This window comes from Pseudomonas mucidolens (genome assembly GCF_900106045.1).
Lineage (GTDB): Bacteria > Pseudomonadota > Gammaproteobacteria > Pseudomonadales > Pseudomonadaceae > Aquipseudomonas > Aquipseudomonas mucidolens.
The window spans coordinates 4,637,697-4,751,917 of sequence record NZ_LT629802.1 but is presented as its reverse complement, the minus strand read 5'-3'; the positions used below and the strand labels follow the sequence as shown (position 1 = coordinate 4,751,917).

Below are 114,221 nucleotides of genomic sequence, written 5' to 3'. Positions count from 1 at the left end.
CCGAGTCCGCCGCCTACATGGACTTCCTGCTGAAGAACGCCAAGGCCCCCGAGGTGAAGAAATGAGACTGTTGAAACTTACCGGGGCCTTGCTGGCCCTGGCGTTGCTGGGCGGTTGTGCCGCGCCCAAGACGGTTGATTACTCGGCGTTCAAGCAGTCGCGGCCGAAGTCGATCCTGGTGTTGCCACCGATCAACGAATCCCCGGAAGTGCAGGCGTCCTACAGCCTGATGTCGCAGGTGACCTACCCGTTGGCGGAAGCTGGCTACTACGTGTTGCCAATTGCACTGGTCGACGAAACCTTCCGCCAGAACGGCCTGACCACCCCGAACGACATCCAGGCGCTCCCACCGGGCAAGCTGCATGAGATTTTCGGGGCTGATTCGGCGCTGTACATCACCGTCAGCGAATACGGCACCAAGTACATGCTGATCACCAGTGACACCGCAGTGACGGCTTCGGCCAAACTGGTGGACCTGCGCACCGGCACCACGCTGTGGACCGGTTCGGCGCGGGCCTCCAGCGAGGAAGGCAACAGCAATGGTGGCGGCCTGGTGGGCATGCTGATCACGGCGGCGGTCAAGCAAGTGATCAACAGTTCCACCGACGCGGCGCATCCGATTGCCGGTATCACCGGTGCGCGCCTGCTGTCGGCCGGCCAACGCACCGGGATCTTGTACGGGCCGCGTTCGCCGAAGTACGGTACGGACTGATTTTCAGAAGCAACCCTTTCAAGGCCTTTGAAAAACCAGTCGCATTGAATTGATACCGAGCTGTCGCGATGACGGTCTGCATGTGCCGTTTAAAATGCGGTTGGCAGTGCGATAAGGGGCGGGCTTGAGATCCGCCCCTAACCCTCCCGAAACGTTGGACCGCCCTGAGGCAGTTGACCGAAGTGTGCTGAGAAAATGGGCGACCTGAAAAATCGTTTTTGATTACGGATTCAAAGCCGATCTGTCAGGTCGATGTAAACCGCCAATATCTCCCGATCAGCCCCCTCGCCCCTCTGGGGAGAGGGTTGGGGTGAGGGGGATCTCAAGCCACACACAAAAGACCCCTCCACTTCAGATCAAAACAGCTCTTCAGCTTGCTGCGTGACCTCAAAGACCTTGAAAGGGCTTATTTTCAGAAGGGGACGGATCGCGCTGGATCAAATCTGTTCCCTTCGGAAAACCCGAATCACGCCGCGCTTGCGTCTGACCTTGTGAACGCATCATTCACTCACGAGGTTCAGCCCATGTCCCATTCTCTTCTGCTACTGCGCCCCGCCACCCAAGGCTTTGCCGTTACCTTGCTGGTGGCGCTTGCCGGGTGTGGGTTGTCTTCGTCCCGTGATGAGGCTAAAGCTCGCGACACTGTCGCTGCGCCGCACGTGCACAGCGAGTCCGTTCAGGTACAGAGTGGCGGGCTCAAGAGAATGCTCGTCGCGGCGCCAATGCCCGCTTCTGTGGTCATGCACGACGGCGTGGTCGCGCCATACCGCGCCGAGTCTCGCGAGCAGTATCAACAGCTGCCGGACAACCCGGTCCACAGCGTCGCCGAAACACCGGTGTCGACCTTCAGTGTCGACGTCGACACCGGCAGTTATGCCAATGTCCGGCGTTTCCTCAACCAAGGTCGCCTGCCGCCCGAAGGTGCTGTACGACTGGAGGAAATGGTCAACTATTTCCCTTACGACTACGTGTTGCCTAGCGACGGCTCGCCCTTTGGCCTGACCACCGAAGTCGCGGCGACGCCGTGGAATCCCCACACCCGCCTGCTGCGCATCGGCATCAAGGCTTCCGACCGTGCGGTGGCGAATCTGGCGCCGGCCAATCTGGTGTTCCTGGTGGATGTTTCCGGCTCCATGGATCGCCGCGAAGGCCTGCCGATGGTGAAAAGCACCCTCAAACTGCTGGTGGATCAGTTGCGTGATCAAGACCGGGTTTCACTGGTGGTCTACGCCGGCGAGTCGCGAGTCGTGCTCAAGCCGACCTCCGGCCGCGACAAGGCGAAGATCCGCAACGCCATCGATCAATTGAACGCGGGTGGATCGACGGCCGGCGCTTCGGGTATCGAACTGGCCTATCAGATGGCCCGTGAAGGGTTTATCGACAAGGGCATCAACCGCATCCTGCTGGCCACCGATGGCGACTTCAACGTCGGCATCAGCGACTTCGACAGCCTCAAGCAAATGGCAGTCGAACAACGCAAAAGCGGGGTTTCCCTGACCACCCTGGGTTTTGGCGTGGGTAACTACAATGAGCAGTTGATGGAGCAACTGGCCGATGCCGGCAATGGTAATTACGCCTACATCGACAACCTGCGTGAAGCACGCAAGGTCTTGGTAGACCAGCTCAGCTCGACCCTGGCGGTGGTGGCGCGGGATGTGAAGTTGCAGGTGGAATTCAACCCGGCCCAGGTCAGTGAATATCGCCTGTTGGGTTATGAAAACCGCGCCTTGAAGCGTGAGGATTTTAACAACGACAAGGTTGATGCCGGCGAGATCGGTGCCGGACATACTGTCACTGCATTGTATGAAATTGTCCCGAAGGGCGAAAAAGGCTGGCTGGAGCCGCTGCGCTACGGGTCGCCCTCAAGCGCTGACAGCAAAGCGGAAGAACTGGCGCTGTTGCGCGTTCGCTACAAGCCGGCCGAAGGCGGCGAGAGCCAACTGATCGAGCGCGCAATCGACAGCCAGCCAAACAACACCCAGCCCAGCGCTGACTTGCGCTTCTCGGCCGCCGTGGCGGCTTTTGCCCAACAACTCAAGAATGACGGACGCTACACTGGCACCATGAGCCTGGCCGACACCGCCGCATTGGCGCGCGCCGCCCGAGGCGATGACTTCTTTGGCCTGCGCAATGAGTTTGTGCAACTGGTCGAGCTGGCGCAGAGTCTCAAGGCGCCGGTTACGCAATGATCATTTGAAGGGAGTTTGGCATTCAATGGATTCACCCAGCGACGAGGCCCTGCTGGCCCGCTATCGCGATGGCGACGGGGCGGCGTTTGAAGCCCTGTACGCTCGCCATCGGCAGGGCTTGTACCGTTTTCTCGTGTCCTTGAGCAACAAGGCCGAACTGGCCGAGGAAGTGTTCCAGGACACCTGGCTCAGCCTGATCCGCAGCAGCAGTCAGCCCCAGGGGCGGGCGAGTTTTCGTACGTGGCTGTTCCAGATTGCGCGCAACCGTCTGATCGATCACTGGCGCAAACACGGTATCCACAACCCGTTGCACGACAGCTACGACGAACAGTTGCACGCCCGCCTCGACGACAGCGCCGGTCCCGAGCAGCAGTTGAGCCTGAGCCGCGACCAGGGTCGTCTCGATGCCGCGCTGCAGGACTTGCCCGAAGACCAGCGGGAAGTATTCCTGCTGCGCCTGCGCGGCGACCTGGAACTGCCGCAAATTGCCGCCCTGACCGGCGCCCCGCTGGAAACCGTCAAAAGCCGTTTGCGTTACGCCCAGCAGAAACTGCGTCGGCTGCTGGCCGAGGAGGTAACCGTATGACTGACCCCCGACACACCAAGGATTCGCCCGACGACGTGCTGCTCCAGCATTTTCGCCAGCAGGCCCACGGCGAACCGCCGGCCGCCCTCGACGCCTTCATCCTCGCCGCCGCCCGCCGCGAAGCCCCGGCGCCGCGTCCCAACCTGTGGCAACGCTGGCTGCACGCCTGCCAACGGCCGCGCTGGCAGATGGCATTTGCCACCGTCGCAGGCGTAGCCTTGATGATCGGCCTGGTCGTGCGTTCGCCCGTTCCCACCGCCGACCGACCCACGCCCGACATTGAGCAATACGCCGCCGCGCCCCCGCCACCCGCGCTGGCGGCTCCAGCGGCCCCCGCGCCGATGGCCCGCCTCGCCCTCGCGCCCCAGGCCGACAGCGCGCAGGTGCAGGCAGAAACCGCAGGCTTCCTGGCTGAAGCGCCCACCGCCAAAATGAGCAAGCGCGCAGCGGTCGCCTTGCCCACGCTGGAACAAGCGCTGCAGGAAATCTTGCGCTTGCGTCAGACAGGTGAGGCCAGGGCGGCGGATGAAAAACTGCTGGCATTGCATAAACGCTTTCCGAACGAGGATTTACCCGCGCGTTTGGAGGCGCTGCAAAAGCGTTAAAGCTTATTCAGGACGAAACAACGCCCACCGAAAAGCCCCAGGTCGCGAGACCTGGGGCTTTTTTGTTTGTATCTGGTGCCCCGGCGTCGTTGGAATTGGGTTGTAAGATGCCCGGTTTACAAGGGTTCTGGTGGTGTGTCAGTTAGGCATACACGGCGCCCGGTGCTGGGCGTGCATCAGGCTTGAAATACGCCGGTATGCCCAGGTCTAGCACTGGTACCAACTGCCTTTGGAGCCCGCGCCCATCAACCCTTGATGGATGTTAGGTGGGACGCGGATCGACGGCATCAGCGGGCGTTTTAAACCTTGCGGCGTCTCGGGCGGGCGGCAACCCAAACAGACGTGCGTACTCACGACTGAATTGCGAGGCACTTTCGTACCCGACCGTGAATGCGATGGCGGCGGCGTTGTGTGTTTCAAATAACAGGAGCCATCGCGCTCTGAGTAGGCGCAGGCGCTTTTGGTATTGGATCGGTGTCATCGCGGTAATGGCTTTGAAATGCCGATAAAAAGCGGCGATGCTCATGTCCGCCATGGCCGCCAAAGGCTCGACTCGAAAGGGTTCGGTGTAATGTTCGCGTATCCATTGGGTGGCTCGGCGGATCTGTGAAAGCCGCCCGTCAGGGCGCGCAATTTCGCGCAACATCTTCCCGAAGGGCCCTTGCAGCGCGCGAAACAAAATTTCGCGCTCGATCATTGGTGCAAGCACCGAAGCCTCATAGGGGCGGTCGATCAGGCGCATCATGCGCAGCCAGGCATCGAGCATCTCTGGAGACGCCGGAGCGGGCGCGAAGCAGCTGGGGTCGGACAGACTTTCTGCTTTTAGTCTGTCCGCCAGCAGCGAAGCGATGGTGCCGGGATCCAGGGTCAGGCTGATAGCGAGATAGGGTTCGTCCGGCCCTCCTGGATAAATCTCGCCAGTCGCCGGCACATCGATAGGCACCACAAAATAGGTGGCTGGCCCATAACTCAGTACCCGATCACCGATGGACAAGGTTTTTGAGCCTTGCAGTACGAGGTGCAACATCGGCTGGTAAATCTGGCTGGCACAGGCTTCGGCGTGGACCATCGCCACGCGTGGCAACCCGGTTTCCGTCCATTGGCTTTCAGCGCGCATCACGATGTTGCGCAGTTCTTTCATGGTGTCGTTCATGGGAACGACGATGGCGTAGACCAGCGCGCAAAGCAATACAGGTGAGAAGAATAGGCAAGGGTGCGAGAAGAACTGGCAACGGCGCTGTGCGGCACTGACCCGATACTGCTGGCAAGCAGCGTGTAGTCCCAATTCTCTTGGGGCGAACAACTGACGCTGCGTCACTCGCCACTTTAGAAAGGTCTCCTATGAAACTTGAAGGAAAAATCGCGGTAGTAACAGGCGCGTCCAAAGGCATCGGTGCTGGTATTGCCAAGGCATTGGCTGCAGCCGGTGCCACCGTCATCATCAATTATTCATCCAGCAAAGACGACGCAGATTCGGTGGTAGCGCATATTCAAGCGCAAGGCGGGAGTGCCACTGCCATACAAGCGGACATGAGCAACGGCACTGACGTGCAACGCTTGTTCGCAACCGTGGCAGCTGACTATGGAACGCTGGATATTCTGGTGAACAACGCCGGGGTTGCGGTGTTTCAAATGATTGAAGATCTCACCGAAGAGGCCTTTCACAAGCAGTTCAACCTCAATGTGCTCGGCTATCTGCTGGCGGCGCGAGAGGCCGTGAAACTGCTTAGCTCATCGGGCAGCATCATTAATATCAGCTCGATCCTCAGCACCGACCCCTACCTTGCTTCGAGCGTTTACTCGGCAACCAAAGGCGCGGTCGATACGCTGACCTTTGCCTTAGCCAGAGAGCTTGGGCCACGCGGAATTCGGGTTAACTCTATCCTCCCTGGCCACACCAACACGCCGGCTACAGACGGCAATTTTGCTGGTGAATTTGGCGAGCAACTTATCGCGGGTACGCCATTGCGTCGTTTCGGCGAGCCTGAAGATATTGCCCCGCTTGCCGTGTTTCTGGCATCCGAAGACGCCCATTGGGTGACGGGTGAATCCATTCGGGCATCGGGTGGCGTGCGGGGCGTGGGCTACTAACTTTTGCCGATTAACGCACAGGCGTACGGCAACGTACGCCTGTATGTCTTCAGGTTGCGACCATGACGCACAGCGTAAAAACAGCATCGCCCTCGGATTTATCAACCACGCCTAGAACCTCTCCCGCACCGGCCTCATGGAGCGCAGTCGTCGCCATCGGCGTTGGTGCGTTCACACTGGTGAGCGCCGAATTTCTGCCTGTGGGGCTATTGCCGCAAATTGCCCAAGACCTAGCGATCAGTGAGGGGCAGGCCGGCCTTATGGTTACGGCACCTGGTATCGTGGCCGCTTGCGCGGCGCTGTTGACCATTAGTGTGGGCAAGCATATTCAGCGTCAGCACGCGTTGTGGGCGTTGCTCAGTCTGCTGGTCATTTCCAATGCGCTGGTCGCGTGCGCCAATAGCCTGCCTGTTCTGCTCGCTGCTCGGGTGCTTCTCGGCGTTGCGGTGGGCGGATTCTGGACCATTGGGGTTTCTCTGGGCGCCAGGCTGAGGCCCAATGCTATTGGCAGGGCAACCTCCATCATTTTTTCTGGCGTGACATTGGGCACCGTAGCCGGCGTTCCAGCAGGGACATTGCTTGGCGGGTTACTGGGATGGCGGTTGGCATTTGCCGCCTTCGCGGTTTTGGTTGTGTTGGTAGTGGCGGCGTTAGTCGTGCTGCTGCCGCGCATTCCACCTGAGAAATCCCTCGGCTTCGGCCAGGTGCCCGTGGTGCTGAGGATGACTAACGTACGGGCGGGCCTGGTGGCCGTTGTTCTTATTTTTACCGGGCAGCTCGCCGCCTACACCTATATCGCACCGTTTCTAAAGCAAACCAGTGGCATTGACTCCGGCAACCTGAGTGCCTTGTTACTCGCCTATGGTGTGGCAGGGATTATCGGCAACATTTTTTGCGGTTGGTTTGTCGAGCGCGATGTACGCAGGGCGGTGTTGGTCACCACGCTGTTTTTGGGCGGTGCGATGTTATCGCTGGTGGTTTGGGGCACGAATCCAGTGTGGGCGACAGCAGCAGTCGTCGCGTGGGGCGTTGGTTTCGGCATGCTGCCAATCGCCATACAGAGCTGGATATTCAAGGCAGCGCCAGATCGTCTTGAAGTTGTGGCGGCGCTATTCGTTGCCGTCGGCCAGTTAGCGATGGGGATCGGCGCATTGATCGGCGGCGTGGCTGTTGATCACTTCGGCGTTCAGATGGCCATTGGGGTAGGTGTGGCGGGTACTTTGGGCGCCACCTTGTGGATCGTCGCGCGTTTCCCCCGGTAGCACCTCAGGGCAACACATGGGGGTGGGCGGCGAAATGCTCCACCAGCCAATCGACAAATGCGCGCACGCGAACGCTCAGATGTCGGTTGGGCATGTACACGACCGACAGCGGATTGGGCTCTGCCTGCCACTCCTGCAACACCGGGACAAACGCGCCTGCGTCGATATACGGCTGCGCCATAAACCGCAACGTATGAATCACCCCTAATCCGGCAAGACCTGCCGCGAGGTAAGCGTTGCTGTCGTTTACAGCGATTACGTAACGGCCTTGCACGGTGACGTGCTCGTCGCCCTTGGTGAACTCAAGGGTGTTCTGCCTTCCCGAACCTGGGAAAAAGTAGCGCACCAGCGCATGTCCATCTTCCAGTTCGCCCGGGTGGCGGGGCACACCATGAGCCGCCAAGTAAGCCGGCGTTGCGCAGGTTACAAATGGCAGGCTGCCCAGACGTCGCGCAATCAGTGAGGAATCTTGCAGGATGCCGCCGCGAATCACGCAGTCGATATTTTCGCTGGCCAGGTCCGCCGTGCGGTCGCTCGCCCCGATATCAATCTGCACCTGCGGATAGCGGGCGTGGAAATCAGGCAGTGCCGGTATCACCAATAGCGTCGCGATGGTGGTGCCCATATCGACCCGAACTTTGCCTTTCGGGGCCGACTGCGTCACCGCAATTTCCGCTTCAACCTCCAGCCAGCGGTCAAGCAGGCGGGTCATTTGCTCATAATAGACGCTCCCTTCGCTGGTCAGCGTAACGCGCCGCGTGGTGCGGTTGAGTAGCTTCACGCGCAGGTGTGACTCCAGCGCTTGCACCAGCTTGGTCACGGCATTTGGGTGAAGCTCCATTTGCGTCGCGGCTTTGACGAAGCTGCCTGTTTCGACAATGCGGTTGAACGCTTGTACGGCAAGAAAGTAGTCCACCGGGAGTACCGTTTATGGCATCTGGAGAAGGAGGTTTATCACCAAAACAGTGATAGAGCATACAGTATCTGTATGTTTATCCCTGGCATGGTGGTGGTTAGTGTGACGGCACGGTTCGTAATTCGCGACTCGACCCTCACTATGTAGGAAGAAAATCATGAGCAAATCCCTGGCAGGTAAAGTTGCATTGGTCACCGGTGGGTCACGTGGCATCGGTGCCGCCATTGCCAAACGTCTGGCCGCCGAAGGCGCTGATGTGGCGTTCAGCTACGCCAAGTCATCGGAGCATGCCAGCGTGGTGGCCCATTACATCGAATCACTGGGTGTGCAGGCGTTGGCCCTGGTTGCCGATCAAAGTGATGCAAGCGCGGTCGCCGCCATGGTCAACCGCGTGCACGCGCACTTTGGTCGTTTGGATATTCTGGTGAACAGCGCTGGCGTGTTTGTCACTGGAGTGATTGGAGATCCGCAGGCGGATATTGCCGAGCTTGACCGCCAGCAAGCCGTCAATGTCGGTGGCGTGGTCGCTGCCGTTCGTGCGGCGGTGCCGCTGCTGGCTGATGCTGGGCGGATCGTTTCCATCGGCACCATGTTCGCCAGTCGTGCGCCTTTTCCAGGTATCGCCGACTACGCCGCGAGCAAGGCGGCGGTAGCTGCCTATAGCCGTGGTTGGGCACGCGATCTGGGTGGGCGTCATATCACCGTCAATACCGTGCAACCGGGCCCGATCAATACCCAGATGAATCCTGAGACCAGCGACGTGGCCGCCATGGTTAAACAAATGACGGCACTGGGACGCTACGGTCAGCCCGAAGAAGTGGCCGGCGCTGTGGCGTTTTTGGTAGGGCCTGACGCGGCCTATATCACTGGCGCCACCTTGAATGTGGATGGTGGCCAAAACAGTTAAATGGCTTAAGCCCGTGTTTCAGCCAAAATCCGCGCGGCATCTCGTGCAGGTGGCAAGCCAAAAACACGGGCGTAGTCGCGGCTGAACTGGGTGGGGCTTTCATAGCCCACTTCAAAGGCTGCTGTGGTGACGCTCTTGGCGCTGGCCACCAACAGCGTGCGGGCCTGGAGCAGCCGTACGCGCTTCTGATACTGCAACGGACTCAAGTTGGTCACCGCTTTGAAGTGGCGGTGGAAGGCCGACACGCTCATCGCCGCTTTCTCAGCCAAATCATCGACCCGAATGGGCTCGGCGAAGTCGCGACGAATCCACTGGATGGCGAGGCTTACACGGGCCATAGCAGTATCCGGCGCCGCGATTTCTCGCAGCATCCAACCGTGAGGGCCTTGCAATACGCGGTAGAGAATTTCTCGCTCGTACGCCGGCGCCAGCGCGGTGATGTCCTGCGGACGTTCCATCAACCGCAACATACGCACCCAAGCATCCATCAGTTCGGGCGTAACGGCGGCTACTGAAAATCCAGCGTCCTGTTCAAAACGTTTGGCAGGTTTGGGCAGGTCCGCCAGCAACATGGCGAGAATCGCGGGATCCAGCGTCAGACTGACGGCCAGGTAAGGCTCGCCAGTGACGGCGGGGTGAACCTTGCCCACTGCTGGCAACTCGATGGACATCACAAAGTAAGTCGCTGGGTCGTAGCGCAACGTGCGGTCGCCAACGGTCATTGACTTACTGCCCTGCAAAATCAGATTAATCATCGGGTCGTACACGGCGGCCAACAAATGCTCAGGCACTTCGCCCTGGACCATGGCTACACGGGGAATGCCAGTCTCCGTACGCCGGTTTTCGGCTTTGGTGGCCAGTGCTCTGAGTTCGTTCAGTTGACTATTCATGGTGAGCATCTGACGCCAGAACCGTTATGCAGCGCAAGAAAAAAGCAGAAACAGGCAGATTTCGAGTAGGAACGGATGTGTGGGCGCGATGGGTGATCGTTACTGTGACGCTTCACCCCATCGACACCGGAGCACACCATGAGCGTCATTCTGATCACCGGCGGCAGCCGTGGCATCGGTGCCAGTACCGCCACTCTCTGCGCCCAGCGAGGTATGGGCGTAGTCCTGACCTATAACAACAACCCGGCAGCGGCGCAGGCTGTGGTTGAGCAGATTCAGGCAAGTGGCGGTAAAGCCGTTGCGCTGAAGTTGGATGTAGCCGAGGTCGCCAGCTTTGGCGCCTTTACTGAAAGGCTTCAGCGCGACTTGCAGAACGTTTGGGGTGTGTCGCACCTCGATGGTGTGGTCAATAACGCCGGCTATGGGCTGTTCAACCCAATGGCGACTGTTAGCGAAGCGCAGTTCGATGGGCTATTCAACGTCCACCTCAAGGGTCCGTTTTTTCTGACCCAAACCTTGCTGCCGTTGCTGGCCGATGGCGCCAGCATCGTCAACATCACCAGCGCCACGACCCGTGTTGCCACGGCGGGTGTTGCACCCTATGCCGCGTTCAAAGGCGGGCTGGAAGTGCTGACCCGCTATATGGCTAAGGAGTTTGGCGAGCGCCGTATTCGTGCCAACGCCGTCTCGCCTGGGGCCATTCGTACCGAACTGGGTGGTGGCCTGAACAGTGAGTTCGAGGCGTTGCTCTGCGGGCAAACAGCGTTGGGCCGGATAGGGGAGCCCGAAGATGTGGGCCTTGTGGTCACCACGCTGTTGTCGGCGGAGAGCGCCTGGATCAATGCCCAGACCATTGAAGTTGCAGGCGGCTACATGGTTTAAACACCTCCACAAAATCCAACCTTAAGTGAGGAAAACGCGATGCTTGATCATGTCTTTATCTCTGTTGCAGACCTTAAACGCTCCATCGCTTTCTACAGCGCCGCACTGCCACCGCTGGGCATCACCAGCCGACTTGACTACGACGGCAAGGATGGCCCGCCCGGCCATCCCGACCTCAAAGGTTTTGGTGCAAACGGGCGAGTATTTTTCTGGCTGCGCGAAGGCGTTGTCGAAGGCCGTGCGGCACACATCGGCTTTGTCGCCAATAGCCGCGACGAGGTGGATGCCGCGTACGCCGCTGCTATCCAAGCCGGCGCCACGGACAACGGCCCGCCAGGCGCTCGTCTGCACTACGACCCGGAGTACTACGCCGCCAATGTGCTGGACCCGGACGGTTATAGCCTCGAATTCGTCTACAAAAAATGGCAGCACGGCTCATGAAAAAACTACTGATATACGGCGCCGCTGGTTATACCGGCAGCATGGTCGCAGAGCAGGCGAAAGCGGCTGGCCTTAACGTTGAAATCGCCGGTCGCGATGCCGCCAAGTTGCAAACGCTGGCCGAGCGCCTGGATGTGCCCTATCGCGTTTTTTCGCTCGATGGCCCGCCAGGTAGCGCTTTGGCAGGGGTGGATGTACTTCTGAACTGCGCCGGTCCGTTCGCACACACCGCGCAACCACTGATGTACGCCTGCATTGAGGCTGGCGTCAGCTACCTGGATATCACCGCCGAAATCAACGTTTACCGATTAGCTGAACGGCTAAGCGTGCAGGCCGCAAAAGCGGGCGTCATGCTACTGCCCGGCGTTGGCTGGGACGTGGTGCCGACCGATTGCCTGGCCATGCATGTTGCCCAACGCGTACGCAGTCCTCAGTCGCTGCGAGTTGCACTTCAGGTGGCGGGGTCCATGTCGAGAGGCTCAGCAATCAGTGCCAGTGAAATCATCGGTGCGGGATTAATGGCGAGGGTCGAGGGTCGATTGGTTGCCACTCCCGCCGCTCAGCCAGAGTTGTTCGACTTTGGTGACGGGCCAGTCCTCTGCGCACCGCTGTCCTTCGGTGACCTGATCACCAGTTGGCACTCGAGCGCTATCCCTAATATCGCCATGTATGTTCACGTCACCGGTGATGCATTTCCCACAGGCGACTTGGCACAATTACTGGATGGCCCCAGCGCCGAGCAGCGACTGACGCAACCAGCTCGCGCGGTCGCTGAGGTGACCGCTGCTGACGGTACGGTAGCGCGCTCCGTGATCGGAACGGTGAATGGCTATTCCTATACGCCTCTAGCGGCAGTGGAGGCAGCACGCCGGGTATTGGGCGGTGAAGTCAGGCAGGGCTTTGCAACACCAGCGCAGTTATTTGGCGTCGGGTTTGCTGAAAGTATTCCCGGTACATGGATTACTGACGTGTAAAAAACGATGCCGGACATGTCCGCTTTTGGCCCTGAGTGTGTAAAAACGCTTTTCAGCGCAACACGCATTTAAAACCAGACTGAAATTCGCGTTTCTACGCAAAATCTGTGTCTGCTCACCTGTCGATAGATTTCAGATTTAACGTAGATGCTCTCCATTTCGAGGGCCAGTTTGTCGCGGCCCTCTTTCAACTCTTGAATAGTGTTCATCTGTATTGGGCCTTACCAATTCAACGGTGGGCTGACGCCAGCTCAGGCCGAGGAAAAACTTAACGTCGTGTCCGGGATTAGTTGACCACTACACCCCGATATCCTTCGCCCACCCAGCAAACGACATGGATCGGTGAGTATTCAGTACTGTAATTGGGAATTGCCCTACAACCAGTGCTGGAGCTTTGCGGTAGCGTCGATGCGGCCCAGCTACGGGCTGGAATTCCCCCCCCCCCAAGGGGTTGAGTCAATTTTTACAGGGAAGTGTTATGGCGGTTGAAAACCTATTCCCGAGTTATAAGGGGTGTAATGGGTAAGATGGCAACAGGTTGCATGCCGAGGCGACAGAGGCAGTACAGGCGGCTTGGGGCAGAACCGTTGCGGCGAATGAAAGGCGCGAGCGGGAAGCTGACACACGTAGGGGGGCTATCAAGACGCCGGAGGAAGTCAGCCTACGCGGATGCGTATTCGCCAAGAGCTGCAACCTCCCAGACGGCGTAATCAATCACAGCAACCCATCCGGGTTTGTGCCTGTTGAGAAGGTGGCCAACTACGGCGAGTTTGCCATTCTGGGTGGCCATGAAACGGATGCAGACGGGAACATCCCTCTCAAGAAAATCAGCGGTAGTCCCCTACCCACTGCACTGGGAACACTCATGTTGGGCGGGACAGCCGTTGCTGCCAGTTCGTCCTGTGGTGCTCTGTGTGCTGCTGGCGCTGCCAGTGTTGCAACGGAGACTGCTGCCGCAACAGCGGCCGGAACGGGTGTTGTGACTGCTGGTGTTGCCGCTGGGGCTTTGGCGGGCATTGTCGCTCTACTGTGGCCTTCTAGCTTGGGTGATAGCAGTCTGTACACCGAAGAACAGCTTCAATCACTTAGAGAAGGCCGTACACGCGTTCGGATAAATGTCGAACAGCAGGTGGACGGCACCTTGAAGGGGTACGGGTACAACACCCAGAAACGCACTGACTGGGAGATGATTCCGGTGGTGCAATTCGTTGAGCAAGGCTCCCAGCAGGTGGCAGACTTTGGTGATGGGGTAACCCTGATATGGACACCAGCCGTTGAGCCCTCCAGCGCCTCTGGGATTCCCCCGCTAGAAGCCGCACCACAAGCACCACAAATCTGGATTTATCCGCCTACAGAACAGGCTGATAACATCATCGTCAGTCCGGTCTACCCGGACGCGTACAGAGACTTCATTCTCGTGTTCCCGGCTGATTCTGGTGTACAGCCGCTGTACATCGTGATGAATGTTCGTAAGAGCGCCGGCACCGTCACAGGTCAAGGCGAAGATGTGATTGGCATCTGGCTTGCTGGCGCTGGCACAGGACTCGGTGCACCAATACCCGCGAGAATTGCCGATCAGTTGCGGGGGCGGAAGTTTAAAAGCTTCGATGATTTCAGGGCTGCAATGTGGACCGCTGTAGGGAGTGATGCCGTGTTACGGAGTCAGTTCAAACCCACCAACCAAGACTGGTTATCGAAAGGCAATTCACCGTTTGCACCGAAAGCAGAACGCAGCGGCGAGAATGCTCGTTACGAGATTCATCACATCGAAAACATCCAGCACGGCGGCGCTGTGTACGACATAGAAAACCTCAGGGTGACCACGCCAAAACGTCACGTTGAGATTCACAAGGAAGACAGACAGAAACCATGAAAAATACATTCAGCGATTACACCGAAAGCGAATTCGTAGCCCTGCTACAGCGGATTATTAGTCACGATGGCACGGAACCAGAAGTGGACAAGCTGGTGTTCCACTTTGAAAAGGTGAGCGAGCACCCTGCTGGTTCTGATTTGATTTTCTACCCAGAAGACGGCGCTGATGATTCAGCGTCTGGCATCACCCAAACGGTAAAGGAATGGCGTGCATCTCAAGGCTTGCCGGGGTTCAAGGCCAACTGATTCAAGCTCCTGGGAGAAGGTGTAACGACCGGAGCGATATTTACTAGAATCTAGCCTCAATTTTAAGGGACTGGTAACCCGCGCCATCACAGCGAAGATGGGAGTCAAAATGCTGATCCAAGCACTGAAGACCGGGCTCCGTAAAATGCCGTGGACTCACGCCTACCGATCCTTGCAATGTGAAAGGCTCGCATTAAGACGGCACCTGGGAGGGTGAGCCGGAAAGCACTACGAACTGGCGGCATACGCTGCGAATGGCTTTGCCGTTGTCTTTGCGAAAGTCGGCAATGGTCTTGAAGTCCGGAGCCAAACGCCCCGTTAGTACCTCGGCGTTCAGAAGGTTAGACAATTTGGGGAGTTTTTCACCAAGCCTGGGACCAATGGGTCGCTCACGGCGGGCATAAATCAGCCAAGAGTTGACGATAGATACTTGATCGCGAGGTGCCTAATCTATGCTTCGAAGTCACGACAGGGAAAGGATATGGCAGGAGGGAACATCATTTGCGGTACGTTCCAAAGTGCCGACAAGTCAGGATCAGCCTTGGAGGCAGTGTTAGATGCACTCCCATTGCAGGCTCACGAACTGGTCGAGAATGTTAAACAGCAACTCGATACAGCGGAATTTGTCCTCATAGAGGTAGAACAAGCGAAAAGCTTGCTTCCATTTTTACAGGTCTACCAGGCGCAACTGATCGCTGAGATCGGGCACGATGATTGGGCTCGAGCAACCCAGGAGGAGTTTTCGCTTGAAACGGTCGCTGCCAAGTGGGGATCGGGTAAGGGATGGAGACTTTACTGCGTGCGAGATCTTGTAGGTGCTTGTGAAAATGCGTTGGTAGAGATGGAACCTGTTTGCATAGCGTTTGGTTAACTGCTTCCAGCCCGTTTTTACACAATCTGGACCCAAAGCGGACCTTCGAGTGAGTCAGGGAAGTAGGCGCGACTCAACAGCTATCTCAACCCTATTCAGCAGACAGCAAAAGTCCATCCAAGACTGTTGCATACGTTAGGTTACTTGGACTTCAGCCTGGGGCGTTTGGAGCGCTTTGAATTATACGGGCGACAATCCGATGACGAAGACAGATATAGCTTCTGCAATCAGGTGATCCCTTTCTAATTTCGAAGGGGGCTTTGCAAACCCAAGCAAGCAACGCAGTTGCAGGTCGCCTGTAAGCGCATCAAGGAAAATTTTAGCGCGCGCGTTTGCATCTCCGGGCCTGATCAGTCCGTTTTCTTCAGCCCAGGTAAAATACTCGGCCAAGCACTTATAGGCGGTCGCAGGGGCTGCGTCAAAGAAAGACTTGGCCGCTTCAGGAGCACGTAGCGCCTCGGCGACGATGATGCGGTGCAGGGCGATGGTGCGAGGCGATAACACCACATCCAGGAAGACGTTGGCGATAACCGACAGGGCCTTGTGCAAGGGCTCTTGCTTAAGATCCATGTGCATGAGGGGACTCACGTGCTCCGCACAGAGATGCTCGATAGTCGCTGAAAAAAGTCCTTCCTTATCGCCGAAATAGCTATAGATCGTGCGCTTCGATCCGCCGGTATTTGTCACGATCCCGTCGACGCTCACGCCAGAGTACCCGTTCGTGAGAAACATTTCGGTCGCCACGTCGATTATGTTCTGACGCTTTGCTGCCTGTCTTGGGGTGGAGCTTTCCATAGTGCAAGTGTACTGCTTGATTAAGTTCACCACAGCCTACGCGTCTCCGGGAATCCATTCCAGCGGGACAGATATCCATTATGGCCACAGACAGCCACTCTCAAACGGCCAGCAAGGAGGCCGGTTGGTAGAGTCGTTTCTTTGGCGACGTCGATCTCAGCGCAAATCCTGTCGACATAATAGCGGAACGTAATGCCTGACACGTTCAATGTCCATTCCGGTGTTCCTCGGTCCGCGACACAGCTTGTGACAAATAACGCTACCTTGTCTCGTGTAAGGTACGGTACCGTACCGTTTCATTTCGAGGGGGATGTGCCTCTCTGGGTCTGTCACCAGTGAAGCGATATCGCCAAGCATCAGCAACACAGTGACCGTGACGCCCGTTTCCTGACGGCTTAAGTCGCTACTCGTACCTCATCCAAAGAAAAGGAGCTACTCAATGGCAAGCGAAAATATCCGTAACCCACATACCGACCATCTGCTGTCCCCAGAGAATTCGATGCTGATCATCATCGACTACCAGCCGGTTCAGGTCTCTTCGATCCGCTCAATGCCCCGAGACGAACTCATCTTCAATATCACGAGCGTTGCCAAGGCGGCTGTTAACTACAACCTGCCGATCATCCACTCAACCGTCAACGTCCAGACCGGTCGCAACAAGCCACCGATTCAGGAATTGCAGGATGTGCTTGGCCACCTGCCGACCTATGACCGCACTTCGATCAACAGCTGGGAAGACACTGAGTTCAAGCAGGCGGTCAAAGCGCTGGGCCGCCGCAAGCTGATCATGACCGCACTCTGGACCGAGGCCTGCCTAACGTTCCCTGCCCTGGATGCGATCCAGGAAGGCTACGAAGTATACGTACCGGTCGATGCGGTCGGCGGCACGTCAGTTGCCGCGCACGAGGCAGCGCTGCGCCGCATGGAGCAGGCTGGCGTGAAACTCATCAGCCGTGTGCAAATGTACTGCGAGCTTCAGCGCGACTGGGCACGCGAGGCAACTGTCCCTGGGTTCATGGGTGTCTTCGACAACTCCGACGGCTTCAATCCCGAAAAAGTCAGTGACCAGGCCAAAAAGTAACTGTCCAGCTATCGTCTGATCACGTCGGCGGTAGCCAGTGCTTCCGCCGCAACTCTGAAGGAAAAGATAAGCATGAGTGAATTATTTATCGTTGTCGGGCTTAAAGCCAAGCCAGGTAGGGAAGACCAGTTGCGCCGTGATCTTTCAGATCTCGTGGAGCCCTCGCGAAAAGAAGACGGCAATATCAGTTATGGACTTTTTGAAGATCAGAAAGAGCCCGGATTTTTTGTCTTTGTCGAGGAGTGGTCGTCAACTGAGGCACGTAAAAAACACCACGAGCACAGTCCACATATTCAGAATTTTCATAAGGATGGTGTGAGCAACGTCGATACAACCAGGTTCGCGCATATACTCAAGCGTGTTGCGTCGACAGGAACGAGCAACTAGAAATTGTCTTGTTTGAAGCCGAGTTGGCTCACACGAAGGGCTATAAACGACACGAGGTAGATAAGCTATCGTACAAGCTGGCTTATCTGAACCGAATTGAATTGCGATTCCTGCGGTGGGCCACCTTCAAAGCGCCAGATCTCGATATTACCTACTCATGGACTTACTCGAAATATTCAAAGCACTCTCAAATCCGGTACGCCTTCAAATCTTGAAAGGCTTGAAGGACCCAGCAAAGAACTTCCCTGCGCAGGATGAAGGTGACGTTCTCACGGTTGGGATCTGTGTCAGTAGTATCCAAGAAGGTATCGGGCTGTCGCAGTCGACGGTGTCTGGTTATCTAGCAACTCTACAACGAGCGGGCCTGGTCGAGGTCAGGCGCATCGGTCAGTGGACTTACTACAAGCGCAATGAAGCAACCATTAGTGCGCTGGCCGAGATCATAGGGAAAGATTTGTAATTTTTTATCGAATTAAATCTAGATATCTCGATATTCATTTTTATCGCTGCGAGGATTTATCATGAAAGCGATGATACTGAAATCATTTGGCGGCCCGGCGTCGTTTGAACTGGAGGGTCAGAGCCCCGTATTCGTTGGGTGCGTTTGATAGCGAGTCAGTTAGGCATACACGTGGGCATACACGGCGCTTCCTTCTGGCCACTTTTTTCGTGGTATCCCCGTAGGGTAAAGCAACACCAAATGGTTACTGATGTGGTGCCTTCCAGGTGAGTCGTTACTTCTTCGTTCGACCTTCTGCCGCCAGTGAGGCGAGCGCAAGGGTGATGAATCCTGCATTTTCATCCAGGGTATCCAGTGCCCCTCGAATGTTCTGTGCCACTTCCGTAGATCCTCTTTGCTCAACCCAGTTTGACAGCTCCTCGATAGCTGCCCCCAGCGCCAGTTGGTTTTCATTCATGCGCTTGAGTAATGACGCAAGCAAAGGGGTGTCTTCCATGATGGTTTCTCGCCGTTTTGTCAGGTAGTCAATCTACCTCGAGCCAGTGGCATTGCATATCAGCTGTCCTCACCACCTGGTGATCAGAAATCATGCCGACCATCTTGATTCACTAGAGGCAAACAATGTGGTGTTGGACCAATTTGGAAAGACAGCACGAGCGCACACACCCAGCCCCTCCAAAACTGGTGTAACTGGTGTTACGAGTGTAACGCCCTTCACCAAACGCCCGGTTTCATTGGCTTTCACGCCTGTTACACAGTTGAGAGGCATCGCGTACATCGGATGTAACGCTGCCCGTGCGTGTAACGCTAACGTCAGCAGCTAGATGTCGTGGGCAGGCGCTTTGCGCTCCAGCCTACCAAGCGAGTTTCGCTTGCTCCGCCTCTCGATGACAGGAAATCACGCTGGGGACCCTGAGAGGTTTCGCGTTACACGGGGCATGAAACCCGCGGGATCGAGTTAGTGGGAGGAATTGGAAGTTATTGAAATTTCAATCATTGAAATTGAAAGGATTTTGAAGAAAAAAGGCCATCGTTACAGCTTCGGTAAAGGTGGCTGTATCTGTCGTTGATAGTGAACACCTGCATGGCGTCAACCATGGTAATGGGTGTCAAATTTCGTAGGAAAGACTATAGCTAACTCGATCGCTCGGATTTCCTACCCCGTCGCTTCATGCATGCATTACGCGGCCCAGATCAGTTCTTTTAAGCTGCAGGAGAACCATCTTTCGCTGAAGGTGCCCAGTAGCAAGGGCGCTGGGAGGTCCGCGCTGAAAAGCTAGGTAACAGGCCCAATAGGGGAGGGATCACCATAACATATTGAATTTATTGGCTTAAATAAGAGTGACGCCAACTTTAAGCGTGTTCGGATGCCGTGTAACTAAGCTCGCCGGCGTAGCGTTGAATTGTCCAGATCAAAGCTGGAGTGTTTGTCCACGACAGTCAATTGACATGTCAAATAGACGAAAGTATTGGCTGAGTACCCATATATTTTTTGTGAGAAAACGAGCGGGGTGAGATGATCCAAATGATTTATAGCTGACCTGCGCTGAAAGGTGCCTGTGATCACAAGGGTGAAGCTGGGAAGCGTACGGTTTGGGGAGTGATGATTGTTTGTGAGGCCTTTGCCCTATTGACGTCCACACACGCCGAAAATTACGCAGTAAACATCGAGAAATAAGACGTTAAGAGCACTGCACTAAAGTTGGGAAGTTTTCCTGTGTAGCAATGCCGCGAGTGGATAGCTTACGTATCCACTTCTTATGGATAAAAGAGGGAGAAAGAAATTGCCTAGGATTGACTACGAAAAATTGCTTCAAAACGTTTCTATTGAAGATATAGCCAATCGTCTAGGTATGACTCTCAAGAAAACGGCTGTTAATCAATTTAAAGCCCTCTGCCCTTTTCATGATGATAAAACGCCTTCTCTGCTAATCGACGCTAGGCGGGATAAAGGAAGGCAGCATTTTTATTGTTTTTCGTGTGGTGCAAATGGCGACTGTATTGATCTAGTTAAGGAACGGCTGAACGTTGGCTTCAAACAAGCGGTCGAGTGGCTAGACCCTAGTGCGTCGGTTGTACGTACTGGTGGGAGAAGTAAAGTCACTGAGAAAAATAGTGTAGCTCCTAAAGTCGATCTTTCAGCGCTCCAATTTGGATATAATTTATACAAAAAGGGATCGGATCAGGCTGCACTTGATGCTTGGATAAAAGAACGTCGCCTCGATGCTGCAGTTATAAAGCGTGCCGGGTTTATTTACGCATCGCGAAACTTCCTATCTCGAACGCTTGATGCAGAAAAAAATAGATCTGTTAAACGTGAATATGCTGGGGATTTAGAGGACGCGTTTCTTATCCGAAAGTTGATTCCGGGAGTAACAGCCGAAATGCATTTGCCGTTCAACTCCGGCAGTGAATCAACAAATGGGTATAGTGACTTTTTTATCGCTGATCGAGTAATATTTCCGATTCATGATGAAAAAGGTCAGTTGCTAGGTTTGGCAGGTCGGGTTTCGGGAGTTTCTTCTGAATCAACAGTACCAAAGTACCAATTTACGCGTGAGTTTCCTAAGTCAACCGTTTTATATAGAGCAGATTTTGCATTCAAACTTGTGAGAAGTGAGGCGAAGAAAGGTAATAAAAAGCTCGTAATCTATTTGTGTGAGGGATTTCTTGATGCGCTTCGCTTTGAAAGCCTTGGGTTTCCCGCAGTTGCGATTATGGGGAGCTCAATTAGCGAAGCCCAGGTTGGACTACTTCAATCCTTAAGCCATTCGTTGCCAAAAACTGCGAGTTTAACAGTCGTAGTTAGTTTTGATAGAGATGAGGCTGGATTGCGAGGCGCAGCAGATGCTTGCCTGAAACTTCTGAATGCCCCTGTTGAGTGTGCCTTCTTATGGCCAACAGATCTGCAGCTTACTGAGATTGGCGTTAGCATCGGAGATAGAAAAGACCCAAACGACTATCTGGAGCTTAGAGCAGTTGAGTCGGTAGTAACATTTCTACAGAATGCAACATATCCTCCCCAACTTTCCATTCTTGCAAATTCCTTTAGTGTCACTGCTGAGGACGTGTTAGTTGCAAGTGTGTGGGCTTCCGCTCCACGAACTCGTAGGTTTAGAGCTTTCAGCCAGGCGCTTAATCTGATCGAAAAGTCCATTGGGGCAGACGCCAGAGAGTTTCTGCAGGGATCTCTTTTAGAAAATGACTCATCAGTTCGGATTCCCGCGTTTACAGAGTGGCTGAGCTTCATAAGTGAGTCTGCTTCTGAGATTTATAAGTCTTACTCTGAAGATTTCCTTAACGACTCAGGTGCACGTCTTAATCACTCTCGCATACTTGCATATATGGGGTCTAGACGAGGTGAACTTCCGTGTGATGAGCCTCGATGGGAACGATTAGATATTGCCGCAACCGCGTTTAACACGTTGTTAATCGATCGTTTGAAAAGCGCTACAACTAGCGGTCCTATCGGTCCTTACAATGCGGTTTGGGTGCCTAGGTCTTTTGGTGGGGCAGAATATAGATTAAAAATTATGCCTCTCCCTGAGGACTTGATAATTCAACAATATGTGTTGAATGAAATTCTCACTGAGCGTTGGGATCATGAAGGTTTCACGGATACTCCGTTTAGCATGAGAATACCTGCTGTTCGCTACTATCGAGAAGGCCGCAGGACAATTACCACTGGCTTCGATGTTAAAGGCGGTGGAGACGGCGAGGCATTAACGTCACAAACCCTAAGTTTTGCTTATCAGATCGACATGGATGTTCTTGAGGGACGTCAGCCCGCCACCGACCAAGGTATGTATCGACCATATGCCGAGTGCTGGCGCGATTTTATGGCATCCTTGACCAAGCAAGCTACAGAAATTGGATATGTTTACTCTATAAGATTAGATGTAAAACGATACTACGATCGTCTTCGGCGATATGTCGTTCGCGACCGATTGTTAGCACCGCTTCAATCAGCAATAGCCTCAGTCTCTGATAATACTCCAGATTTCGCAAAGCTAATTAATTTTGATATGCCAGAACCAACTGCTGCTTCCAAAGCAGCATTTGTTCTTGATAGGCTTGATGAACATCTATTTGGTGTAAATTACACAAGGCCCGATACAGGTGTTTTGGAAGAAACCGATCCTTTAATGGGTATTCCGCAGGGGCCTGTACTATCGGCCTGGATTGGTTCAGTAGCTTTATTTCCTGTCGATGAGGAAGCATTTCGCTTCATGTCATCTGTTAATACTGACTCTACTCGTGCGGGTTATGCTAGATATGTAGATGATATCGTACTTCTCGCAGGTGATCCGGAGACGCTGGCTAACTTAAGGGAGGCTGTAGATCGATGTGCTCGTAAACTTGAACTCACGCTCCTTGCAAAGGCTGAAGAGATTCCTGCGATGAGCGCTGAGGACTTCGCATCTTATATTAATGAAGGTAGGGCTTTAGCTGCCTACGGACCAGCATGGGAGCCGCCTTTAGTCGGTGACGGTGAGTCGGGCTGGGATTTTTGGTCGGCCGCCCCGGCTACTGATCGTCAGTCAGCACTGCACTTACTTCATAACGTAGAACTGTACAAAGCTTCTAAGTCAACGCTGATTCAAACTGTCAAAACAGCGTTTCAGGCATCGGATCTTCGTGCGTCTGAACTTCCTAAAGCTTCAAGATTAATCTGGTACTCAATTGCTGTAGAGCATCTTGATACGAGCGTTAGGGCTTCTGATGTTCTATCGCAGTATTTAGATACTTGGGATAGTTGTGTTTACGATGCAGCTTGGAGCCTTCGACCTGAGAGTAATGAATGGGAATCACCTGTATTATTTTCTTTGGAAGGTTTGGAGCATTTAATTGATAAGCAAGCGCGCGATGTTGCTGAGCTTTCCGCTGAAGAGAATGCTTTAAGAAGATGCCGTATTGCGTGGCTTGCTGATTTAGTTTTAACTAAGGAATTTGAAGTTTATGTTTTTAATTCAACCCCAGGCCCTCAGCATCAACTGGATGTGCGATTGGAACTCGTCCGTTGGAAAGCTGCCCGGCTTTTGGGGAAGCATAAGCGCTCGGAAGCTCATTTGCATGTTGAGCGTTCTAAGTTAGTACAAGTCTGGCAGCCATTTGAGTGGATGCACGAAGCTGTTGCATTGCTCTCAGATGCGGCACAATCAGAAGAAGATCCACTGATTCCTTTTGTTGCTTCGACTGAAGATCATTTGCGTAAGGGCACAATTTCAGGTTTCGCTGCCGATGTGTTTATTGCGATGCTACCGGGAAGCGGTATGCATTCTAGGCTTCTGAACAATGCAAGTCAGTCGTCGGCAATAAATATTGCTTTGCAAACTATTGTTAGTATTGTTCCGAAAGAGAGACTCCCAATATGTTTAAGTCGACGTAATCATCTCATATGGAGCGATACGTCCGCTAGTTTAGTGAATCGACTCATACTTCCGCCCCTGCCTGGTATTAAAACTGATCGTCTTTTGTCATGCCTAGGAAGTCAAGCGGGCGAAGATGGAACGGTATTAGTGAATGCAATTGAGGCTCTCGACTTTTCCTCCGTAGATACCAACCCTGCTTTCATCGGCGCCGATAATGCTGGTGTTGTTCAACTAATGAGCACTGAATGGACGCCTCTGCCACTAGTGGGTTCGCTTTCTAGATTAAAAAGCGACTTGGCGAAAGAGAATTATATTAGTTTGCGCGAACGTGTTTTGCCAGTCAATATCAGTGTGACAACAGAGACCTTGAAGCTTGCTGCAAAGTTATTTAGGTCCGTTGCACAAGTAGTGGTTTCCTATGCTGAGAATAACGAAGGTAAAGAGCTGGTTCCAGCATGGCCATACATTGCAACTGATCTAAATAAGCAAATGTATTACCTGGTCGCAGAGGGCGTATCGCGCGATGAACTTGGTAACAGAGCATTTGTGCGTGATGGTGGAAGAGCTTTGCGTACGGCTGAAGTTCCTATCTACGAAGCCAGTCTGTGGAGAGTTGGCGTTGCTATTTCAGATTATTTAGGACTTTACGATGACGTCTCCAAGTTTGGCGATGCGGAGTCCGACGTGACGCTCGACACTGTGGCATTAGCGAGCCCAGCTCGATACGTCCTTCGTGCGCAACTTCGGAAGCTTAGAGGCGCGTATGCTGACTCACAAATAAGTAAACGACGAGGTGATGATGGGGTGTTGCCAGCTACTGTAAGTCGCTCGCTTCGTTTGTTAGAAACGTTTCCAGAGCAAGTAGAGGGTTCTCTCGATCCTATTCTCTATGTTCTTGCAGCTGAGGCAGAGTCTGCAGGCATGTACTTGGCATTTCGCGAAAGCTGGAAATGCAGTGACGTCGCATCATTCTTAGCGTCGTTAGCAAACAAAGTACTAAGCCGTTTGCCTCTATCGGTTAGTCAAGTGCTTGCAACAAGTGATGAGGCAGGTTCTGGTATAAGGCGTGACCTTTTTGGTCTACTCTGTTTTGCCAAACGATTATTTTCTGTTTCTACCGAATCTCCGGTTACTGAAATTCCTTCATGGAAGGCGCTGCGTGCGGGTGTTGTGAGCGCAGGTGTTACTGTCGCTTTTGAAGGGATCATCGCTTCATTACGAAGCCATGGGGCATTCGAACGATATGAGAGCTTTGATTTTCCAGATGCTTGGGAAATACCTTCCGCCCCGACACATGTTTTGGAGGAAAAAATACCTTCTGGCAATACGTTTCAATCAAACGGCAGAGTTTTATTGACCGAGCAGTGTCGTAGGCTAGTTCAGCACATTGGTCATCGACTGGCTCAAGACAATTTGGAGCGGTTATCTGAGTCACTATATGAGCAACTAAAAACTACTGCTAAAGCGCTAGCTTCAATTGACTATCATGATGACGAGGCGGAGTCGCTTCTGGAGTGGCCGTTTGAAGTGCTGAGTGACCATTGCCTGGAATTGCTCAGTCTGGAGTTATTAGAGTCAGTCATTTTGCTAATTAAAAATTTAGACGAAGAGCTCGGTTTTGAGTCTATAGTGGTTATTGAAAAGTCTTATGGCTACAATCCTCAGACTAAGCGCTTTACCGACTCAAGAAATGGCGTTAGGGATGTTACTCCGTGGATGATTTCTCAATTCCCTAAGTTCTCTAAACACATCGAAGAAATAACTCAAGATGGCCGCTTTCTACGAGTTTGGTCGGAAGTTTTTGATCGAGAGAGCGGTAGGCTCTTATCGGTCTCTGCGCTTGGTGAACCATTTGCCTCAATAGCCATTATTAAACCGAATGTTGAACCCCCCCTTCAGGTCGAGGTGATAGAGGAATTAGATGGGAGTAGTTCCACATCAAACTTAAATAAAAGTGATGTTGGAGTTGTTGAGTATGTAGTAGTTGAGCCCATCATTAGTGACTCGTCATCTGATTTTTCATCGCCGCAAACATCTTCTTCGAATTCTGATGGTCTTGGCGGTGAGGAAGTTGTAGTAGATGAATTGATTGAAGGTTTAGCCTCAGATTTAAAACCTGATCCTGCGGACAATGCGAATGCTCCCTTGGAGAATTTGATACAGCAAGAATTAGGCCGTGATGCTAGTGCTTTCAGAAAGCAGCAAGCAGAGCAGTGGACTCGGCGTGGTGAAGCATGTAAGCCCAGCGGCTTAGTTCGTATCGCTTTACTTCAAGCTGACTTTGATCTGACGTATCAACATCCTTTTGTCGAGACTTGCCCTACTCATTGGCCTTTTAATTCAAAGGTAAATGAGGCCATTTCTCTGAGTTTGAAAGCCAGTCCTGATTCAAAATATGGAAGATTGCTGAGGGCCGCGGAAAGACATGACACTGCGTACAAGTGGACAAAATTAGAGACTCTTCCTAGTTGGTCGGAACATCGTCGCCGCTCGATTCTTAAACGCGTTATTGATACGTGTCAAAACTTTGGAGTCGACTTGCTTGTTCTTCCTGAGTACTCGGTAAGGCGTGAGACAGTGGACTGGCTTAAAACATATATTATTAATAAGGGTGTTTCGGTCTTGGCTGGGACGTACATGAATATATGCAGCAGGGAGGATGAGAGTCATTTGTCGGCGCCCCTCACTTTACTTTGGCCTTTACCCAAGTCAACCTCGAAAGTCTTTCTTGCGTCGCTAAAGAAGAGGAAGTTAGGGGGGAATAAAGATTACGATGCTTTGGAGCGTGGACATGTTCTCGAGTTTTCCAGGAATAAAAAATATCGTTCGGTTGCGCTAGAAGAATTTTTCCGTCCGTCTGCATTAACTTTAAAGCCTCTATTTAATCCAGGAGAACTAGCAGGTAAGCTAGAAAGTGTTGTAGGTTTCGAGCCTTCAGCTGATGTTATTACTCATCTTTTGACGGAGGCGAAGCTCCCTCTAAAGTATCTATTGGAATTAATATGTTCTGAGGCTTTCTTAGTATCTAGCCCTGCTAATTATATCCAAATGACGGAGGATCTTAAGGCAATGTGGCGTCGGTTTGGACGGCCAGCCGAAATTGATGAGGTTTTTAACGATCTTAAAGCCCTATCTGGAAAACTTTCCATAACTGGTAATGGGGCGGAGGCCCGAAGATCAATTCTTGCCGTACCTGCTGCTACATCGCGCTCAGCAGACTATTGGTTCGCGGGACAGTCCGGGTTCTTGGCGGCAGGTACCACGACAGTATTTTGTAATAGCATAGATGGTAAAACGCTTGTTGGTGGCAGCTGTTTTATAGGGCAGGGAAGTTGGAAGTCTGAAGAGACTACTATGGGTTATCTTTCCAAAGTAACCCCTTATCACGGCTGGTCCAAAGGAATTTATTACAATAATAGAAATGACGCTTTAAGCAAAAGTGATCAGGCGTTGGTAATCGCTGACGTGGATCCACATAATATGCTAGAGGGTAAACCTCGCGCTCAAACAATGCCGTCACCACTTCAACTCGTGTCTTATTTGCCTTTAGTCGAATCTATTGATTGGGAGCGTACGCAATCAAATTTGCTTAATCTGCTTTCGATCTCACTGCCGAAAGACGTACTTACCTCGAAGGAGAAAATAAAAAACCGGCCGCAAGACGAGCATGAATTTTGGCAGACTGTCGCGAAATCCAAAGAGACGCTTGATGAGACAAATCTTGGTGAGTTGTGGCGGAAATTTCCCGATGCCGGCCCGCTACTGTCTCGCGCGAGTGCCCATCGTAATAATAGTGATATGCAACCGAACGCACCGAGGGGTGCACTTGGACTACTTGCCGCGCCAGCTTTTTACGACTGGATTGATGTGAGTTTAACTTTGACTGAGCACCAAGAACTCCCATCAATTGCTGTTCACCCATGGAAGACTCCCGAAGATTGAGTGTCTTTAATTAGGTCTCGCAATTGAAAGAGATAAACAGCCCGCGAATGCGGGCTGTTTCAGGGTCAAGCGGCGAGTAGTTGTTCCAAGGAGATATTGCGAGCCGCCGCTGCGAAATCGGAGCGTTCAAGTCTCGAATGGAAGGGGCCGAAGCGAGGCACCTCAAGCCCAGACAGTCCTTCCCCCATTCCGCCTTTTTGGTAGCTGACGGCAAGTAACCGTGCGCCTACAGCGAGCAGTTGTTCGGTCACCGCGTTCCACTCCTCATCCAATGCAAATCCAACCGCGCTCAATGCGGCTGTCTTGGCTTCATCTCCACGTTGGCGGGCATTCGTGATTTGAGCTTCAAGGGTATCAAGCTCGACTTGGAGAGCACCGAGGATCAGGTCTTGCCTTCTGACCTGCTCGTCTGTTGTTGCCAGTTGTTTAGCCGCCTTTTGCATTTCGCCGCTTGCTGATTTTTCCCCTTCGGCATCACCGCTTGCGAGGCATTTGGCGTAGGACGTTGCAGCGTCGCGCTCGGCTTGTTGCGCCTTTTCCAGGGCTTGATCGGCTTCTGATTGAATTGTCTGAAATCGCTCGCTCAGGTGCGATTTTTTCCGTTCCAGCGCTTCGACCTCAGCGATTGCATCGGTCATCGCTTGAATAGCGTCAGCTTTGATCTGACCAATTTTTTCCAGCCTCTCCAGGTGTTGAAGCTTGCGATCAATTGATGCCAGCTCACCAGGAATCGCATCTATGCGGGCTTTGACGCTTGATAATTTTTCCATAGCCTCGCGGCTTTCAGGGCTTCCAATTACGTTGCCATTCGCACTGAATCCGCTAGGTGCATTGCGCCACTCGGCCTCCAGTTGTGGCAAGCCTTCTTCCAATGTTTCCAGTTCTTGAATCAAGGCGGCTTGTTGCTGTTTTAGCTGGTTCATGTTGAGTTCCTAAGGCGAAAGGTTGATTGGTTTGCTTCGCTGGCGGGCCAGGCCGAGGTGGGCCTGAATTTCTCATGGAGCGGCCGTTATTACGCCGCCTGGGCGCCGTGATCACCTTGTTCTGGCACTGCGACAACCACATAGCAGCGCTGCAAGCCCAACCCCGGTAGTCGCACTGCGGTTGAAGCTTTGCCATCCTTTCCAGGCTCTAAAACGCCCCGTCGCAGGAGCTCTTTGTTAACCGCACTCAGGTTCATGCCTCGGAAGATTTCGGAGCGCCATGCTTCCGGTAGTACGTAGTAGGTGTTGGTGGTGTGCAGGGCATCGCCCATGCCGTGTTCCATCGTCTTGCGAAAGCCCAGCCGATCAATCGTGCGTGGGCCGTGTTCATCGATCTTGGCGGCGGCAGATTCCCAGCGGGTAAAGCGGCTTTCTCCAAAGCGCTCGATGACCTGTCTCAGTCGCGCCAAAATCGCATCGCCCTCGAAATTTCCGGCGCCGCCACGCTCGGCTAGCCACGCATGCAGACATACACGTGCAGCGGTCGTGGCTGTGCCGTCCGGCCAGCCGGTGACTCCGAAGGCGGTGGCTAACTCTCCGGCCGCTGCGGCGAGGCCGAAGCGAAGGGCGGCGCGTTGCGCCTGTCCACTGGCCGAGGCGGGCAGGTTTTGGGTGATGAACTGTTCCACCGTGCGGCGAACGATCACCGTCCATCTGAGCATTTCCCCAGGAGCACACAGTGCGTGCAGGAAGGCGGTAAGCGGTGTGCCGTAGTATTTGGCGACACGCGCCTTGAGCGCATCGGAGAGGGCGGCAGCGTCCTCAAAACCGTTCAGCACATCGAACATGCCTAGGCCCTTGCTGGCATCTGCTGGTACCGCAAGCATGCGCACCTCCATGCCCGCTTTCAGCTCCTTGTTTGCATCCGCCATGTGCTGCGCCAATGTCTTCTCGCCGGTCGAGAGAAACAGCAAGCGCCACTCCTGCACCTGTCGGCCCGCTTGTCCTCGATCATTCGCTCGGGCCTTACCGGTGCCGTTGCCGAGCATGTAGACCGTCTCGCCAATAATGCGCGGGTCGCACATGCCGATTTCATCCAGCACCAGGAGACCGTCTGAGTGTGCAGCGGCGATGGACTCCAGGGCGTTATCTGTCGAGCGCCACGAACGCACCAAACGCGGCCCGCCATAAACCGATGCAGCAACTTGCAGGTGGGTGGTCTTACCTCCGGAACTGTCGCCGTAGAGGTGGAAGCCGCCCGACTCATGCCCAAGCATGTTCAGCAGAGGCCCAGCAAAGGCCACAGAGACGACAAACGCCAAGCGGTGATTACCAACGCACAGCGCACCGATTTGCTCTTGCCATTGCTCCAGAGAGCCCGCCTCGCTGATCGGAGGCAGCTGCGCACCGGCCTCATAAAAATGCAGGTGCTCGGCGTGCGAGCCGATCTGTTGTTCGGGCAAAAGGAAGGCGTTGTCGTGCCAGCCCAAACGCGTCACCAAGCGGGCGCGCTGGGCACTGTCGAAGCCGCCGAGATAGCTTTGCAGGTCATTGCGTGCGTTGCGCCCTGATCGGCTTCCGGCAAGGCGCAGACCCATGTCTACCAGCGGGCCGAGTACGTCTTTGCCGAAGTCGCCGGTCATGGTCCGGGCCGGAATGTTCCAACGTTTTTTAGCGCCGTCTGGGTCATCGAACTCAACTAACAAGCCCCAGTTGTGGCCCTTGTCGTCGCGAGTGCGAGCGATGATTTCGAGAGGCGAACACACGGGGCGCGCCTCACCATCATCGCCGGAATAAAAAACCCCTTCAGCGGTCAGGCGAAAGCCGCCCGGCAACAGATCATTTTTCGATTTCGCGGGGCGTTTGGCGGGCGCCTTGGCCTTCTGTTCTTGGGGGGCAGTTGGCTCAGCGGCACCGCCGAAAAGCTCACCGCTGCGCACCAGCTCGGCTACGTGGCAAGCGGTCCAGCCTTTGGCTGATGCGTCCGCTGCATCGTCGCCGTCTGCCCATTTTCCACCTTTGACGAGTGTCGGCTTGCCGCCTTTGCTGCTGGGCTTGAGCTTGAACACGTCGAGGGAGATTCGTTGCACCGAAGCGGTGCCCATCTCAATCAACTTGAGTTCGATGGCGTCCATGCAGGTCTTGCCGCTGGCATCGTTATCCGGCCACAGCACCACAGCGCGCCCCTTGAGCGGTTTCAGGTCGGCCTTGAGCCAAGAGTTGGAGCCGTTCGGCCAGCAGGTGGCGACGTAGTCCGGCATCAGCTCAGCAGCGGCATCAGCTGCTTTCTCTCCCTCACACAACACCACAGGCGCATCGGCGCGCTGTGCTAGGTCATCCAGGCGTAGTAATGGCCGAGGCTCCGGCAACCCTTGCCAGCGCCACTGTGTTGTTTGCTCATCGGAGCGTTTGCACCAGGTCAACGGTGCAAAGACCTTTCTCGTTTTGCCGTCGTTATCGGGGCCCAGGTCGAAGCGATACAGCGCCATGACCGGCTGGCCCTGTGCATTGCGATAGATCCACACCTTGGACGGAACACCGTGTTGCCGGTGCTTGGCAGGGCACTTGTTCATGGCCTCGGCCGGGATCGGCTGGATCGCAATCCACTCCGGCGCTGCGGGCTTGGCCGGTGCGCTTTTAGCGTTCGCCGAACCGGCGGAAACGTTGAGCAGGTCCGCCAGCTTTTTGCATGCATCAACGTCGGTGCCGCCGTCGATGTAGCGCACCAGGTCGATCAGGTCGCCGCCCTTATCGCCGGTGGCAAAATCCGCCCAGGTGCCTTTGCTCAAATTGACCTTGAGTGAGCCTGCGCGTTTGTCCGTACGCGTCGGATTCGGCGCGGTATATTCCTTGCCGCCGTCGACGCGTTTGCCGTTCGGCAGCCACTGAGTAAGGACGCGGTCGATGTTCTTCAGAGCGGCGCTTTTTACGTCAGCGAAGCTCGGGCGTTTTGATTTGCTGCCGGTGCGCTGAGTCATAGTGTGGTCCTCGCCTCAAGCAACGCCTCGTTCACGTCGTCGATCAGCGCCTTAGCCATCTCTCCGAGGTAGAACGCGGGCCAACTAAAACGCTCGCCCGCATCGCTGATGGCAGCGTCGAGGATCAGTTGATTGGCGTGGTGCAGGATCTGGGAGACGGCTTCAAGTGCGTCCTCCAGCGGGATACCGGCATTCACCCGAAACAGGTTTTGGCCGTTACCGTTGGCAGGGGAAAACTCTGAGCGTCCACGAGTAATGGAGTAGTTCACAGCGCACCGCCTTTCTGGCCCATCGGCACAGATGAGGCATCACCGTACATGGTAAGTGTTTTGATCAAGCCCAAGGTGCCGCGCACATCCCAAATAACGGACGACAGTACGCGGTTGGAGAGCAGGGGTTTATCCCCGTCTAAGTGGTCTTCCAGCAGCATGAGAACGGAGTCGGCGCGGTCGAGCGCACAGGTGATGGCGTCGATAGGCAGACCGGCTTCGGCGTCTTGGCTGACGCAGAGTAGATCTTCGGGTAGTGCAAAGCCTGGGAGCATGCTCATTGGGCACCCCCTGCGGCTTCCAGGGCGCGAGCCTTTGACATATGGGCGTTGTAACGGGAGAGGCGTGTAGCGAGGCTGGAGTTGGCGTGTAAAGCGGCGAGAGCCATAGCTCGATGAGCAGCGGCGCGAATTTTGGACGGATTGAGGGCAGGCATAGGTGACACTCCAAGTTTGAAGATGGAGCTGCCACTGATCGTCGCCAAACGAATTAGGGTGGCAGCTGTGCGCAGGTTGGCGAACCGGGAACTTGGAACCCGGCAGACCCGAAGGTCTCCCACGCACAGCTGCCATAACACGAAACGGCAGGCACAAAAAAAGCGCCTGCTGTCGGATGGGGCGCCTGTGCGCCAAGTAACTCGGGTCGCCAAACCCGGTCGCTGAATTTGCAGCGACGGCCAGAGAGTAGCGTCCGTTTTTTGAAAGTGCAACTGTGCAGATCACTTGCGGATTTTTTCGAGGCGGCATAAATTGATCAGGCATGTAGATTTACCTCAACGCCTCCGGTTGCCGCCGGGGGGTGTTTTCGTTTCAGGCATGGATGTCCCAGCGCAGGGAGACAAAAGGCAACAGGTCGCTTTCGAGGCACGCGCGCGCATCCTCGTAGGCATCAATTTGTTGGCCTTCGTCGACGATGATTGCTTGCGGGGATTGGCAGGGAACTGACAATGCGCACCAGATGCCATCTCTCCATCGCATCACCATCACGTCCCGATTCAGGCGTTTTTGCTCTGTGCGGTAACGTTCAAAACGCTGCATACCGCGTGATGAGAATCCGACTGTTCTGAGTACAGAAAAGGGCTGCAAAATGGCCTTGTTGGCGACACGATTTTTCATGCTGCCACCTGGTTGCGAGCCTCTATGCGGCTTCGTGCCCATGTTTGGATTTCAGATAAAACCCAAGCTACGGGCGCGCCGCGAGCGGTGCTGTCGCTCAATTTGACGGGCAGGGGAAAGCCGCTATCTGTGCGCTGCATGAGTTTGTAGATGGTGGAGCGCTTCATGCCCACGATCCGCTCGACCTCGGGCATACGGATCAATGTCGACGATGCGTCAAACATTGGGCTTGGAGTGGGTGGGTTAAAGCGGGGAATTTCAGCGGTAGGGGCTTTCATAGGTCTTGCTCTCGACTGGTTAGGACTGAGAGCAATGATCTAGGTGCAGGTCGGTGGTGAGCAGTTCACTTCCAATTGAAATCCGATTGAAATTTTAGCTACAGCACCAAGTTGCGTTTGAGAATGGTCTCAACGCTTTTGCGAGTTAGGGGTTTTTCGGTTTCAAGTGCAATCCAATCAGGCCGTTGTTTTGGAGGTTTGGCGACCTCACGCTGTAGCCAGGCATGTACCTTCGTTGCAACGTTGCGTTTGGACATCCCCGCTGCGCGGTAGTGACGTCCCTGTTTAACTATCGCGGCATCTCGAAGGCTAATCTCATCGTTGCGTTCCATCCCGCTGATGATGCCGCCCTTTTTGCGGGCAACGGTATCAATCGCTCGCACGGCGATGGATCTCAGTTCATCGTTGTTTAGGCAGAGTAGGGACGTGATCGGTTCCAGGTAGAGGGTGTACTGATCGAGCACTTCGATGTGCTTGTCCGGGTCGACCTGCATCGCTACGAATTGGCAATACAGATCTTTGGGCCAGTCAGTAGGAGGTTCAGAGACATGATACCAAGCCTCTTGATCGGCTATTTGCATCCAACTGGCTAGTGCCCCTAACGCTTTTACGGCACATGCCATGATGTAGCCCGCATGAGCATCGCGCTCCGACACTGAGTAATAACCGCTGTACATTCGTACCCAATGCGCCAGGCGTGCCGTGGTGTCGGTGGAGGCATATTGAAAAATGCTCTCCTCATGAATCATCGTCTGAATGCACATACTGCCGAGATCTTTCATGCCGGCGAGATCTTTATTGATATCGTCGCGATGAATGCGCAGCCAGCACTGGTCGATCAGGTAGCAGGCGTCAGCGACCTGTCCACGGCAGAGATCATAGAGCGGTTGTTCTGAGAGAGATTTGAGCAGGCCGCTGCCTAGCGCCGAATGCAATATGACTTGGTGATCAGTCATTACCAGGTCTCATCCGCCGTGTAACCGAAAGTCCCACGCCCTGCGCTTGAAGGGCGGAACCAGCGAGAGTCTCTTGGCAGGCTCGGGCGAAAACGTCTGCCCGCAGCACCTGGGCGCTGACTTGCGCGTTACACGCAGGGGTAGCGTTACATCGGATGTACACTATGTCGCTCAACTGTGTAACAGGCGTGGAGGCCAATGAAACCGGGCGTTTGACCATGGGCGTTACACGAGTAACACCATTTACACCGGTTTTGGAGGGGGGCTGGGTATGTGCTCTCATACTGCCTTTCCAAATTGGCCCTGCACCACGTTTCCACTCACTAGGGCATCAAGGTGATCGGCGTACCACTGCATCATCACTCTACGCTGAGGCAGGTACACCGCTTTGTTATATACCCCGGCAATACCCTCCTTTGCATGAGAGAGCTGGGCCTCAATGTGATTCTCATCGAAACCCTGCTCATTGAGTATGGTGCTCGCGATGTGACGAAAGCCGTGACCTGTTTGCCGACCGGCATATCCCAGTCTGCGGAGCGCCATTAGAAAGACTGTATTGCTACGGGGGATTGTCCTGTCTTTCCTGCCTGGAAATAGGAGAGGGTACGCACCTGTCAGTGTTCGTAACTCAGTGAGCGCTTCAATTGCCTGTCGAGAGAGAGGCACCACATGTTCGCGACGACGTTTCATTCGCTCGGCTGGGATCGTCCATAGCTTTTTGGAGAGGTCGATTTCTGACCAGCGTGCTTCGCGGATCTCGCTCGGGCGCGATGCTAATAAGGAAAGCAAGCGAAGCCCAATACGAACGTCCTTTGCGTGAGGGTAGGAGTTGATCGCTCGAAGTAGCGCAGGCAGTTCTTCAATCGAAACGTGTGCATAGTTTTCAGCGCTACGTGATTGCAGGAATTTGCTGAGACCTTCAAGAGGGTTGTGGACGGCTCGTCCTGTTACGCGTGCCAGGTCATAGATCTCTTTGCAAAAGGCACGAACTCGGCCCATTTGTTCAATGATCCCCTTCTGCTCCATGCCGCGTAGAAACTCCATCCATTCCAGGGGCAATATTTCTGTGTACACGCGTTTGCCGAAGACGGGGAACACGTGAAGCTCAAGTGCGCCAAGCACTCGTCGAGATGTACCTGATTCCCAGCTTGTGCGTCTGGCCTCAAACCACTCGCGGCCTAACGCTTCAAAGGTGTTGTTGGCAGCAACCTGGTCTGCAACCTTCCGAGCTTGCTTGCTCACCAATGGATTTTTGCCGGTCGATGCGTCTTCCCGCAGTTGAGCTGCTTTCTGTCTCGCCAATGAGCCGCTGATTTCCGGGTAGCCGCCGAGGCCCAGCCAAGACCATTTGCCGTCTGGCTTTTTGTATCGCAGCTCCCACGATTTTTGCCCGTTAGGTTTTACCCGGAAGTACAGACCATTCCCGTCCTGCTCGCGATAAGTAGCGTGCTCAGGCTCCAGGCCTGCGAGGGTGGTGTCTGCTAAGGGGCGACGTTTGATTTCAGAGCGCTTCACTTCCTGTATGCCTCCAGTTATAGGAATCTGAAAGCATACACGTGGGCATACACGGCGGGAAGTTATAGGGGTGGACAGGGACGGATAGCCAGAAACAAGAAAGCCCGCACAGGGCGGGCTTCTTGGGGTGTTTCGTAGACTGTCTGAGACAGCCCGGGACTGCTATATGGTGCACCCGGCGGGATTCGAACCCACGACCCCTGCCTTCGGAGGGCAGTACTCTATCCAGCTGAGCTACGGATGCTTGTGCGGGCGACATCATACCCATGTCGGCCTTGGGCGTCCATGCCGGTTTCGTGCGTGGCGATTACTGGCTGTTGCGGGTTTATCCGCAGTCTGCATTCACAACTGTCCGGGCCGGACGTCCCTTTGTTTGCTTTGCTCTGTTGGCTTAAGCCCCGTCTGCGCCGTGTGCGCAGTATCTCCCGTCAGATCAGGTGAACGCATGCATTCCAAAGGAACCGTGATGCTCGATCGCTCGTCGCGACAAACATTGTTGGCCCGTTCCGATTTGTTCCGCGGCTTGCCCGAGCCGCTGTTGCATCAAATCGCTGGCCATATGGTGGAACGTACTCTGAGTGACCGCGAGTTGTTGTATTTCAAGGATGATCCCCTCGAATTTGTCGCGCTGGTGGTGGAGGGCCGGATCTATTCGATGATCCATGGCCCGGAGGGGCGCGAACAGATTATCGGCAGTGTCGGCGCGGGCCAGGTGGTGGGGGAGGCTGCGATGGTCGAGCTGGCCGGTCGAGAGGCTTCTACCTTTGCCAGCGGCGCCACGCGGATACTGCAACTGGGGCGCCGGCATTTCGCTCCGTTGTTTGAAGAACCGCTGTTTCTAAGGCGCTTGCTGATGCTCAGCATGGCGCGTCTGCTCAAGGTGATCGAGCTGTTGGAGTTGGTCTGCCTGCATCGTCTGGAGTCGCGCCTGGCGCGTTTTCTGTTGGCAAACATGGATGAAATCGACCTGACCATGGTCATGCCCTGTGTGTCATTGCCAGCCAATCAGGGGCTGCTGGCCGCGATGCTCAACACCAGTCGTCCCAAGCTCAATGTGCAATTGCAGCTGTGGCGCCGTAGCGGGCTGATCAGTGGAAAACTCGAGCAGATGGTCATCAACGATCTCGATCATCTGCGCCGCAAGGCCTATGTGATGAATTAATCGTCGTTCTGTTACCCAGGTAACAGCGTCACCTGGCGCACCGCCACAGACTGGGCTCTCACCAAACAGTCACAGGGAGTGCAGGCGATGGGAGCGACCATTCACTACAAGGATCAAGTGAGCGCGGATGACCGGTTATTCGAAACCAGCTGGCGGGCGGTACAGGATGAACTCAGGCGCAGGGCCATCCGCCGCGCACGGGGTAACCAGGACTTGGGGCAAGAGTGGCTGGCGGCCACCGCGATCAAGGCGCTGGTGTTTTTCCGGCGCTCGCCGGAGCGGATTCGCGATCCTCAGGGGTTTCTGTTTCTGGTGCTGGACCACGTGTTTCTCGACAGCCTGCGCCGCAGCAAGCGCGAAGGCCGGTTGTTCGATTATTCGATCGACCTTCAACACGATCACCAGGCGTTGCTTGCCGCGCCCTGTGCGTCGGTCACCGAGCAGGTGGAACGTGTCGAGCGCCTGGAGCAGGTGAAGGCGCAGGTGGCGCACCTGCCACCGCTGCAGCGGCGGTTGTTCGAGCTGCGCTTTGTCGATGATCTGCCTTACCCGCAAATTGCCGCAGAACTGCACATCGCCATGCCCCTGGTACGCAAACGCGTGCAACTGCTGCGAGCGGTCTTGCGTTGATGCTTTTTCACAGCCGACGAGATGCGGCGTTCTAGTTCAATGAGCACGTTTCGCCTCACGCGATAACCACCGGCATTTTCGCCGGATCGATTCCATCAAGGAGAGATGTATGACAGAGGTCAACAGCCAGATTACCGATGCTGTCACCCAAACCAACGTCAAGGTGGTTGCGGAGGCGCCGGCCCAGGCCATTGCGTCGCTGTATCAGGTGGCGAGCAGTTCGGCCGGCTTGTCGTTGCAAAATGCGGTCAACAGCCAGCAGGCCATGAACCAGATTTCCAATGCGGTTATCTCCAAGGCCGTCGCGTTGATCATGCAGATTGGCGAGAAGGGTTGAGCCCTGGGGGGACTGATTATGTCGTGGTTCAGCAGAAAGAAAGCCGCCACTCCAGAAGCACCACCCGCGGCTGATGCACCTGCACCTGCACCTGCGCCGGCGGCGAAAGCCTCGCGCTCAATCATGGAACGCATGAACGAGCATCTGCTCAACCAGGCGAGCACGCCATCTGCGGACAGCACGGCAGCACTCAATAGCCAGATTGTCCAGGCCGTGCAGTTCACCAATTCGCAGAACTTCGCCTATGCGCCGGCCCAAATCGCAGTGCCGGCCGACATGATGATCAGCCAGGCCGCCGGGCTGGTCGCGCAGTCAGCCGCAGGGTATTTCGACGGGGTCAGCAAAATTGCCCTGGCGGCCCAGGCCGTGCTGCTTCAGCAAATGACCGAAAACATCGTCAAGGACAACCTTCCGGCCGCCGCCGAGGATGCGTTGGGCGCGCTGGCCACCGATTTGCTGGTGGGCGCTGCCGCCGCCGTGGCCGCCGCCGCCGGCGCGATGGAAGCCGAGGCCGCCAGCGTGGCCATCGACAAGATCGACCAGAGCATCGCCAAGTACGCCGATACCTTGGCTAACCGGGCTGCGCCAGCGGCCTGAATCGAGCACGGCGTTCCAGAACCCTTCTGGAACGGTGCAACAGCAATTTGCAAGTAACTTTTCTTGAGTGAGGAGCGACATCATGCAGCCTGGAGATATTGTTTTTTCAGTGGCGCAAGTGGACGACAAACTGTCCACCAGTATTCCCCGTGCGTTTATCCGTGCGGGGCAATGGCTCAAGGCCAAGATCTTCGGCACCGGCGATCCCAATGTGCCGGTGGTGCATGCGGCCATTGCGGTGGATGCCAACCGGGTGATCGAAAGCGTCGGCGACGGCATCCAATTGACCGACCTGACCACCGAAACCCCGCCGCGCGGGGCGATGGTGTTCACCTGCACCAAGCGTGACCTGGCCCGTGCAGCCGTCTATGCGGCCGAGCAGTTCTACAGTGACGTGGCAAGCAAGGACATCAGCGGGCGTTACAGCAAGTGGAACGCGGCGCTGTCGATCTTCAGCCGGTCGGCCTATGAACCCGGAATCATGAGCCGTATCAACGAATCAGTGTCGATCGGCGATGCGGCGTTCTGTTCGCAGTTTGTCGCCAACACCTACGAGGTCGGCAACCTGTACCGCATGGCCAACATGCCGCTGCCGGCGCCGATCTTCGTCACGCGGCCGACTGTCATGACGCCGTGGGAGTTGGCCGTCAGTTGCGACAATGACAAAGACTTCTACTTCGCCGGCTTCTGGCAAGACAACACCGAGGTGCGGCTTTAGCGGGCCGGGCGCGGTCCAGGAGGCTGACATGACGCAATCCCCAAAAGACCCCGTGGCCGACGTCTACCGCCTGGCCGAAGCCCTCAACCTGCCGCTGTCTCCCGGCGACCGGCACGTGCTGGAGGCCCTGCTGCGCAGCAAGCCACAGACCCTCGACGGCACCACCGAAGCGGTCATCGAACAGGCCCGGTCGCAGACCCGCCAATTGATCGATGCCGAACGGGCCCGTGCCGGCGAGATCCTTGATCAGGCCAAAGCCAGTGAGCAAGCGCTGCGCCAGACCGCCGAGCAACGGGAAGCGTTGATCCAGCAATGGCTCAAGGCGCAGCAGCCACAACCCTCATCAGGCGCGGAAAAGCCGGCCGATGCTGGGTTGAAGGCACTGATCCAGCAGGAAGTGAAAGCCGCCATCGATAAGCAGCTTGAAGGTCTGATCGTGCAGATCGAAGGCGCTCTGGGGCAGTTGGGCGGCGTTAATGACAAGGGGCCGAACGGTTGATGTCGAGCTGTTCACACTCGCTGTTTTGCGACGTTCATTGATTAACACGGAATGCTCCGTGTCTTAAATAAGGAAATTGATCATGCCACTAGTCAACGAGCAAATTACCGACGCGGTCACCCAGACCAACGTCAAAGTGGTCGCCGAGTCGCCAGCGATGGCGATGAGCACCATCTATCAATCCATGGCCCAGGCCACGGCGATTCTGTTCCAGAACTCCGTCTCGGCCCAACAGCAGCAAAACACCCTGGCCCAGGCGGCCACCAACCAGGGCGTGATGCAAATCTACAGCGTCGATACCACTGCGGGCGCCGCCGCCACCGAGAAGGTCGCCCAGGGCGGAGTGGCGGATAACCTCACCAGCCTGTTGAGCGTACTGAAGTCGTTCCAGCCTTGATTGGCTGAGCGTTGACGGATGTTGTTTCTTTTAAGAAAACCAGGAGTTCCAACCATGAGTACAGTCAGTCCGCAAATCACCGATGCCGTCACCCAGTCCAACGTCAAAGTGGTCGCTGAAGCGCCTGCGATGGCCATGGGCACCATTTATCAATCCATGGGCCAGGCCACCGCGATTCTGTTCCAGAATTCGGTTTCCGCCCAACAACAGCAAAACACCCTGGCCCAGGCGGCCACCAACCAGGGCGTGATGCAGATCTACAGCGTCGACACTACCGCTGGCGCCGCCGCCACCGAGAAGGTCGCCCAAGGTGGTGTGTCGGATAACCTCACCAGCCTGTTGACCGTGCTCAAGTCGTTCCAGTCTTAATCCGGACGGCCAACGCAGCCTCCGCCGCCCTCAGGGCCGCGGGGGCTTTTTTGTCGGCGCTGATCGGAAAAAACCAAAAGTGGCGGCGTTCTCGTTCTTTTTTTCGAACATACTATTGTCCTTTACCCCCATTGATCCTAGGATTCGTTTGAGATTTCAAACGACCTGTCTCCCGTGCGGCAATCATTTGCTCGCGCCCAGTGACTGATTTTCCTGACGGCAGCCCCCAAGGGCGCCTTTCAAAAACTCTAATTTGCCCCGCGTGCGCGCGGTGCTGTTAAGGAAAGCCGACATGCAGCTTAAAGACACCCAGTTGTTCCGCCAGCAAGCCTTCATTGATGGTGCTTGGGTCGATGCCGACAACGGTCAGACCATCAAGGTCAACAACCCGGCGACAGGCGAAATCCTCGGCACTGTGCCGAAAATGGGCGCCGCCGAAACCCGCCGCGCCATCGAAGCCGCCGACAAGGCCCTGCCAGCCTGGCGCGCACTGACCGCCAAGGAGCGCGCCAACAAGCTGCGCCGCTGGTTTGAACTGCTGATCGAGAACCAGGACGACCTCGGTCGCCTGATGACCCTTGAACAAGGCAAGCCGTTGGCCGAAGCCAAGGGCGAAATCGTCTACGCCGCGTCCTTCATTGAATGGTTCGCCGAAGAAGCCAAGCGCATCTACGGTGACGTGATCCCCGGCCACCAGCCCGACAAGCGCCTGATCGTGATCAAGCAGCCGATCGGCGTGACCGCTGCGATCACACCGTGGAACTTCCCGGCGGCGATGATTACCCGCAAGGCCGGCCCGGCCCTGGCCGCTGGTTGCACCATGGTCATCAAGCCTGCTTCGCAAACCCCATTCTCGGCCCTGGCCCTGGTTGAGCTGGCGCACCGTGCCGGCATCCCGAAAGGCGTGCTGAGCGTGGTCACCGGCAGCGCTGGCGACATCGGCGGCGAGCTGACCAGCAACCCGATCGTACGCAAGCTGTCATTCACCGGCTCGACCGAAATCGGTCGCCAACTGATGGCTGAATGCGCCAAGGACATCAAGAAAGTCTCCCTGGAACTGGGCGGTAACGCACCGTTCATCGTGTTCGACGACGCTGACCTGGATAAGGCCGTCGAGGGCGCGATCATCTCCAAGTACCGCAACAACGGCCAGACCTGCGTCTGCGCCAACCGCCTGTACATTCAGGACTCGGTGTACGACGCATTCGCCGAAAAACTCAAAGTGGCAGTGGCCAAGCTGAAGATCGGCAACGGCCTGGAAGAGGGCACCACCACCGGTCCGCTGATCGACGAGAAAGCCGTGGCCAAGGTGCAGGAACATATCGCCGATGCCTTGAGCAAAGGCGCCACCCTGTTGGCGGGCGGCAAGGTCATGCAAGGCAATTTCTTCGAGCCGACTATCCTGACCAACGTGCCGAAAAACGCCGCAGTGGCCAAGGAAGAAACTTTTGGCCCCTTGGCACCGTTGTTCCGCTTCAAAGACGAAGCCGAAGTGATCGCCATGTCCAACGACACCGAGTTCGGGTTGGCCTCGTACTTCTATGCCCGCGACCTGGGCCGTGTATTCCGTGTGGCGGAAGCCCTGGAGTACGGTATGGTCGGCGTCAACACTGGGTTGATCTCCAACGAAGTCGCGCCGTTCGGCGGTATCAAGGCCTCGGGCCTGGGCCGTGAGGGTTCCAAGTACGGGATCGAGGATTACCTGGAAATCAAATACCTCTGCCTGGGCATCTAAGGCCCGGCAAGGCATTGCTGCAAACGCAAAGGGCACGAGAGCGCTGTCCCTTTGCGTGATTCACCCCGTTATTCGCAGTGGCCGGGAAAGCTGTGGCAGTCGATCATCGCATGCTGTTGCAGTTGCCTCCCCGCCACCTAATCCTTGAACCACGCCGCCCGATGAGCGGCGAATGAGGACTTTATGAGCAACAAGACCAACGCTTCCCTGATGAAACGCCGCGAAGCCGCTGTAGCGCGCGGTGTTGGCCAGATCCACCCGATCTTCGCCGAGTCGGCGAAAAACGCCACCGTGACCGACGTTGAAGGTCGCGAGTTCATCGACTTCGCCGGCGGTATCGCCGTGCTGAACACCGGCCACGTACACCCGAAAATCATCGCGGCCGTGACCGAGCAACTGAACAAACTGACTCACACCTGCTTCCAGGTGCTGGCCTACGAGCCTTACGTGGAGTTGTGCGAGAAGGTCAACGCCAAGGTCCCGGGTGACTTCGCCAAGAAAACCCTGCTGGTCACCACCGGTTCCGAAGCCGTTGAAAACGCCGTGAAGATCGCCCGTGCCGCGACGGGTCGCGCTGGCGTGATCGCCTTCACCGGCGCTTACCACGGCCGCACCATGATGACCCTGGGCCTGACCGGTAAAGTCGTGCCTTACTCGGCCGGCATGGGCCTGATGCCCGGTGGTGTGTTCCGTGCGCTGTACCCGAACGAACTGCATGGTGTGAGCGTCGACGACTCGATCGCTAGCATCGAACGTATTTTCAAGAACGATGCCGAGCCGCGTGATATCGCCGCCATCATCATCGAGCCGGTGCAGGGCGAAGGTGGCTTCTACGTGGCGCCCAAAGCCTTCATGAAGCGCCTGCGTGAACTGTGCGACCAGCACGGCATCCTGCTGATCGCCGACGAAGTGCAAACCGGCGCTGGCCGTACTGGCACTTTCTTCGCCATGGAGCAGATGGGCGTTGCCGCCGACCTGACCACCTTCGCCAAATCCATTGCGGGCGGTTTCCCGCTGGCCGGTGTGTGTGGCAAGGCTGAATACATGGATGCCATCGCCCCGGGCGGCCTCGGCGGTACCTACGCCGGTAGCCCGATCGCCTGCGCCGCTGCGCTGGCGGTGATGGAAGTGTTTGAGGAAGAGCACCTGCTGGACCGCTGCAAGGCCGTCGGCGAGCGCCTGGTCACGCGTCTGAAAGCTATTCAGGCCAAGTACCCGGTGATCGGCGAAGTGCGTGCGCTGGGTGCGATGATCGCGGTCGAGTTGTTCGAAGACGGCGACAGCCACAAGCCAAACGCGGCTGCCGTGGCCTCGGTGGTTGCCAAGGCGCGTGACAAGGGCCTGATCCTGCTGTCCTGCGGCACCTACGGCAACGTGTTGCGCGTACTGGTCCCGCTGACCTCGCCGGACGAGCAGTTGGACAAAGGCCTGGCGATCATCGAAGAGTGCTTCGCCGAGCTGTAACAGGCTGGTCGGCCATGTGTGGGAGCGGGCTTGCTCGCGAATGCGGTGTATCAGTCACCCGATGTAGCGACTGAAGGTCCGCTTTCGCGAGCAAGCCCGCTTGTGTCTTGATCTAGGAATAAACTCTGGGGTGAGAGGGGTGGATGGCAAGCTGCAAGTCCGCGGTGCTCAAAGCACGTGTGGGAGCCGAGCTGCCATCCACCTTTCCACTCTGGCCTACAAGCCCGAACAGTTGGACGAGCAGCCACTCGAAATCACAAGCGTGGGCAAAGCCAGAGCACTCTCACATCTGAGTGTAAGAGGGTTTTGCCATGATTTCCTGGGTCGGTATCGACATCTCAAAATCAAACCTTGTCGTCTGGGTTAAACCACAGAGCGAAGGTTTCGATGTTTCAAACACTTCAGAAGGATTTCTTGAGCTGATTCGACGATTGAGTCAGTTTGAAGTCAGTCTGATTTTGCTGGAGGCCACCGGGGGCTATGAGCGTAATGCCATGGCGGCTCTGCAAGGCGCAAACTTCAAGGTGCTCAGGGTCAATCCTCGCCGAGCCAGATCCTTTGCCGTGGCGATGGGCAAGAATGCGAAGACTGACGCTATTGATGCGGCCGTTCTAGCAGACTTTGCTGAAGTGCTGAATGCCTCAAGCAGCAAGGTTATTTCGCCTGAGCGTGAAGCGCTCCGCGAGCTGGTTCAGCAGCGCGAGCATTTCGTTCAGCAACGAGACGACAATAAGCGCCGTCTTCAGCAAGCCCAGCTACCAGCCGTTATTGCGCTGATCAAAGGCCATATTCACTTCCTGCAAACGCAAATCAGGCAACTTGATAAGGCCATCAATCAGAGCATGCACGAACTGGACGCAGAAAAAGCCCAGCGGCTCATCTCTGTTAAAGGTATCGGTACGGTTGCCACCGCGAGTTTGCTGGTTTATCTGCCCGAACTAGGTGAGCTTGATCGCCGTGAGGTTGCGGCCTTGGCAGGTATCGCGCCCTTGAACGACGACAGCGGTAATCACAGCGGGAAGCGACATATCTATGGAGGCAGAGCCCGTGTCAGACGGGCTCTGTACATGTCCTGCTGGGTTGTAATCCGCCATCAGCCCGACTTCAAGGCACGCTACGAAGGCCTTCGAGAGCGAGGTAAGAGCGCGAAGGTCGCGCTCATCGCCTGCATGCGTGTACTGCTGATTAGGCTCAATGCCATGTTGCGAGATGGCACTGAGTGGCGGTGACGAATGGCATGGTGAAGACAGTTGCTCCCACATTCAACTGACCGTGCTTTCCAGCGGTTCCATTGTCTATGGTTGCAGGATCATCCCACCACCACCCGGTTCTTGCCTTGGCGCTTGGCTTCATACATGGCGGCGTCGGCCCGGGCGAACAAGTTGTCCAGCGTCGTGTCCTCGGCGGTGAGGCTGGTCAGGCCCTGACTGACGGTCACTCCGTAGGTCTGGTCTTCATGGCTGAAACTCAGTTGCTGGATTTCCTGCCCCAGGCGTTGTGCGACCTGCATGGCCGTCTCCGGCGCGCAACCGGGCAGCACGGCGGCGAACTCTTCGCCGCCGATGCGTCCGAACAGATCACCGCGACGTAAAACCCCTCGACCCATCTCGGCGATACGCAGCAGCACCTGATCGCCCTCCAGGTGACCGTAGGTGTCGTTGATGGTCTTGAAGTCATCGATATCCAGCAGCAGGAAAGCCAGCGGCAAGCCCTGGGTACGGGCGCGCTCATATTCGCGGTGGGCGCATTCAAAGAAGTGTCGGCGGTTGCTGCTGCTGGTCAGCACGTCGGTGGTGGCCAGGCGCTGCAGTTCAAGTTCAAGCTGCTTTTTTTCGGTGATGTCCTCGGCGATGCCGACTACGATTACCGGTTGGTCGGGAGTGGCGTGCTGATTGATAAAGCACTTGTCGCTCAGCCAGCGGATCTGCCCGTCGGCGGTGATGATGCGGTATTGACGATCTTCTACCGCCTTCAGCTCCAGCACTTGGGTCAGGCTGTGTTCGGCGTAGTCCGAGTCTTCCGGGTGAATGCTGTTGCGCCATTCGTTGTGGTCGGCCAGCAACAGGCTCGCCGAGCGGCCAAAGATGCGCTCATAGGCCGGACTGACGTACAGCACGCGACGCGTCTCCCATTCGATGGCCCATAGCACGGCGTTGACGCTGACCAGCAACGAACTCAACAACTGCTCGCGCTCGCTCAGGCGTTCCACTTCTCCCTGGGCGTGCATCAGTTCCAGTAACGTGGCAGCGACCGTCGATTGCGACGCATCCAGCGTGGCAGACGCAGGTGAGGGTGACTGGGAGTCCTTTTGGTGGACCATCGGCACAATTCTCTTGGGGCATGCCGCAGGATCGGACAGCGCTCACAACTCGGTTCGCCGGGATGGCGAAGTGTTGTTTGAGAGAGGTTAATTTCAGCGAAGTTCCGTTATCGGGGGCGATTGCAGGGCAATCTTCGGTGACTGTGGAATGGCGCCAGAAAACTGCTGAGGGAACTGTTACGGCTGCCCTAGCAGCTGTCGAGCCCCAGCTGGGCTGCGTCGGGGACAACGCGTCACTTCGCTTGGCTCGATGGCGGCAGTGCAGCTGACGCAGCCTCGCTGGGGCTCGACAGCTGCTACCGGGGGACGTTTATGCAGGTCGCAACGAGTAGGTTTTCAACTGGTGGGCAAAGTCGCGCAGGGACTGGATCCCGCTGGCTTCGGCTTCGTGCACCCATTCCTTGATCGCAGCCAGCATGTCATGGCCGTTGGTGCTGGTCTTGAGCCAGATCTGTTGCAACGCCAGGCGTTTTTCGTAGATCACCTTCAGGGCGTGGCTGTGTTCCAACATGCTTTGGATACGCAGATGGTGACGGTCATCCAGCAGGCTGGTTTCCCGTGACAACAAGCGTTTGGCGCGGTGGAACTGGTGGCGGACCGAATGATCGACCTTCTCCAGCTCCTGCTTGACCAGCGGTGCGATCACCAGCTTGCGGTACTGGGCCATGATCTGGAAGCGGTTGTTGAGGATCGCCATGGCGGTATCCATGTCGAGGTGGCCCTTGCCTTCGACCCGGTGGGCGATAGGCGCGACCCGCTGGACCTTGGCCAGGCGCAGGAAGCTGAACACCTGGATCCAGGCCCAGCCCAGGTCGAATTCCCATTTCTTCACCGACAGCTTGGCGGAGTTGGGATAGGTATGGTGGTTGTTATGCAATTCTTCGCCACCGACGATGATGCCCCAGGGCACCAGGTTGGTCGCGGCGTCACGGCACTCGAAGTTGCGGTAGCCAATGGCATGTCCTAGTCCGTTGATCACGCCGGCGGCCCAGAACGGGATCCACATCATCTGGATCGCCCAGATGGTGATGCCGATGGTGCCGAACAACAGCACATCGATGACGCCCATCAGTGCCACGCCGAGCAACGGGTAACGGGTGTAGACCTTGCGCTCGATCCAGTCGTCCGGGCAGTTCTTGCCGTAGATGCGCAATGTCTCGGGGTTTTCCGCTTCGGCCCGATACAACTCGGCACCTTTGCGCAGGACCGTGGACAGGCCTTTGATGACCGGGCTGTGCGGGTCGTCGACGGTTTCGCACTTGGCATGGTGTTTACGGTGGATGGCAGTCCACTCGCGCGTGTTCTGGGCGGTGGTCAACCACAGCCAGAATCGGAAGAAGTGCTTCAGGCCAGCATTGAGCTCCAGGGAGCGGTGGGCTGAATAGCGGTGCAGATAGACCGTGACCCCGACAATGGTCACGTGGGTCATCAACAGGGTGACTGCAACCAGTTGCCAGGCCGACAAGTCAAGAAAACCGTTGTACCACATAGGCTGTATGGCCCTCAGATAAATAAAAAAACAGCATACGCATTATCACTCAGCTCACAGATAAAACCAGTCGCCTGTTCAGATAAGAGTGGCTGGATGTTTCTTATTCTATAATCCGCAATCTTTGTAGGGCGGATCGGTTTTTTAGTAAGGATTGCTAGCTATATGTTGTTTTCATACCGAAGTGCCCTGCGTGCGGGGCTGGTGTACCTGCTGGCGTCCATTTTGTGGATCCAGCTCAGCCAGCAACTGTTGATCAATTTTTTCGATGAACCACTGACGTTGAGCCATTGGCAAGTGGTGCGTGGTTACATCTGGGTCAGCCTTACTGCCTTAGTGATTTTTCTTTTGTGTGCCCGTTTTGCCCGCGCGAACTCGATACAGCAGCCGTTGCAGGAAAGCCGTGAACGGCTGCGCCAAGCGGCGGCGGTGTTCGATTGCACCCGCGAAGGGGTGCTGGTAACCGATGTTCAAGGGCGGATTGTTCACGTCAATCGCGCTTTTATCGAAATCACCGGCTACCGACGCGAAGACGTTTTGGGGCGCGAGCCCAATATGTTCAAGTCGGGCCGCCACTCGGCCAGCTTCTACCAGCACATGTTCGAAAGTCTGGCGCGGTGCGGTGAATGGAGTGGGGAAGTCTGGAATCGGCGCAAGAGCGGGGAAATTTATCCACAGTGGCAGACCATTCGGGTCATCCCGGATGACCTGGGCCACGTCACTCACTGCGTTGCGGTGTTCTCCGACATCAGCGCTATCAAGCATTCCGAGCACGAGCTGACGCGGCTGGCGCACCATGACCCGCTCACCGGTCTGCCCAATCGCCTGTTGTTCACGGACCGCGTCGAGCAGGCGCTGGCTTCGGCGCAGCTCAACAAACGCGGCTGTGGGCTGCTGCTGTTGGACCTGGATCACTTCAAGATCATCAATGACAGTCTCGGTCACACCGTCGGTGACCAGATGCTCAAGGCGGTGGGCGAGCGGCTGCAAAGCCTGTTCGGCCACGGTGTGACGCTGGCGCGCCTGGGCGGCGATGAGTTCGCGGTGTTGGCGGAAAATTGTCCACAGGTGGTCCAGGCCGCCGCCATGGCCCAGCAGATTATCGACAGCTTGAAAGAACCGTTTGTATTCGACGCTCAGCAACTGTTTATCAGCGCCAGCATCGGCATCAGCCTGTTCCCCAGCGATGCCTTGAGTGCTGAACAGCTGCTGCGCAACGCCGATTCCGCGCTGTTCAAGGCCAAGAGTGCCGGGCGCGAAGGCTACGCCTTGTACACCGAGGAACTCACGGCCCACGCCCAGAACCGGATCGAGATCGCCAATGAGCTGCGCCGCGCACTTGATCAGCATGAGCTGCAAGTCTATTACCAGCCAGTACACGATCTGCAGACCCACCATCTGGTCGGCGTTGAAGCCTTGGTTCGCTGGCAGCACCCTGAGCGCGGCCTGGTACCGCCCACGGACTTTATTCCGATTGCCGAACGCACCGGGCTGATTGGCGATATTGATACCTGGGTACTGGATCAGGCCTGTCGCCAGATGTGTCAGTGGTTGGCGGAGGGCAAGCAGCTGTCGTTTCTCGCGGTGAATATTTCCAGCCGTTTGTTTTCCCGACACGAACTCTATGAACAGGTGGCCAAGGTGCTGCATGACACCGGCCTGGACCCGGCGAAGCTGGAGCTGGAAGTCACCGAAAGCGCGGTGATGGACGATCCGGAAGGGGCGCTTGAGCAACTGCATCGCCTGCGCGAACTGGGCTTGCGCCTGGCTATCGATGATTTTGGCACCGGTTATTCGTCGCTGCTGCGCCTTAAGCGCCTGCCGGTGCAGAAGCTGAAGATCGACCAGGGGTTTGTCGCAGGATTGCCGTGGGATGAGGACGACGCGGCGATTGCGCGAATGGTCATCGCCCTGGCGCAGAGCATGGGCATGCAGGTTCATGCCGAAGGTATCGAACAGGCGGAACAGGCGCGCTTCCTCCTCGATCACCGGTGCGACCTTGGTCAAGGCTACTGGTTTGGACGGCCGATGCCAGCCACCGAGATTGATTGGCACCGGACGCCCTCGATCGGCTAGCGCCTACGGGAAATGGCCTCCTCTCTTGCCCTATGGCGAGGGGGCTCGTCCTAATGCCGTTCAGTTAAGCGAATAGCGCCCACTGTAGGAGAGAGGGGGGCGCCTAGCCCTTGCTCGCGAAAAACGTCAACGATGACGCGTGTTTCCTGAATGAACGCGGCGCCTATGAGTTCTTCGCGAGCAAGCTCGCTCCTACAAATAGCCCTAAAAAATCAGCACGGTCTTTCAGGAAAACATCTGCAGCAGGCTTGGGGCTGCTGTGCAGCCCAACGGGGGACGAGCCCCCTCGCCACAGGACAAGCCCCCTCGCCACAGGAAAGACGGGTTGGTCCTCTCCCTGCGGAACCAGCTTCCTGGGGCGGCGCCGGTCCCGCATCTCGGCTAAAGATTAATTGGTTATATAAAAATTCTTAAATAGTATTTTTAAGAATAACTGCGCTTATCTACTATCGCTCCCATGCCACGCGCGGTGCCGTCACTGCGCGGCATTTCTCATTTCAGGAGCACGATCATGAGCGCATCGCTACGCAGCGTTGACGGACAGGACGAAGCAGCCATCTTGCGTGAAATCCAGAGCGCCTTGCGCGATCTGCGCTTTGGTGCGGTGGAGATCACCGTACACAACGCCCAAGTGGTGCAGATCGAACGCAAAGAGAAATTCCGTTTACAGCAGCCGGGCAACAAACCGAGTTGAGCACGTTCGGTGATTCGATTGCTGGACCCGTCTCCATAAGAAAAAGCCAACACTCAAGAACTTCAGGAGTTTGCTATGTCGTCGATTCGCCGTTATGTCCTGGCTGCACTGGCCAGCGCTGTGTTTGCCGGTTCCGCCGTTGCCAAGGACTATGAACTGCTCAACGTTTCGTATGATCCGACCCGTGAGCTGTACCAGGAATATAATGCTGAGTTCAGCCGTTTCTGGCAGCAGTCGCACCCCGATGACCACGTCAAGATCCAGCAATCCCACGGCGGCTCGGGGAAACAAGGCCGGGCGGTGATCGACGGCCTGCGCGCCGACGTCGTGACGCTGGCCCTGGCCGGTGACATCGACGAGATCGCCAAGTTGGGCAAGAGCCTGCCGGAAAACTGGCAAAGCCGTTTGCCTGAAGCCAGCACCCCCTACACCTCGACCATTGTGTTCCTGGTACGCAAAGGCAACCCCAAAGGCATCAAGGACTGGGGTGACCTGATCAAAAACGATGTCTCGGTGATCACGCCGAATCCGAAAACCTCCGGCGGTGCGCGCTGGAACTTCCTTGCCGCCTGGGCCTACGGGCTGCAAGCCGGTGGCAGCGAAGCCAAGGCCCAGGAATACGTAAAAGAACTGTTCAAGCGCGTGCCGATCCTCGACACCGGTGCTCGCGGCTCGACCATCACCTTCGTCAACAATGGTCAGGGTGACGTGTTGCTGGCCTGGGAAAACGAAGCGTTCCTGGCCCTGAAGGAAGACGGTGGCACCGACAAGTTCGAGATTGTCGTGCCGTCGCTGTCGATTCTCGCCGAACCACCGGTGGCGGTGGTCGATAAGAACGCCGAGAAAAAGGGCAATGCCGAAATCGCCAACGCCTACCTCAAGCACCTGTACAGCCCGGCAGGCCAGGAGATTGCGGCGAAGAACTTCTATCGTCCGCGGGACGCGGCGGTTGCCGCCAAGTATGCCGGGCAATTCCCGAAACTGGAGCTGGTGACTATCGACAAAGACTTCGGCGGCTGGAAAACTGCGCAGCCGAAATTCTTCAATGACGGTGGCGTGTTCGACCAGATTTACACGGCCCAATAACCAACACGGCCCCTCTGTGGAATCTAACTGTTAACCAAGGACTCTTATGTCGCGTCGTATCTCCCCCGTCATACCCGGCTTCGGGCTGACGCTGGGTTACACCTTGGTGTACCTCAGTCTGATTGTGCTCATACCGCTGGCGGCGATGTTCGTGCACGCCGCTCAACTCACCTGGGATCAGTTCTGGGTCATCATTTCGGCGCCGCGCGTGTGGGCGGCGTTGAAATTGAGCTTCAGCACCGCGTTATATGCCGCGTTGATCAACGGCGTGATCGGCACGCTGCTGGCGTGGGTGCTGGTGCGTTACACCTTCCCCGGTCGCAAGATCATTGATGCGATGATCGACCTGCCGTTTGCGCTGCCCACCGCCGTGGCCGGTATTGCGCTCACCGCCTTGTATGCGCCGAATGGCCTGGTAGGCCAGTTCGCCGCCGACATGGGTTTCAAGATCGCCTACACCCCGCTGGGCATCACCCTGGCGTTGACCTTCGTCACGCTGCCGTTCGTGGTGCGCACGGTGCAACCGGTGCTCGCCGATATCCCCCGGGAAATCGAAGAAGCCGCCGCGTGCCTTGGCGCCAAGCCTTTGCAGGTATTTCGCTACATCCTCGTACCCGCGTTGCTGCCAGCCTGGCTGACCGGGTTTGCACTGGCCTTTGCCCGCGGCGTGGGTGAGTACGGTTCGGTGATCTTCATCGCCGGCAACATGCCGATGAAAACCGAGATCCTGCCGCTGCTGATCATGGTCAAGCTCGATCAATACGACTACACCGGCGCGACCTCCATCGGCGTGCTGATGCTGGTGGTTTCCTTTGTCCTGTTGCTGCTGATCAACTTGTTGCAGCGGCGCATCGAACACCCATAAGGAGGCGCGGAACATGTCCCAATCGTCTATTTCCGCTGCGTCCTCGGCCAACGCTGCCCGGCGTGGCAGCGCGGTGTCCCGACGCATACTGATCGGCCTCGGCTGGTTGATTTTCGCCCTGTTCCTGTTACTGCCATTGTTTATCGTGGTGTCCCAGGGCCTGAAGCTGGGCCTGGGCGCGTTTTTTGCGGCGATCTTCGAACCCGATGCGCTGTCGGCGTTGAAACTCACGGTGTTTGCCGTGCTGATTTCGGTGCCGCTCAACCTCGTCTTCGGCGTCAGCGCCGCCTGGTGTGTGAGCAAGTACTCGTTCCGTGGCAAAAGCATGCTGGTGACGCTGATCGACCTGCCGTTCTCGGTGTCGCCGGTGATCGCGGGCCTGGTGTATGTGCTGATGTTCGGCGCCCAGGGTTTCTTTGGTCCCTGGCTGCAGGATCACGACATCCAGATCGTCTTCGCCCTGCCGGGCATCGTCCTGGCGACGATCTTCGTGACTGTGCCGTTCGTGGCCCGTGAACTGATCCCGCTGATGCAGGAGCAAGGCACCCAGGAAGAAGAAGCCGCACGCCTGTTGGGCGCCAACGGCTGGCAGATGTTCTGGCACGTCACCGTGCCGAACATCAAATGGGGCCTGATCTACGGCGTGGTGCTGTGTACTGCCCGCGCCATGGGCGAGTTCGGTGCGGTGTCGGTGGTCTCGGGGCATATCCGCGGCGTCACCAATACCCTGCCGCTGCACGTCGAGATTCTCTACAACGAATACAACCACGTCGCCGCGTTTGCGGTGGCGAGCCTGTTGCTGATCCTGGCGCTCTTCATCCTGCTGCTCAAGCAGTGGAGCGAGAACCGTATCAACCGCCTGCGCGCCAGTAGCGGTGAGGAATAAGTCATGTCGATCGAAGTCCGTAATGTCAGTAAGCACTTCAACGCCTTCAAGGCCCTGGACAGCATCAGCCTGGACATCCAGAGTGGTGAACTGGTCGCGCTGCTCGGCCCTTCAGGCTGTGGCAAGACCACCTTGCTGCGCATCATCGCCGGCCTGGAAACCCCCGACACCGGCAATATCGTGTTCCACGGCGAAGACGTCTCCGGCCACGATGTGCGTGATCGCAACGTCGGGTTCGTGTTCCAGCACTACGCGCTGTTCCGCCACATGACGGTGTTCGACAACGTCGCCTTCGGCCTGCGCATGAAACCGAAAAACCAGCGCCCGAGCGAAACCCAGATCGCGGCCAAGGTGCACGAGCTGCTGAACATGGTGCAACTGGACTGGTTGTCCGACCGTTACCCGGAACAACTTTCCGGTGGCCAGCGCCAGCGCATCGCCCTGGCCCGCGCCCTCGCGGTGGAACCGAAAGTACTGCTGCTGGACGAGCCGTTCGGCGCCCTTGATGCCAAGGTCCGCAAGGAACTGCGTCGTTGGCTGGCGCGTCTGCACGAAGACATCAACCTGACCTCGGTGTTCGTGACCCACGATCAGGAAGAAGCCATGGAGGTCGCCGACCGTATCGTGGTGATGAACAAGGGTGTGATCGAGCAGATCGGCTCACCGGGCGAGGTTTACGAAAACCCGGCCAGCGATTTCGTCTATCACTTTCTCGGCGACTCTAACCGCTTGCACCTGGGTGAGGACCAGCATGTGTTGTTTCGTCCGCACGAAGTGTCGCTGTCGCGCCATGAGCTGGAGGATCACCATGCGGCCGAAGTCCGCGATATTCGCCCGTTGGGGGCGACCACGCGGGTGACATTGAAGGTCGAAGGCCAGAGCGAACTGATCGAAGCCGAAGTGGTGAAAGACCACGACAGCCTCATCGGTTTAGCCCGGGGCGAGACCCTGTTCTTCAAGCCCAAGGTGTGGCAGAAAGCCTAGACCCGAGCAACACACGAGGTAAATGAGAGCTAGCCCTCTCCCCAAGGGGGAGAGGGGGCTGAGCAAAGTGTGCTGAAAAAATGGGCGACCTGAAAGATCGATTTGATGGCGAATTCAACGTCGTCCTTTCAGGTCTAAAAATATCTGAAATGTCCCCCATTCAGTTTCCTCTCCCTCTTGGGGAGAGGGTGAGGGGTGGGTCTCAAGGCAAACACAAAAAAACGCAACAGCGCGATGGCGGAATTTAGATCGCGCGCAACAGCACCGGTCCTGAACGCGCCTCGATCTGCTGTTTGAGGTCCTGCCGCAGCCCCAGCAAAAACGCCATCTCCGCCACCACGAACAACGGCCCGACGATCAGCCCGGACACGTCATCGACAAACGCAGGCTTTCTGCCCTCGTAGTAATGGCCGACAAACTGGATCACCCAGCCCACCACAAACAGGCCAATGCCGCTGCTGAGCCACACAAACGTGCTTTGCTCAGCCAACAGATGGCCGGCCCAGACTGACAGGCCCATCAACACGCTCATCAACACGCCTAAAGCCAGCTCCAGACGCAGATAGAACCCTGCCGAAAACAGCGCCAGCAGTACCGCTGGCGACAGCCAAAGGCCGGCCAGCGACCATTCCGGGCGCGACAGCAGCACGGCGACCGCCACCACGAGCATGGGAATGCCGATGAAATGACTGGCGATGTTGCGCGGATCACGGTGGTAGGCGGCGTATTGACTGAGATGGTCGACGAGGCTTTTCATTGTTATTCCTCCTGTAGGATGTTGGATCATGCCCTGTCAGGCACGGGCGAACTGTCAATTGGCCGACAATCTTCGGAGTGTTCATGGATGCAGCGAAATGGCACCAACGACTGACCACCGGTCACTGGTACCGCCACCTGCCCGCTGATCTACAGAATAGCTTGCTGGCCGCGGCCCGGTTGCGGCTGCTGACGGCGGGCCAGTCCCTGTTCAAGCGCGGCGATCCGCCTTGTGGGGTGTATGCGGTGCTGGAAGGGGCCGTGCGAGTCAGCGCGGTCAATGCCCAAGGCAAGGAAGCGGTGCTTAGCCTGGTGGAGACGCCCTATTGGTTCGGCGAGATTTGCCTGTTCGATGGTTTGCCGCGTACGCACGATGCCTTGGCCGTCGGGCCCTGTACGCTGTTGCAGGTACCGCAAGCGAGCATGCTCAAGCTCCTTGATAACCAGCCGGCGTATTGGCGGGACATGGCCCTGCTGATGAGCCACAAGTTGCGTTTGTCGTTGATCAATATCGAACAGATGAGCCTGATGCCGGCCTTGTCGCGCCTGGCGCACCGGTTGCTGATGATCGCCGAAGGCTACGGTGAAATAGAGCATGCACGGCGGCTACTGCAATTGCCGCAGGAGGATCTGGCGGCGATGCTGAGCCTGTCGCGCCAGACCACCAATGCGCTGCTCAGGACGTTGCAGCAACAAGGTATCGTCGGACTGAGTTATGGTGCGATCGAGATACTCGACCTGCCACGCCTGCGTTTCGCCGCAGGCATCGACGCGGCTCCGTTGCCCCAGCCACTTGAACAAACGCCGCACATTGAATGACAGGTTTTTAATCAACCATGACGAGGTAAGGCATGCAGGTGCTGTTAGTGGAAGACCAGCCCCAACTGGCGCGACGTATGGCCCAAGGGTTGGAAGAAGCCGGCTACGGGGTGGAAGTGGCGGCCAATGGCATGGCGGCCCAGCGGTTTGTCGAGAGTACTGAATACGCTCTGGTGATCCTGGATGTGATGTTGCCGGGTCTGAATGCCTGGCAATTGCAGCAGGCTATCCGCCAGAAAGGCCAGACGCCTTTGCTGTTTCTCACCACTGAGAACGGGATTGAAGACCGCCTGCGCGGGCTGGAGCTGCATGAGGATGACTATCTGCTCAAGCCCTTTGAACCCAAGGCGTTGGTGGCGCGTGTGAGGAAGTTGTTGCGCCGTGACCGGGGGCGTTGACAGCGCTGATCATCGCTACCGCAATCCCTCCCGAAACTGCCCCGGCGTCATTCCGGTCCAGCGCTTGAACGCCCGGTTGAAACTGCTGGTGTCTGCAAACCCGAGCAAATGACTGATCTCGGCCAACGAGCAGTCCGGGTCACGCAAATGCTGCAGCGCAAGGTTTTCCCGACACTCATTGAGCAAGGCATCGAACCGACATCCTTCATCGGCCAAATGCCGTTGCAAGCTGCGCAGGCTCAAGTGCAAGGCCTGGGCAATGCGCTCGGCGCCGGGTTCGCCGTCCGGCAATTGAGCCTCAATCGCCGATCGCACTTTGCGCTCCCAGGTCAGCGGTTGCAGTTGCGCCAACGTACGCTTGAGCACCGTTTCGTTATGCTCGGCCAATTCCGGGTTGGCGTCGTCCAGGTGACTGTCGAAATCAGCCGGGGCGAATTCCAGGCGGTCCTCCTCGGCGGCGAAAAACACAGGGGCGCGAAACACCTTGTGCCAGGGCTCCGGGTCGGCCGGCGCCGGGCGCCGCAGGTACACCGCCAGCGGCGCATAGTCACGTCCCAGGCGGTTGCGACAGGTGCGTACATAAATCGCCACGAACGCATCAATGGCCTCGAAAGCCGGTGCCGGACGGTCCTCTGCACGCAGCAGGCGAAAACAATAGCGCTCACCTTCATGTTTCAGCTCCAGGCACAGCGCGTCGCTGACCACCTGGTGATAGCGCACGATGCGTTCGAACACTTCGCGCAGGCTGCCGCTGGCCACCAGGGCGTAACCCAGCGCATGGAAGGTGGTAGGGCTGACAAACCGCGACACCCGCAGACCGATGGCCGGATCGCCACTGGCCTGCACCGCCAGTTCCCACAGGCGCGTGGTGGCGGATAACGGGTAGCGTGCATTGGGGTCGTCCATGTGCTGCGGATTGAGGCCGGCTTCGGCGCACAGCGCGGCGCTGTCGAGGCCGAGGGCGTCGAGTTGCTTGCGCAAGGCGCGGGTCCAGCTGGCGAGGGAAGTGGCTTCAGGCATGGCAATTGGCGCTTGCGGTCAACAGGTTGGCGTGCGGGGCTAGCGTCCCGCCAAACGTCTTGAGGCAGGATACAGGCATCAATAAGCAAGAGGATGGAAGCATGGACGGTACTTCTGCAAGTCCCCGGCAGATGAGCGCGCAACAGCGTGCGGCGCATATCCGTGAAGTAGTGCTGGCCGAAGGCATGCGTGTGCGCCGGCGCCACCCTTGGCTGCGGCATCAGGATGCGTTGGGCGCGGGCATCCTGGCCTTTGCCTTGGTGGGCATGCTCGGCTCGGCGGCGCTGTACATCACCGGGCATATGGCAGGCTGGGCGTGCCTGTTGCTTAACGCGTTCCTGGCGTCACTGACCCATGAACTGGAGCATGATCTGATCCACAGCATGTATTTTCGCAAGCAGCGCCTGCCCCACAACCTGATGATGGGCCTGGTCTGGCTGGCACGCCCGAGTACCATCAATCCGTGGATACGGCGCCACCTGCACCTGAATCACCACAAGGTCTCCGGCACCGAGGCCGACATTGAAGAACGCGCCATCACCAATGGCGAGCCCTGGGGGCTGGCCCGGTTGCTGATGGTCGGCGACAACATCATGTCGGCGCTGATCCGCATCCTGCGAGCTGCGACCTGGAAGCACAAACTGAGCATTCTCAAACGGTCGTTGCTGGTGTACGCACCGCTGGCACTCCTGCATTGGGGCGCCTGGTACGTGTTCCTCGGCTTTCACGCCGCCAACGGCGCCGCCAGCCTGCTGGGCACCCCGATTGACTGGTCGGCCGGCACCCTATCGACGATGCATGTGATCGATATTACCGCCGTGGTGATTATCGGCCCCAATGTGCTGCGCACGTTCTGCCTGCACTTTGTCAGCTCCAACATGCACTACTACGGCGATGTCGAGCCGGGCAACGTGATCCAACAAACCCAGGTCCTCAACCCTTGGTGGCTCTGGCCGTTGCAGGCGTTCTGCTTCAACTTCGGCAGCACCCATGGCATTCACCACTTCGTGGTCAAGGAACCGTTCTACATTCGGCAGATGACGGCGAGGGTGGCGCATAAGGTGATGGCGGAGATGGGCGTACGCTTCAATGATTTCGGCACGTTTACCCGGGCCAATCGTTTTGAACGCAACGCGAACCCATCCCTGGACCCCATCCGCCCGGCGCAAACACTGACGCGCTGAACACTCGCTAGCCGGGGACGGCGAGGCTGCGGTAAGTCGCGGGGCTGAACACCCGCGTCACCACCAGCATTGCCAGCACCGAGAAGGTCAGCACCAGCCAGGCGCTGGTGAAGCTGCCAGTCAACTCCCGTAGCCAGCCGGTCATCCAGGGCGAGACGGCGTTAATCAAAAAGCCCACGCCTTGCACGAACGCCGCCAGTTGCCCGGCTTCACGAGGGTCGCGGCGGTGGTCGAGGGTCAGCAGCAGGCTCAGGGCAAAACAGGCGCCCAGGCCGAAACCGATCAACGCCACCCACAGATGGGGTTGTTGCAGCGGCGCCAGCCATAAGCCCAGATAGCCCACGGTCTGCGCCAGCAGGCTGATGGTCAGCAAGGGGCGGCGGTCGATACCGCGTTGGGCCAGCGCCGGCATCAGCAGCGCGGCGCAGACCTGGAAAATCGTCATGAAGGCCAACAGTGAACCGCTGGGCAGCACCTCCCAGCCCAGTTGCTGGTAGTAAGCCGGCAGCCACGCCACCATGCTCATGTAACCGCAATTGACCAAGCCGAAATACAGCGCCAGCAACCACGCACGGCGGTTGCGCAGGCCTTGGAAGGGGGCCGTTGGCTGATGACGTTTCGCCGCGCCCAATGGTAGCCACGCCCACAGCAGCAACGCGCCGAGCGCTGGCAGCAACCAGATACCGAGCCCGGCCTGCCAATGCTGAAAGTGGCTGGCGACCAGCGGACTGAGCAGCGCCGCCAAGCCACCGCCACCCATCAACGACGCGGAGTAGACCCCCATCGCCAGCGGTACCCGGTGATGGAACTGGCGCTTGATCATGCCCGGCACCAGCGCCTGGACCAACGCCACGCCGGCGCCGCCGAACAATGCCGTGATCAGCAGCGCCGGTGCCTGATCCAGCAGCCAGCGCGCCAGGCACGCCAGCAGAATCATCATTAGGCCCAAGGCAATCCCACGCCTTTCGCCCAACTGTGCTTCCACCCGAATGCCGACCAGCGCCACCAGGCCCATGCACACCACCGGCAGGCTGGTGAGCAACGCGCTGCTCTGGAAACCCAGGCCGGTGGCTTGGCGAATTTCTCCCAGCAACGGGCTGATGGAACTGAGGATGGGCCGCAGGTTGAGGCCCAGTGCTACTAGGAGGCCCCAGCCGGCGAGCCTGCTGGCCAATGAGTTATTCAATGTCATGCGGGGCCTGCTTGATCAGTCATAAAGTACCTCTTGAGCACGATGCTCGAACCTATTGCGTAGCCTCCCCTTGCACGCGCAAGTCGAACTGTCGCAGCTGTCGAGCCCAAGCGAGGCTGCGTCAGCGGTGTATCTGACACAGGTGCGGGGACGATCCGGCGTGAAGTATGGACAGGTACTCAGGTATTCTGAAATTAAATATAACCATGCCAATCAGTGGCATTCATGATGGTGAGACGTATGTTCGATCCTGTGTTGTTGCGCAGTTTCATCGCCGTGGTCGAGTGCGCCAACTTCACTCGCGCCGCCGAGCGCCTGCACCTGACCCAATCCACCGTCAGCCAGCAGATTCGCCGCCTGGAAGACACTGTGGGTTGCCAGCTGCTGGACCGCGATCAGCGGCGGGTCGTGGCGACCGCCGAGGGCGAGCGCTTGCTGGCCTATGCCCGCAGGATCCTGACGTTGAACGAGGAGGCCGCCGACGTGCTGATCAACCAGCGCAGCGACGGCGTGCTGCGCCTTGGCGTGCCGGAGGACTTTGCCGCCGAACGCTTGATGCCGTTGCTTTCGGCATTTGTCGTGGCCTATCCACGGGTACGCCTGGAAGTCACCAGCGGCCTGGGGCCGGAGTTGCTGCGCCAATACCGCGCGGGTGAATTCGATGTGTTGCTGGTCAAGCAGATGGGCAGCAGCGACGACTGTCTGGCGTCATGGCCGGAGCCGTTGTGCTGGGTCGATAGTCGCCGCTCGCCGGCCCTGGGGCGTGACCCATTGCCGTTGGTGGCGTTTCCGGTGGGTGGCTTGTACCGCAATGAAATGCTCCACCACCTTGAGGTCGGTGGCTGGCGCTGGCGCATCGGCTATTCCAGCGCGAGCCTCGCGAGCGTGTGCTCGGCGGTCGCGGCCGGGCTCGGTATCAGCCTGTTGCCGGAGCGAGTGGTGCTGCCCGGGCATACCGTGCTGGGAGCGGATAGCGGACTGCCGGCGGTGCAAGGCGTGCGACTGGCGTTGTACGGACGCAGTGGTCCGGGCACGGCGGGGCAGACGTTGCAGCAGCAGTTGCGGGACTTATGTGACGCCAACCCGCGCTGAGTGGTGGCCGTCTGAAGCTGCCTGGATCTGAGGTGGAGGGACCTGCCCCTCACCCTAACCCTCTCCCCAGAGGGGCGAGGGGACTGACCGAAGTGGGCCGAGAAAATTGGCGACCTGAGAAACCGTTTTGATTATGGATTCAAAGCTGCTTTTTCAGGTTGCCCTAGATTGCCAATATCCCCCGTTCAGAGAGGCGAGGGGACTGACCGAAGTGGGCCGAGAAAATTGGCGACCTGAGAAACCGTTTTGATTATGGATTCAACGCTGCTTTTTCAGGTTGCCCTAGATTGCCAAAATCCCCCGTTCAGAGGGGCGAGGGGACTGGCCGAAGTGGGCCGAGAAAATTGGCGACCTGAGGAACCGTTTTGATTATGGATTCAAAGCTGCTCTTTCAGGTTGCCCTAGATTGCCAATATCCCCCGTTCAGAGAGGCGAGGGGACTGGCCGGAGTGGGCCGAGAAAATTGGCGACCTGAGGAACCGTTTTGATTATGGATTCAAAGCTGCTTTTTCAGGTGCCTAGATTGCCAAAATCCCCCGTTCAGAGAGGCGAGGAGACTGGCCGAAGTGGGCCGAGAAAATTGGCGACCTGAGGAACCGTTTTGATTATGGATTCAACGCTGCTTTTTCAGGTTGCCTAGATTGCCAAAATCCCCCGTTCAGAGAGGCGAGGGGACTGACCGAAGTGGGCCGAGAAACTTGGTGACCTGAGAAACCGTTTTGATTTTGGATTCAAAGTTGCTCTTTCAGATTGCCCTAGATTGCCAATATCCCCCGATCAGTCCCCTCTCCCCTTTGGGGAGAGGGTTAGGGTGAGGGGCGGATCTCCAGCCTGCCGCCTATCGCCCGGCCGCCGCAGCATTTTTAACCCGGACACTGCGTAACCCATTTCATCGCCTGCCTTTCATCGCGATCCCCATACGCCTGCTTTTCAAAATCCTTGCACATGACCTTAAAAATCACTTTTGGTTATTAATAAATAGCTTCTTATTCCTTAACGAATATATATCGCGTCCCTATACTGACCCGCATTGTTAAGCGCTGCAGGAGGGCACACCCATGCACAGCGAGTCGATTCGTTACCTGATCGTGCCGGGTTGGCAAGGATCGCCAGAAGAGCATTGGCAAAGCCACTGGCAAAACAGTTTGCCCAACAGTGCCCGCGTGGAGCAGGCCGACTGGTTGACCCCGCGCCGCGAGGATTGGGTGGCGGCCCTGGCCGAGGCGATTGTTGCCGACAATACGCCGGTCATTCTGATTGCTCACAGCCTGGGCTGCATCACCGTCGCCCACTGGGCTGCGACCGCGCCGTTGCAGTCTTTGCGCCTGGTGCGTGGGGCCTTGCTGGTGGCGCCGGCAGATGTCGAGCGGCCTGCTTGTGCACCGGCGTTGCGCAACTTTGCGCCGATTCCGACAGGCTTATTGCCATTTCCCAGTCAGCTGGTCAGTTCCGATAACGACAGCGCCGTCAGCGCCCCCAGGGCCCTGGAAATGGCGCGTCACTGGGGGGCAGAAGCCGGGATCCTCGCGGGTGCCGGGCATATCAACGTGAAATCCGGTCACCGGCGCTGGGAGCAGGGTTTTGCCTACCTCTATCGCCTGCAAAATCGTCTGGAGCACCACGCCCGGCGCCGCGCCTGAACCTGTTCAACGCCCCGTCCTGAACGCGGGGCGGGAGTTTGCCATGAGTCTGCATGAAATCTATGGTCAGTCATTGCTGACCTTCCCCGACGCGGAAAAAAGCCCGTTGAGCATTCGCGCCAAGGCGCTGGTGTTCGTCGATCCGCGTTCTCGTCAGTTGCGTGAAGACCTCGAAAACCTCGCCCCTCGCGCCTTGCCGGTGTTGATTCGCGGCGAAACCGGCACCGGCAAGGAATTGCTCGCGCGGCATATCCATCGCGGCAGTGATCGCGGTGGCTTGTTCGTCTCGGTCAACTGCGGCGCCATCAGCCCGACCTACGCTGATGCCGAGCTGTTTGGCTATGCCGCCGGCAGCCACAGCGGTTCAGCCAGCAGTCGCGCCGGCTGGTTTGGTTCAGCCAATGGCGGCACGTTGTACCTGGATGAAATCGGCGACTTGCCGTTGCCGATCCAGAGCAAATTGCTGGCCGCCCTGGAAAATCACGAAATCACCCGTGTCGGTGCCCGGCAGCCCAGCCCGGTGGATGTGCGCCTGGTGGCCGCCACCAGTATCGACCTGGCGCAGGCCGTGGCCGCTGGAAAATTTCACGAACGCCTGTTCCATTACCTCAGCGAAGGCCAGCTTGAGTTGCCGGCGCTGCGTGAGCGCGTGGGCGACATTGCGGCCCTGGCCGAGTACTTTCTCGGTATCTATAGCCAGCGCCTGGAGTTGCCGGTGCCGCTGCTCAGCGACGCCGCGCAACGGGTGCTCGAGCAGCACAGTTGGCCGGGTAACACCCGGGAGTTGGAGAACGTGATTCACTTTGCGCTGCTGGTCAGTCATGGCGCTGAGATTTTGCCGGAACATTTGAATTTACCCGTGCCCTCAGTGACGCAGATTGAACATCACGTTCGGCAGATCCTCAGCGGCGGCAGCGAGGACGAGCGTGCGGCGTTGAAGCGTCTGCTTGGCAGCCTGAGTTCTGTATGAGTGAAATGGAATATCAAAGTGAATAAAAGGTATTGTTCGGGAATAAAAAATACCGGTATTGTCCGTTGCATGCCGCGATAGCACTTCACTGGCACCGCATATAAGAAATGGTCGTCACCGACGCCCTGGATTTTCGATTAAGGACACTGCATGAAAAAGTTTCTGTTGTTCACCGCGCTGGCGGCTGCCCTGACCACTGGCCTGGTCCAGGCCAATGAAAAGCTGGTCATCGCTGCCACGCCGGTGCCCCACGCCGAAATCCTCGAGCTGATCAAGCCGACCCTGGCCAAAGAGGGCGTGGACCTGGAAATCAAGGTGTTCACCGACTACGTGCAGCCGAACGTTCAAGTGGCCGAGAAGCGTCTGGACGCCAACTACTTCCAGACCCTGCCGTACCTGGAAAATTTCAACAAGGGCAAGGGCACCAACCTGGTCACCGTCGTCGGTGTCCACGTTGAACCATTCGGTGGTTATTCCAGGAAAGTCACCAAGCTCGACGATCTTAAAGACGGCGCCACCGTGGCAATTCCTAACGAAGGTTCCAACAGCGGCCGTGCCCTGTTGCTGCTGCAAAAGGCTGGCCTGATCACCCTGAAAGACCCGAAAAACGCACTGTCCACACCCAAGGATATCGTGAGCAACCCGAAGAACCTGAAGTTCAAGGAGTTGGAATCGGCCCTGTTGCCACGGGTTCTGGACCAGGTCGACCTGGACATGATCAACACCAACTACGCGCTGGAAGCCGGCCTGAATCCGGCCAAGGATGCATTGGTCATTGAGTCGTCCGATTCGCCCTACGTGAACTTCCTGGTAGCCCGCCCGGACAACAAGGACAGCGAGGCTATCCAGAAACTCTCCAAGGCCCTGACCAGCCCTGAAGTCAAAGCGTTCATCGAGAAGAAGTACAACGGCGCTGTCGTGCCGGCGTTCTGATTCGCTAAACCCGTTTCAAGGTTTTAACGCCGACGGCTAAGACAGCGTCGGCGTTTTTTTTAGGCCTGGCGTAGGCGGCCGGTCCCAGGCCCTCTGTATTCAGTTCGGCCAATGCCACGCCGGCTCATCCAGCACCCGTTGCCCGACAATCTGCGTCTGCCCCATCACCTTCTCCAGCACAATCGAATTGCACTGCTCATCCTGCTGCAATGCGGCAATCAGGCGGCTGGCATGGGACACCACCCACACCTGGCAGCGTTGTGAGGCCTGGATAATCAGGCGTGCCAGCGCTGGCAGCAGGTCCGGATGCAGACTGGTTTCCGGTTCGTTCAACACCATCATCGTCGGTGGGCGTGGCGTCAGCAGCGCGGCGACCAGCAACAAATAGCGCAAGGTTCCATCCGACAACTCCGCCGCTGACAACGGGCGCAGCAAGCCTTCCTGATAAAACTCAATGGCGAAGCGCCCGCCCTGCAAGGGTTCGATATTCAAGCGGGCGCCGGGAAACGCATCGCTGACCGCCCGCTGCAACGCCTCGGGGTCGCCGATTTCCCGGATGGTCTGCAACGCCGCCGCCAGATCGCGGCCATCGTGATGCAGCACCGGCGTGCGCGTGCCCAGTTGCGGCAGGCGCACCGGTGCGTCGGCGTCGCTGCGAAAATGATCGTAAAAACGCCAGCCGCGAATGCTTTCGCGCAGCATCAACACTTCCGGTGAGCCTCGCAGGCTGCCGACTTGATCGAACAGGCTGTGATAGTCCGGTGTGTGTTGCGCCAGTACATCCCAGGCGCGACCCTCGCGGGCGCGGATCAATGGCCCGGATCGTTGCACCAGCAAGCTCGCCGGGCGGTACAGGTGGCCGGCCCAGATGCATTCTTTCTTGATCTCGGGGTCGAGGCAGAAATAAGACTTGCTGGGTTCTGGCAGGCCCAAGGAAATCGCGTAGCTGAAATCTTCCCCGGCAAATCCCAGGCGCAAACGCTTGACACCCTGGCGCACGGTTGCCTGCACCGCGACTTCGCCCTTGAGCATGCGGCGACTGATGGTTTCGGGCCCGGCCCAGAAGGTCGAATCCAGCCCGCCTTCACGGGCCAAGGCGTTGATCACCCCGCCTTGCGCAGTCTCTGCCAGCAGACGCAAGGCGCGATACAGGTTGGATTTACCGCTGCCATTGGGTCCGGTGATCAGGTTCAGCCGATCCAGTGGCACCACCAGTTTATTGATCGAGCGGTAGTTGGCCACCGCTAAAGTCTTGAGCATGAGCGTCGTATCTGACTGAGAACGAGCGTAAGTATGGGATCCTCCCTGCAGATAAGGAACCCTGAACTACGCTCAGAGTCGCATAGACACTGGCACGTCAGCATCACGCAAAAGGAGCCTGCATGGGCGGTCTAACCTCGACATTTATATGTGGTCTTGCCCTACTGACATTGCTCAGCGGCTGCGGACAGGAAAAACCTGCACCCAAGGAGCACTCCAGAGTATTTGTGCAAACGGTGCAGCCGGGTGACTTTGCCGCCGCCGTGACCCTCACCGGGGATATTCAGGCGCGTGTGCAGACCGATCTGTCGTTTCGTGTCGGCGGCAAAATCGTCCAACGTATGGTCGATGTCGGCGACCGCGTGACTGCCAATCAAGTGCTGGCCAAGCTTGATCCCAAGGATTTGCAGACCAACGTCAATTCCGCCCAGGCTCAAGTGGTGGCGGAACAGGCACGAGTCAAACAGACCGCCGCGGCTTTTGTGCGCCAGGAAAAACTCTTGCCCAAGGGCTATACCAGTCGCAGCGAGTACGACTCGGCCCAAGCCGCATTGCGCAGCAGCCAAAGCGCGCTGGCGGCCGCCCAGGCGCAACTGGCCAATGCTCGCGAGCAATTGGGCTACACCGCCTTGGTCGCGGATGCGCCGGGCGTGATTACCGCGCGCCAGGCGGAAGTCGGCCAAGTGGTGCAGGCCACCGTGCCGATTTTCAGCCTGGCTCGTGATGGTGCGCGTGACGCGGTGTTCAACGTCTATGAAGCGTTATTGATGGAACCGCCGGCCGACCTGCCGATCACCGTCAGCCTGCTGGATAAGCCGACCGTCAAGGCCGTGGGCCGGGTACGTGAAGTAACCCCGGCCGTGGCCACCAACAGCGGCACGGTGCAGGTGAAGATCGCGCTGGACGACTTGCCCAAGGGCATGCAACTGGGCTCGGTGGTCAGCGCCACGGCCAACGGGCCGGCCAAACGCAGCATTGAGTTGCCCTGGGCGGCCCTCACCAAGGACCTCAAGGAGCCAAAGCCTGCCGTGTGGCTGGTGGACGCCGACGGCAAGGCTCAATTGCACAGGGTCACCGTGGCCCGTTACCTGACCGGCAAGGTGATCATCAGTGACGGCCTCGAGGGCGGCGAAAAAGTCGTGGTGGCCGGTGGACAATTACTGCACCCCGGCATGCAGGTAGAGATCGCCCAACCGCCGGATCCAGCCCAGGCCAAGGGAGTGCAGCCATGAAGCAGCTGACGCTGATACTCGTTACCAGCCTGGCGCTGATCGCCTGTTCCAAGGAAGAACCGGCTCCGGAGCCGGTGCGCCCGGTGCTCTCGATTGAAGTGACGTCAGAAGATCAGGAAAACCTCGGGCGTTTCGCTGGCACCATCCAGGCTCGCTACGAAAGCAACCTGGGGTTCCGTGTGCCGGGCCGCATCGCTCGGCGCGCCGTGGACGTTGGCGCCGAAGTGGAAAAGGGCGCCTTGCTGGCGGTGCTCGACCCCACTGACCAACAGAACCAGCTGCGTGCGGCCCAGGGCGACCTGGCCCGTGTCCAGGCGCAATGGATCAATGCCCAGGCCAATGCGCGGCGCCAGCAAGCGCTGTTCGACCGTGGCGTCGGCGCCCAGGCGCAACTGGATCTGGCCCAGACCGACCTGAAAACTACCCAGGCCTCCCTCGATCAAGCCAAGGCTGCCGTCGATCAGGCCAGGGACCAGCTCAATTACGCCGAATTGCACACCGACCATGCCGGCATTGTCACGGCCTGGAATGCCGAGGCTGGCCAAGTGGTCAGCGCCGGCCAGCAAGTGGTGACGCTGGCGCGTCCGGACATCAAGGAAGCGGTGATTGATCTGCCCGCCGGCCTCGCCGAGCGCTTGCCGCCAGACGTGGTGTTTCACGTGGCCGCGCAGTTGGATCCCGAGGTCAACACCACCGCCATCGTGCGCGAAGTCGAACCCCAGGCCCAAAGCGCCACGCGTACCCGTCGCGCCCGCCTGACCCTGGCCGAGCCTCCCGCGGCCTTCCGTCTGGGCACGGCGATCAGCGTGACCTTGAGTTCGGCCATCGCGCCGCGTATCGAGTTGCCCCTCAGCGCGATACAGGAAGTCGACGGCAAGACCCGCATCTGGGTGATTGACCTGCAGAACCAGACCGTACAGCCCCGCGATGTCAGCCTTGTCAGCCGCGATGAACAGCATGTCTTGCTGGAGGGCGGTGTCCAGCCCGGCGAGCGCGTGGTCAGTGCTGGCGTCAACAGCCTGAAGCCCGGGCAAAAAGTCAAAATCGATGAGGACAGCGCGCGATGAAAGGGAGTTTCAACTTATCCGACTGGGCCCTCAAGCATCAGTCCTTCGTCTGGTTCCTGATGTTCGTCGCGCTGCTGATGGGCGTGTTCTCCTACATGAATCTGGGTCGCGAGGAAGATCCTTCCTTCACCATCAAGACCATGGTGATCCAGACGCGCTGGCCTGGCGCGACCCAGGAGGAAACCCTCAAGCAAGTCACCGACCGCATCGAGAAAAAACTCGAAGAACTCGACTCCCTTGACTACGTGAAAAGCTACACCCGACCCGGTGAGTCCACGGTGTTCGTGTTCCTGCGCGACACCACCAGCGCCAAGGACATTCCCGGGATCTGGTACCAGGTGCGCAAGAAGATCGATGACATTCGCGGCAGCTTCCCCCAAGGGTTGCAAGGACCGGCGTTCAACGATGAGTTCGGTGACGTGTTCGGCTCGGTGTACGCCTTTACCGCCGACGGTCTGTCGATGCGCCAGCTGCGCGACTATGTCGAGCAGGTGCGGGCCGAGATTCGGGCGGTGCCGGGGTTGGGCAAGGTCGAGATGATCGGCCAGCAGGACGAAGTGATTTACCTGAATTTTTCCACGCGCAAACTGGCGGCCCTGGGCATTGACCAGCGGCAAGTGGTACAGAGCCTGCAAGCGCAAAACGCAGTGACGCCGGCCGGGGTGATCGAGGCCGGGCCGGAGCGGATTTCCGTGCGCACCTCCGGACAGTTCGCCTCGGAAAAAGACCTGGCCAACGTCAACCTGCGACTCAATGACCGCTTCTACCGCCTGGCGGATATCGCCGATATCACGCGGGGCTATGTCGACCCGGCGCGGCCGATGTTTCGCTTCAATGGCAAACAGGCGATTGGCCTGGCCATCGCCATGCAAAAGGGCGGCAACATCCAGGAGTTCGGCCAGGCGCTGCACCAGCGCATGGACGACCTGACCGCCGATCTGCCGGTAGGCGTCGGGGTGCATAAGGTCTCCGATCAGGCGGAAGTGGTGGAAGAGGCCGTCGGTGGCTTCACCAGCGCGCTGTTCGAAGCGGTCATCATCGTCTTGGTGGTGAGTTTTATCAGCCTCGGCCTGCGTGCCGGATTGGTGGTCGCGTGTTCCATCCCGTTGGTGCTGGCGCTGGTATTTGTATTTATGGAATACAGCGGCATCACCATGCAGCGGGTATCGCTGGGCGCCTTGATCATCGCCTTGGGCCTGCTGGTGGACGACGCGATGATCACCGTGGAAATGATGATCACGCGCCTGGAAAAAGGCGAAACCAAGGAGCAGGCGGCGACGTATGCCTACACGTCCACCGCGTTCCCGATGTTGACTGGTACGCTGGTGACAGTGGCCGGTTTCGTGCCTATCGGCTTGAACGCCAGCTCGGCGGGCGAGTACACCTTCACCCTGTTCGCGGTGATTGCCGTGGCGATGCTGGTGTCGTGGGTGGTGGCGGTGTTGTTTGCGCCGGTGATTGGCGTGCACATCCTCAGCAGCAAGGTCAAACCCCACGACGAGGAACCGGGACGTGTTGGCCGGGCTTTTAACGGCGGGATGCTGTGGGCCATGCGCAACCGTTGGTGGGCAATTGGCATCACCGTATTGCTGTTTGTGGCGTCGGTGTTTTCCATGCAGTTTGTGCAGAACCAGTTTTTCCCGTCTTCGGACCGCCCGGAGATCCTCGTCGATCTCAACCTGCCGCAAAACGCTTCGATCAATGAAACCCGCAAGGCGGTGGATCGTCTTGAAGCGATCATCAAGGATGACCCGGACATTGCCCGTTGGAGCACCTATATCGGCCAGGGTGCGATTCGTTTCTACCTGCCGCTGGATCAGCAACTGGAGAACCCGTACTACGCGCAGTTAGTGATTGTCAGCAAAGGCCTGGAAGAGCGCGGCGCCCTGATCGAACGCCTGCAAAAGCGTCTGCGGGATGACTTCGTCGGGGTGGGCAGTTTTGTCCAGCCGCTGGAAATGGGCCCGCCGGTGGGACGCCCGATCCAGTACCGGGTGTCTGGCAAGGACATCAACCAAGTGCGTAGACACGCGATTGAGCTGGCGACCTTGCTGGATAACAACAGCCACCTGGGGGAGATCATCTACGACTGGAATGAGCCGGGCAAAGTCCTGCGCATCGATATCGCCCAGGACAAGGCGCGACAGCTGGGGCTGTCCTCCGAAGACGTGGCGCAGTTGCTGAACAGCGTGGTCAGTGGCGCGGCGGTGACCCAGGTCAACGACGATATCTACCTGATCAACGTGGTGGGCCGTGCCGAAGATGCCGAGCGGGGGACGCCGGAAACCCTGCAGAACTTGCAGATCGTCACCCCGAGCGGAACCTCGATTCCGCTGCTGGCGTTCGCCGCCGTGGGTTATGAGCTGGAACAGCCGTTGGTATGGCGGCGCGATCGCAAACCGACCATCACCATCAAGGCCGCCGTGCGCGATGACATGCAGCCGACGGATCTGGTCAAGCAACTCAAGCCCGAGATCGACAAGTTCAGCGCTGGCCTGCCGGTGGGCTACGAAGTCGCCACCGGCGGCACCGTGGAAGAAAGCGGCAAGGCCCAGGGTCCGATTGCCCGCGTGGTGCCGTTGATGCTGTTTTTGATGGCGACCTTTCTGATGATCCAGTTGCACAGCGTGCAGAAGATGTTCCTGGTGGCCAGTGTTGCACCGCTGGGGCTGATCGGCGTGGTGCTGGCGTTGATTCCCACGGGTACGCCCATGGGCTTTGTGGCGATCCTCGGGATTCTCGCGCTGATCGGCATCATCATCCGCAACTCGGTGATCCTGGTGACGCAGATCGATGCTTACGAACAGGATGGCTATGCGCCGTGGGATGCGGTGGTGCAAGCCACCGAGCATCGGCGCCGGCCGATTCTGCTGACCGCGGCGGCGGCCAGCCTGGGCATGATCCCCATCGCCCGGGAAGTCTTCTGGGGGCCGATGGCCTACGCGATGATCGGCGGGATCATTATCGCCACCCTGCTGACACTGTTGTTTTTGCCCGCGCTGTATGTGGCCTGGTACAAGATTCGGGAGCCGCAGAACGCCGACTGATTCACACCTGCCACGGGATCATGCGGTCTTTGGTTTGCGCCAGACACTGGCCAGCCAGGGCTGCTGTTCCCGTGGCAAACCGGCGGGTCGATAATAGTGTTCCAGTTCGTCGAACCCGGCGGCGGCGAGTAGCGCCTGCCAGGCCTGCAGGTCATGGTAGGCACCATACCGGGGCCCATTCCAGCCTTCCTGGTTCTCGCCCCTGGGGTTGGAACTGAACAACACGCCAGCGGGTTTCAGTGCCGCGTAAAGCTGTTTGAGAATGCGCGGCAATTCCTGCCCGGGAATATGAAACAGCACCGCGTTGGCGAAGATGCCATCGAAGCGTTCGACGGGCAGATCGAGCTTCAGGAAATCTTGTTGCAACACCTCGCAGCCACTGTCTTCGCGCGCCATCTGCGCGAAACGCTCGGAGCCGTCCAGCCCCACCGCGATATGTCCCAGACGAGTGAAGGTCTGCAAATCCCGCCCCGGCCCACAACCGAAATCCAGCACGGTAAACGGCGCCGAGCCCTGGATATGCCGCAACAGCGCGTCGATATTCTGGCTCACATCGTGATCACGGGTGCCGGCACGAAAATCCTCGGCCACCTGGTTGTAATGGCCGAGCGTCGTGGCGGTGATTCGATCGAGGTCGTCGGGTCGCAGAGTCATGCGGGCAATACCAAGCGTGGAAATAACCGAATATACCCTGTGGCGAACGTACCAAGCACCCTCCTGTGGCGAAGCTTGTCCTGTGTCTAGGGGGTTTGTCCTGTGGCGAGGGGGCTTGTCCCCCGTTGGGCTGCGCAGCAGCCCCCAAAAGGTCTCCCGGTTGATCCAGTCAAACCGGGATGGCAGGTTTGAGGGCTGCTGCGCAGCCCAACGCGGGGCAAGCCCGCTCACCACAAGAGTGCTTCCGGCCTTTCAGCGTTTGTTCAGTACCCGGGCCAACCGATCCCCGCCCAACTGAATCACCGCCACCAGGATCACCAGCAACACAATCACGCTCAGCATGACCTGGCTGTCAAAACGCTGATAACCATAGCGGTAGGCAATATCCCCCAGGCCGCCGGCACCAATCGCGCCGACAATCCCCGGCAGCGCGTCGGGCAGCAGCACGTGCCACAAACACCCTCCTGTGGCGAGGCTTGTCCTGTGGCGAGGGGGCTTGTCCCCCGTTGGGCTGCGCAGCAGCCCCAAAAAATCCTCCCGGTTGATCCAGTCAAACCGGGATGGCAGGTTTGAGGGCTGCTGCGCAGCCCAACGCGGGACAAGCCCGCTCACCACAAGAGTGCTTCCGGACTTTCAGCGTTTGTTCAGTACCCGGGCCAACCGATCCCCGCCCAACTGAATCACCGCCACCAGGATCACCAGCAACACAATCACGCTCAGCATGACCTGGCTGTCAAAACGCTGGTAACCATAGCGGTAGGCAATATCCCCCAGGCCGCCGGCACCAATCGCGCCGGCCATCGCCGAGGAGTTGATCAGGGTCACCAGGGTGATGGTGAACCCGCCGACAATCCCTGGCAGCGCTTCGGGCAGCAGCACGTGCCAGACAATGTGCCAGCGGCGACAGCCCATGGCTTGCGCGGCCTCGATCAAGCCGTGGTCGACTTCCCGCAGGCTGACCTCGGCGATTCGCGCAAAGAACGGCGTGGCGGCGATAGTCAGCGGCACCACGGCGGCCCACACACCGTAGGTGGTACCGACGATCAGCCGGGTGAACGGGATCAACGCGACCATTAGAATCAGAAAGGGAATCGAGCGGAACAGATTGACGAATGCCCCCAGCGCCTGATTCAGCGTGGGCGCCTGGAAGATTCCGGCCTTGTCGCTGGTGACCAGCAATACCGCCAGCGGGACGCCCACCAACAGGGCGATCACTGACGACACGCCGACCATCAACAAGGTGTCGATGAGGCCCTGCACTAAACGCTCAAACCACATAACCCAGTACCTCGACCTGTTGTGCCCAGCGCAACGCACGGGCGCGCAGTGCTTCGGCGTCCAGAGACGAGCCGCTGACCGCCAGCAGCAGTTGTCCCAAGGCGTGGCCCTGGATGCGCTCGACCCCGCCTTGCAGTAACCGTACACGCCCGTCGAGGGCGCCGATCAATGCGCCCAGATCCGGTTCGTCTTCGCTGCTGCCGGTGAACTGCAAGCGCAGCACCACGGCCGCATCCGCCCCGCTTGGCGTGGGTTGCAAGCGACCTTGCAGTTCCTCCGGCAAGCCATGTTGCAGCGGTGCCAACAGGGTTTTACTGACTGCATGCCGGGGGTTGCCAAATACTTCCCAGACGGGGCCTTGCTCGACAATCCGTCCGTGTTCCAGAACCACCACGCGGTGGCAAATCTCGCGGATGACCGCCATCTCGTGGGTGATCAGCACAATGGTCAGGCCCAGGCGCTGGTTGATCTCACGCAGCAAGCCGAGGATCGATTGCGTGGTTTGCGGGTCGAGCGCCGAAGTGGCTTCGTCGCACAGCAGGATCTGCGGGTCGTGGACCAATGCACGGGCGATGCCGACGCGTTGCTTTTGCCCACCGGACAACTGCGCGGGATAGGTCTGGTGCTTGTTCTGCAGACCCACCAGTTGCAGCAACTCGCGGACCTTTTGCTGACGCTGCGCCTTGGGTACGCCGGCGACCTTGAGGGGCAACTCGACGTTCTGCCATACGGTCTTGGCCGACATCAGGTTGAAGTGCTGGAAGATCATGCCTATGCGCCGACGCAGCGCCACCAGGCGGTCTTCATCGAAGTCGCCGATATCCACTTGATCGATCAGCACCCGGCCACTGCTGGGTCGCTCCAGACGGTTAATGGTACGGATCAGCGATGACTTGCCGGCACCGCTGCGGCCGATGATGCCGAACACTTCTCCGTGCTGGATCGCCAGGTCGATGTCTTGCAGGGCATGTACCGTACCGTCATAGGTTTTACCGAGGTTGATAAAGCGCACATGGGCGCGGTTCAGCTCGGGATGCAGCGCGATCTGCTGCGCCTCCCAGGGTGGTGTGCCGAGGTCGCGCAATCGGGCGTTGACAGTACTCATGTTCAACCTTCCCAGCCGACTTGGTAGAGTTTGCCGAGGGACTTATCCAGGGCCGCGCGCACCACCGGCGAGTGCTGATAAATGTCGACGAACTTGATCAGCCTGGGGTCGGTCTTGCGGGTCGGCTGGATCACGAACTGGATCACGTATTCCTTGTAGTCGATGCCGTCGAACAGCAGCGCCGACTCGGCATCGAAGGTTTTGGACAGGCGGATATACGCCGGGTAACCCTGCACCAGATCGGCGTCGTCATAGGCCCGCACCAGTTGCACCGCTTCCACTTGCAGGATCTTGAGGTGTCTGGGGTTGGCGGTGATGTCCTCTTCAGTGGCCTTGTAGCCCACGCCTGGCTTGAGACTGATCAGGCCGGCCTTGGCCAGCAGTTGCAGGCCGCGACCGCTGTTGATCGGGTCGTTGGCAATCGCCACGCTGGCACCCTCGGGCAGCTCGGCGAAACGTTTGTATTTTTTCGAGTACAGGCCGACGTTGTTGATGATGCCGGGTGCGAACGGCACCAGATCAAAGCCGGCCGCCGCCTTGGCGTTTTCCAGGAAAGGAATGTGTTGGAAGTAGTTCACATCGATATCGCCGGCGGCCAGGCTGACATTCGGCGCGATCCAATCGGTGAACTCCACCAGCTCGACTTTCAAGCCTTGTTTGTCGGCTTCTTCGACGGCGGCTTCCAGGGGAATCGCGAAGGCCGCGGTGGTGCCGACTTTCAGCGGCGCGTCGGCGGCAAACAGCGTCGGGCAGTACAGACCGAGGGTCAGGGCCAGTGCCTTGACTGGGAGGGCGAGCGAGGTTTTTTTCATCATAAATGTCCAGTCAAGGGTGGCGGTAGGTGGCGCCGGTGTGTTGTTGGGGTAAATGCGCATCACGCGTAAAGATTTTTTCGCGCAGGGTTCCGCCTTCATACGCGGTCTTGTAGGAGCCTCGCCGCTGCAACTCGGGAATCACCCAGTCGATAAAATCCACATAGCTTTCCGGGGTCACCATGCGCGTCAGGTTGAAGCCATCCAGCCCGGTTTCGTTGATCCAGGATTCGAGTTCGTCGGCCACCTGCTCGGGCGAGCCGACCAGGGTGATATAGCGACCACCGAGGGCGTGTTGTTCAAGTAATTTGCGGCGCGTCCAGTCGTTTTCCTGCAGGGTCTTGGTGGCTGACTGGATGGCGTTGCTCTTCACGTACTGGATCGGTTCGTCCAGTTCGTATTGGAAAAAATCAATCCCGGTCGATGCGCTGAAATGCGCCACGCCGGCCTCGGCGCTGGCGTAGCTCAGGTACTCGGCGTGCTTGGCCCAGGCCAGTTCTTCGGTGGCACCGACGATCACGTTGAGGCCCATGAATACCTTGATGTCGTCCGCGTTGCGGCCGTCTTGCACCGCGCTGGCGCGGACCTTGTCGACCTGAAGCTTGGTGGCGGCTTTGTTCTGTCCACTGATAAACACGCACTCGGCATGCCGGCCGGCGAACAGCAGGCCGCGCTCCGAGCTGCCGGCCTGGAACAGCACGGGCGTGCGTTGTGGAGACGGTTCGCAGAGGTGATAGCCCTCGACCTGATAGAACTCACCCTGATGCTCGATCTTGTGGACTTTATTCGGCTGCGCGTAGACCCGCGCTTGCGGATCGTTGAGCACCGCGTCGTCCTCCCAACTGCCTTCCCAGAGTTTGTACAGCACCTGCAGGTACTCGTCGGCCTGGTCATAGCGTCGGTCATGTTCGACTTGCTCGCGCAGGCCCATGGCCTTGGCCGCACTGTCCAGGTAGCCGGTGACGATGTTCCAACCCACCCGGCCACGACTCAGGTGATCGAGGGTCGACATGCGCCGGGCGAACAGATACGGCGGTTCATAGCTGAGATTGGCGGTCAGGCCGAAGCCAAGATTGCGGGTGGCGGCGGCCATGGCCGAGACCAGTAGCAGCGGGTCGTTGACCGGTAATTGGATTGACTCCTTGAGCGGCACGTCGACAGCATTCTGGTAGACGTCGTATACGCCGACGATATCGGCGATAAACAACCCGTCGAACAGCCCGCGCTCCAGCAACTGTGCCAGCTCGACCCAGTATTCGAGGTTCTTGTACTGGGTCGAGGTGTCGCGAGGATGGGTCCACAGTCCATGGTTGATGTGCCCGATGCAGTTCATGTTGAAGGCATTGAGCAGGATTTTCTTCTTGGGGGGCACAGCCTGGCGCATCAAATCGTCCCTCGCAGTGGCGGATTTTCATGGTTGAGGTAGTAATTGCCCACCGCGTGGTACTTCCAGCGCACCGGGTCGTGCAGGGTGTGCACCCGCGCGTTGCGCCAGTGCCGGTCCAGGCCGTGTTCGGCGAGGGTGGCCTGGCTGCCGGCGAGTTCAAACAAGGTGCTGCCGGCCGCCAGGGATATTTCGGTGCTCAGGGCGCGGGCCTCGGCCACGGCGATGGACGCGGCGGCAACGGAGGCGGCATGAGGATCGGCCTGGGTGCGGTCGAGGTATTCACCGGCACGCTCCAGCAGGGCTTCGCTGGCGTGCAGGCGGCTGCTCAGGTGACCAAAGCTTTTCAGGGTCAGCGGGTCTTCGCTGGCCGTGTCGTTGCCCGCATCGATCCAGGGTCGGGTCTTGGTGCGCACGAAATGCAAGGCGTCCTCGAACGCCGCGCGAGCGATACCGGTGTCGATGGCCGCATGAAGTATTTGTGCCAGCGGACCGACCGGCGTCGGGCGTTCAAACGCGCTTTGAAACGGGACCACGTCAGAGGCCGCGACCCACACGTTGTCGAACACCACCGAACCGCTGCCGGTGGTGCGTTGGCCGAAGCCGCTCCAGTCGTCGATCACCGTCAGGCCCAGGCTTTCGCGCGGGACGAAGGCCAGGTGCTGCACGCCGTGTTCATCCACCACCGAGGTCGGGATCCGCTGCGCGTAGAGCGCGCCGGTGGCGTAGAACTTGCGGCCGCTGATGCGAAATCCGTCGCCGTCGCGGGTCAGCTGGGTGATGCGCTCGTGAGCGGTTTTGGTGCCCAGTTCCGCCAGGGCGTTGCCGAAGCGTTGGCCGGCCAGTACTTCGGCGTACAGGCGTTGTTGTTGCGCAGGGCTGCCGTTCACCCGCAGTACTTCCAGGGCATAAAAATGGTTTTGCGGTATCTGTCCCAGTGACGCATCGGCTTGAGCGATCAGCGCAATGACCTTGGCCAGGGTGACATTCGATACACCGGCGCCGCCGTAGGCCTTGGGTACGCTGATGCCCCACAGGCCGGAGCGGGAAAATACCTCCAGCTCCGGCAGCGGCAGGCGCCGCTCGCGGTCGCGCAAGGCGCTGTCGCGCCGCAGGTCTTCGGCCAGGTCGCTGGCGATTATCAAGGCGTGTTCATCGCTGGTGATGACCGCGACGGCTTGAGAGCGTGTCATGTTGTTCTCCAGGGGGCGGGTCGTCAGATCCAGGAATGCCGTGCCGGCAACTTGCCGTTGAGGTGCCAGGCGCCGATGGCGTGATACTTCCAGCGCACCGGGTCATGCAGGGTGTGGACACGTGCGTTGCGCCAGTGTCGATCGAAATTGAATTCGGCGAGGGTGGCGCGGCTGCCGGCCAGCTCGAAGAGTTTTTCGCTGACCAGCAACGAGACCTCGGTGGTCAGCACCTTGGCATGTGCGACGGCAATCGAGGCGTGTGCGGCTGACTGTTCGGTGATGGGCGCGGCGCTGATGTGGTCCAGGACCTGGCCGGCTTTGCGCAGTAGCGCTTGCGCGGCGTGCAATTCGATGTGCAGTTTGCCGATGTCGGCGATCACATAGGGATCATCACTGGCGCGTTCGACCTTGGCATCGATCCACGGTCGTGAGTGTTCGCGTACAAAACGCTGGGTATCCTCGAGCGCGCCCTGGGCGATGCCGACGTCGATCGCGGCCTGGATCAATTGTGATACCGCGCCCTGAATGTTCGGGACCTGGCCCAGGCGCCAGTTTTCCACGACCAGGTCGGCAGCCACCGGGACATTGTTCAGCAGCACGGTGCCGCTGGCGGTGGTGCGTTGGCCAAAGCCCGACCAGTCATCGACAATGCGCAGCCCGTGGCTGCCACGCTGTACAAATGCCATGACTTGCTGACCGTCATCGTTCAATGCCTTGACCGCTACCCAATGTGCAAACAGCGCACCGGTGGAATAGAACTTCTGGCCGTTGAGGATGAAGTCGTCACCGTCGCGGGTGATCCGCGCTTTCAATTCCAGAGTGTTTTTGGTTCCGCGCTCCGGGCCGGCATTGCCGATGCGCCAGCCGTCCAGGACACGTTGAAACAGCACCTTCTTCTGCGCTTCGCTGGCGGCGCTTTGCAGCCCGTGCAGGATGCCGAAGTGGTTCTGCGGGATTTGCCCCAGGGCCGGGTCGGCCGCGCTGATAATGGCGAACACTTCGGCCAGGGTCACGAACGACACTTGCGGGCCGCCGTACTCGCGGGGGATGGAAATACTGCCCAGGCCGCTGCGGCTGAACTGCTCGATTTCGGCCCAGGGTAATCGGCGTTGCTGGTCGCGCAGCCCGGCTTGCAGGCGAGCGGCCTTGGCAAGCGCGTGGGCGGCGTCGAGGGCCTGGGCGTCGTTGCACAGCACTTGGGCGGGCAACAAGGGCGGGGCGATGTCCAGATCACTCTGGAAGGGAGGCTTTGCCAGATTGGACATCAATGCTGCTCCTGGGCTGCACTGGATGCCCTGGCATGAAACACCGGGGTAACGCTGACCATACCTACCTCACATTCGTTGAAACGCTAAAGTCATGAATGTCCGGTGGTCCGGTTTATATACCTTAATGATGTTTATTTTATAAATGAACTAACTTTTAGGAATATGAATAGAAGGTCTGTTACCCAGGTTCACAGGCTGAGCCTGGGCAAGCAAATAGCGTCCAGTGTAGGAGCTAGCTTGCTCGCGAAAAACGTTAACGATAACGCGTGTTTCCCGGATAAACCCGGCGCCTATGAGTTCTTCGCGAGCAAGGGCTAGGCGCCCCCCTCGCTCCTACAAAAACCTAACTGAACAGCATTAGGGTGAGCCCGGGCGCCCAGCGTGAATTGTTACCGACCCGATCGAGAATGCAGTAGGTGACGTCCAGCCGGTGATCAGCCCCGGCCTCTTGAATCAGCGCGGGCGGCACCCAGACGTGCACTCGGTGACTGACATCGCGGGCCTGGATTCTCGGCAGGTCCAGGCGAGAATCGCCCCAGCGCAGGGTGATGTCGTCACCCGCGGCCATGTTCAGGTAGGGCTCGATGACCAAGGGCACGCCACGACGAATCTGCCGGCTGTTGACGCCGTGACGACGGATCATTTCGGGGAGGACGACGGGCGCCAGGTTCTGGTTTTCTTCGCCGCACAGGGCTGACGGCTGGCCACCGGGATAATCGGTCTTGACCTGCACCCGGGTAATGGCCGACCGCGCCGCTCCACGACCCACTTGCATGACTCGGTAATGCAGGCGCGCGGTGCCATTCTGGACAAAGCTCTGCGGTACCCGCAGGTGACTGGAAAGGCCGATATCCGTGGCCTGCAGGCATCTGGAGGCGGCAAAGCAGTTGTTCCAGAACAACTCGATCAGATCGCCTTTGCCCATGTTCGGGTAAGGCGCGATATCGACCAGCAGGCGGCTGGCGGCAAAGGCATTGATGCCATGCCGATGGGCCTGGGGTAGGGTGGGTGCGGCAAGCATCGCCGGGGTTGAAATGCGCGTCATAAATAATCTCCTTGATGCAGCCAGCAGCAATCGTTCCGAACCGCAGGCACGTCAGGCGCAGCCGTTCGCAAGCACGATTTTTGTGAAAAGCCGGAATAGGATCCAATCCTCAGGACGTTAGATAAGAGGGTTGGCCAGGGAGCGTCAATGGCGGCAAAAGGCTAAACGGCGGGTTTGGGATTATTCAGAAGGGTCTTACTGGGCGAGGGCTTGAAAGGCGGGGTTGGTGGGGCGCTTTACTCAGCGGATGAGGCCGGCCCCTGTAGGAGCGTGAGTGATGCACGCTGCCTACAGGGGACGAGGACGGAGCCTTAATGGGTAAGGAACTTGCTCAGGAACTGCCGCGTGCGTTCTTCCTTGGGGTTGGCAAACAACGCTTTGGCTTCACCTTGCTCGACGATCACGCCCTTGTCGAAGAAAATCACCCGGTTGGCCACGTCCCGCGCAAAACCCATCTCGTGGGTGACGATGACCATGGTGCGATTTTCTTCAGCCAGGCTGCGAATGGTCGCCAACACTTCGCCCACCAGCTCCGGATCGAGGGCCGAGGTGGGTTCGTCGAACAGAATCACTTCCGGTTCCATCGCCAGGGCGCGAGCAATCGCGACCCGTTGCTGCTGACCACCGGAAAGGCGTCTCGGGTAGGCGTCTTCCTTGCCCGCGAGACCGACCTTGGCCAGCAATGAACGGCCCAGTGTCACGGCGCTGTCGCGCGGCATCTTCTTGACCACCAGCGGACCTTCGATGACGTTCTCCAACGCGGTGCGATGGGGGAACAGGTTAAAACTCTGGAACACAAAACCCACATGCTGGCGCAGGCGCCGTACCAGGCTTTGTTGCTGGCTGAGAGGGCGGCTGCCGTCGATCTCGATATCCCCGACCTTGATCCGGCCGCTGGTCGGTTCTTCGAGGAAGTTCAGGCAACGCAGGAAGGTGGTCTTGCCGGAACCGCTGGGGCCGATGATGGCGACGACTTCGCCTTCCTTCACTTCCAGATCAATCCCGTTGAGTACCACCTGCCCCTTGAATTGCTTGGTCAGCTTTTCAACCACGATCATGCTTCAAGACTCCTGGTCATGGCGATTGACCCGTGCTTCCAGCCGGTTCTGCAAGTGCGCGAGGACGCTGGCGAGCACCCAGTAAATCAGCGCGGCGGACAGATACATGGTGAAAATTTCGAAGGTTCGGGCCGAGACCAATTGCGCCTGGCGGAACAGCTCGGGCACCTGGATAGTGGCGGCCAACGCGGTGTCCTTGACCAGCGAAATAAAGCTGTTGCCCAACGGCGGCAAGGCGGTGCGCATGGCCTGCGGCAGGATGGCCCGGCGCAAGGTCTGCGCGCGGGTCATGCCGATACTGGCGGCGGCTTCCCACTGGCCGCGCTCGATCGAACCGATGGCGGCACGCAGGATTTCACAGGCGTAGGCAGCCATGTTCAGCGAAAAGCCAATCATCGCTGCCGGTATCGGATCCAGTTCGATGCCGACTTGCGGCAAACCGTAGTAGATCAGGAACAGTTGCACCAGCAACGGCGTGCCACGAAAGAACGACACATAGACCCGGGCGACCCAACTCAGTAACTTGAAGCGCGACAGGCGCATCAAGGCCAGGCCAAAGCCCAGCAGCGAGCCGAAAAACATCCCGCCGAGGCTAAGAATCACTGTGTAGTACGCGCCCTTGAGCAGAAAGGGCGCGGAGTCGAGCGCGAGTTGGAAACCTGTTTCCATTATTGAGTGACGTCAGCGTTGAAGTATTTTTCGGACAACTTCTTCAAGGTGCCGTCGGCGCGCAGTTTGTCGAGGGCCTTGTTCACCGCGTCGAGCAATTCAGGCTCGCCCTTGCGCAAGGCCACACCGGCTTCCTGACGTGAGAACGGTTCGCCGGCGGCAGCGGTGTCCTGGGCTTTCTTGGCGTATTCCAGCGCCGCCAGGCGGTCGATCAGAATGGCATCGATGCGGCCGATGCGCAGGTCCTGGAATTTGGTGGGGTCATCGTTGTAGGTCTTGATGATGGCTTTCGGTGCGTTGTCCTTGAGCCATTGTTCGTAGTTGGTGCCCAGGCCGACCCCGACTTTCTTGCCCGCCAGATCGTCGGCGGTCTTGATGCTGTCGACGTTGTCCTTCAGGGTCAGCGCCTGGATCCCGGGGACGGTGTAAGGCTGGGAGAAGTCATACTTCTTCTTGCGCTCCTCGGAGATGGTCACCTGGTTGACCACCGCGTCCAGACGCTTGGATTCCAGCGCTGCGAGGATGCCGTCCCACGGCGTGGCTTGTAGCTTGATCTTGACGCCCAGCTCCTTGGCCAGGGCTTCGGACAGCTCGACCTCAAAGCCGCTGAGCTTGCCGCTTTCGTCCACGAAGCTGAACGGTGGATAGGTGCCTTCCAGGCCGACCTTGACCACGCCGGCTTTCTTGATGTTGTCCAGTTGCTCGCCGGCAACCGCCTGGCCCAGCAAACCGGCCCCGAGGGCCAGCCCCAATGTGCCAACCAGTAACGTGCGACGCAGTACAGAAATAGTCATGACAAGCCCCTGTGTTTTTTATGTTGAGCGAAGCAGGTGACGCAGTGGTCGTATCCTGCCCTAAAACCGCGGTCTGTGGGAGCGCGACTATAGGGCGAAGGCTAAAGTCTTAAAAATAATATAAAGGCAGTTTTATACTTCTTATCTGAATATGTGATGGTTTTAGGTTGGGTGTCGGGTGCATCAGAACGCCGAGTCGTAGGCAAACAATGCCGGCGCTCCGCCGGTGTGCAGGAAGATGATCGGGCCGTCATCAAACGCCTGGCGCCCGATGCCGTCGAGCAATCCGGCCATGGCTTTGCCGGTATAGACCGGGTCCAGCAACATGCCTTCCTGGCTCGCCAGCAGTTTGATCGCGGCCAGGGTGCCGGCGTTGGGCTCGCCATAACGCGGGGCGAAGTACTCGTCCCACAAGATCACCTTGAACGCGTCGGGCACCTGCACGCCCAACAACTCGGCCGCGCGCTCGGCCAGGCCTTGTACTTTGGGACGCTGGGCTTCGTCGGTGCGCGAGACGGTGACGCCGATCACTGGCAAGTCCGGCAATACCTCACTTAATGCCAGCGCCAGGCCGCTGTGGGTGCCGGCGCTGCCGGAAGCCAGGACCACGGCGGCGAATTGAATGCCGCTGTTTTCGATCTGCGCGGCCAACTCCAGGCCCGCGCGGACATAACCCAGGGCGCCGAGCGCGTTGGAGCCGCCGATCGGTACCAGATAGGGATTTTTGCCGTTGTTGCGCAAGCGCTCGGCCAGGGCGTTGAGTTGCTCGTCGGCGTTGTCCAGGTTCTCGACCAATTCGACCTTGGCGTCGAACAACTCCACCAGCAGTCGATTGCCGTTGCTCAGGTAATTGGCGTCTTCAGTACCCGTGGGGTTTTCCAACAGTGCAACGCAGCCCAGACCTAGCCTGGCGGCGAGAGCGGCCGTCTGGCGCACGTGGTTGGACTGGATAGCGCCAGCGGTGATCAGGGTGTCGGCCCCTTGGGCGAGAGCATCGGCGGCGAGGTATTCGAGTTTGCGCAGCTTGTTACCGCCCATGGCCAGCGGCGTGGTGTCGTCGCGCTTGATGTAGATATCGCGCCCCAGCCAGGTCGACAGTCGTTCGAGTTTTTCCAGGGCGGTGGCACCGCCGAGCAGTTCCAGACGATTAAAGCGGTCGAGCTGTTGTTTGATCATGGCTACGCACGGGTGTTTAAGAGATAAGCGGACTATAGGCAGGCGTTTTTCAGGGGGCAACTGTCAATTCGGCTGTCAGCGTCGATATTCAGTTGGGGCACAGATCGCCTCGGGCTTGTCTGTCGAGCACTGAACGTTTGTCATCCGCGCACGTCATAGCTGTCCTTGAGCTAGTGTAGGAATGACCTACCGCTCGGCTCTGAGATTAGTCCCAGACTGCCTATTCATGTTTAACTTGATCGCTCGTTCAAGTTAAATCGGTGGTTCGCTGCCCGGTCACAACAGGAGGCTTATCTTTGCTGAGTCCGTTTTTTACCGCCCCATCCGAGGTGTGCTTTTCATGAGTGCATCGTCTATTCCTTCCAGCGGCCTGGTGCGCATGAATGCGCCGGTGTTTTACTTCGCCGCAAGTTTCATCCTGCTGTTCGGCCTCACGGTCATCGCGATCCCGGAGCAGGCCGGCGCCTGGTTGCTGGCGGCGCAAAACTGGGCGGCCAACACGGTCGGCTGGTACTACATGCTGGCGATGACCCTGTATCTGGTCTTCGTGGTGGTCACCGCGTTGTCTGGCTACGGCAAGATCAAACTCGGTGCCGACCACGACGAGCCCGAATTCAGTTACCTGTCCTGGGCTGGCATGTTGTTCGCCGCCGGGATCAGCATCACGCTGTTCTTCTTCTGCGTCTCTGAGCCTTTGACCCATCTGGTGCAACCGCCCCAAGGCGAAGCGCTGAATGCCGAGGCGGCGCGCCAATCCATGCAGATCCTGTTTCTGCACTGGGGCCTGCACGGCTGGGGGGTGTTTGCGTTTGTCGGCATGGCCCTGGCGTATTTCGCCTATCGGCACAACCTGCCGCTGGCGTTGCGTTCGGCGCTGTACCCGCTGATCGGCAAGCGCATCAATGGCCCCATCGGCTATGCGGTGGACGGCTTCGGTATCATCGCCACGGTGTTCGGCCTGGGCGCGGACATGGGGTTTGGGGTGCTGCACCTCAACTCGGGCCTGGATTACCTGTTTGGCATTGCCCACACCCAATGGGTCCAGGTCGGCCTGATCACGTTGATGATGGGCGCCGCGATCCTCGTCGCCGTCGCTGGCGTCGACAAGGGTGTGCGGGTGATGTCCGATATCAACATGCTGCTAGCCTGCGCGCTGTTGCTGTTCGTGTTGTTCGCCGGGCCGACCCAGCACTTGCTCAACACCCTGATCCAGAACATCGGAGATTACCTAGGCGCTTTGCCGACCAAGAGTTTCGACGTCTATGCCTACAATGAGCCCAGCGAGTGGCTCGGTGGCTGGACCGTGTTTTATTGGGCCTGGTGGATCGCATGGTCGCCGTTCGTGGGCCTGTTTATTGCGCGCATTTCCCGTGGCCGGACCATCCGTGAATTCGTCTTCGGTGTGCTGTTGATCCCGCTGGGCTTCACCCTGGCCTGGATGTCGATCTTCGGCAACAGTGCCATCGACCAGGTGCTCAACCACGGCATGGTTGCGTTGGGTCAATCGGCCATCGACGATCCGTCGATGAGTCTCTACCTGCTGCTGGAAACCTACCCGTGGAGCAAGACCGTGATTGCGGTCACGGTGTTTATCAGCTTCGTGTTCTTCGTCACCTCGGCCGATTCCGGCACCGTGGTGCTTTCCACCCTGTCGTCCAAAGGCGGCAATGCGGATGAAGACGGGCCGAAGTGGCTGCGGGTGTTCTGGGGGGCCATGACTGCGCTGGTGACCAGCGCCTTGCTGTTTTCCGGCAGCATCGACTCGCTCAAGTCGGCGGTGGTGCTGACCTCGCTGCCGTTCTCGATGATCTTGTTGTTGATGATGTGGGGGCTGCACAAGGCCTTCTACCTCGAGTCCCAGAAGCAGATCGCCCAGTTGCATTCGTTGGCACCGGTCTCCGTTTCGCGCCGTGGCCGCGGCGGCTGGCGTCAGCGCCTGAGCCAGGCCGTGCATTTCCCGTCGCGGGATGAGGTGTACCGATTCCTCGAAACCACCGTGCGCCCGGCGATTGAAGAAGTGACAGCGGTGTTTGTCGAGAAAGGCCTTAACGTCGTTACCCAACCTGACCCGTCCAACGACAGTGTCAGTCTGGAGATCGGTCATGGTGAGGAGCGTCCGTTCGTCTACCAGGTGCAGATGCGCGGCTACTTCACGCCGTCCTTCGCCCGTGGCGGAATGGGCGCAAAAGAGATCAACAACCGTCGCTACTACCGGGCGGAAGTGCACCTGAGCGAGGGCAGCCAGGACTATGATCTGGTGGGCTACACCAAGGAGCAGATCATCAACGACATCCTTGACCAGTACGAACGGCACTTGCAGTTCTTGCATCTGGTTCGCTAAAAGCATCGGTTTTTTTGGCGAGGGGCTCGCCGAAACGCCGTTCATTCAAGGCTGAAAATCTCCTGTGGCGAGGGGGCTTGTCCCCCGTTGGGCTGCGCAGCAGCCCCAAAAAGGTCTCCCCGTTCGTCCAGTCAACCGGGTGGCAGGTTTTAGGGCTGCTGCGCAGCCCAACGGGGGACAAGCCCCCTCGCCACAAGACAGGCCCCTTTGCCACAAGACAAGCCCCCTTGCCACAGGTCTGCCGGCCTTAGTTGCTGATCGCGAGAATGCTGGCCTGGTAAGCCCCGACAAACACATCGAAATCCCCCACTTCGTTCTGTTCCAGCTCCGCCTGGTGCGCCAGCGATGTGCGCGCCAGTTCTTCAAAGCGGGTTTGTTCGTCGGCGGGCAAGGGTTCACGGCGGAAGAAATCGGCGTGTGCCTGGCTCTGGCGCAGGGAGAATTGGGCGAAGCTCTCTTTGTGTTCGCGCATGGCCGCCAGTACCTGGGCAGACGGGGTCAGGGACGGGTCCTTGACCTTGTCCAGTTGCGCATCCAGGGCTTGGCTGTGTTCGTTGAGGCCATGACTTTCATCGAGCAGCGCCGCCAACGGGGCAATCTTCTCCAGCAACTCGCTCGCCCATTCCTTCATGTCCACCGATTGGCCATGACGCTGCAACTGCAGGCCCGGGAGCCGACCTTCCTTGACCACGCTGAGGAAGTTGGAGGTGGCGTTGTTGCACTCATTGTCGGCAAACAACGGGCTGTCGTTCAGCGCGCAATACAGCAGGAATGCGTCGAGAAAGCGCGATTCGGGCAGATCGATCCCCATCGGCAGGAACGGGTTGATATCCAGGCAGCGCACTTCGATGTACTGGATGCCACGGGCCATCAGCGCCTGGATCGGGCGTTCGCCGGTATAGGTCACGCGCTTGGGGCGGATGTTGGAGTAGTACTCGTTTTCGATCTGCAGGATGTTGGTGTTGAGCTGAATCCACTCACCGTCCTTGTGGGTTCCCACTTCCACGTAAGGCGCATAAGGTGTCGCCACCGCTTTGCGCAGGCTGTCGGTGTAGCTGAGCAGATCGTTGTAGCAAGGCGTCAGCCCGGCCTGGGCATTGCTTTGGTAACCCAGGTCGCTCATGCGCAGGCTGGTGGCGTACGGCAGGTACAGGGTGTCGGCATCGAACTGTTCGAGCTGATGCGAGCGGCCGCGCAGAAATCCGGCGTCCAGCGCTGGCGAGGCACCGAACAGGTACATCAGCAGCCAGCTGTAGCGCCGGAAATTGCGGATCAGGGCGATATAGGCCGTGGACTGGTAGTCGCGGTCGGTACCGACAAAACCTTCGGCTTCCTTAAGCAGCGGCCAGAGCTTTTCCGGCAGGGAAAAGTTGTAGTGGATCCCGGCGATGCACTGCATGGACTTGCCGTAGCGCAGCGCCAGGCCCTTGCGGTACACGTACTTGAGCTGCCCGATGTTGGAGGTGCCGTAGTAGGCAATCGGAATATCTTCCTCGGCCGGCAGCGGGCACGGCATCGATGGGCTCCACAGGTACTCGTTGCCGAGCTTGCTGTAGGCATAGCGATGGATTTCATCGAGGCTGCTCAGGGTGTCCGCCGGGTTGGCCAGCGCAGGCGTGATGAACTCCAGCAACGACTCCGAGTAGTCGGTGGTGATCCGTTCGTGGGTCAGTGCTGCGCCCAGGGCCTCGGGATGCGGCGTTTGTGCCAGTCGGCCTTCGCCGGTGACGCGCAGGCATTCGCGCTCGATGCCATGCAGGCATTGCTCAAGCAAAGAGAGGTGTTCGTGCTTGCCGAGCAGGGCCAGGCGGCGGTTGAGAAGTTCGCTCAAGTTGGATTCCTTCACGCGTCAGTCGCCCCAATATGGGGGTGGGCAAGACGGTCTACAAGGGTGAAGTGGAAACTGGCGTTATCGCCTGGTTTTCGAGTCCTAATGACCCGCTCGGAAAGTGCCGCGTCGTTCTTGCGCCTGGCTCTCGCGCAGGAAGAAAAATCCGGCGCAACTTTCGCAGCGCCGAAATTAACTCAAATCGATGACAGGGAGCTATAGGACTGCGAAGGTGCCTTGTGCTTTTGCGACCAGTTTTTCACCCTGATGCACCTCAGCTTCGACCACCAGCGTGCGTCGGCCTGGGTGAATCACCCGGGCGATGCACAGTACATCGCCATCTTCCACCGCACGGATGTAGTTGATCTTGCACTCGATGGTCGCGCTCTGCTGGTCAAAGCCATGGCTGCTGGAACAGGCCAGCCCCATCGCAATGTCCACCAGGCTGAAAATCGCCCCGCCGTGGAGTTTGCCCGCGCGGTTGCGCAGTGACGGCTCCAGGGTCAGGGCCACCTCGGCCACGCCTTGGTCGAGGCGTTGCAGACGGCAGCCGAGCAGTTCGCTGAAGGCGCTATGGGTCAATCCGGTGGGCAGCTCCATCAGCGTTTCTTCAGCTGTTTGGCATTGGCGAACAACGAAGCCATGGCGTTGTTGCTCGGAGCCGGCGCGGCGCTTTCCTTGCGCGGTGCATTGCCTTGGGACTGGCGTGGCGCCGAACCTGGACGCGAGCCGCGGGCGCCGTCGACTTTCTCGCCTGGGGTGTCGCTCATGCGCATCGACAGCCCGACGCGTTTACGCGGGATGTCGACTTCCATGACCTTGACCTTGACCACGTCACCGGCCTTCACCGCTTCGCGCGGGTCCTTGATGAATTTTTCCGAAAGCGCGGAGATATGCACCAGACCGTCCTGATGCACGCCGATATCCACGAACGCGCCGAAGTTGGTCACGTTGGTCACCACGCCTTCAAGGATCATGCCCGGTTGCAGGTCCTTGAGGTCCTCGACGCCTTCCTGGAATTCGGCGGTCTTGAATTCCGGACGCGGATCGCGGCCAGGCTTTTCAAGCTCCTGGAGGATGTCGGTGATGGTCGGTACGCCGAAGGTTTCGTCGGTGTATTGTTTTGGGTCCAGGCGCTTGAGAAAGGCCGCGTCGCCGATCAACGAGCGAATGTCGCGGTCGGTTTGCGCGGCGATGCGCTGTACCAGCGGATAGGCTTCCGGGTGGACCGCGGAAGCATCCAGTGGGTTATCACCGTTCATTACACGCAAGAAGCCGGCAGCTTGTTCAAAGGTTTTTTCCCCCAGGCGCGGGACCTTTTTAAGCGCGGCACGGGTCTTGAACGCACCGTTTTCGTCGCGGTGGGCGACGATGTTCTGCGCCAGGGTGGCATTGAGGCCGGAAATACGTGCCAGCAACGCGACCGATGCGGTGTTCACGTCGACACCGACGGCGTTCACACAGTCTTCAACCACCGCGTCCAGGCCGCGTGCCAGTTTCAGCTGCGACACGTCGTGCTGGTATTGGCCGACACCGATGGATTTCGGGTCGATTTTCACCAGTTCCGCCAGTGGGTCCTGCAGGCGGCGGGCGATGGACACGGCGCCACGGATCGATACGTCGAGATCCGGGAATTCCCTGGAAGCCAGTTCCGACGCCGAGTACACCGAAGCGCCTGCCTCGGAAACCATGACCTTGGTCATCTTCATGCCTGGATATTTTTTGATCAGCTCCTGCGCGAGCTTGTCGGTCTCGCGGCTGGCGGTGCCGTTGCCGATGGCGATCAGGTCCACCGCATGCTTGGCGCACAGGGCGGCTAGGATCGCGAGGGTCTGGTCCCACTTGTTGTGCGGAACGTGGGGGTAGACCGTCGCGTGGTCCAGCAGCTTGCCGGTGGCGTCGACCACGGCGACCTTGCAACCGGTGCGCAGGCCCGGGTCCAGCCCCAGCGTGGCGCGCGGACCGGCCGGCGCGGCCAGCAGCAGGTCGTGCAGGTTATGGGCAAACACATTGATTGCTTCGGTTTCGGCGCCGTCGCGCAATTCGCCGAGCAGGTCGGTTTCCAGGTGGGTGTAGAGCTTGACCTTCCAGGTCCAGCGCACGACTTCGCCCAGCCACTTGTCGGCAGGACGATTCTGATTCTGGATGCCGAATTGTTGACCGATCATGCCTTCACACGGGTGCATGGTGCCCGGCAACTCTTCACCGACTTTCAGCGCCGAGCTGAGAATACCTTCGTTGCGGCCACGGAAAATGGCGAGTGCACGGTGCGACGGCATGCTCTTGAGCGGCTCGTCGTGTTCGAAATAGTCGCGGAACTTGGCGCCTTCCTCTTCCTTGCCGGCGATCACGCGAGCGCTGAGGATGGCTTCTTGTTTCAGGTAGTTGCGTAGTTTTTCCAGCAGGTTGGCGTCTTCGGCGAAGCGCTCCATGAGGATGTACTTGGCGCCTTCAAGGGCAGCCTTGACGTCCGCGACGCCTTTTTCAGTATCCACGAAGCGTGCGGCTTCGACGTCCGGGGTCAGCGACGGGTCGTTGAACAGAGCGTCGGACAACTCACCCAGGCCGGCTTCCAGGGCGATCTGGCCCTTGGTGCGGCGCTTCTGTTTGTAGGGCAGGTACAAGTCTTCAAGACGGGTCTTGGTGTCGGCGAGCTTGATGTCGCGCTCGAGTTGTGGGGTCAACTTGCCCTGTTCCTCGATGCTGGCGAGGATGCTCAGACGCCGTTCGTCGAGTTCTCGCAGGTAGCGCAGGCGCTCTTCCAGATGACGCAACTGGATATCGTCGAGGCTGCCGGTCACTTCTTTACGGTAACGGGCGATGAAGGGCACGGTGGAGCCTTCATCCAGTAGAGCGACGGCCGCTTCGACCTGTTGTGGGCGTACACCGAGTTCCTCGGCGATGCGGCTGTTGATGCTGTCCATAAAACCACCTGAAAGTCTGAAAGCAGCCTCGCATGCCCGGAAAACAAGGCTGTGCGAGGCTGGTTGAGCGGCCCGACTGGCGCCGCTGCCTGGGTCAAGAGGCAGCCTATTGACCCTCGAAATCGAAAAAGTCACGACAATGGATGAAAAAACAACCTGGCAGCAATCGGCAACGATCTATCGTTGCCCTGCACAAGGGCGGCGCATTATAACCAGCGTTCCGGCCTTGGGGGGGATCGCGCCGATGGTTGCAGGGCGCAGGTTCGCGGGTGGTAGGAGAAAAATCTGCTAACAATGCGCACCGTGCGTATAACGGCAGCTAAGCCATAATGCGCGCCGAGATAAGAGGAGCATCTAATGAGCAGCACTGCACAAACTGCTGAAGGCGAAAAAATTCTCATCGTTGATGATGATCCGGGGCTGAGCAGCCTGCTGGAGCGGTTCTTCACCTCCAAGGGCTACCGTGCCCGCGCGGTGCCGAACACTGAACAGATGGACCGCCTGCTGGGGCGCGAAGTCTTCAACCTGGTCGTGCTTGACCTGATGTTGCCTGGCGAAGACGGCCTGACGGCCTGCAAACGCCTGCGCAGCAACAATAACCAGATTCCGATCATCATGCTGACCGCCAAGGGTGACGAGCTGAGCCGCATCAAGGGGCTCGAACTGGGCGCCGACGATTACCTGGCCAAGCCGTTCAACCCCGATGAGTTGATGGCTCGGGTCAAGGCTGTGTTGCGCCGTCAGGCCGCTCCGGTGCCGGGTGCTCCGGGCAGCGAAGATGAAAGCGTGAGCTTTGGTGACTACGAGCTGTCACTGGCAACTCGTGAGCTCAAGCGTGGCGACGAAGTTCACATGCTTACCACTGGCGAGTTCGCGGTGCTCAAGGCGCTGGTGATGAATGCTCGTCAGCCGCTCACACGTGACAAGTTGATGAATCTGGCCCGTGGCCGCGAATGGGACGCCCTGGAGCGCTCAATCGACGTGCAGATCTCCCGTCTGCGCCGGATGATCGAGCCTGATCCTTCCAAGCCACGTTATATCCAGACGGTGTGGGGGGTGGGCTACGTATTTGTGCCGGATGGTGCTGCTACCAAGTAATCCATGATTTGCACATGCGGGCACTCCGGTTTTCGACCCCATGAGGTCGGCGGGATGCCCGGCGTCTGCAATTCTGCGAGCGTTGCTCGTTCCTGCAAGGTGTCTAGCCGTCTCCTATGAAAACCCCGCTGTGGTTCCCGCAAAGCTTTTTCTCCCGCACCCTTTGGCTGGTGCTTATTGTCGTGCTGTTTTCCAAGGCGCTGACCCTGGTTTATCTGTTGATGAACGAAGACGTACTGGTGGATCGCCAGTACAGCCATGGGGTTGCCCTGACGTTACGTGCGTATTGGGCTGCCGAGCCGGAAAACCGCGAGAAGATCGCCCAGGCGGCGACGCTCACCCGTGTGGTCGGCGCCGGTGTGCCGGAAGGCGAGCAACATTGGCCCTACAGCGAAATCTACCAGCGGCAGATGCAGTCCGAACTGGGCGAGGACACCGAAGTGCGCCTGCGCATGCATGTCTCGCCGGCACTCTGGGTGCGGGCGCCAAGCCTGGGAGATGGCTGGCTGAAAGTGCCGTTGTATCCGCATCCGCTGCGCGGGCAGAAAATCTGGAATGTGCTGGGTTGGTTCCTGGCGATCGGCTTGCTTTCAACGGCGTCGGCGTGGATTTTCGTGCGCCAGCTCAACCAGCCGCTCAAACGGCTGGTGTTTGCGGCCAGGCAATTGGGGCAGGGGCGCAGTGTTCGCCTGCCTATCAGTGACACGCCCAGCGAAATGACCGAGGTCTATAGCGCGTTCAACCAGATGGCCGAAGATGTCGAACAGGCCGGTCGAGAACGTGAGCTGATGCTTGCGGGCGTTTCCCATGATTTGCGCACACCGCTGACGCGCCTGCGGCTTTCCCTGGAACTGATGGGCGACCACACGGACCTTACCGATGACATGGTCCGTGATATCGAAGACATGGACGCGATTCTTGATCAGTTCCTGGCGTTCATCCGTGATGGACGTGATGAGGTGGTGGAAGAGGTCGACCTGACCGATCTGGTGCGTGAGGTCGTGGCGCCGTATAACCAGAACGGCGAGCAGGTGCGTCTGCGCCTGGAGCCGATCCAGCCGTTCGCATTGCGCCGGGTCTCGATGAAACGGTTGTTGAATAACCTGATCGGCAACGCCTTGAATCACGCAGGCTCTGACGTCGAAGTCGCCGCCTATGTATCGGGCGACACCAGTGCTCCCTACGTAGTATTGAGTGTCATGGACCGGGGCGCGGGGATTGATCCGGCGGAACTGGAAGGCATTTTTAATCCCTTCACCCGTGGCGATCGGGCCCGTGGTGGCAAAGGTACCGGCCTGGGACTGGCCATTGTGCGGCGGATTGCCTCGATGCATGGCGGCAATGTTGAGCTACGCAACCGCACTGACGGCGGTTTGGAAGCACGGGTACGCTTGCCGCTGGGCCTGATGTTGCCGCGGGATGCGGTCTAGGTGGTAATAGGCTGCAAGCTGCAAGAAAAAGCATATTGTTTAGCTCTTTCTTGCAGCTTGTAACTGCCTTCCTAACCCTTCCCCTTGGTCCGAGTCATGTTCGGTCCACCGTTTTTCTCAAGATGCTGAATGATGATCCCCGCCACGTCCTTGCCGGTGGTGGTTTCAATCCCTTCCAGGCCCGGTGACGAGTTCACTTCCATCACCAATGGCCCATGATTCGAACGCAGGATATCCACGCCCGCGACGCTCAGGCCCATCACCTTGGCTGCTCGCAGGGCAGTCATGCGTTCTTCCGGCGTGATCTTGATCAGGCTGGCGCTACCACCGCGATGCAGGTTGGAGCGAAACTCACCGGGCTTGGCCTGGCGCTTCATGGCTGCAATCACCTTGTCACCCACCACCAGGCAACGGATATCGGCGCCGCCGGCTTCCTTGATGTATTCCTGGACCATGATGTTCTGCTTGAGGCCCATGAACGCCTCGATCACCGATTCCGCCGCCGTGGCTGTTTCACATAGCACCACGCCGATGCCTTGTGTGCCTTCCAGTACCTTGATAACCAACGGTGCGCCGTTGACCATCTCGATCAGGTCGGGAATGTCGTCAGGGGAGTGGGCAAACCCGGTGACCGGCAAACCGATACCGCGGCGTGACAGCAGTTGCAGGGAGCGCAACTTATCCCGGGAACGGGCAATGGCTACCGATTCGTTGAGGGGAAACACGCCCATCATTTCAAACTGGCGCAGCACCGCGCAGCCGTAGAACGTCACCGAAGCACCGATGCGCGGGATCACCGCATCGAAGCCTTCGAGGGGTTTGCCCCGGTAGTGGATCTGCGGCTTATGACTGGCAATGTTCATATAGGCACGCAACGTATCGATCACCACCATCTCGTGGCCACGTTCGGTGCCGGCTTCGACCAGGCGGCGGGTGGAATACAGACGCGGATTTCGCGACAGCACAGCGATCTTCATGCAACACCTGTGGCAGCAATAGTAGAGACCGGGAACACCGGCTTGTCTTGAACGTACTTGAGCCCGGGATTGACCACCAATTGGCCGTCGATCAGGGCTTTGGAGCCTAGTAACAGGCGGTAACGCATGCTTTTTCGGCAGGCCAGAGTGAATTGCACCCGCCACACTCGATCACCCAGCGCCAGGGTCGTGCTGATGACGTAGCGCACCTGCGCCTGGCCGTTGGAGCTTTTAATGGTTTTCATCGTCACCAGCGGCGCTTCGCAGCGGCGGTGACGCAGTTGCACCACGCTGCCCAGGTGCGCGGTGAAACGCAGCCATTTCTCACCGTCGCGCTCAAAAGGCTCGATGTCGGTGGCGTGCAGGCTGGAGGTGCTGGCACCAGTGTCGATCTTCGCGCGCAGGCCCGCGACCCCCAGATCGGGAAGCGCCACCCACTCGCGCAGACCGATAACCGTCAAATGATCAAATGTCTTCACTATCAATAACCGCAAAATGAGTCGCCCAGGCTTGCGCGGCAATCTCGGGCAGAGCTTTGAATGCCGGCCTGGCGAACCAATAGCCTTGCATCAGAAATACTCCACAGTCGTATAGAAAGTCCCGTTCGCCGGCACTTTCGATGCCTTCGGCGATGACAGTAACGCCCAACTGCTCACAGATTGTGACAATCCCCGCACGATCACCTGCCGAACACGATCACGGTCGACATCGCGAATCAGCGCCATGTCGAGTTTGATCAGGTCAGGTTGGAAATCGGCCAGCAGATTCAGGCCTGAATGGCCCGCGCCGAAGTCATCGATCGCGGTCATGAAGCCGAATTCGCGGTATTCACGCAGAATATTCGTCAAATGGCGATAGTTATCTATGTGTTCGTTTTCCAGGGTTTCAAAAATCAGTCGATTCAGCGGGAAATTGTGTTCGTCGGCAAAGGCAAACTCGACACCCTGCGGCTCACTTTGCTGGCCACCCGCGCAACCTTGGTTGGGCGAGGTGAGTGAAGTCGGAACATCGGTCACGGGTTATCCTCGCTGGAACGGGTTTTGACCTTGTGTATCTTAGGTGAGCCCAAAGGTTTATGCGTCGAAGGCTTCCAAGGTTAAAGTTGCGACATTTTTCAGAGTGAGGAATTCAAGTGGCGCAGAAGCACGAAGAGGAAGAAAAGGTCCGTCTGGACAAGTGGCTATGGGCGGCGCGCTTCTACAAGACCCGTGCCTTGGCCAAGGCCGCTATCGAGAGTGGCAAGGTGCATTGTCGGGGCGAGCGCTGCAAACCGGGCAAGGAACCGCGCGTGGGTGACGAGTTGCAGATTCGCATCGGGTTCGACGAGCGCACGGTGGTGGTTCAGGCGTTATCCATCGTACGTCGCGGAGCACCCGAAGCGCAGACGTTGTACCGCGAAACCGAAGCCAGCATCGCCAAGCGCGAAAATGCGACGGCGCTGCGCAAGGCCGGCGCGCTGGGCATGAGCACGGACGGCAAGCCCAGCAAGAAACAGCGGCGGGACCTGTTCAAGTTTCGCGGCAGCGGCAATGACGACTAACCGCTGTGCGCCCGCCGCCAGGCGCGGCATCATAAACAGCAGTTCGAGGCCCCAGATCACCACAAACTGCCCGATCCGCTTGGCGAACACGCTCATGAACATCCCCCAGATCAATAGCACCGACGCATGGTCAGCGGGGAAACTCTGGCTGGAGCGGTCTTTCAGTTCCCAGGTTTTTTCCAGTCCGGGAAAGTCGTCACTCATCTGAATCGCACCGCTGATCACCATCGACGGGCTGCTGTGTTGCCAGCCCATGTGTGCCGCGAGTTTGGAAAACAGCAGGCGGATAAACAGCAACAGCAGCAAAATGGCCTGGAAGCCGAAGAACGCCTGGCGTACCTGAACCGCCTTGAACACCCCATTGCCACGAATCAACAGCCTCAGCAGGATCACTCCGACGATTGCATCAACGGGTCGCAGGCTGGCGACGGCTCATCCATGCAGCCAGGTCGGGCTGGTGGCCAACGGATCGTTGAGCCGATGAAACAGCCACTCGTCGAAAATCACACAGAGCACCTGGCCCGCGGGCCACAGCCAAAAACCTAACAGCCCCAGCGCCAGGAAATTGCACAGGGTCAACCGCCCGAGGTTCCACTTGGCTTGGAACAAACCCGGATTGTTCATAAACTGTGTTCTCTTGGCTCTTTTAGCGCTTCCCATTGCGGAAGATGCTCGCACCAAAATGGTGCCGAAAGCATGATTCTAGAAACATTGTCATCAACTCAGATACCCAGACCTATGACTGATTTACCGGACACCGACTTCACCCAACGCTTCCTCTTTGACGAAAACGACACTCGCGGCGAGTTCGTTGGCCTGGAGCGCAGCTATGCCGAAGTCCTCGCCAAACACGCCTATCCGGAGCCGGTCGCGCAACTGCTCGGTGAGTTGATGGCGGCAGCCGCGCTGTTGGTCGGCACGATGAAGTTCGATGGTTTGCTGATCCTTCAGGCTCGCTCCGAAGGCCCGATTCCTCTGCTCATGATCGAGTGTTCCAGCGAACGGGAAATCCGTGGGCTGGCGCGTTACGAAGCCGACCAGATCGCTGCGGATGCGAGCCTGGCGGACCTGATGCCCAACGGTGTGCTGGCGCTCACTGTCGATCCGACCGAAGGCCAGCGTTATCAAGGAATTGTTGATCTGGACGGCGAAACCCTGTCCGACTGCTTCACCAACTATTTCGTCATGTCCCAGCAGGTAAACACGTGCTTCTGGCTCAACGCCGATGGCAAGCGCGCGCGTGGCCTGCTGCTGCAGCAATTGCCGGCTGACCGTATCAAGGACGACGATGACCGCGCCGAAAGCTGGCGCAACCTCACTGCCCTCGCTGGTACTCTGACGGCTGAAGAGTTGCTGGGCCTGGACAACGAAACCATCCTGCACCGCCTCTATCACGAGGAAGCCGTGCGTCTGTTCGATGCGCAGAGCCTGCGTTTCCATTGCAGTTGCTCTCGCGAACGCTCGGCCAACGCCCTGGTCAGTCTGGGTCTGGAAGATGCGCAGAACCTGGTGGTGGAACACGGTGGACATATCGAAATCGACTGCCAGTTCTGCAACCAGCGCTACCTGTTCGATACTGCCGATGTCGCTCAATTGTTCGCCGGAGCGGGTGTCGACAGCCCCTCTGACACCCGCCACTAAAACGTTTAAGCACAGGTAAATTACCTGTCAGATGCCGGATTAGAGGCGTTCTGACGGGAGGGCCCTACTTTTTTTGGGCTTTTCTGGCATAATCCGGCCCACTTTTTTCGCGGTAGTAGTGCGCAACTTTCTACTACAAAACGTTTGGAGCACTCGGCCATAGGCCGACGGGGAACCTCATGACGCAAGCCAATAACGCCGTATACACCGATCTGAGTGTTGACGATCTGGTCAAAGAAGCCCTGCAGCGCGGTGAAGGCGAGCTTGCCGATACTGGCGCGCTGGTCGTACGTACCGGTCACCGTACCGGTCGTTCGCCGGTCGACCGTTTCATCGTTGAAGAGCCATCGACCCAGGCTGCTATCGCCTGGGGCCCGATCAACCGCAAGTTCCCGGCCGACAAGTTTGACGCGCTGTGGGCGCGCGTCGAAGCATTCAACAACGCGCAAGAGCATTTTGTTTCCCACGTGCATGTAGGCGCTGCCCAGGATCACTACCTGGCAGTGAAGATGACCACCCAGACCGCCTGGCAGAACCTGTTCGGCCGTTGCCTGTTCATCAATCCTGCCCAGTACAACCCGGCTGGCCGTGAAGAATGGCAGGTCCTCAACGTGGCCAACTTCGAGTGCGTTCCAGAACGTGACGGCACCAACTCCGACGGTTGCGTGATCATCAACTTTGCGCAGAAGAAAGTGCTGATCGCTGGCATGCGTTACGCCGGCGAAATGAAAAAAGCCATGTTCTCGGTGCAGAACTTCCTGCTGCCGGCCGTCGACGTGCTGCCGATGCACTGTGCCGCCAACATCGGCGAAGCGGGCGACGTGACCTTGTTCTTCGGTCTGTCGGGTACTGGCAAGACCACCCTGTCGGCCGATGAAAGCCGTTACCTGATCGGTGACGACGAACACGGCTGGGGCGAAGGCGTAGTGTTCAACATCGAAGGCGGTTGCTATGCCAAGTGCATCGACCTGTCGGAGAAGAACGAGCCGGTTATCTGGAAAGCCATCAAGCACGGCGCGGTACTGGAAAACGTCGTGATCGACGAGGCCAAGCACGCCGATTACGCCGATGTCAGCCTGACCCAGAATAGCCGTGCCGCTTACCCGCTGGAGCACGTGGCCAAGCGTTCCGAACAGAACCTGGGCGGCGAACCGAACGCGGTTATCTTCCTGACCTGCGACCTGACTGGCGTGCTGCCACCGGTGTCGATCCTCAACGAAGAACAAGCGGCCTACCACTTCCTGTCCGGCTACACCGCACTGGTGGGCTCGACTGAAATGGGTTCGGGCAGCGGCATCAAGTCGACGTTCTCCACCTGCTTCGGCGCCCCGTTCTTCCCGCGTCCGGCAGGCGAATACGCAGAGCTGCTGATCAAGCGCATCCGTGGTTTCGGCTCCAAGGTCTACCTGGTCAACACGGGCTGGACCGGCGGCGGCTACGGCGTTGGCAAGCGCTTCAACATCCCAACCACCCGTGCGGTGATTGCTGCGATCCAGAGCGGCGCGTTGATCGGTGCGCAAACCGAGCACCTCGACACCATCAACCTGGACGTGCCATTGAACGTGCCGGGCGTTGAGACCGGCTTGTTGAACCCACGTAACACCTGGGCTGACAAGGCCGCTTACGACGAAGCGGCGAAGGCGCTGGCGGGTCTGTTCGTTGAAAACTTCAAGAAGTTTGAAGTGAGCGATGCGATCAAGGCCGCGGGTCCGAAGTTGTAAGTGTCGGCAGCTGTTCAAGAAGCCGCCCCTTGTGGGCGGCTTTTTTGTGCGTGGGGGATCAGCCCACTTGAAGCAAAAACACCGCCGCCGCCCACGAAAAGGCCGAGCCTCCTCCGAGGTTCATCAGGCTAGCGCCGGTCAGCGTGTGCAGTTTTTCAGCGACGGGATTTTCAGTCAGTCTTTGACTTTCAAGACCATCAATAATGGACGTATTCCCGTACACATAAACCCACCAGAGCATGCTGACCGGGCCGAGTGCGGGACAGCAGGCATTAATACGTCCATGTACGGTCTTTGTTGTCAGGTGTTTTCCAGTTTCTGCGTGTCCCAGCTCTGGGACTGTATGGCCAGATACAGCATGCCGATGGTCAGCGGGACTTTTTCACCGCGGCCCTTGGCGCGGTGTTTCTGGAACACGTCGAAGACGGGCGGGTTGAAGTAACGATAAGCGTCATAGTCGCTCAGGTCGACAGCAAAGTCCTGCTCCAGCGCTTCCATCAACTGCTTGGCCTCCGTGCGGTCGCAACCCAGGTCAAAGTTGAGCGAGGTGTCCAGGCGGATAGTTTTGTGCTTGGGCAAGCCGACTTCTTCGTGCAGCAGTTGCAGGAGCTGCTGCATGGCGGCGTCTTCGGGGAAATCGGGGGCCAGATTCATGGTGGGTGCACGCAGGAGTGGATGTGGGAGGCTGTCGCGTCTTGGGCGGTATTTTTTGCGGGAGACCAAGAGTACCAAGCCTATCAAGAACAGGGCGAGGGGAAGCAGTTGAATGCCGAGAATTATGGCCACGTAGGGTAGCCAGAGTGTCAGGATAAAGCCGGTTACGCTGAGCGTGACAGCGAAACGCTTTCTCAGCGTGCGGTCGGTTATTTTGTAATGCAGCAATAGGTAAACGGCGAAAAATATCGCCGACTGCAGGTAAAGCATCTGACTATGACTCATTTGAGTACACGTGCATTGATACGCTTGAGTGTTGAGGCCCGATGCCGCCGTGGACCTGAGCATCTAGGCCGATGATGACGTCGGCGTTATGGAAGTTGCGGATCCGGCGGGATATCAAATCGCTGATAGCATTTTCGACCATTGATTCTGCTTTACTGGAAATGATCCCGACTGGGGCTGCAACTGCGCCTGAAATGACTTCCTTGATGATGTTATTGCGGCTGTTCAAGCTCTGCGCCTGTTTCCTGGACAGTGGTTTTGAAATTGCCACTGTCATGATGCACGGCAGATCTTGAGCGAGCATCTTTTCGTACAAATTCAAAAGCCGGAGCCGAACCTCCGGAGCAGATGCATTGGCTTCTAACAAGCACAGGGTGGCGAGTGCCTGCCGGTTGCTGGGAACCACCGTGAAACGAATCACGATAAACGTGACGCCGTAATGGCCGATGTATTGAGTCCTTTCGAGATTCACGGCTGTTTGCCAAGGCGTGTGTGAGGGGCGCCAGTCTCCGCTGAACAACGGTTCAGGCTAAAGAGCGGTAGAGAGAGTTGGAGGCAATTTAGGAAGAGGATGGCGCGGCGGGGTGTGGTTTCTTACAGGGGTTTCCTGCGCTATCGCGGATAACTCCCGTTTTCTCCCGCCGCTTCGGCGCGCCGTCCCTGCTCGGGTCGAACGCTTGGTTTTCAAGAAAGTTCTGTGCAGAGATAAATACCTATATCTCCGTCGAGCGTTGTGGAGCTTACCGTGCCGTGGGCGTTGATCACTTGCCCCCGTCCGGCGCCTTCAGGTTACGTCATCAGGCTTTACAGCCTTGAAGGACCTCAATTCCTTGACCTGATAATCAGATCTCTTTCACGGATAGCACACCATGGCGGTTAGCACTACGCAGAGCACACTTGATCGCAACAACCGCTGCTCCGAACTTGCTTATCAACACCTCGATCAAAAAGGCGTTGCCGAAGCGTTTGCAGCCGCGGCATGCGCCGTGCAAAACCTGGCGTGGATCGCGCAAGCAATAGGGGATCGCGAGATCAAGGGTGGCGTGCTGTCTGTGGCGGGGGAGCCCGGCGTCCAAGGAAGCAGCGACGGGACCCGGCGGTTCGCCGCCGATCCCACGCAATTTGCCCTATCCAATACCCTCAGTACCGAACATCTGGGCAAGCCCGGGAGACTACCCGCGCAAGGGCATGCGCGCTTGGTGGAGGTTGGCCCGCAGTTGTACGAGGTCGAATATATCGACTTGAGCAAGCACACATCCGCCGCCGGTCCAAGCAGCGTGCCGGCGTATTTTCTTGGCTACAACGGCGCCAACCAAGCTAATGCAATGCCTGCCTATGTGGATATTCCAAAACGGGCGGTGGAGGGGCGCTTCCTTTTCACCGGAGCGTTGTCAGGTTGCTCGGTGATAGTGACCGATCTTGATCCCACTACTTATCGGGTTTATCACGACGGTCGCACCAACAGCTCTCTGCTTTACGACAATGTAGCGATGGCGGTCGATTATAAGGACTATCGAATACCGGGCAGCATCTTGGCCCTTGCCGTGGTTTGCATGCAGTACGTCGAGGGTGAATGGCAGATGGTGCTTCAACGCCATGATTTTGAACGCGACAGTAAAGGCGGCATACGGTTGAAGCGGCGTGGCGTGGCGCAAGCGCTTTCCACGTATCGCGCCAACGATCAAACGGTGAAGCATAACCAGGCTGAATTCGCGGCCTACCGCAAACAGGTTCACGAACGACTGAAGAAAGCGGCTACCCAGTTTGGTGTGTCGGTCGAAGGGGTTGCGGACGGCCTGTATATAGGCGGCGGATTCTCCTATGAGAGCCCGGCAATTGCTGCCTGGATTCGCCTGCGAAAAGAGCTGGAGGCTAAAGTCGCAGCGGATATCGACAAAATAATAGCCGACAAATATCTGCTCTCTAAACAGCGAAGCAGCGCCATCAATGATGAAAAAATAAGGCAGCTGAACTTAACTCATGAGTACTACAAGGCGCAGTTTCATACGCTGTTGAGAGAAGTGCGCGACGTCGAGCATCTTTGGTTATGGCAGCAGATCAAGACCAAAGAGGGAACGATAGGCGTATTGCGCATTGACGAGTCCCCCAGTCAGAACTTGGCGCCGGTGCACACCACAAGCCTGGCTGAGCTTTACGAGATCGCCCAGACAAATAACGAGTACCTCCATAAGGTTCTGAATCGTGTGGAGCTGTACAGCGATGACTTTCGGCGCGCGGGCAGCGATTTTCAGCGCTTGGTAGTGCAGGATTTTTTTCTGTTGCGGGTTGCAGATCAATCCGGTGGCCGTTGTTATCCGTTGGTCCGGGCCATGGCCGTTGCACTGGGGTGTGGCGGTCAGCAGGGTGTTGATCGTTTGGTGGAGAGGCTACAGGTGGCGACAGCCGATCCACAGGCGCGTAACTCGATGCTGCTCAAAGACACGCTGAGCACATTGCACTCCAATGTTCATGCCGTTCAGGCGTCAACCCAGTTAGGGCAATTCGTACTGGATGAGGTGCTGTCACGGCTGCAAAAAACCACGCAGACCTCAATGTTCGCACTCAATACCCGCTGGCACGCGATGCTGCTCGGGAGCGTCGTTACAGATGAGGTATCGCGTTACTATTTCTATGACCCGAATGTCGGGATTTTTGCCTTCGGCGCCGCCGCCGCTCTGGCCGGTGCAATGCAGCACTATCTAGTGACGCGCGGGCTGGCCGCCTATTACGGCGCGTTTGGCAGTCAATCAGCACCGGCCTTCAACCTGATCGAGATAGATACTCGCGCGATGGCCGAGGTACCGGTAGGCCTCGGTCTAAACGTGGCCGACCTGAGTCAGTCCGAGGCGTTGGAACGTGTCAGTGACGTACGTTCGCAGGCCGAACAGGCAGTCAACACGCACGTGCGAATCGCGGAGGATCTGCAACTGCGTACGGCGCTGGCAACCTTGGATGCCGAACGCTGGGGAGCACGGTTCTATGCTGCCAGTACCGTTCTGGCGAATAGCGCGAGTCTGAGCGAGCGCTGGGTGCTGGTGATCGATAATACCCAGGATCTCGGCGACGGCCGTTTCCGGGTTCAATTTATCGATCGCAATCAGCCTGGAAAAACCCGCTGGGTAGAAACCCGTGATGCCACGTGCCTTAAGTACCGCGGTTTTGTTGATCAGCATCTGCAGACTCTGGATCAACATTTTTCGCTAAAGGGCGAGCCGTTCAGACCTGAGGGTGGCGTGGCGGCGACGGCTCCGTTTGATGGCTTAAATGCCGGGTTTGCGGTGCAGGCACTGATTCAGTGGTTCGCCGACAAGCATCGCAAAGAAGCGCGAAACACGCGTTCCTCGCCTGAACTTGCCACCTTGCTCAAGCTTCACGGCTACGTTAATTCCACCCAGATGGTGCATGGAGCAGTACAGGATGTATCCCAGGTCATCGAGCAGGTCAGCACGGCGTTACGCAACGAGGAGGTGATCGCCGGCCGTTTTGTTTCGGCCTTGGGGCGCACCCTTAACGAAGGTGTCGGGGTGTTGTTTGGCGAGGTGATGGTAGGGATAGACGCTTACGAATTGGCCTATGCCGAGAATGAGACACAGAAGGCGGTGTTTGGCACCCAGTTGGCATTTGACGCCGCGAGCTTGGTGACAAGCAGCGTGGGAGTGACCGCTGGACTGATGGAGGCCTCCACGCTCGCGACCATGTTTTCTGGCGGTGGCGTTATTCTGGGCGGACTGGGCGTGGGTTTCACGGCGCTGGCACAGGCTTTCGGTGCCGTGGCCGAGGATGCCAAGGCGGTGGGTTGCTACTTCGAGATGGTCGACACCGCCTATAAAAACCACGGCTATCGCTACGAGGCCAGCCAGGATGCACTGGTGCCCCTGGCCGGTGCAGTGGTTCAGCGTCTTGACCTTGGCAAAGGCCAGATCGAATTTGCTAGCCAATATATCTACAGCACCCACTACACATGGATTGGCGATCTTCCACAGATCGACCTCGAGCGTGATCACGCCATTGAGGTGCGCAGCGGGATTGGTTATGGCGTTGGCTGCCAGCCGATTGCGCAGCGTGAAGCCAGGCTGGTTATTCTTCCCAGTACTCCCAAATCCTATATTTCGCATGATTACGGGTTGCTGCCTTTTGCCACGGATCGCCACGATATGGGGTTTGATGTCATCCGCAGACTTCAGAGCGATAAGTTCTCTTTCGCGTTCTACGTCTTTCCTGGCGAGCAGATAATTCGCAGGATCCATCATGAGTACGTCAAGACCACCATTGCCGTGGTGCTCGACAAGACTGATCGGCAGTTGCTGGTGCCGACATTACCCACGGAATTATATGGCTACCTCAACTACAGGTTCACGGGAGGTGGCGGTGTCTACCAGATTGAACTCAACGAGGGCGCGCACGTACGCATAGAAAAAAGTACACCTTCGACTTGGATAATTATTACCCGCCAGCTAGAGCGTGACGTCATCAGCTTCATGGACTCGCTGTGTGATCCCGATGGCGACGAAGTGCTGTATTACCGGCTGATGATCGGTGGCGTTCTGGTCGATATTGCTCCTGCGCATGTTGATGATATTCGCCTCGTCCAGCATGACCGCGAACAGCTCAAGGTTAACTTCGCGACTAAAACCACCCAGGTCGAACGCATCGACGCCAGCCAGTGGCCGGCTCCTGGACTGTCTATCGAGCAGCACTTACAGGACTTGGCCAAGGCGCATCGGTTGCAGGGGCAGTTTGTGCTGGTCGAGAACTACAGGCACAACGATCGCAGTGTTGGCCGCGCGTTCTACGACGTGGCCAGGAACCGGATGCTGTTCACCGATACTTGCGAGGAGCTGGCCAAGCATGCTCGCCTGGGGGCGGTGACAAATGAGCACGCCTATTTCTACAACGCCGAGCATGCCATCGCGTGGCGGGTAATCATCGCCACCGGCCAGGTGGAAGGGCAGTTCAATCCATTTCTCGGCCGGCATGAATCTCAGTCCCTTCGACTATGGCAACAGGGCGACGCGATCTATCTCGCCCATCGTCATCCGGCGAACGGCAAGCCGCAGAGCGAGTCCGTCTACAAGATCCATGGGACTCAAATGGAGTTGCTTCGCACGACGGGACACGACTTCCTGCTGCGTTCATTGTGGCAGTCCAACACCGCTAATATTTTTCCAGGCTTAAAGTCAGGTGTTCCAACCCATACGCTGGGCCGATTGATTGAGCCGACCAAGGCAGAATTAATGATGATCCACGGCACAGATGATGCCGGCGTGGATCACCGCTATTGGGTTCGTACCCCCAGCGACCTTGTGATCAAACCGAATCTTGAGCCCCCCGCGACTGATCCCCGGCAGTTTGACGCGGCTGAACAAACGCACAGCGCTTGGCCGATCCCCGACGATCTGGTGTTGGCAGGCAACATGCTCCTCCCCGATGGAGGGGAAGTGTTCTTTTTCTACAGCAAGGTACAAAAGGCGCTATTCCGGCAAAAGGGCCCCGGGCCAGCTTCAATGGATGACGAGCGCCCCACGGCATCGCGGGTAACCACCCCGATCCTGGCGAATGTGCTCAACATCAGCGGTCACTTGATCGTCATCACCGAAGATGGACGTGTGGCCCGACTCAATGCGCTGGGGCAACTCAGTTACGAAGCCGTCAATGAGCATTGGCTCCAGGGACGTGTTAGCTGGTGGCAAGACCTCGCCTGTGTCGCCGAGGGGCGTGCAACGTTGGCTGTATTCGGGGTCAAGGACGCGACTGGCAAGGGTGCGCTGCCGGTGTGGTTCCACAACGCTCAGGTGGTCGTGGCTTCGGCATTTCTGCAAGATAAAACCTTGCAGTTCCTTGGCTTTGAGGCGGATGACACGACGGCCCGGCTCTTTGAGCCCGCGAGTGGCACGTTATATCTCCAGCGGTCCATGACTGCGAATGAACTCGCAGTTGCGTTTGGGACGGATGCGCGACTCAAAGCCTCGGCGCCCATTCCCGTGGCCACCGAGTCAGCCCCAGGGCAGCGTTTCAAGTCAGCAGAACAGGTGGATGCGGGGATACGTCTGGTTACGGTCAACGGGGAGGTGCTGCTGCGCACTCCCAACGGGGCGTTACAACTGGTTGCTGTCGATGCACAGTGGCAGCAGGACAGGCAGACGTACAACGCTTGGTGGCAGTGGCTGGCGTTTGATGCCGAGGCGCAAGTGAAGAACCGCTACCGGTTACCTGAAGCACTTGCAGCACTTGCCAGGCAGTGGGATGCCAAAGGTGTCTTGACCTTGCTGGGCGATGGCGCGCAAGGCTGGTTCGATGTCGACAGTGGCCAGGTATTCTCGAGTCGTGGCATTCACGCCGCGGATAACCTGCGCTTCCTGGGCGTCGCCGTTGGGCAGGCGGCGGCTTATGTGTATTGCTCGACGAATCAAGCGCTCTACCGGATCACGGAAAAAGCTCCGCGGTTGTTGGCCGAGTTCACAGCTGTGAAGCGTTTCGGCGCAACTTTATCGCTGCAAATTACCCAAAACGACGTCACCCCACTCATTCTTGCCGGGGTCGACAACTTGATCCTGTGCGGGAATGCCGGTATCAATTTTTACACGCTCGGAGCGGAGGTCTGGGCGCACTATCGCACCGTGATCCTTGACCACAATCATCCAGCCTCGGTGTTGAATCGAATACAGCTGTCGATGACTGACTCGAAGGCTATTCTGGTGTCCCGAAGTGATGACGACCTGTTACTGACCGATGGCAACACTGGCGCAACCTTGGTGGTGCGCAAGGCATTCAATCAGCGGTCGGATAATCCGTTGATCGAGCTGCCGGATGCCACGAATCTGCTGCGTATCACTTGCCTGGTCGATAACTTTATCAAGCGCAGTTATTCCTCGGGCGCGCTGGTGGACCTCAGTATCGCGTTGCGGTAAGTCTCTGGATTCCACCGTCACACGCTGTTGTCTTTGCCCACAACACCCGTCGGATCCTGTCGGTTTGGCCCGCTGCCACTCCGCGTCCTGTGTATCATCCGGTCTCTTTTTTTCTGGCGACCTTTCTCGATTCGCTGAAAATACCGGGCTATGTTTTGAGCCTGTTCAGCGGTCAATGGAGTGACAGCTTATGCACAACACCCTCCAGCAGGTCTTTGGTTATCCACAGTTTCGTCCGGGCCAGGAAGCGGCTGTCAGCGCCGTGCTGGCCGCTCGCTCGGCGGCGGCGATTTTTCCCACCGGTTCGGGCAAGTCCTTGTGTTACCAATTGCCTGCGGTGTTGCTGCCACACCTGACGTTGGTGGTGTCGCCGTTGTTGGCGCTGATGCAGGACCAATTGGGTTTTTTACAGCGCCACGGTATTTCGGCCGGCAGTATCGATTCGGCCCAGAGCCGCGAGGACGCCAATGACGTGATGGCCCGGGCACGTTCCGGCGAGTTGAAAATCCTGATGATTTCCGTGGAGCGCCTGAAAAACGAGCGTTTTCGACATTTCCTGCAAAGCGTGCCGATCTCGCTGCTGGTGGTGGACGAGGCGCACTGCATCTCTGAATGGGGGCACAACTTTCGCCCGGACTACCTGAAGTTACCTGATTACCAGCGCCAGTTCCGCATCCCCCAGGCGTTGCTGCTGACCGCCACCGCCACGCCCAAGGTGATCGCAGACATGCAGGCGAAGTTCTCGATCGCTGCTGAGGATGTGGTCACCACCGGTTTTTATCGACCCAATCTGAACCTGCTGGTGGAGCCGGTCAGTGGTATCGACAAGCGCCGCAGACTGGTGGAGTGGATGCGCGAGCGAGCAGGCCAGCCAAGCATCGTCTACGTCACCCTGCAGAAAACCGCCGAGCATATTGCCGAACATTTGAACCGCGCTGGAATCCAGGCTGAGGCTTACCACGCCGGTCTGCCCCACGAAAAGCGTGAGGGCATCCAGCAACGATTCATGGGCGGGCAGTCCAATTGCATTGTCGCCACCATTGCGTTTGGCATGGGCATCGACAAGAGCGATATCCGCAATGTCGTGCACTTCGATTTACCGAAGTCCATCGAGAATTACAGCCAGGAAATTGGCCGCGCCGGTCGGGACGGCCAAGACGCCGACTGCCTGGTGCTGGCAAATCGCGACAGCCTCAATGTGCTGGAAAACTTTGTCTATGGTGATACGCCGGAGCAGCAAGGCATTCGGTGTGTGCTGGAGGAGTTGCTGGCGGCCCGTGGAGAGGCGCAGTGGGAGTTCCTGTTGAGACCGTTGGCGGAACTCAGCAATATCCGCGAGCTGCCGCTCAAGACCTTGTTGGTGCAGCTGGAACTCAAGGGCGTGATTGCTCCGCGCTACGCCTATTATGCCGAATACCGTTTCAAATACCGTGTGGAGCCCGAGGCGCTGCTGGCACGCTTTTCCGGTGAGCGCCAGCAGTTTGTCTCAGCCATCATCCAGGCTGGCAAGCGTGCGAGGACCTGGGTCACGGTGGATTTCGATACGCTTTATCAACAACATCAGGCCGAGCGCAGCCGTGTGGTGAAGGCCCTGGATTACTTCCAGGAACAAGGCTTGATCGAGCTGGAAAGCAAGCAGATGACCGAGGTGTACAGCCTGTTGGACACCGGCTTTGATCTTCAGGCCTTGAGCGTCGAGTTATACGCAGGCTTCAAGCAGCACGAAACGAAGGAGGTGGCACGAATTCACGCGATGCTGGATCTGTTTGCCACCGAGCGTTGCCTGGGCTACCGCCTGGCTGAATATTTCGGTGACGAAAGCGCGCCCATGCAATGCGGGCATTGTTCGGTCTGCCATGGCCAAGTCGCGCACTTGCCCTCTCCGCCAGACTTGCCGGCGCTTGTGGATAAAGACTTTGAGGGATTGTGCGGGGATTTTACCCACAGGCATCATCAGCACACTGGCAACCTGCCCAGCGCTGAGCGTATGACGCGGTTTCTATGCGGCATCAGCGTGCCGTTGTTCACCCGGCTCAAGGCCAGATCCATCCCCGCATTTGCTGCGCTGGAGGCGTATCCCTACGCTGAAGTGCGGGAATGGGTCGAGGCTCATATGAGCCGGCTGTAAATTCACTTTCAGGAGACTTGCCATGCCCGACTCAACGCCCCAGCGTGCCGATTACCGACACTTCCAGCCGATCATTACGCGCTGGCACGACAACGACGTATACGGCCATGTGAATAACGTCACCTATTACAGCTTTTTCGACACGGCGGTGAATACCTACCTGATAGAAAAGGGCGGGCTGGATATCAATGATGGCGAGGTGGTGGGATTTGTGGTGAGTTCGGCCTGCGACTATTTCGCCTCGATCGCTTTTCCCGAGCATATCGACATCGGACTGCGGGTCGACAAGTTGGGCAACAGTTCGGTGCGCTATGAACTGGCGGTGTTCAAGACCGGCGAAGACGAAGCCTGCGCGGCTGGGCGGTTTGTGCATGTGTTTGTGGATCGGGCGACGAACCAGCCGGTGTCGATCCCGGGCGTGTTGCGAGAGGCGCTGCAGCAACTGGTCATGTAGACCCGGTCCTGGCCCTCGCGGCGCAAGCGCGATCCGAGGGCCAGGGCGGGATTCATGCGGGATCAGCGATGACGGTAATGATGTTTGTTCTTGCGGTGGCCGTAGGCATGGCCACGACCCCGATGGCCGTCACGGTAGTAGCGACGATCATCGCGTCCGCGGTAACGACGGTCGTCGTCATCGCTTTTGTTGCCCATGTAGTTGCCCAGCGCGCCGCCGGCACCGCCGCCCGCAGCCGCGCCGATCAGGCTGCCGGTGCTGCCGCCGACACTGCGGCCGACCACGTTACCGCCCGCTGCGCCCAGCGCGCCGCCAATGGCTGCTTCGCCCCGGCTGCGTTTGTCCGCGCCTACCGCGCTGCCGCCAGCGCCACCCAGGGCCGCGCCGATGGCCGAGCCGGTGTTGCCGCCCAGCTGCTGGCCAACAACCGAACCTAAAACCCCGCCCAATGCGCCGCCTACACCGGCTTCGGTGGTGCCACCGGCCATGGCTGCGCCACTGACCAGGCCCAGGGACAACAAGAGAATCGAGGAAAACTTCATAGGGGAACCTCAAGAGGATGACGCCGCGATCCTGAGGTTGTAGCGAGGCGTTGACAATTGAAATCCGACCAGTGGTGCAGGTTGTATACAATTATCTAAGTTACTGATTTTACTAGGGAACTTAAGTCGTTTTTGCAGGTCTTTAATTACTTCGGACCGGCCGCTTTTAAGCAAATAGTGACCAGTGTAGGAGCAAGCTTGCTCGCGAAAGGCGTCAACGATAACGCGTGTTTTCTGGATAAACACGGCGCCTATGAGTTCTTCGCGAGCAAGCTCGCTCCTACAAAAAAGCCTTAACTGAACAGCATTACGGTCCTTGAACGGGCCTTTTTTTGCGCCTGGATTTCAGTCGCTGGAGGCCGTCTTGGAGCATGCAGGCGGTTTTAAGCCGTGCGCGCCATGATCAAGCCGTTCTCGCTGGCCGCCTCCAGGCGGATTGCCACGAACTTGGAGGTTGGCGTATGGCTGCCATCCCCGGTGCTTTCCAATGGCACCAGCGGGTTTACTTCCGGGTAATAGGCGGCGGCCTGTCCCGCCGGAATATCAAATGCCAGCAAGGTAAAGCCCTTGACCCGCCGCTCAATGCCATCATCCCAGATCGATACAATATCGGCCTTTTGCCCCGGTTTGAAACCCAAGCGGATGATGTCGGCTTCATTGACGAACAATACGTCTCGCTGACCCTTGACCCCACGATAGCGATCATCCAGGCCGTAAATCGTGGTGTTGTACTGATCATGGGAGCGCATCGACTGCATGATCAGATCCGGCAACTGGCCAGTGGCGCGGGTGCGTTCGTGAACCAGGTCCTTGGGCAGACTGTTTGCGCGAAAATTGGCGCGACCTGATGGGGTGTTCCAGCGGCGGGCACCCGCACTGTTGCCCAGGTAGAAACCGCCCGGGTTCTGCAACCGCTCATTGAAGTCCTTGAAGCCTGGGATGGTCTCGGCGATCAGGTTGCGGACGCGGCTGTAATCGGCCACCAGCCAGTTCCAGTCCACCGGTTTGCTGCCCAGGGTCGCGGCGGCGATACCGGCGAGAATCGCAGGTTCCGACTTCATCTGCTTCGACAGTGGCTGCAGTTGGCCATTGGAACTGTGAACCATGCTGAACGAGTCTTCCACCGTCACCGCTTGCGGGCCTTCGGCTTGAACATCAATGTCGGTACGGCCCAGGCACGGCAGGATCAGCGCTTGCTTGCCGTGGGCCAGGTGGCTGCGGTTGAGCTTGGTGCTGATCTGAACGGTCAGGTCGCAATTGCGCAAGGCCTGGAAGGTCCGCGGGCTGTCCGGCGTGGCTTGGGCGAAGTTGCCGCCCAGGGCGATAAACACCTTGGCGCGGCCTTCAAGCATGGCGTGGATCGCTTCCACCACGTTGTGGCCGTTGTCACGGGGCACCTTGAATTGGAAGCGTCGCTCCAGAGCGCCGAGAAAGGCCACGGGCGGCCGTTCGTTGATGCCCATGGTGCGGTCGCCCTGCACGTTGCTGTGGCCGCGCACGGGGCACAGCCCGGCGCCTGGACGCCCAATGTTGCCGCGCAGCAGCATCAGGTTGGCGATTTCCTGGATGGTCGGCACCGAGTGCCGGTGCTGGGTGATGCCCATGGCCCAGCACATGATCACGTTCTTGCCTTTGGCATACATGCGCGCGGCCTGTTCGATCTCGACCAGCGGCAGGCCGGACTGTTCAACGATGTCATCCCAGGAGGTGTCATCGATACGGCCCAGATAATCGAGGACATGGGTCGTGTGTTCGTTGAGGAAGTCATGGTCGAAGACCGCTTCCTTACCCTCTGCCTGCGCCTGGCGCTCCCACAGCAGCAGAAACTTGGCCATGCCGCGCAGGATTGCCATATCGCCACCCAGCGCCGGGCGGAAATACGCGGTGTTGGTCGGTTTGTCGCCGTTGGTAAGCATTTCCAGCGGGTGTTGCGGATGCTGGAAGCGCTCCAGGCCGCGCTCTTTCAGCGGGTTGATACACACCACCTGAGCACCGCGTTTCACCGCTTCGCGCAACGGTTCAAGCATCCGTGGATGGTTGGTACCAGGGTTCTGGCCCCAGACGAAAATCGCGTCGGCATGTTCGAAATCATCAAAGGTCACGGTGCCTTTGCCGACGCCCACGCTTTGCGCCAGGGCCACGCCGCTGGCTTCGTGGCACATGTTCGAACAGTCCGGGAAGTTGTTGGTGCCGAAGGCGCGCACGAACAACTGATACAGGTACGCCGCTTCGTTACTGGCCCGGCCCGAGGTGTAGAACTCGGCCATGTCCGGGCTTGGCAGCGCTTGCAAATGTTTGCCGATCAGGTCAAACGCCGACTCCCAACTGATGGGTTTGTAACGGTCGGTCTCGGCGTCGTAGCTCATTGGCTCCGTCAGGCGGCCCTGATATTCCAGCCAGTAGTCGCTCTGCTCCAGCAGCGAGCTGACGCTGTGTTTGGCGAAGAACGCGGCATCGACCCGACGTTTGGTGGCTTCCCAGTTCACCGCCTTGGCGCCGTTTTCACAAAACTTGACCATACCGCTTTCTGGCGAGTCGCCCCAGGCGCAGCCCGGGCAGTCGAAGCCGCCGTTCTGATTGGTCTTGAGCATCATGCGCAGGTTTTTCAGCGCGTTGTCGCTGGTCAACCAGGCCTGTGCCACGCTGATCAGCGCGCCCCAGCCACCGGCCGGGCCTTTGTAGGGCTTGTAGCGTGGAGTCGGGGTTTGGTCGGCTTGATGATGAGTGCTCACGCTTGGTTCTCCATCGCAGGGCTATAGACCCGCGGCGCACTTTTCTGCGGCAGGTGGATGAGGTTGAGGTTGTGCCGGCGGGCCCATTGCAGGGCCAGGCCGGTGGGCGACGACAGGCTGACCAGGGTCTGGATGCCGGCGCGCAGGACTTTCTGGATCAGTTCGAGGCTGCACCGGCTGGTGACAATTGCCAGGCCACCGTCTGTGGCAATGTTTTGTCGGATGAGCGCGCCGATCAGTTTATCCAGAGCGTTATGCCGACCAATGTCTTCGCGACCCAGCAGCAGTTCGCCCTGGTTATTCATAAACACCGCGGCATGCACCGCGCCGCTGTACTGACCCAGCGGCTGAAAGGCGCTGATGCGCTGGCGCAGGCCATCGAGCCAGGCGGCAGGTGGCAACGGCGCGCCGGGCAGCACCTTCAAATCCGGCAGCGCCTGTTCCAACGCTTCCACGCCGCACAGGCCGCAGCCGCTGGTGCCAGCCAATTGCCGACGTTGCTGCTTGAGGTTCCAGAACGCACGGCTGGAGATCTGCACCTGAGCATACTGGGCCGAGCCCGAGCCGCTGAGTTGCAGGTCGTAGATATCGCTGACGTCGTCGATGATGCCGCTGCCCAGGCTGAAACCGACGATAAAGTCTTCCAAATCCGTGGGCGTTACCAGCATGACGGCCTGGCTGATGTCGTTATAAGCAATCGCCAATGCCACTTCCTCGGCCAGCGCGGTGCTGGCCGATTCCGAATGATCGAGGCTGCAGTACTGATAATCCTGGCTGGCGGCGGGCGCGGGCGTTGTCAGGGCGGGCACCGCGCAAGCTGGGTGCTGGGCTTTCATGGGGCTGGGTCACCGACGACATGGTCAGTGTTAAGACTAGGCGCGACAAACCGTCGCGTCTAATCGCCAGTACTGATCTGCCGATAGATGGCGTCGATCAAGGTGCCAGCTGCGATTTTTGATAGAGCGCGAAACACGCCTCCGCCAGCGCCGAACGCGGCGCGCTGCGGCGCATGATCAGCCCCAGGCGGGCCAGCGTCTGGGCGTCTTCGATGGGCTGCAGGCGCAGGTACTCGGTCAGGGCGTCGAGTCCACTGTCCAGCGGCATCACCGCGCAACACAGGCCGCCATGCACCGCCTGCAATAGCTGATGGACGGCATCGGTTTGCAACAACGGTTGCGGCGTCAGGCCACGGCTATGGAAGTTGTGGTCGATGGACTGGCGAAAGTGCATGCCGCTGGTGAGCATGCCCAGCGGCAGTTCGATCAGCGCTTCCCAGCTCAGGGGCTTTTCGCCGAAGTTGAAAAACCGCTGGTCATACAGCAGGCCCATGCGGGTTTCGTCGAGTGCCAGGGAGTCGAAGCGCTCGGCGTCCAGACGTTCAAGATAAGACACCCCGAGATCCAGGCGATTGCTTGCCAGTTGCTCGAGAATCTGTTCGGAGCTCAACGCCGACAGTTCAAAACGCAGGCTGGGGTGTTGTTTGTGCAGTTGTTGCATCAGTGCCAGAGGATCGAAGCTCGAGAGTGGCACCACGCCCAGGCGCAGCGTACCCACCAGATTCCCGCGACAGGCTGCTGCCTCGGCCTGCAGGCCGTCATAGGCCGCCAGCACCGTGCGGGCCCAGGCCAGCACGCGCTCGCCGGGTGCGGTAAAGCCCTCGAAACGCTGGCCGCGATTGACCAACGGCAGTTGCAGCTCTTCTTCCAGGCTGCGCAGGCGCATCGACAAAGTCGGTTGGGTAATGTGGCAACGCGCCGCTGCCTGGCCGAAGTGACGGGTTTCGTCGAGGGCGATGAGGAATTTCAGTTGTTTGATGTCCATCTTCGCTCCAGGGCTTATTCCAACGGCCGGGGGATTCTAGCGCGTTTGCGTCATTGGTCGGGTCGGAACCAAGATCCTTAAGACTGGTCTAGTCTTTGGCATCTGGAAATCAAATCCCAAGGAGAGCGCACTATGAGTCTTTTTAGTTTTATCAAGGAAGCAGGCGAGAAAATCGTTGATCTGTTGACGCCGGGTAACGCGAACGCAAGTGAGCAGTTGAAGGATCACGTCGCCAAAGTGGGTCTGGGGAATCCGAATGTGCAGACCACGGTGGATGGCGACAAGGTAACGGTCACCGGTGAAGTCGCTTCTCAGGAAGAAAAAG

General features: G+C 58.2%; 97 protein-coding genes, 1 tRNA gene and 5 pseudogenes (2 of these 103 cut by a window edge). 55 read left to right on the top strand and 48 right to left on the bottom strand.

The annotated features are described in order from the left end of the window. From BLU75_RS21880 to BLU75_RS21860, 5 genes are all read left to right on the top strand, one after another. Positions 1-65 carry the 3' end of a DUF4810 domain-containing protein gene (locus tag BLU75_RS21880; protein WP_084381422.1) on the top strand. It extends 298 nt beyond the left edge of the window, so the window shows 65 of its 363 coding nt (coding positions 299-363); its start codon lies off the left edge, out of view; its stop codon occupies positions 63-65. Then, on the top strand, positions 62-712 hold the full coding sequence (locus tag BLU75_RS21875; protein WP_084381421.1) for a DUF799 domain-containing protein: 651 nt from the start codon (positions 62-64) through the stop codon (positions 710-712). The genes BLU75_RS21880 and BLU75_RS21875 overlap by 4 nt, the downstream gene beginning before the upstream one ends. 524 nt (positions 713-1,236) lie before the next feature. Next, positions 1,237-2,901 (top strand): vWA domain-containing protein, encoded by a 1,665-nt coding sequence (locus BLU75_RS21870; protein ID WP_084381420.1) that lies wholly within the window; start codon positions 1,237-1,239, stop codon positions 2,899-2,901. Between the two features lie 25 nt (positions 2,902-2,926). Then, the gene (locus BLU75_RS21865; protein ID WP_084381419.1) at positions 2,927-3,487 is read left to right on the top strand and encodes an RNA polymerase sigma factor; all 561 of its coding nucleotides are present in this window, start codon (positions 2,927-2,929) and stop codon (positions 3,485-3,487) included. After that, a complete protein-coding gene (locus BLU75_RS21860) occupies positions 3,484-4,092 on the top strand; it encodes a hypothetical protein (RefSeq protein WP_084381418.1) in 609 nt (202 codons plus the stop codon). The genes BLU75_RS21865 and BLU75_RS21860 overlap by 4 nt, the downstream gene beginning before the upstream one ends. A gap of 262 nt (positions 4,093-4,354) precedes the next feature. Here BLU75_RS21860 and BLU75_RS21855 read toward each other — a convergent pair whose 3' ends face one another. Then, entirely contained in the window at positions 4,355-5,245 is an 891-nt protein-coding gene (locus tag BLU75_RS21855; RefSeq protein WP_090221560.1) for an AraC family transcriptional regulator, read from the bottom strand. 188 nt (positions 5,246-5,433) lie between these two features. Between BLU75_RS21855 and BLU75_RS21850 the strand changes: the two genes are divergently transcribed. Then, positions 5,434-6,183 (top strand): glucose 1-dehydrogenase, encoded by a 750-nt coding sequence (locus BLU75_RS21850; RefSeq protein WP_084381416.1) that lies wholly within the window; start codon positions 5,434-5,436, stop codon positions 6,181-6,183. Positions 6,184-6,245: 62 nt separating this feature from the next. Next, complete coding sequence (locus BLU75_RS21845) at positions 6,246-7,445, top strand: MFS transporter (RefSeq protein ID WP_084381415.1); 1,200 nt, start codon at positions 6,246-6,248, stop codon at positions 7,443-7,445. 4 nt (positions 7,446-7,449) lie between these two features. Here the strand turns inward: BLU75_RS21845 and BLU75_RS21840 are convergent, their stop codons facing one another. After that, complete coding sequence (locus BLU75_RS21840; protein WP_084381414.1) at positions 7,450-8,361, bottom strand: LysR family transcriptional regulator; 912 nt, start codon at positions 8,359-8,361, stop codon at positions 7,450-7,452. Between the two features lie 157 nt (positions 8,362-8,518). Between BLU75_RS21840 and BLU75_RS21835 the strand changes: the two genes are divergently transcribed. Further along, complete coding sequence (locus BLU75_RS21835; RefSeq protein ID WP_084381413.1) at positions 8,519-9,268, top strand: SDR family oxidoreductase; 750 nt, start codon at positions 8,519-8,521, stop codon at positions 9,266-9,268. 5 nt (positions 9,269-9,273) lie between these two features. Here the strand turns inward: BLU75_RS21835 and BLU75_RS21830 are convergent, their stop codons facing one another. Beyond that, complete coding sequence (locus BLU75_RS21830) at positions 9,274-10,158, bottom strand: AraC family transcriptional regulator (RefSeq protein WP_172832084.1); 885 nt, start codon at positions 10,156-10,158, stop codon at positions 9,274-9,276. 138 nt (positions 10,159-10,296) lie between these two features. On the opposite strand from BLU75_RS21830, the gene BLU75_RS21825 reads away from it, so the two are divergent. The 5 genes from BLU75_RS21825 to BLU75_RS21805 all read left to right on the top strand — a co-directional run bounded on the left by BLU75_RS21825 (position 10,297) and on the right by BLU75_RS21805 (position 14,576). Further along, positions 10,297-11,040 carry an SDR family NAD(P)-dependent oxidoreductase gene (locus BLU75_RS21825; RefSeq protein WP_084381412.1) on the top strand — a complete coding sequence of 248 codons (744 nt, stop codon included), beginning with the start codon at positions 10,297-10,299 and terminating at the stop codon, positions 11,038-11,040. A 39-nt stretch (positions 11,041-11,079) separates the two neighbouring features. Continuing rightward, a complete protein-coding gene (locus tag BLU75_RS21820) occupies positions 11,080-11,481 on the top strand; it encodes a VOC family protein (RefSeq protein WP_084381411.1) in 402 nt (133 codons plus the stop codon). Further along, positions 11,478-12,455, top strand: coding sequence for a saccharopine dehydrogenase family protein (locus BLU75_RS21815; protein ID WP_084381410.1), 978 nt, complete (start codon positions 11,478-11,480; stop codon positions 12,453-12,455). Before BLU75_RS21820 ends, BLU75_RS21815 begins: the two co-directional genes overlap by 4 nt. 736 nt (positions 12,456-13,191) lie before the next feature. After that, entirely contained in the window at positions 13,192-14,328 is a 1,137-nt protein-coding gene (locus BLU75_RS21810) for an S-type pyocin domain-containing protein (protein ID WP_414860565.1), read from the top strand. Continuing rightward, entirely contained in the window at positions 14,325-14,576 is a 252-nt protein-coding gene (locus BLU75_RS21805; protein ID WP_084381408.1) for a bacteriocin immunity protein, read from the top strand. Before BLU75_RS21810 ends, BLU75_RS21805 begins: the two co-directional genes overlap by 4 nt. Before the next feature lie 223 nt (positions 14,577-14,799). On the opposite strand, the pseudogene BLU75_RS27385 reads toward BLU75_RS21805, so the two are convergent. Next, positions 14,800-14,898, bottom strand: a pseudogene (locus tag BLU75_RS27385) (hypothetical protein); the annotation flags it as partial. Positions 14,899-15,057: 159 nt separating this feature from the next. On the opposite strand from BLU75_RS27385, the gene BLU75_RS21800 reads away from it, so the two are divergent. Then, positions 15,058-15,447, top strand: coding sequence for a hypothetical protein (locus BLU75_RS21800; RefSeq protein WP_084381407.1), 390 nt, complete (start codon positions 15,058-15,060; stop codon positions 15,445-15,447). Positions 15,448-15,627: 180 nt separating this feature from the next. Here BLU75_RS21800 and BLU75_RS21795 read toward each other — a convergent pair whose 3' ends face one another. Next, entirely contained in the window at positions 15,628-16,242 is a 615-nt protein-coding gene (locus BLU75_RS21795; protein WP_084381433.1) for a TetR/AcrR family transcriptional regulator, read from the bottom strand. A 439-nt stretch (positions 16,243-16,681) separates the two neighbouring features. Here BLU75_RS21795 and BLU75_RS21785 point away from each other — a divergent pair, with 439 nt between their 5' ends. The 3 genes from BLU75_RS21785 (at position 16,682) to BLU75_RS21775 (ending at position 18,170) form a co-directional block, all read left to right on the top strand. After that, positions 16,682-17,323, top strand: coding sequence for a hydrolase (locus BLU75_RS21785; protein WP_084381405.1), 642 nt, complete (start codon positions 16,682-16,684; stop codon positions 17,321-17,323). Between the two features lie 72 nt (positions 17,324-17,395). After that, on the top strand, positions 17,396-17,710 hold the full coding sequence (locus BLU75_RS21780) for a putative quinol monooxygenase (RefSeq protein ID WP_084381404.1): 315 nt from the start codon (positions 17,396-17,398) through the stop codon (positions 17,708-17,710). A 157-nt stretch (positions 17,711-17,867) separates the two neighbouring features. Next, entirely contained in the window at positions 17,868-18,170 is a 303-nt protein-coding gene (locus BLU75_RS21775) for an ArsR/SmtB family transcription factor (protein WP_084381403.1), read from the top strand. A gap of 274 nt (positions 18,171-18,444) precedes the next feature. Here the strand turns inward: BLU75_RS21775 and BLU75_RS21770 are convergent, their stop codons facing one another. After that, a complete protein-coding gene (locus BLU75_RS21770; RefSeq protein WP_003187522.1) occupies positions 18,445-18,666 on the bottom strand; it encodes a hypothetical protein in 222 nt (73 codons plus the stop codon). A gap of 1,288 nt (positions 18,667-19,954) precedes the next feature. Between BLU75_RS21770 and BLU75_RS21765 the strand changes: the two genes are divergently transcribed. After that, positions 19,955-27,484 (top strand): CHC2 zinc finger domain-containing protein, encoded by a 7,530-nt coding sequence (locus BLU75_RS21765; protein WP_172832083.1) that lies wholly within the window; start codon positions 19,955-19,957, stop codon positions 27,482-27,484. A gap of 65 nt (positions 27,485-27,549) precedes the next feature. Here BLU75_RS21765 and BLU75_RS21760 read toward each other — a convergent pair whose 3' ends face one another. The 9 genes from BLU75_RS21760 to BLU75_RS21720 form a co-directional block, all read right to left on the bottom strand. Next, the gene (locus BLU75_RS21760) at positions 27,550-28,407 is read right to left on the bottom strand and encodes a hypothetical protein (RefSeq protein ID WP_034136431.1); all 858 of its coding nucleotides are present in this window, start codon (positions 28,405-28,407) and stop codon (positions 27,550-27,552) included. A gap of 89 nt (positions 28,408-28,496) precedes the next feature. Further along, complete coding sequence (locus tag BLU75_RS21755) at positions 28,497-31,385, bottom strand: DUF927 domain-containing protein (protein ID WP_084381401.1); 2,889 nt, start codon at positions 31,383-31,385, stop codon at positions 28,497-28,499. Beyond that, complete coding sequence (locus BLU75_RS21750; protein ID WP_058426346.1) at positions 31,382-31,654, bottom strand: DUF3077 domain-containing protein; 273 nt, start codon at positions 31,652-31,654, stop codon at positions 31,382-31,384. Before BLU75_RS21750 ends, BLU75_RS21755 begins: the two co-directional genes overlap by 4 nt. Then, positions 31,651-31,935 (bottom strand): hypothetical protein, encoded by a 285-nt coding sequence (locus BLU75_RS21745; RefSeq protein ID WP_017846196.1) that lies wholly within the window; start codon positions 31,933-31,935, stop codon positions 31,651-31,653. Before BLU75_RS21745 ends, BLU75_RS21750 begins: the two co-directional genes overlap by 4 nt. A 528-nt stretch (positions 31,936-32,463) precedes the next feature. After that, entirely contained in the window at positions 32,464-32,769 is a 306-nt protein-coding gene (locus BLU75_RS21740) for a hypothetical protein (RefSeq protein ID WP_058426344.1), read from the bottom strand. After that, positions 32,766-33,047: a helix-turn-helix transcriptional regulator gene (locus BLU75_RS21735; protein WP_084381400.1), complete on the bottom strand. Its 282-nt coding sequence runs from the start codon at positions 33,045-33,047 to the stop codon at positions 32,766-32,768. The genes BLU75_RS21740 and BLU75_RS21735 overlap by 4 nt, the downstream gene beginning before the upstream one ends. A gap of 98 nt (positions 33,048-33,145) precedes the next feature. Beyond that, positions 33,146-34,003, bottom strand: a complete 858-nt coding sequence (locus tag BLU75_RS27995) for a hypothetical protein (RefSeq protein ID WP_231982587.1) — start codon at positions 34,001-34,003, stop codon at positions 33,146-33,148. A gap of 279 nt (positions 34,004-34,282) precedes the next feature. Then, entirely contained in the window at positions 34,283-35,518 is a 1,236-nt protein-coding gene (locus BLU75_RS21725; RefSeq protein WP_034136437.1) for a tyrosine-type recombinase/integrase, read from the bottom strand. A 167-nt stretch (positions 35,519-35,685) separates the two neighbouring features. Beyond that, positions 35,686-35,762: transfer RNA gene (locus BLU75_RS21720), tRNA-Arg, on the bottom strand. Between the two features lie 201 nt (positions 35,763-35,963). On the opposite strand from BLU75_RS21720, the gene BLU75_RS21715 reads away from it, so the two are divergent. From BLU75_RS21715 to BLU75_RS21665, 11 genes are all read left to right on the top strand, one after another. Further along, positions 35,964-36,680 (top strand): Crp/Fnr family transcriptional regulator, encoded by a 717-nt coding sequence (locus BLU75_RS21715; RefSeq protein WP_084381399.1) that lies wholly within the window; start codon positions 35,964-35,966, stop codon positions 36,678-36,680. A gap of 87 nt (positions 36,681-36,767) precedes the next feature. Further along, positions 36,768-37,310, top strand: a complete 543-nt coding sequence (locus tag BLU75_RS21710) for an RNA polymerase sigma factor (RefSeq protein ID WP_090221558.1) — start codon at positions 36,768-36,770, stop codon at positions 37,308-37,310. A gap of 109 nt (positions 37,311-37,419) precedes the next feature. Continuing rightward, positions 37,420-37,647, top strand: coding sequence for a RebB family R body protein (locus BLU75_RS21705; RefSeq protein ID WP_084381397.1), 228 nt, complete (start codon positions 37,420-37,422; stop codon positions 37,645-37,647). Between the two features lie 18 nt (positions 37,648-37,665). Next, complete coding sequence (locus BLU75_RS21700; RefSeq protein WP_084381396.1) at positions 37,666-38,244, top strand: hypothetical protein; 579 nt, start codon at positions 37,666-37,668, stop codon at positions 38,242-38,244. A gap of 82 nt (positions 38,245-38,326) precedes the next feature. Continuing rightward, positions 38,327-38,962: a hypothetical protein gene (locus BLU75_RS21695; protein WP_084381395.1), complete on the top strand. Its 636-nt coding sequence runs from the start codon at positions 38,327-38,329 to the stop codon at positions 38,960-38,962. A 28-nt stretch (positions 38,963-38,990) separates the two neighbouring features. After that, positions 38,991-39,461, top strand: coding sequence for a hypothetical protein (locus BLU75_RS21690; protein ID WP_084381394.1), 471 nt, complete (start codon positions 38,991-38,993; stop codon positions 39,459-39,461). An 82-nt stretch (positions 39,462-39,543) separates the two neighbouring features. After that, a complete protein-coding gene (locus BLU75_RS21685; protein ID WP_084381393.1) occupies positions 39,544-39,858 on the top strand; it encodes a RebB family R body protein in 315 nt (104 codons plus the stop codon). A gap of 54 nt (positions 39,859-39,912) precedes the next feature. Continuing rightward, a complete protein-coding gene (locus tag BLU75_RS21680; RefSeq protein WP_084381392.1) occupies positions 39,913-40,227 on the top strand; it encodes a RebB family R body protein in 315 nt (104 codons plus the stop codon). A gap of 292 nt (positions 40,228-40,519) precedes the next feature. After that, a complete protein-coding gene (gabD, locus tag BLU75_RS21675; protein ID WP_090221557.1) occupies positions 40,520-41,962 on the top strand; it encodes an NADP-dependent succinate-semialdehyde dehydrogenase in 1,443 nt (480 codons plus the stop codon). 183 nt (positions 41,963-42,145) lie between these two features. Continuing rightward, positions 42,146-43,426: a 4-aminobutyrate--2-oxoglutarate transaminase gene (gene gabT, locus BLU75_RS21670; protein ID WP_084381390.1), complete on the top strand. Its 1,281-nt coding sequence runs from the start codon at positions 42,146-42,148 to the stop codon at positions 43,424-43,426. Positions 43,427-43,737: 311 nt separating this feature from the next. Next, entirely contained in the window at positions 43,738-44,655 is a 918-nt protein-coding gene (locus BLU75_RS21665; RefSeq protein ID WP_084381955.1) for an IS110 family transposase, read from the top strand. 80 nt (positions 44,656-44,735) lie between these two features. Here the strand turns inward: BLU75_RS21665 and BLU75_RS21660 are convergent, their stop codons facing one another. Together BLU75_RS21660 and desA are read right to left on the bottom strand one after the other, a co-directional pair. Beyond that, positions 44,736-45,746 carry a GGDEF domain-containing protein gene (locus BLU75_RS21660; RefSeq protein WP_084381927.1) on the bottom strand — a complete coding sequence of 337 codons (1,011 nt, stop codon included), beginning with the start codon at positions 45,744-45,746 and terminating at the stop codon, positions 44,736-44,738. 310 nt (positions 45,747-46,056) lie between these two features. Next, positions 46,057-47,235, bottom strand: a complete 1,179-nt coding sequence (desA, locus tag BLU75_RS21655) for a delta-9 fatty acid desaturase DesA (protein WP_084381926.1) — start codon at positions 47,233-47,235, stop codon at positions 46,057-46,059. Between the two features lie 165 nt (positions 47,236-47,400). Between desA and dibA the strand changes: the two genes are divergently transcribed. The 6 genes from dibA (at position 47,401) to BLU75_RS21620 (ending at position 53,826) form a co-directional block, all read left to right on the top strand. Next, positions 47,401-49,311: a phosphodiesterase DibA gene (gene dibA, locus BLU75_RS21650; protein ID WP_084381925.1), complete on the top strand. Its 1,911-nt coding sequence runs from the start codon at positions 47,401-47,403 to the stop codon at positions 49,309-49,311. A 511-nt stretch (positions 49,312-49,822) separates the two neighbouring features. Further along, a complete protein-coding gene (gene oscA, locus BLU75_RS21640; RefSeq protein ID WP_084381923.1) occupies positions 49,823-50,005 on the top strand; it encodes a sulfur starvation response protein OscA in 183 nt (60 codons plus the stop codon). 75 nt (positions 50,006-50,080) lie between these two features. Continuing rightward, entirely contained in the window at positions 50,081-51,091 is a 1,011-nt protein-coding gene (locus BLU75_RS21635; protein WP_084381922.1) for a sulfate ABC transporter substrate-binding protein, read from the top strand. A 46-nt stretch (positions 51,092-51,137) separates the two neighbouring features. Beyond that, on the top strand, positions 51,138-51,956 hold the full coding sequence (gene cysT, locus BLU75_RS21630) for a sulfate ABC transporter permease subunit CysT (RefSeq protein WP_084381921.1): 819 nt from the start codon (positions 51,138-51,140) through the stop codon (positions 51,954-51,956). Between the two features lie 13 nt (positions 51,957-51,969). Continuing rightward, a complete protein-coding gene (gene cysW, locus BLU75_RS21625) occupies positions 51,970-52,842 on the top strand; it encodes a sulfate ABC transporter permease subunit CysW (protein ID WP_084381920.1) in 873 nt (290 codons plus the stop codon). A 3-nt stretch (positions 52,843-52,845) separates the two neighbouring features. Further along, positions 52,846-53,826 (top strand): sulfate/molybdate ABC transporter ATP-binding protein, encoded by a 981-nt coding sequence (locus BLU75_RS21620; RefSeq protein WP_084381919.1) that lies wholly within the window; start codon positions 52,846-52,848, stop codon positions 53,824-53,826. A gap of 244 nt (positions 53,827-54,070) precedes the next feature. On the opposite strand, the gene BLU75_RS21615 is transcribed toward BLU75_RS21620, so the two are convergent. After that, entirely contained in the window at positions 54,071-54,583 is a 513-nt protein-coding gene (locus BLU75_RS21615; protein ID WP_084381918.1) for an Mpo1 family 2-hydroxy fatty acid dioxygenase, read from the bottom strand. Between the two features lie 83 nt (positions 54,584-54,666). Here BLU75_RS21615 and BLU75_RS21610 point away from each other — a divergent pair, with 83 nt between their 5' ends. Both BLU75_RS21610 and BLU75_RS21605 read left to right on the top strand, forming a co-directional pair. Then, positions 54,667-55,401 carry a Crp/Fnr family transcriptional regulator gene (locus BLU75_RS21610; RefSeq protein ID WP_084381917.1) on the top strand — a complete coding sequence of 245 codons (735 nt, stop codon included), beginning with the start codon at positions 54,667-54,669 and terminating at the stop codon, positions 55,399-55,401. A 32-nt stretch (positions 55,402-55,433) separates the two neighbouring features. Continuing rightward, positions 55,434-55,799: a response regulator transcription factor gene (locus BLU75_RS21605; RefSeq protein WP_084381916.1), complete on the top strand. Its 366-nt coding sequence runs from the start codon at positions 55,434-55,436 to the stop codon at positions 55,797-55,799. A 15-nt stretch (positions 55,800-55,814) separates the two neighbouring features. Here BLU75_RS21605 and BLU75_RS21600 read toward each other — a convergent pair whose 3' ends face one another. Then, the gene (locus BLU75_RS21600) at positions 55,815-56,819 is read right to left on the bottom strand and encodes an AraC family transcriptional regulator (RefSeq protein ID WP_090221556.1); all 1,005 of its coding nucleotides are present in this window, start codon (positions 56,817-56,819) and stop codon (positions 55,815-55,817) included. Between the two features lie 101 nt (positions 56,820-56,920). Between BLU75_RS21600 and BLU75_RS21595 the strand changes: the two genes are divergently transcribed. Next, on the top strand, positions 56,921-58,003 hold the full coding sequence (locus BLU75_RS21595; protein WP_084381914.1) for a fatty acid desaturase: 1,083 nt from the start codon (positions 56,921-56,923) through the stop codon (positions 58,001-58,003). Between the two features lie 7 nt (positions 58,004-58,010). Here BLU75_RS21595 and BLU75_RS21590 read toward each other — a convergent pair whose 3' ends face one another. Further along, complete coding sequence (locus BLU75_RS21590; protein ID WP_084381913.1) at positions 58,011-59,195, bottom strand: CynX/NimT family MFS transporter; 1,185 nt, start codon at positions 59,193-59,195, stop codon at positions 58,011-58,013. 240 nt (positions 59,196-59,435) lie between these two features. Between BLU75_RS21590 and BLU75_RS21585 the strand changes: the two genes are divergently transcribed. From BLU75_RS21585 to BLU75_RS21570, 4 genes are all read left to right on the top strand, one after another. After that, entirely contained in the window at positions 59,436-60,287 is an 852-nt protein-coding gene (locus BLU75_RS21585; protein WP_084381912.1) for a LysR family transcriptional regulator, read from the top strand. A 1,058-nt stretch (positions 60,288-61,345) separates the two neighbouring features. After that, on the top strand, positions 61,346-61,927 hold the full coding sequence (locus BLU75_RS21580) for an alpha/beta hydrolase (protein WP_084381806.1): 582 nt from the start codon (positions 61,346-61,348) through the stop codon (positions 61,925-61,927). Between the two features lie 43 nt (positions 61,928-61,970). After that, entirely contained in the window at positions 61,971-62,897 is a 927-nt protein-coding gene (locus BLU75_RS21575) for a sigma 54-interacting transcriptional regulator (protein WP_084381805.1), read from the top strand. 150 nt (positions 62,898-63,047) lie between these two features. Then, entirely contained in the window at positions 63,048-63,830 is a 783-nt protein-coding gene (locus tag BLU75_RS21570) for a MetQ/NlpA family ABC transporter substrate-binding protein (protein WP_084381804.1), read from the top strand. Between the two features lie 99 nt (positions 63,831-63,929). On the opposite strand, the gene BLU75_RS21565 is transcribed toward BLU75_RS21570, so the two are convergent. Continuing rightward, positions 63,930-65,090 (bottom strand): AAA family ATPase, encoded by a 1,161-nt coding sequence (locus BLU75_RS21565; RefSeq protein WP_084381803.1) that lies wholly within the window; start codon positions 65,088-65,090, stop codon positions 63,930-63,932. 122 nt (positions 65,091-65,212) lie between these two features. Between BLU75_RS21565 and BLU75_RS21560 the strand changes: the two genes are divergently transcribed. From BLU75_RS21560 to BLU75_RS21550, 3 genes are read left to right on the top strand one after another with little or no spacing between them, the layout of a single operon-like run. Next, the gene (locus tag BLU75_RS21560; protein WP_084381802.1) at positions 65,213-66,322 is read left to right on the top strand and encodes an efflux RND transporter periplasmic adaptor subunit; all 1,110 of its coding nucleotides are present in this window, start codon (positions 65,213-65,215) and stop codon (positions 66,320-66,322) included. Next, positions 66,319-67,389, top strand: coding sequence for an efflux RND transporter periplasmic adaptor subunit (locus BLU75_RS21555; RefSeq protein WP_084381801.1), 1,071 nt, complete (start codon positions 66,319-66,321; stop codon positions 67,387-67,389). The genes BLU75_RS21560 and BLU75_RS21555 overlap by 4 nt, the downstream gene beginning before the upstream one ends. Beyond that, positions 67,386-70,436, top strand: coding sequence for an efflux RND transporter permease subunit (locus BLU75_RS21550; RefSeq protein ID WP_084381800.1), 3,051 nt, complete (start codon positions 67,386-67,388; stop codon positions 70,434-70,436). Before BLU75_RS21555 ends, BLU75_RS21550 begins: the two co-directional genes overlap by 4 nt. Positions 70,437-70,454: 18 nt before the next feature. On the opposite strand, the gene BLU75_RS21545 is transcribed toward BLU75_RS21550, so the two are convergent. The 13 genes and pseudogenes from BLU75_RS21545 to BLU75_RS21480 form a co-directional block, all read right to left on the bottom strand. Further along, the gene (locus BLU75_RS21545; protein ID WP_084381799.1) at positions 70,455-71,090 is read right to left on the bottom strand and encodes a class I SAM-dependent methyltransferase; all 636 of its coding nucleotides are present in this window, start codon (positions 71,088-71,090) and stop codon (positions 70,455-70,457) included. Positions 71,091-71,342: 252 nt separating this feature from the next. After that, positions 71,343-71,540, bottom strand: a pseudogene (locus tag BLU75_RS21540) (ABC transporter permease); the annotation flags it as partial. Positions 71,541-71,723: 183 nt separating this feature from the next. Further along, complete coding sequence (locus BLU75_RS21535; protein WP_084381798.1) at positions 71,724-72,368, bottom strand: methionine ABC transporter permease; 645 nt, start codon at positions 72,366-72,368, stop codon at positions 71,724-71,726. Next, entirely contained in the window at positions 72,358-73,473 is a 1,116-nt protein-coding gene (locus BLU75_RS21530) for a methionine ABC transporter ATP-binding protein (protein WP_084381797.1), read from the bottom strand. The genes BLU75_RS21535 and BLU75_RS21530 overlap by 11 nt, the downstream gene beginning before the upstream one ends. Before the next feature lie 2 nt (positions 73,474-73,475). Continuing rightward, positions 73,476-74,285, bottom strand: a complete 810-nt coding sequence (locus BLU75_RS21525; RefSeq protein WP_084381796.1) for a MetQ/NlpA family ABC transporter substrate-binding protein — start codon at positions 74,283-74,285, stop codon at positions 73,476-73,478. A gap of 13 nt (positions 74,286-74,298) precedes the next feature. Then, on the bottom strand, positions 74,299-75,669 hold the full coding sequence (locus tag BLU75_RS21520; RefSeq protein ID WP_084381795.1) for an LLM class flavin-dependent oxidoreductase: 1,371 nt from the start codon (positions 75,667-75,669) through the stop codon (positions 74,299-74,301). Next, entirely contained in the window at positions 75,669-76,862 is a 1,194-nt protein-coding gene (locus BLU75_RS21515) for an SfnB family sulfur acquisition oxidoreductase (protein WP_084381794.1), read from the bottom strand. Before BLU75_RS21515 ends, BLU75_RS21520 begins: the two co-directional genes overlap by 1 nt. A 23-nt stretch (positions 76,863-76,885) precedes the next feature. Next, on the bottom strand, positions 76,886-78,127 hold the full coding sequence (locus BLU75_RS21510) for an SfnB family sulfur acquisition oxidoreductase (RefSeq protein WP_084381793.1): 1,242 nt from the start codon (positions 78,125-78,127) through the stop codon (positions 76,886-76,888). Between the two features lie 346 nt (positions 78,128-78,473). Beyond that, on the bottom strand, positions 78,474-79,175 hold the full coding sequence (locus tag BLU75_RS21500; RefSeq protein ID WP_231982586.1) for a hypothetical protein: 702 nt from the start codon (positions 79,173-79,175) through the stop codon (positions 78,474-78,476). A 311-nt stretch (positions 79,176-79,486) separates the two neighbouring features. After that, positions 79,487-80,233, bottom strand: a complete 747-nt coding sequence (tcyN, locus tag BLU75_RS21495; protein ID WP_084381791.1) for an L-cystine ABC transporter ATP-binding protein TcyN — start codon at positions 80,231-80,233, stop codon at positions 79,487-79,489. 3 nt (positions 80,234-80,236) lie between these two features. After that, positions 80,237-80,902, bottom strand: coding sequence for a cystine ABC transporter permease (tcyL, locus tag BLU75_RS21490; RefSeq protein ID WP_084381790.1), 666 nt, complete (start codon positions 80,900-80,902; stop codon positions 80,237-80,239). Next, positions 80,902-81,696 carry a cystine ABC transporter substrate-binding protein gene (tcyJ, locus tag BLU75_RS21485; RefSeq protein ID WP_090221555.1) on the bottom strand — a complete coding sequence of 265 codons (795 nt, stop codon included), beginning with the start codon at positions 81,694-81,696 and terminating at the stop codon, positions 80,902-80,904. Before tcyJ ends, tcyL begins: the two co-directional genes overlap by 1 nt. Before the next feature lie 183 nt (positions 81,697-81,879). Further along, on the bottom strand, positions 81,880-82,872 hold the full coding sequence (locus BLU75_RS21480) for a D-cysteine desulfhydrase (protein WP_084381788.1): 993 nt from the start codon (positions 82,870-82,872) through the stop codon (positions 81,880-81,882). 379 nt (positions 82,873-83,251) lie between these two features. Here BLU75_RS21480 and betT point away from each other — a divergent pair, with 379 nt between their 5' ends. After that, complete coding sequence (gene betT, locus BLU75_RS21475) at positions 83,252-85,213, top strand: choline transporter BetT (protein WP_165447484.1); 1,962 nt, start codon at positions 83,252-83,254, stop codon at positions 85,211-85,213. Between the two features lie 247 nt (positions 85,214-85,460). On the opposite strand, the gene gshA is transcribed toward betT, so the two are convergent. The 3 genes from gshA to BLU75_RS21460 all read right to left on the bottom strand — a co-directional run bounded on the left by gshA (position 85,461) and on the right by BLU75_RS21460 (position 89,965). Next, positions 85,461-87,044, bottom strand: coding sequence for a glutamate--cysteine ligase (gshA, locus tag BLU75_RS21470; RefSeq protein ID WP_084381017.1), 1,584 nt, complete (start codon positions 87,042-87,044; stop codon positions 85,461-85,463). Between the two features lie 213 nt (positions 87,045-87,257). Continuing rightward, positions 87,258-87,641, bottom strand: coding sequence for a PaaI family thioesterase (locus BLU75_RS21465; protein WP_084381016.1), 384 nt, complete (start codon positions 87,639-87,641; stop codon positions 87,258-87,260). Then, positions 87,641-89,965, bottom strand: a complete 2,325-nt coding sequence (locus tag BLU75_RS21460; RefSeq protein ID WP_084381015.1) for a Tex family protein — start codon at positions 89,963-89,965, stop codon at positions 87,641-87,643. Before BLU75_RS21460 ends, BLU75_RS21465 begins: the two co-directional genes overlap by 1 nt. Before the next feature lie 357 nt (positions 89,966-90,322). On the opposite strand from BLU75_RS21460, the gene ompR reads away from it, so the two are divergent. Together ompR and BLU75_RS21450 are read left to right on the top strand one after the other, a co-directional pair. Then, positions 90,323-91,063: an osmolarity response regulator transcription factor OmpR gene (gene ompR / locus BLU75_RS21455; RefSeq protein WP_084381014.1), complete on the top strand. Its 741-nt coding sequence runs from the start codon at positions 90,323-90,325 to the stop codon at positions 91,061-91,063. Positions 91,064-91,179: 116 nt separating this feature from the next. Further along, positions 91,180-92,493, top strand: a complete 1,314-nt coding sequence (locus BLU75_RS21450) for an ATP-binding protein (protein WP_084381013.1) — start codon at positions 91,180-91,182, stop codon at positions 92,491-92,493. 71 nt (positions 92,494-92,564) lie between these two features. Here the strand turns inward: BLU75_RS21450 and rimK are convergent, their stop codons facing one another. The 3 genes and pseudogenes from rimK to BLU75_RS21435 all read right to left on the bottom strand — a co-directional run. Continuing rightward, positions 92,565-93,470, bottom strand: a complete 906-nt coding sequence (rimK, locus tag BLU75_RS21445; RefSeq protein WP_084381012.1) for a 30S ribosomal protein S6--L-glutamate ligase — start codon at positions 93,468-93,470, stop codon at positions 92,565-92,567. Next, entirely contained in the window at positions 93,467-93,949 is a 483-nt protein-coding gene (gene rimB, locus BLU75_RS21440) for a retropepsin-like aspartic endopeptidase RimB (RefSeq protein ID WP_084381011.1), read from the bottom strand. The genes rimK and rimB overlap by 4 nt, the downstream gene beginning before the upstream one ends. After that, positions 93,936-94,396 (bottom strand): annotated as a pseudogene (locus BLU75_RS21435) (EAL domain-containing protein); the annotation flags it as partial. The gene rimB and the pseudogene BLU75_RS21435, both read right to left, overlap by 14 nt. 206 nt (positions 94,397-94,602) lie before the next feature. On the opposite strand from BLU75_RS21435, the gene BLU75_RS21430 reads away from it, so the two are divergent. Further along, positions 94,603-95,010, top strand: coding sequence for an RNA-binding S4 domain-containing protein (locus tag BLU75_RS21430; RefSeq protein WP_084381010.1), 408 nt, complete (start codon positions 94,603-94,605; stop codon positions 95,008-95,010). Positions 95,011-95,016: 6 nt separating this feature from the next. On the opposite strand, the pseudogene BLU75_RS21425 reads toward BLU75_RS21430, so the two are convergent. After that, positions 95,017-95,634 (bottom strand): annotated as a pseudogene (locus BLU75_RS21425) (phosphatase PAP2 family protein); the annotation flags it as partial. 114 nt (positions 95,635-95,748) lie between these two features. On the opposite strand from BLU75_RS21425, the gene hslO reads away from it, so the two are divergent. Together hslO and BLU75_RS21415 are read left to right on the top strand one after the other, a co-directional pair. Beyond that, complete coding sequence (gene hslO, locus BLU75_RS21420; RefSeq protein WP_084381009.1) at positions 95,749-96,651, top strand: Hsp33 family molecular chaperone HslO; 903 nt, start codon at positions 95,749-95,751, stop codon at positions 96,649-96,651. Between the two features lie 179 nt (positions 96,652-96,830). Continuing rightward, entirely contained in the window at positions 96,831-98,372 is a 1,542-nt protein-coding gene (locus BLU75_RS21415; protein WP_084381008.1) for a phosphoenolpyruvate carboxykinase, read from the top strand. Positions 98,373-98,457: 85 nt separating this feature from the next. Here the strand turns inward: BLU75_RS21415 and BLU75_RS27380 are convergent. The 3 genes and pseudogenes from BLU75_RS27380 to BLU75_RS21405 all read right to left on the bottom strand — a co-directional run. Next, positions 98,458-98,634 (bottom strand): annotated as a pseudogene (locus BLU75_RS27380) (EamA family transporter); the annotation flags it as partial. A 38-nt stretch (positions 98,635-98,672) separates the two neighbouring features. Further along, positions 98,673-99,026 carry a DUF1493 family protein gene (locus tag BLU75_RS21410; RefSeq protein WP_084381019.1) on the bottom strand — a complete coding sequence of 118 codons (354 nt, stop codon included), beginning with the start codon at positions 99,024-99,026 and terminating at the stop codon, positions 98,673-98,675. 274 nt (positions 99,027-99,300) lie between these two features. Further along, complete coding sequence (locus BLU75_RS21405; protein ID WP_084381007.1) at positions 99,301-99,783, bottom strand: hypothetical protein; 483 nt, start codon at positions 99,781-99,783, stop codon at positions 99,301-99,303. 397 nt (positions 99,784-100,180) lie between these two features. On the opposite strand from BLU75_RS21405, the gene BLU75_RS21400 reads away from it, so the two are divergent. From BLU75_RS21400 to BLU75_RS21390, 3 genes are all read left to right on the top strand, one after another. Beyond that, positions 100,181-106,219 carry a TcdA/TcdB pore-forming domain-containing protein gene (locus tag BLU75_RS21400; protein WP_090221554.1) on the top strand — a complete coding sequence of 2,013 codons (6,039 nt, stop codon included), beginning with the start codon at positions 100,181-100,183 and terminating at the stop codon, positions 106,217-106,219. A gap of 190 nt (positions 106,220-106,409) precedes the next feature. Next, a complete protein-coding gene (locus tag BLU75_RS21395; RefSeq protein WP_084381004.1) occupies positions 106,410-108,347 on the top strand; it encodes a RecQ family ATP-dependent DNA helicase in 1,938 nt (645 codons plus the stop codon). A 22-nt stretch (positions 108,348-108,369) separates the two neighbouring features. After that, positions 108,370-108,801, top strand: a complete 432-nt coding sequence (locus BLU75_RS21390) for an acyl-CoA thioesterase (protein WP_084381003.1) — start codon at positions 108,370-108,372, stop codon at positions 108,799-108,801. A gap of 62 nt (positions 108,802-108,863) precedes the next feature. On the opposite strand, the gene BLU75_RS21385 is transcribed toward BLU75_RS21390, so the two are convergent. The 4 genes from BLU75_RS21385 to BLU75_RS21370 all read right to left on the bottom strand — a co-directional run bounded on the left by BLU75_RS21385 (position 108,864) and on the right by BLU75_RS21370 (position 113,896). Next, the gene (locus BLU75_RS21385; protein ID WP_084381002.1) at positions 108,864-109,343 is read right to left on the bottom strand and encodes a glycine zipper domain-containing protein; all 480 of its coding nucleotides are present in this window, start codon (positions 109,341-109,343) and stop codon (positions 108,864-108,866) included. A gap of 383 nt (positions 109,344-109,726) precedes the next feature. Continuing rightward, positions 109,727-112,075, bottom strand: a complete 2,349-nt coding sequence (locus BLU75_RS21380; protein ID WP_084381001.1) for an FdhF/YdeP family oxidoreductase — start codon at positions 112,073-112,075, stop codon at positions 109,727-109,729. Then, positions 112,072-112,911: a formate dehydrogenase accessory sulfurtransferase FdhD gene (gene fdhD, locus BLU75_RS21375; RefSeq protein WP_084381000.1), complete on the bottom strand. Its 840-nt coding sequence runs from the start codon at positions 112,909-112,911 to the stop codon at positions 112,072-112,074. Before fdhD ends, BLU75_RS21380 begins: the two co-directional genes overlap by 4 nt. A 97-nt stretch (positions 112,912-113,008) precedes the next feature. Continuing rightward, on the bottom strand, positions 113,009-113,896 hold the full coding sequence (locus BLU75_RS21370) for a LysR family transcriptional regulator (protein WP_084380999.1): 888 nt from the start codon (positions 113,894-113,896) through the stop codon (positions 113,009-113,011). A 132-nt stretch (positions 113,897-114,028) separates the two neighbouring features. Between BLU75_RS21370 and lysM the strand changes: the two genes are divergently transcribed. Then, positions 114,029-114,221 carry the 5' end (the start) of a peptidoglycan-binding protein LysM gene (gene lysM, locus BLU75_RS21365; RefSeq protein ID WP_084380998.1) on the top strand. Its footprint extends 248 nt past the window's final position, so only the first 193 of its 441 coding nucleotides appear in the window; its start codon is at positions 114,029-114,031; its stop codon lies beyond the right edge, outside the window.

What these genes read in the sequence shown, in the direction of transcription:
- BLU75_RS21875 (WP_084381421.1), top strand. Translation starts at nt 62, where the DNA reads ATGAGACTGTTGAAACTTACCGGGGCCTTGCTGGCCCTGGCGTTGCTG.
- BLU75_RS21870 (WP_084381420.1), top strand. Translation starts at nt 1,237, where the DNA reads ATGTCCCATTCTCTTCTGCTACTGCGCCCCGCCACCCAAGGCTTTGCC.
- BLU75_RS21865 (WP_084381419.1), top strand. Translation starts at nt 2,927, where the DNA reads ATGGATTCACCCAGCGACGAGGCCCTGCTGGCCCGCTATCGCGATGGC.
- BLU75_RS21860 (WP_084381418.1), top strand. Translation starts at nt 3,484, where the DNA reads ATGACTGACCCCCGACACACCAAGGATTCGCCCGACGACGTGCTGCTC.
- BLU75_RS21855 (WP_090221560.1), bottom strand. Translation starts at nt 5,245, where the DNA reads ATGAACGACACCATGAAAGAACTGCGCAACATCGTGATGCGCGCTGAA.
- BLU75_RS21850 (WP_084381416.1), top strand. Translation starts at nt 5,434, where the DNA reads ATGAAACTTGAAGGAAAAATCGCGGTAGTAACAGGCGCGTCCAAAGGC.
- BLU75_RS21845 (WP_084381415.1), top strand. Translation starts at nt 6,246, where the DNA reads ATGACGCACAGCGTAAAAACAGCATCGCCCTCGGATTTATCAACCACG.
- BLU75_RS21835 (WP_084381413.1), top strand. Translation starts at nt 8,519, where the DNA reads ATGAGCAAATCCCTGGCAGGTAAAGTTGCATTGGTCACCGGTGGGTCA.
- BLU75_RS21830 (WP_172832084.1), bottom strand. Translation starts at nt 10,158, where the DNA reads ATGAATAGTCAACTGAACGAACTCAGAGCACTGGCCACCAAAGCCGAA.
- BLU75_RS21825 (WP_084381412.1), top strand. Translation starts at nt 10,297, where the DNA reads ATGAGCGTCATTCTGATCACCGGCGGCAGCCGTGGCATCGGTGCCAGT.
- BLU75_RS21820 (WP_084381411.1), top strand. Translation starts at nt 11,080, where the DNA reads ATGCTTGATCATGTCTTTATCTCTGTTGCAGACCTTAAACGCTCCATC.
- BLU75_RS21815 (WP_084381410.1), top strand. Translation starts at nt 11,478, where the DNA reads ATGAAAAAACTACTGATATACGGCGCCGCTGGTTATACCGGCAGCATG.
- BLU75_RS21805 (WP_084381408.1), top strand. Translation starts at nt 14,325, where the DNA reads ATGAAAAATACATTCAGCGATTACACCGAAAGCGAATTCGTAGCCCTG.
- BLU75_RS21800 (WP_084381407.1), top strand. Translation starts at nt 15,058, where the DNA reads ATGGCAGGAGGGAACATCATTTGCGGTACGTTCCAAAGTGCCGACAAG.
- BLU75_RS21795 (WP_084381433.1), bottom strand. Translation starts at nt 16,242, where the DNA reads ATGGAAAGCTCCACCCCAAGACAGGCAGCAAAGCGTCAGAACATAATC.
- BLU75_RS21785 (WP_084381405.1), top strand. Translation starts at nt 16,682, where the DNA reads ATGGCAAGCGAAAATATCCGTAACCCACATACCGACCATCTGCTGTCC.
- BLU75_RS21780 (WP_084381404.1), top strand. Translation starts at nt 17,396, where the DNA reads ATGAGTGAATTATTTATCGTTGTCGGGCTTAAAGCCAAGCCAGGTAGG.
- BLU75_RS21775 (WP_084381403.1), top strand. Translation starts at nt 17,868, where the DNA reads ATGGACTTACTCGAAATATTCAAAGCACTCTCAAATCCGGTACGCCTT.
- BLU75_RS21770 (WP_003187522.1), bottom strand. Translation starts at nt 18,666, where the DNA reads ATGGAAGACACCCCTTTGCTTGCGTCATTACTCAAGCGCATGAATGAA.
- BLU75_RS21760 (WP_034136431.1), bottom strand. Translation starts at nt 28,407, where the DNA reads ATGAACCAGCTAAAACAGCAACAAGCCGCCTTGATTCAAGAACTGGAA.
- BLU75_RS21755 (WP_084381401.1), bottom strand. Translation starts at nt 31,385, where the DNA reads ATGACTCAGCGCACCGGCAGCAAATCAAAACGCCCGAGCTTCGCTGAC.
- BLU75_RS21745 (WP_017846196.1), bottom strand. Translation starts at nt 31,935, where the DNA reads ATGAGCATGCTCCCAGGCTTTGCACTACCCGAAGATCTACTCTGCGTC.
- BLU75_RS21740 (WP_058426344.1), bottom strand. Translation starts at nt 32,769, where the DNA reads ATGAAAAATCGTGTCGCCAACAAGGCCATTTTGCAGCCCTTTTCTGTA.
- BLU75_RS21735 (WP_084381400.1), bottom strand. Translation starts at nt 33,047, where the DNA reads ATGAAAGCCCCTACCGCTGAAATTCCCCGCTTTAACCCACCCACTCCA.
- BLU75_RS27995 (WP_231982587.1), bottom strand. Translation starts at nt 34,003, where the DNA reads ATGACTGATCACCAAGTCATATTGCATTCGGCGCTAGGCAGCGGCCTG.
- BLU75_RS21715 (WP_084381399.1), top strand. Translation starts at nt 35,964, where the DNA reads ATGCATTCCAAAGGAACCGTGATGCTCGATCGCTCGTCGCGACAAACA.
- BLU75_RS21710 (WP_090221558.1), top strand. Translation starts at nt 36,768, where the DNA reads ATGGGAGCGACCATTCACTACAAGGATCAAGTGAGCGCGGATGACCGG.
- BLU75_RS21705 (WP_084381397.1), top strand. Translation starts at nt 37,420, where the DNA reads ATGACAGAGGTCAACAGCCAGATTACCGATGCTGTCACCCAAACCAAC.
- BLU75_RS21700 (WP_084381396.1), top strand. Translation starts at nt 37,666, where the DNA reads ATGTCGTGGTTCAGCAGAAAGAAAGCCGCCACTCCAGAAGCACCACCC.
- BLU75_RS21695 (WP_084381395.1), top strand. Translation starts at nt 38,327, where the DNA reads ATGCAGCCTGGAGATATTGTTTTTTCAGTGGCGCAAGTGGACGACAAA.
- BLU75_RS21690 (WP_084381394.1), top strand. Translation starts at nt 38,991, where the DNA reads ATGACGCAATCCCCAAAAGACCCCGTGGCCGACGTCTACCGCCTGGCC.
- BLU75_RS21685 (WP_084381393.1), top strand. Translation starts at nt 39,544, where the DNA reads ATGCCACTAGTCAACGAGCAAATTACCGACGCGGTCACCCAGACCAAC.
- BLU75_RS21680 (WP_084381392.1), top strand. Translation starts at nt 39,913, where the DNA reads ATGAGTACAGTCAGTCCGCAAATCACCGATGCCGTCACCCAGTCCAAC.
- gabD (WP_090221557.1), top strand. Translation starts at nt 40,520, where the DNA reads ATGCAGCTTAAAGACACCCAGTTGTTCCGCCAGCAAGCCTTCATTGAT.
- gabT (WP_084381390.1), top strand. Translation starts at nt 42,146, where the DNA reads ATGAGCAACAAGACCAACGCTTCCCTGATGAAACGCCGCGAAGCCGCT.
- BLU75_RS21665 (WP_084381955.1), top strand. Translation starts at nt 43,738, where the DNA reads ATGATTTCCTGGGTCGGTATCGACATCTCAAAATCAAACCTTGTCGTC.
- BLU75_RS21660 (WP_084381927.1), bottom strand. Translation starts at nt 45,746, where the DNA reads ATGGTCCACCAAAAGGACTCCCAGTCACCCTCACCTGCGTCTGCCACG.
- desA (WP_084381926.1), bottom strand. Translation starts at nt 47,235, where the DNA reads ATGTGGTACAACGGTTTTCTTGACTTGTCGGCCTGGCAACTGGTTGCA.
- dibA (WP_084381925.1), top strand. Translation starts at nt 47,401, where the DNA reads ATGTTGTTTTCATACCGAAGTGCCCTGCGTGCGGGGCTGGTGTACCTG.
- oscA (WP_084381923.1), top strand. Translation starts at nt 49,823, where the DNA reads ATGAGCGCATCGCTACGCAGCGTTGACGGACAGGACGAAGCAGCCATC.
- BLU75_RS21635 (WP_084381922.1), top strand. Translation starts at nt 50,081, where the DNA reads ATGTCGTCGATTCGCCGTTATGTCCTGGCTGCACTGGCCAGCGCTGTG.
- cysT (WP_084381921.1), top strand. Translation starts at nt 51,138, where the DNA reads ATGTCGCGTCGTATCTCCCCCGTCATACCCGGCTTCGGGCTGACGCTG.
- cysW (WP_084381920.1), top strand. Translation starts at nt 51,970, where the DNA reads ATGTCCCAATCGTCTATTTCCGCTGCGTCCTCGGCCAACGCTGCCCGG.
- BLU75_RS21620 (WP_084381919.1), top strand. Translation starts at nt 52,846, where the DNA reads ATGTCGATCGAAGTCCGTAATGTCAGTAAGCACTTCAACGCCTTCAAG.
- BLU75_RS21615 (WP_084381918.1), bottom strand. Translation starts at nt 54,583, where the DNA reads ATGAAAAGCCTCGTCGACCATCTCAGTCAATACGCCGCCTACCACCGT.
- BLU75_RS21610 (WP_084381917.1), top strand. Translation starts at nt 54,667, where the DNA reads ATGGATGCAGCGAAATGGCACCAACGACTGACCACCGGTCACTGGTAC.
- BLU75_RS21605 (WP_084381916.1), top strand. Translation starts at nt 55,434, where the DNA reads ATGCAGGTGCTGTTAGTGGAAGACCAGCCCCAACTGGCGCGACGTATG.
- BLU75_RS21600 (WP_090221556.1), bottom strand. Translation starts at nt 56,819, where the DNA reads ATGCCTGAAGCCACTTCCCTCGCCAGCTGGACCCGCGCCTTGCGCAAG.
- BLU75_RS21595 (WP_084381914.1), top strand. Translation starts at nt 56,921, where the DNA reads ATGGACGGTACTTCTGCAAGTCCCCGGCAGATGAGCGCGCAACAGCGT.
- BLU75_RS21590 (WP_084381913.1), bottom strand. Translation starts at nt 59,195, where the DNA reads ATGACATTGAATAACTCATTGGCCAGCAGGCTCGCCGGCTGGGGCCTC.
- BLU75_RS21585 (WP_084381912.1), top strand. Translation starts at nt 59,436, where the DNA reads ATGTTCGATCCTGTGTTGTTGCGCAGTTTCATCGCCGTGGTCGAGTGC.
- BLU75_RS21580 (WP_084381806.1), top strand. Translation starts at nt 61,346, where the DNA reads ATGCACAGCGAGTCGATTCGTTACCTGATCGTGCCGGGTTGGCAAGGA.
- BLU75_RS21575 (WP_084381805.1), top strand. Translation starts at nt 61,971, where the DNA reads ATGAGTCTGCATGAAATCTATGGTCAGTCATTGCTGACCTTCCCCGAC.
- BLU75_RS21570 (WP_084381804.1), top strand. Translation starts at nt 63,048, where the DNA reads ATGAAAAAGTTTCTGTTGTTCACCGCGCTGGCGGCTGCCCTGACCACT.
- BLU75_RS21565 (WP_084381803.1), bottom strand. Translation starts at nt 65,090, where the DNA reads ATGCTCAAGACTTTAGCGGTGGCCAACTACCGCTCGATCAATAAACTG.
- BLU75_RS21560 (WP_084381802.1), top strand. Translation starts at nt 65,213, where the DNA reads ATGGGCGGTCTAACCTCGACATTTATATGTGGTCTTGCCCTACTGACA.
- BLU75_RS21555 (WP_084381801.1), top strand. Translation starts at nt 66,319, where the DNA reads ATGAAGCAGCTGACGCTGATACTCGTTACCAGCCTGGCGCTGATCGCC.
- BLU75_RS21550 (WP_084381800.1), top strand. Translation starts at nt 67,386, where the DNA reads ATGAAAGGGAGTTTCAACTTATCCGACTGGGCCCTCAAGCATCAGTCC.
- BLU75_RS21545 (WP_084381799.1), bottom strand. Translation starts at nt 71,090, where the DNA reads ATGACTCTGCGACCCGACGACCTCGATCGAATCACCGCCACGACGCTC.
- BLU75_RS21535 (WP_084381798.1), bottom strand. Translation starts at nt 72,368, where the DNA reads ATGTGGTTTGAGCGTTTAGTGCAGGGCCTCATCGACACCTTGTTGATG.
- BLU75_RS21530 (WP_084381797.1), bottom strand. Translation starts at nt 73,473, where the DNA reads ATGAGTACTGTCAACGCCCGATTGCGCGACCTCGGCACACCACCCTGG.
- BLU75_RS21525 (WP_084381796.1), bottom strand. Translation starts at nt 74,285, where the DNA reads ATGAAAAAAACCTCGCTCGCCCTCCCAGTCAAGGCACTGGCCCTGACC.
- BLU75_RS21520 (WP_084381795.1), bottom strand. Translation starts at nt 75,669, where the DNA reads ATGCGCCAGGCTGTGCCCCCCAAGAAGAAAATCCTGCTCAATGCCTTC.
- BLU75_RS21515 (WP_084381794.1), bottom strand. Translation starts at nt 76,862, where the DNA reads ATGACACGCTCTCAAGCCGTCGCGGTCATCACCAGCGATGAACACGCC.
- BLU75_RS21510 (WP_084381793.1), bottom strand. Translation starts at nt 78,127, where the DNA reads ATGTCCAATCTGGCAAAGCCTCCCTTCCAGAGTGATCTGGACATCGCC.
- BLU75_RS21500 (WP_231982586.1), bottom strand. Translation starts at nt 79,175, where the DNA reads ATGACGCGCATTTCAACCCCGGCGATGCTTGCCGCACCCACCCTACCC.
- tcyN (WP_084381791.1), bottom strand. Translation starts at nt 80,233, where the DNA reads ATGATCGTGGTTGAAAAGCTGACCAAGCAATTCAAGGGGCAGGTGGTA.
- tcyL (WP_084381790.1), bottom strand. Translation starts at nt 80,902, where the DNA reads ATGGAAACAGGTTTCCAACTCGCGCTCGACTCCGCGCCCTTTCTGCTC.
- tcyJ (WP_090221555.1), bottom strand. Translation starts at nt 81,696, where the DNA reads ATGACTATTTCTGTACTGCGTCGCACGTTACTGGTTGGCACATTGGGG.
- BLU75_RS21480 (WP_084381788.1), bottom strand. Translation starts at nt 82,872, where the DNA reads ATGATCAAACAACAGCTCGACCGCTTTAATCGTCTGGAACTGCTCGGC.
- betT (WP_165447484.1), top strand. Translation starts at nt 83,252, where the DNA reads ATGAATGCGCCGGTGTTTTACTTCGCCGCAAGTTTCATCCTGCTGTTC.
- BLU75_RS21465 (WP_084381016.1), bottom strand. Translation starts at nt 87,641, where the DNA reads ATGGAGCTGCCCACCGGATTGACCCATAGCGCCTTCAGCGAACTGCTC.
- BLU75_RS21460 (WP_084381015.1), bottom strand. Translation starts at nt 89,965, where the DNA reads ATGGACAGCATCAACAGCCGCATCGCCGAGGAACTCGGTGTACGCCCA.
- ompR (WP_084381014.1), top strand. Translation starts at nt 90,323, where the DNA reads ATGAGCAGCACTGCACAAACTGCTGAAGGCGAAAAAATTCTCATCGTT.
- BLU75_RS21450 (WP_084381013.1), top strand. Translation starts at nt 91,180, where the DNA reads ATGAAAACCCCGCTGTGGTTCCCGCAAAGCTTTTTCTCCCGCACCCTT.
- rimK (WP_084381012.1), bottom strand. Translation starts at nt 93,470, where the DNA reads ATGAAGATCGCTGTGCTGTCGCGAAATCCGCGTCTGTATTCCACCCGC.
- hslO (WP_084381009.1), top strand. Translation starts at nt 95,749, where the DNA reads ATGACTGATTTACCGGACACCGACTTCACCCAACGCTTCCTCTTTGAC.
- BLU75_RS21415 (WP_084381008.1), top strand. Translation starts at nt 96,831, where the DNA reads ATGACGCAAGCCAATAACGCCGTATACACCGATCTGAGTGTTGACGAT.
- BLU75_RS21410 (WP_084381019.1), bottom strand. Translation starts at nt 99,026, where the DNA reads ATGAATCTGGCCCCCGATTTCCCCGAAGACGCCGCCATGCAGCAGCTC.
- BLU75_RS21400 (WP_090221554.1), top strand. Translation starts at nt 100,181, where the DNA reads ATGGCGGTTAGCACTACGCAGAGCACACTTGATCGCAACAACCGCTGC.
- BLU75_RS21395 (WP_084381004.1), top strand. Translation starts at nt 106,410, where the DNA reads ATGCACAACACCCTCCAGCAGGTCTTTGGTTATCCACAGTTTCGTCCG.
- BLU75_RS21390 (WP_084381003.1), top strand. Translation starts at nt 108,370, where the DNA reads ATGCCCGACTCAACGCCCCAGCGTGCCGATTACCGACACTTCCAGCCG.
- BLU75_RS21385 (WP_084381002.1), bottom strand. Translation starts at nt 109,343, where the DNA reads ATGAAGTTTTCCTCGATTCTCTTGTTGTCCCTGGGCCTGGTCAGTGGC.
- fdhD (WP_084381000.1), bottom strand. Translation starts at nt 112,911, where the DNA reads ATGAAAGCCCAGCACCCAGCTTGCGCGGTGCCCGCCCTGACAACGCCC.
- BLU75_RS21370 (WP_084380999.1), bottom strand. Translation starts at nt 113,896, where the DNA reads ATGGACATCAAACAACTGAAATTCCTCATCGCCCTCGACGAAACCCGT.